This window comes from Streptomyces sp. NPDC000345, assembly GCF_042898825.1.
Classification (GTDB): Bacteria; Actinomycetota; Actinomycetes; order Streptomycetales; family Streptomycetaceae; genus Streptomyces.
Genome location: NZ_JBIAZE010000002.1, coordinates 416,295 through 531,637, shown reverse-complemented (window position 1 = coordinate 531,637; position 115,343 = coordinate 416,295). Strand labels below are relative to the sequence as shown.

Sequence of the window (115,343 nt, the reverse complement as noted above, 5' to 3'; positions counted from 1 at the left end):
TCTACCTCTCCGTGCCGCCGAAGTTCTTCCCGAAGGTCGTCGAGCAGCTGAAGAAGCACGGGCTGGCGAAGGCGCCCAAGGGTTCCTGGCGGCGGGCGGTCATCGAGAAGCCGTTCGGACACGACCTGGCGAGCGCGCAGGAGCTGAACGCGGTCGTGCACGACGTGTTCGAGCCGGACCAGGTCTTCCGCATCGACCACTACCTGGGCAAGGAGACCGTCCAGAACATCCTGGCGCTGCGGTTCGCCAACACGATGTTCGAGCCGATCTGGAACCGGTCCTTCGTGGACCATGTGCAGATCACCATGGCCGAGGACATCGGCATCGGCGGCCGGGCCGGCTACTACGACGGCATCGGCTCGGCCCGTGACGTCATCCAGAACCATCTGCTGCAGCTGATGGCGCTGACGGCCATGGAGGAGCCCGCCGCCTTCGACGCGGCGTCGCTGCTCACCGAGAAGCTCAAGGTGCTGAAGGCGGTGAAGCTGCCGGAGGACCTGGGCAGGCACACGGTGCGGGCGCAGTACGCGGGTGCCTGGCAGGGCGGTGCCAAGGTGCGCGGCTACCTGGAGGAGGACGGCATCGACCCGGCGTCCACCACGGACACGTTCGCCGCGGTGAAGCTGAACGTCGACAACCGGCGCTGGGCGGGCGTCCCCTTCTACCTGCGCACCGGCAAGCGGCTCGGCCGGCGGGTCACCGAGATCGCGGTGGTGTTCCAGCGGGCGCCCCACTCCCCCTTCGACTCCAGCGCCACCGAGGAGCTCGGGCAGAACGCGATCGTCATCCGCGTCCAGCCGGACGAGGGCATCACGGTCCGGTTCGGCTCGAAGGTGCCCGGCACCTCGATGGAGATCCGGGACGTCACGATGGACTTCGCCTACGGCGAGTCCTTCACCGAGTCCAGCCCCGAGGCGTACGAGCGTCTCATCCTGGACGTGCTGCTCGGCGACGCCAACCTTTTCCCGCGCCACCAGGAAGTGGAAGAGTCCTGGAAGATCCTCGACCCGATCGAGGGGTACTGGGCGACACACGGCAGGCCCGCGCAGTACCCCTCGGGCAGCTGGGGTCCGAAGGAAGCCGACGAGATGCTCGCACGAGACGGACGGAGCTGGCGCAGGCCATGAAGATCGACCTGACCGACACCACGGCAAGCAAGATCAACAAGGCGCTGGTGCAGGGTCGCCGCGCCATCGGCACACCCGCGGTGGGCATGGTCCTGACGATGGTCATCGTCACGGACGAGGAGAACGCCTACGACTCGATCAAGGCGGCCGAGGAGGCCTCGCACGAGCACCCCTCGCGCACCCTGGTCGTCATCAAGCGGCACGCCCGCACCCCCCGTGAGCGCACCCACTCGCGGCTGGACGCCGAGGTGCGCGTCGGCTCCGAGGCCGGCACCGGCGAGACGGTCATCCTGCGGACCTACGGCGAGGTGTCCGACCACGCCGACTCCGTCGTCCTGCCGCTGCTGCTGCCGGACGCGCCGGTCGTCGTGTGGTGGCCGGTGGACGCGCCGGAGAACCCGTCCAAGGACCCGCTGGGCGCGCTCGCGCAGCGCCGGATCACCGACCTCTACGCGGTGGAGAACCCGCTGCGGACGCTGGAGACCCGGGAGCGCTCCTACGCCCCCGGTGACACGGACCTGGCCTGGACCCGGCTGACACCGTGGCGTTCGATGCTGGCGGCGGCCCTGGACCAGGCCCGGGTGCCGATCGTGTCGGGGGCGGTGGAGGCCGAGGCCGACAACCCGGCCGCCGAGCTGCTGGCGCGCTGGCTGGAGGCGCGGCTGAACGTCCGTATCGACCGTGTGGTCACCGCGGGCCCGGTCGTCACGGCCGTGCGCCTGGGCACCGCGAGCGGTGAGATCGTCATCGACCGTCCTGAGGGGCCCCTCGCCACGCTCACCCTGCCGGACCAGCCCTCGCGCACCCTCGCGCTGAAGGTCCGCACCACCTCCGAACTCATCGCCGAGGAGCTCAGGCGCCTCGACGCGGACGAGATGTACGCCGTCGCCCTGCGGGGCGAGGCGACCAAGGAGACCCCTTCCCATGTCTGACGCACCTCGGCTCACCCGGCGGCCCGAGTGGACCGCGCTGGAGGACCACCGCGCCGGGTGGCACGCGCATCTGCGGGAGCTGTTCGCGGCGGACCCCGGGCGCGCGGAGCGGTACGTGGTGCGGGTCGGTGACCTGCGCGTCGACTACTCCAAGAACCTGGTCACCGACGAGACCCTGGCCCTGCTGACCGAACTGGCCACCGCTGCCGACGTGTTCGGGCTGCGGGACGCCATGTTCCGCGGCGAGAAGATCAACGTCACCGAGCGGCGCGCCGTCCTGCACACCGCGCTGCGCGCCCCGGCGGACGCGGTCGTCGAGGTCGACGGCGAGAACGTCGTGCCCGCCGTGCACGCCGTGCTCGCGCGGATGAGCGACTTCGCCGAGCGGGTCCGCTCCGGCGAGTGGACCGGGCACACCGGCAGGCGGATCAGGAACGTCGTCAACATCGGCATCGGCGGCTCCGACCTGGGCCCGGCGATGGCGTACGAGGCGCTGCGCGCGTACACGGACCGCTCGCTGACGTTCCGGTTCGTCTCCAACGTCGACGGCGCCGATCTCCACGAGGCGGTACGGGACCTGGACCCGGCGGAGACGCTGTTCGTCGTCGCCTCCAAGACCTTCACCACCATCGAGACGATCAGCAACGCCACCTCGGCCCGCTCCTGGCTCCTGGAGGGTCTGGGCGGCGAGGAGAAGGCGGTCGCGCGGCACTTCGTCGCCCTGTCCACGAACGCCGAGAAGGTGGCCGGCTTCGGCATCGACACGGCCAACATGTTCGAGTTCTGGGACTGGGTCGGCGGCCGCTACTCCTTCGACTCGGCGATCGGCCTCTCCCTGATGATCGCCGTCGGAGCGGACCGCTTCCGTGAGATGCTCGACGGCTTCCACCTCGTCGACGAGCACTTCCGCACCGCCCCCGCCGAGGCCAACGCCCCGCTGATCCTGGGCCTGCTGGGCATCTGGTACGGCAACTTCCTGGACGCCCAGTCGCACGCGGTCCTGCCGTACAGCCACTACCTGTCGAAGTTCACCGCCTACCTCCAGCAGCTCGACATGGAGTCCAACGGCAAGTCGGTGGACCGGGCGGGCCGGCCGGTGGAGTGGCAGACCGGTCCCGTGGTGTGGGGCACGCCCGGCACCAACGGCCAGCACGCGTACTACCAGTTGATCCACCAGGGCACGAAGCTGATCCCGGCCGACCTGATCGGCTTCGCCCGCCCCGTCGGCGAGCTGAGCGACCGGCTCAAGGCGCAGCACGACCTGTTGATGGCCAACCTGTTCGCGCAGGGTCAGGCGCTCGCTTTCGGGAAGACGGCCGACGAGGTGCGCGCGGAGGGTGTGCCCGAGGACCAGGTGGCGCACCGCACCTTCGAGGGCAACCACCCCACCACCACGATCCTGGCCCGCGAGCTGACCCCCTCGGTCCTCGGCCAGCTCATCGCGCTCTACGAGCACAAGGTGTTCGTGCAGGGCGCGGTCTGGGACATCGACTCCTTCGACCAGTGGGGCGTGGAGCTGGGCAAGGTCCTCGCCAAGCGCGTCGAACCCGCCCTGACCGGGACGTTCTCGTCGGCCGCCGCCGCGGCGGAGTCCGTCCCCGGTCTCGACCCCTCCACCACCGCCCTCGTGGCCGCCTACCGTGAACTCAGGAAGTAGTGAACTGACATGACAGCGATGCAGCTGGGCCTGATCGGTCTCGGCAAGATGGGCGGCAACATGCGCGAGCGCATCCGCCGCGCCGGCCACACCGTCATCGGCTACGACCGCAACCCCGACCTCTCCGACGTCGGGAACCTCACCGAACTCGTCGGGCAGCTCCAGGCGCCGCGCACGGTCTGGGTGATGGTCCCGGCCGGAGCCGCCACCCAGTCCGTCATCGACGAACTCGGCGATCTGCTGGAGGCCGGCGACACCGTCGTCGACGGCGGCAACTCCCGCTGGACGGACGACGAGAAGCACGCCGCCGAACTCGGCGCCAAGGGCATCGGCTTCGTCGACGCCGGTGTCTCCGGCGGCGTGTGGGGCCTGGAGAACGGCTACGCCCTGATGGTCGGCGGCGAGAAAAAGCACGTGGACCGCCTCCGGCCGGTCTTCGAGGCGCTCAAGCCGGAGGGTCCGTACGGCTATGTCCACGCGGGCAGGGTGGGTGCCGGGCACTTCTCGAAGATGGTCCACAACGGCATCGAGTACGCCATGATGCAGGCCTACGCCGAGGGCTGGGAGCTGCTGGAGAAGGTCGACTCCGTCACGGACGTGCGCGAGGTCTTCCGCTCCTGGCAGGAGGGCACGGTCATCCGGTCCTGGCTGCTCGACCTGGCCGTGAACGCCCTCGACGAGGACGAGCACCTCGACAAGCTGCGCGGCTGGGCGCAGGACTCGGGCGAGGGACGGTGGACGGTCGAGGCCGCCATCGACAACGCCGTACCGCTGCCCGCCATCACCGCCTCCCTCTTCGCGCGGTTCACGTCCCGTCAGGACGACTCGCCGCAGATGAAGATGATCGCGGCGCTGCGCAACCAGTTCGGCGGCCACGCCGTCGAGTCGGCGAAGTAGGCGGGCCGTGGGGGACGTTCTCCTGGTCCGGCACGGCGAGACCGAGTGGAGCAGGTCGGGGCAGCACACCAGCTTCACCGACCTGCCTCTCACCGGACCGGGTGAGACGCAGGCGAAGTCGCTCGCTCCCTTCTTCTCCGGCCGGCCCTTCTGCCTCGCCCTGACCAGCCCGCTGCGCCGCGCGGTGCGCACCGCCGAACTCGCCGGCATCAGAGGGGCCCTCGCCGAGTCCGACCTGCGCGAGTGGGACTACGGCGCGTACGAGGGCGTGACCACCGTCGCGATCCACCGCACCCGCCCCACCTGGGACCTGTGGACCGACGGCGTGCCGCCCGGCCCCGAGGGGCACCCCGGTGAGTCGCCCGAGGAGATCGGACTGCGCGCCGACCGGGTGCTGTCCCGGGTGGACGCGGCGCTCGCGAACCTGGGCGGGGACGCCGTCCTGGTCGCGCACGGCCACTTCCTGCGGGTCCTGGCGGCCCGCCGGCTCGGACTCCCGCCCGCGGAAGGCCGGTTGTTCCAACTGGCCACGGGAACCTACAGCCGGCTGTCCACGGAGCACGGGCGGCCCGTGATCGCGGAGTGGAACGTCAGGCCGTAGCCGGTTGACACCGCGCACCGGGCCCGCCAGAGTCGCGGCTGATGGAGATCGACGATCTGACACCGGCCGAACGGCGCCTCTGGCGGGCCTTCGCGACGGGGGCGGAGGTGGACTTCCGCGAGGACGGCGAACAGGCCGTGCGGGCCGTCGTGTTGCGGTCGCTGCTTCTCAACGGCCCCGAGGAGCCGGGGGAGATCGCGGCCCTGAAGGTCCGGGGCGCACGCATCACCGGGGTGCTGGACCTGCGGTACGCGACGGTGGACAGCGTCATCCACCTGACGCACTGCCGCTTCACGGACGCCCCCGACCTGGTCGGCGCCCATCTGCGCTATCTCAGCCTGCGTGACTCCGGCATGCCCGGTCTGTCCGTGACACGGGCCCGGATCGACGGCAGCCTGCGGCTGACGCGCTGCCGGTTCGGCGGGCCGGTTCGCCTGGACGGGGCGCAGATCAGCGGAGCCCTGTTCCTGGAGGGCGCGGAGATCGCCGGGCCGGCCGCCGCGCAGCCGGTGCTCCAGCTCAACCAGATCACCGTCGAGGACGACCTGTGCGCCCGTGGTCTGCGGGCCCAGGGGCTGATCCGGCTCGACGGGGCGACCGTGGCCGGCTCCCTCGACCTGGAGGACGCCGAGCTCGGCAACCCCGGCGCCCACGTCCTGGACGCCGAGGCCCTCGACGTCGGCGCCAACCTGCTCGCCCGCCGGCTGCGCGCGCAGGGGCGGATCGACCTGCGCGGCGCCCGCATACCGGGCCGGGTGGACCTGCTGGACGCCCGGCTGTCCAACCCGGGCGGGACCGCCCTGCGCGCGAGCAGCTGTGTGATCGGCGAGTTCTGGCTGCGCCGGGGCCCGCGGGTGGAGGGCATGCTCAATCTGCGGCGGGCCGAGATCAACCAGCTCGACGTCGAGCCGGAGATGCTGCCCGGCCAGGTGCGGCTGCTGGACCTCACCTACACCTTCCTCACCCCGCACGAGCCCGCCGGGCGCCGGCTGCCGATGCTGGAGCGGGACGGCGAGGGGTTCGACCCGCACGCGTACGAGCAGTTGACGGCCGCGTACCGGCGCATCGGCGACGACCAGGCCGCGCGGCTGGTCCAGCTCGCCAAGCAGCGCCGCCGCCGGTCCACGCTCCCCTGGTACGGGAAGGTGTGGGGGCATCTGCAGGACGCGGCCGTCGGCTACGGCTTCCGCCCGCTGCGGGCGGCCGTCTGGCTGCTGTCGCTGCTGGCCGTCGGCTCCCTCGTCTACGCCGGGCATCACCCGCCGGCGCTCAAGGCGGGCGAGGCGCCCCGCTTCAACCCGGTCTTCTACACCCTCGACCTGCTGCTGCCGGTGATCTCGTTCGGGCAGGAGGGCGCGTTCGCCCCGCGGGGCGGGTACCAGACGCTGTCGTACGTCCTCATCGTCACCGGCTGGATCCTGGCCACGACCGTGGTCGCGGGCGTGACCCGGACGGTCAGCCGGCAATGAGCCGGCTCACGGCGTGCTGGGCCGCGAGCCGCACCGGCGCGTTGGCGGCGCCGTAGCCCCGGTAGCCGCCGTCGCGCTGGACGAGTTCGAAGAAGACCCGGCCGACGGTCCGGGTGTAGACGTGCCGGAAGACGCCGTGCGCGTCGCGGTCGTAGAGGATGCCGAGGTCCCGGTAGGTCTCCAGCTCGCCGTCGGCGAACCGGAAGCGGGCCGCGAGGTCGTCGTAGTAGTTGGCGGGGATCGGCAGCAGCCGCCCGCCGGCCGCGGTGAAGCAGCGGGCGGCGGCGACCACGTCGTCGGTGGCGAGCGCGATGTGCCGGGCCTGGGCGGTGTCGTCGCCGGGGGCGGCGCCGACGGTGAGCGGGAAGCGGACCGCGCCGTCGGCGCCGGTGACGGCGCGGCTGCGCAGCAGCCCGTAGGGGTCGGCGACGTCGACGCTCTCCTGCGGGTCGAGGCCGAGGACGCCGCGGTGAAAGAGGACGGCCTCGTCGAAGCGGTGCCAGGGCTGGGTGAGCGCGACATGGTCGATGCGCAGGGTGTCCGTGGCGGCCGGGGCGTGCGGGACGTCCTCGAAGTCGGCGCGCCAGTCGGGCAGGCCGGGGCGGTTCGTCGCGCACAGGAAGAGTTCCGTGCCGTCGGGGGCGGCGACCGCGTCGAGGGGGGCGTCCCCGTCGGCGCGGCGGCGGGGCAGGACGGGGGCGAGCAGGGCCTCGGCGCGGCGGGCGGCGGCGGCCGGGTCCGGTGACTCCAGGCCGATCGCGGCGAGGGCGGTGCCGTCGGTGGGGGTCCCCCCGCGCGAGCGAGGCAGAGAGTGGGCGGCCGGTCCGGTGTTGACGAGGATCCGGGCCTCGCCCTGCTCCCACAGGTCGACGGGCTTGCCGCGGTGGCGCGCGGTGCGGGCGAAGCCGAGGGAGCCGAGCAGGGCGGAGACGGGTTCGGCGTCCGGGGTGACCAGCTCGGTGAAGGCGACTGCGGTGGGGGCGGCCGGGGCGGGCAGGGCCGTGATGCCGAGTTCCTCCTGCAGGAGGAGCAGGGAGCGGCGGGCGTCGACGGCGGTCGGGCCGGCCTCGGCCTGGCGGAAGACGTCGTTGAAGACCTCGAGCGAGAGCGGACCGTCGTAGCCGGTATGCAGTACACGGCGTACAAGATCCGTCACATCGAATCCGCCCTGTCCGGGGAAGCAGCGGTGGTGGCGGCTCCACTGCAGGACGTCCATGCCGAGCAGCGGGGCGTCGGCCAGCTGCAGGAAGAAGATCTTCTCGCCGGGGATGTCCGCGATGCCCTTGAGGTCCTGGGGCCCGGAGCTCCGGGAAAGGATGTGGAAACTGTCCAGGCAGGTGCCGAGCGCCGGGTGACCGGCGGCCTCGACGATGCGCCAGGCGTGGTCGTACGTGCTGACGTGCCGCCCCCAGGCGAGCGCCTCGTAGGCGACGCGCATGCCGAAGTCCTGGGCCAGGCCGGCCAGGCGGCCGAGCTGCTCGGCGGCGAGCGCGTCGTCGTCCTCGGCGAGCGGGGACACGCTGGAGCAGACCAGGACGGTGTCGGCGCCGAGCCGGCCCATCAGCTCGAACTTGCTGCGGGCGCGGCGCAGGTTGCGGGCGAACTCCTCCTCGGGCACGGCCTCGATGTCGCGCATCGGCTGGTAGAGGTCGACGGTGAGACCGAGGTCGGCGCAGCGCGCGCGGATCCCCTCGGGGGTGAGGGGGCACGCGAGCAGGTCGTTCTCGAAGATCTCGACGCCGTCGAATCCGGCGCGGGCCGCGGCCGTGAGCTTCTCGGTGAGGGATCCGCTCAGGGAGACGGTGGCGATGGACGTACGCACCTTGGCACCTCGTGGTTCTGGTCAGTTCGGGGCGGTGACGGCGCCGGCCAGCTCGGCGATGTCGGCGAGCATGCGGGTGCTGTCGGGTTCCCGGCCGGTGAACAGCCGGAACGCGTCCACCGCCTGGAAGACGGCCATGCCGCCGCCGTCGAGGGTGGCGCAGCCCAGGGCGCGGGCGGTGCGCAGCAGCTCGGTCTCCAGCGGGCGGTAGACGACCTCGGCCACCCACAGAGCGGGGCGCAGCAGCTCGGCCGGGAAGGGCAGGCCGGGGTGGGCGGCCATGCCGGTGGGGGTGGCGTGCACGACGCCGTCGGCGGCCGCGAGCAGCTCCGGCAGCCGGTCGGCGCCCGCGTGGTCGGCGCGGCCGTCGCCGAAGTGGTGGTTCAGGGAGCCGGCGAGGGCGGCCGCCCGCGCGGGCAGCGCGTCGACGACGGTGACCCGTCCGGCGCCGAGGGTGAGCGTGGCGTGGGCGACGGCCGCGCCCGCGCCGCCCGCGCCCAGCTGCACGACCCGCTCCAGCGGGACGTCCGGCAGACCGCGGGCGAAGGAGGCGGCGAAGCCGGTGACGTCCGTGTTGTGGCCGACGGCCCTGCCGCCCTCGAAGACGACGGTGTTGACCGCGCCGAGCGCCTCGGCCTGCGGGGAGAGCGCGTCGAGGTGCCCGATGACCAGCTGCTTGCACGGGTGGGTGATGTTCAGTCCGTCGAAGCCCAGGTCGCGGGCGGCCCGCACCAGGTCACCTACCGCCTCCGGGCCGACCCCCAGGACGTCGATGTCGAGGAGCCGGTACACGTAGCGCAGCCCCTGCCGGTCGGCCTCGCGCTCGTGCAGCGCGGGGCTGAGCGAGGGGCCGATGCCGGAACCGATCAGTCCGACGAGATACGAGTCCTTGGTCACGTCCTTGGTCACGGCGGACCTCCTGAGCGGCTGGCTAATGTACGAACTGGTGAGTTAGTCATAACACCAAGCCGGGTGCCGGGGGAAGCCCTCTCACCTCACGGCGCGGGATCGGCCTCCTAGAATCGCTGCACTGCACCCCGCCGCCCGAAGGAACCCGATGACCAGCGTCGACGAACCGGCACGACCCAACGGGCGCACGCGTGACGCCGCCCGGACCCAGGCCGAGATCCTCGACGTGGCGACCCAGGAGTTCGCCCGCGTCGGCTACGCCGGGGCCCGCGTCGACGACATCGCCGCCCGCACCAGCACCACCAAGCGGATGATCTACTACTACTTCGGCGGCAAGGAGCAGCTGTTCACGGCCGTCCTGGAGCGGGCGTACGGCGTGATCCGCGAGGCCGAGCAGCGGCTCGACGTCGAGCACCTGGACCCGGTGGCGGCGATCCGGCGTCTCGCCGAGCTGACCTTCGACCACCACGAGCAGCACCCGGACTTCATCCGCCTGGTGAGCATCGAGAACATCCACGAGGCCGAGCACATCGCCGCCTCCGAGAAGCTCGGCAAGATCGGCTCGCCCGCGCTCGACGTCATCCGCCGCATCCTCGCCGCCGGCCGGGAGTCCGGGCTGTTCACGGCGGAGGTGGACGCCGTCGACCTGCACGCGATGATCAGCTCGTTCTGCTTCTTCCGGGTGGCCAACCGGCACACCTTCGGCGCCCTGTTCGGCCGCGACCTGGTGGACCCGGCCCAGCGCGAGCACTACCGGACCATGCTCGGCGACATGGTGATCGCGTACCTGACGGCGGAGCGCGCGGCGGACTGACGGCCGGACCTGCGGACGGCGTACCGGGAGACGGCGGCCCGCCGGCGGCCGGGCCGCCGCCGGGCCGTGAGAGATCCTTCCGCGTGACCTATTGACAGCGGGGAAACATCAGCGCAACATCACTGGCCATCCGCTACTAACTACCCAGTGGGTTAATTAGCCGGGCGACGACGACGCCCCGGCCGCAGCCGCCCCGCACCCCAGGGATCCGGCCCTTCTCCCCTTGCCTCACTCCCCGTACGTTGGAGTTTCCCCGAAGGAGCACGCCGTGTCCGTCCCCGCCGCAGCACCCCCCGGCCAGCCGAAGAAAGCCGCCACGGCGGCGTGGATCGGCAGCGCCCTGGAGTACTACGACTTCTTCATCTACGGCAGCGCGGCCGCGCTGATCTTCCCGAAGGTCTTCTTCGACGCGTCGGACCCGGCCACGGCGACCCTGCTGTCGCTGGCCACCTTCGGTGTCGCCTACGCGGCCCGCCCGGTCGGCGCGCTCTTCCTCGGGCACTTCGGCGACCGCCTCGGCCGCAAGAAGATCATGGTCTTCACGCTGATCCTGATGGGCGTCTCGACGTTCCTCATCGGCTGTCTGCCCACCCGCGCCCAGGTCGGCACGCTCGCGCCGGTGCTGCTGGTCGCCTGCCGGGTCCTGCAGGGTGTCTCCGCGGCCGGCGAGCAGGCCAGCGCCAACTCGATGACGCTCGAACACGCGCCGCCCCACCGGCGCGGGTTCTTCACCAGTTTCACCCTGAGCGGCACCCAGGGCGGGCAGCTGCTGGCCACCCTGGTGTTCATCCCGATCGCGGCGCTGCCCGAGGACCAGCTGCTGTCGTGGGGCTGGCGGGTGCCGTTCTGGCTGTCCATCGCGGTCGCCGTCGTCGGCTACGTCATCCGGCGCAGGCTGGAGGAGACCCCGGCGTTCGCCGCGCAGCAGGCCACCGGTGAGGTCGTGAAGCTGCCGCTGGCGGTGCTGCTGCGGGAGCACTGGGCGGACGTGCTGCGGGTGATCGGGGGCGCGCTCGTCGCCTCGGTCAGCACCATCTTCACCGTGTGGGCACTGGCGTACGCGACCAGCGACTCGGTCGGCATGAGCCGCCCCTCCATGCTGTGGGTGGGCGCGCTGGCCAACCTGGTGGCGCTGGCGGCGATCCCGGCGTGGGCCACGCTCTCCGACCGCATCGGGCGCCGCCCCGTGTTCCTGATCGGCGCGGCCGGCAGCGCGGTGATGATGTTCCTGTACCTGTGGTCGATCTCCACGGGCTCCTACCCGCTGACCCTGGTCCTGGGCATCGTCACCTTCGGTGTGGTCTACAGCGCCGCGAACGGCGTGTGGCCCTCCTTCTACGGCGAGATGTTCTCCACCCGGGTGCGGCTGTCCGGCATGGCGATCGGCACCCAGATCGGCTTCGCCGTGGCCGGCTTCGCGGTCACCTTCGCGGCGGAGATCGCGGGTCCGAACGGCGACGACTGGTCCTCGGTGGCCCTGTTCACGGCGGCGCTGTGCGTCCCGCCGGTGATCGCTGCCCTGTCGGCCCGGGAGACCGTGCGGATCCCGACCGAGCGGCTGGGCGAGCGGGGCGCCCGCGAGGTCTCCCAGCCGGAGACGGTGACCGCCTGACCCCGTTCCCCCCTCGGAGGTCCCGAGCCCCCGGACGCCCGCACGGCACCGGGGGCTCGACTCGCGTCACGGGCCCGGCGGCCCGGTGCGGACGTCCGGGCCCGCGCGAGTCGGGTACACGCCGCGTCAGCCGCCGTAGGCGCCCTTCGGGATCCCGTACGCCCGTTCCACCCGCAGCCGCGCCACCAGGCGGCGGTCGCGGACCATGGCGGCGCGGTAGTCCTCCCAGTCGGGGTGCTCGCCCAGGACGTCGCGGTAGAGGCGGACGAGTTCCTCCACCGTCGCGTCGTAGGGGTCCCTGGCGACCGGGGTGAGGTCGGCGGTGGCCTCGACGACCGTGTAGGCACGGCGGTCCGGGGTCGTCACGTGGTAGGAGGCGCGGGGGTCGCGGCGCAGGTTGCGGGTCTTGGCGCGGTTGTCCGTGACGGAGATCCGGATGACGCCCTCCTCCGGGTCGTAGTGGTGGCTGACGTTGGACAGCTGGGGCCGGCCGTCGCGCTTGAGGGTGACCAGTACTCCACTGCGGCCTTCCGAGAGCAGTGCGAGCAGTGCGTTGCGCGTCGTGTCCTGAGTCATGTCCGGCACAACCGGCACACCACCGGAGCGCATTCCCAGCGAGGGTAGACACTGTCTACGCGGGCTGGTAGACAGTGTCTATGAGTGAATCCGACAAGCCGGACCCCGATCTGCGGACCCGTCTCGTCGACGTCGGCGTGGACCTGGTCTCCCTGGAGGGCGCGGGCGCGCTCACCCTGAGGGAGATCGCCCGCCGGGCCGGCGTCTCGCACGGCGCGCCCCGCCGCTACTTCCCCACCCACCTGGAGCTGCTGTCGGCCATCGCCCGCCGCGGCTTCGCCCAGCTGGGGGTACGGGTGACGACGACGCTCGCGGACGGCGACGCGCACCCGCGCGCCCAGCTGGCCGAACTGGGCCGCGTCTACGTGGAGTTCGCGCTGGACAACCCCGGCATGTACGAGCTGATGTTCCGTCACGACCTGCTGGAGAGCGGGCACCTGCGGCTGCGGGACACCAGCCTGCCCCTGTTCGGCGTCCTGGTGGACCTGGTCGGCCGGGTCCGGCCCGACGCCGACGCGCGTGCGGTGGCGGGGGCGCTGTGGGCGAACCTGCACGGCATCGCCCAGCTGTGGGGCTGGGGCAGCCTCCGACTCGCCACCGGAGCCGACGACTTCGTACCGCTGCTGCGGACGGCGCTCGACGCGCACCTCGGGACGGAGGGCGGCCGGTGAACCGTCCCCTGACGCTGGCCGCGAGTGTGGCGGGGGCCGTGGTCGTCGCCCTGGACGGCACCGTGCTCACCGTCGCCCAGCCCACCCTGCGCCGCGACCTGCACGCCTCCCTCGCCCAGGTGCAGTGGACGAGCACCGGCTATCTCGTCGCCGTGGCGGGTCTGCTGGTGTTCGCCGGGCGGCTCGGCGACCGCTACGGGCACCGGCGCACGTTCGCCGTCGGCATGCTCGGCTTCGGCGCCGCGTCGGCGGCCCTCGCGGGGGCGCCGGGTGTGGGCTGGGTGATCGGGCTGCGCGTGGTCCAGGGGGTCTTCGGGGCGCTGCTGCAGCCCGCCACCCTGGGAATGCTGCGGGCGTCCTTCCCGCCGGACCGGCTGCGCACGCCGATCGCCGTGCGGACCGCGGCCATCGGCGTGGCGGCCGCCGCCGGGCCGGTGGTGGGCGGCGCGCTCGCCACCGGGTTCGGCTGGCGGGCGGTGTTCCTGCTCAACGTCGTACCGGCCCTGCTGTTCGGCGTGCTCGCCCTGACCTCCCGGGAGGAGCAGCGGCCGCCCGCCGCCACCTCCCTCGACGCACCCGGCGCCCTGCTGCTCGCGGTGGCCCTGGCCTGCCTGGTGCACGCCCTCGTCACCCCCGCGGGCGCGACGTGGTCCGCGCCGGTGGCGCTCCTCGCGGGAGTCGCCTTCGTACGGCACGAGCGCCGCGTGCCGGCGCCCCTGCTGCCGCCGGACGTCATCGGCTCCCCCGCCGTCGGCGGCGCGCTCGCCCTGCTGGTCACCGCGTCGGCGGCGCTCAACGGCGCCCTGTTCGCCTGCGTCTACGTCCTGCAGGACGGCATGGGGCTCACCGCCCTGCACAGCGCGCTGCTGAGTCTGCCGCTGGCGGTGTTCCTGATCGCGGCGGCGCCCGTGGCGGCGGTCCTGTTGCGCCGGACGGGCGCCCGGGCGGCGGTCGCGGGGGCGACGGCCGTCCTCGGCGCCGGTCTCCTGGTCCTGGCCGCCGCCCCGGGCGAGGCCGCCTTCGCCGCCGGGTTCGCGCTGGTGGGCGCCGGGTTCGGCACCGTGATGGTTTCGGCGACCCATGTCGTCGTACGGCAGGCACCCGCCGAGGCCGCCGGGGTGGCGGGCGGGCTGCAGCAGACGGCGATGAACGTCGGACCCGTGCTGGGGGTGGCCGCGGCGGCCGTCCTGATGGACCTCGGCCCGGACCGGGCGCCGATGGCCGTGCTGGGCGTGGCGGCCCTCGCGGCGCTCCCGCTCTGCCGCGCGCTGCCGGGGCTCTCCGCCGCCCCCGCACCCGCCCCCGCACCTGCCCCCACCGGCTCCGCGGCTGGTCGAAGCGACACACCCCACACCGATCACGGCGTGGAAAGCGGTCCGTACGCCCGTTCCCTACGCGACCATGAGGACTGAGGTCGTACGGGAGGGGCAACCCGGACCGCACCTCGCACGAGCGCACCGGAGGAGAACGATGGCACTGCTGCGACAAGAGGTCGACCCGAGCGAGGTCGGGCTGGACGCGAAGGCGCTGGACCGCCTCGACCAGCATGTCGCCCACTACGTCGACGAGGGACGGCTGCCCGGCTTCCTCGTGGCCGTCTCCCGGGGCGGCCGGGTCGCGCATCTCACCACGCACGGCCACCGCGACATCGCCGCCGGGCTGCCCGTCGAGGCCGACACCCTGTACCGGATCTACTCGATGACCAAGCCGGTCACCTCCGTCGCCGCGCTGATACTGATGGAGGAGGGCCGGCTGCGGCTCGACGATCCGGTCGCCGACCACCTCCCGGCCTTCGCCAACCAGCGGGTGTACGCGGGCGGCTCCGGCGACGGGCTCACCACCCGCCCCGTGGAACAGCCGATGCTGGTGCGGCATCTGATGACCCACACGGCCGGGCTGACCTTCGCCTTCTACCACTGTCACCCGGTCGACGCCCTCTACCGCGAGGCCGGCCTGGAGTCGGCGGTGCTGCCCGGCTCCGACCTGGCCGGGACCGTCGAGGCCTACGCGCGGCTGCCGCTGCAGTTCGAGCCGGGCACCCAGTGGAACTACTCGGTGGCCACCAACGTCCTGGGACGGATCATCGAGGTCGTCTCCGGGCAGCCCCTCGACACGTTCCTCGCCGAGCGGATCTTCCGGCCGCTGGGCATGCCGGACGCGGGCTTCCAGGTCACCGAGGAGCAGGCCGGCCGGCTCGCCGAGCTGTACGGCGACACCGACGGCGGCGGCATCGAGCCGATCCCGGGGCTGCCGCTCTCCGGCCGCCCCCGCTTCCTGTCGGGAAGCGGCGGCATGGTGGCGACCGCGTACGACATCCACCGCTTCAGCGAACTGCTGCGCCGCCGCGGCGAACTCGACGGCGTCCGCCTGCTCGCCCCCGAGACGGTGGACCTGATGACCCGCAACCACCTCCCCGGCGGCGCCGACCTGCGGGCCTTCGGCAGCCGCCCGGCGCACGACGAACCCGGCAACGACGGCGTCGGCTTCGGCCTGGGCGTCTCCGTAGTCGTCGACCCGGACCGCACCCAGGCCCCGTCCGGCCTCGGCACCTACGGCTGGAGCGGTGTCGCCACCACCACCTTCTGGATCGACCCGAGCCGCGAGGTGAGCGTCCAGTTCCTGACCCAGGTGCGGCCGCGCAGGTCGCTGAAGCTGTACCCCGATCTCAAGCGGCTGGTGCACGAGGCGGTTACCGGCTGACCGTCAGCCGTCCGCGCCGCCCGTCCGGAAGGTGAACTCCATTCCCTCCCCCGCGAGTTCACCAAGCCACTGCTCGGACCGGGCCGCCGTCCGCGCCGCCCGGTGCAGGCCGGGCGGCAGGTCGCCGGCCAGGACATGACGGACGCCGAGCGCGAGGGTGCGGGACACGCACCGCGCCATCGCGCTCTCCCCCTCGTCGCCCACCAGGTCCAGCAGGCAGCTCCCCGACCAGGAGGGGCCGTCACCCGCACCGGCCGTCACGTCCAGGGACACCTCCAGCACCACCCGGTCACGGTCGGCGTCCGTCGTCGGGTAGGTGGCGGCCAGCTCCCGCGCCAGGGCGGCGATGCGCGCGTCGTCGCCCGCCCTCAGCTCGGCGAACACCGGCTCCCAGGCCCGCAGCCAGCCGTCCAGGCGCAGGGTGCCGCGCACGAAGGCGACCGGCTTCCAGGCCGGCGGCAGCCCGTACTGCTCGATGAAGGGAACGCTGTCGCGGTTGGGGTACACCTCGAAGGGCTCGCCGTCGACGACGTGCCGCCGGGCCGCCTCCCAGGGGCGGGCGACCACGGTCTCGGCACCGTCCTCGACGTAACGGGCAGGTGAGCGAAGGGCGTTGAGGACACCGAGGGGCGCCCAGCTGAAGCGGTAGCGGAAGTCGTCGGGAACGGCAGGGACGCCTCCGCAGTACGAGGTGAGGCGGTACGAGGCAGCCGTGTCGTCGCCGATCGCCTCCCGGGCGCGGGCGACCAGGCTCAGGGCGAAGAGATGGTCGATGCCCGGGTCGAGCCCGGCCTCGGTGAGGACGACGAGGCCGGCCTCCTCGGCCGCCGGCACCCGCTCCAGCACGGCGTCCGAGACATAGCTGGAGCAGGCGAAGTGGGCACGCCGGGCGACGCAGGCGGCGAGCAGCGGGGCGTGGTCGGGGGCGGGCAGCATCGACACCACCACGTCACCGGGCGCGAGTTCGGCCGTGAGCGCGTCGAGCGTGTACGCGCGGGGCGCGGCCCGTCCGGTCAGACCCAGCCGGTCGAGCGCCTTTGCCGCGCGCTCCTTCGTGCGGTGCCACAGACGGACGCCGTCGGCGCGCTCGCACAGGGCGGTCAGGCCACTGCCCGTGGACAGGCCCGCGCCGACCCAGTGGACGGTGCCGGTCGCGGGAACCAGGTCAGGCACGCCCCGGCCCTCCTTCCTCGAGGCCGAGTTCACGGCGGGCCCGGTCGAAGCGGTCCAGGCAGCGCGCCCACGCGCCGCCCCCGGGGAACTCCAGCAGCTGGGGCAGCAGCGCCGCCGAGAAGTCGGTGCTGGACTCGCGCGGCAGCAGCGACGGCAGGTTGTCGATGGCGATCAGATCCAGCGGGGGTTCCTTGCGCAGCCGGCGCACGGGGTCGGTCCACTCGGTCGTACGGTCGTAGACCGGCAGGACGTTGAGGGGGGAGCCGACGTCGCAGGTGACGTCGGAGAGGGTGCGCAGCCGGCGGGCCGGGTCGTCGAGGTCCTCCTCCCGGACGAACGGCGGCACCGGCGAGGTGGCCAGCACACAGTTGACCAGCACGTCGTGGCCGAGGAGGGCGCGGCGGTCCAGGTCCCGGGTCTCCGCGAGGTCCCAGCACGCCGGTCCGGCGCCGGCCGTGGCGAACGCGGCCCGGGCACCCCGGCCGCTGCGGCCCAGGGCGCCGACGACGAGGGCGGTGAACTCCTCGTCGCCCGGGGCGGGGCGCAGGGTCTCGTCCAGCTCGGCCCGGCCGGTGGGACGCAGCGGAGCGGTCAGCCGGCCCCGGTGCTGGAGCACCGCGAGGGCAGCGCCCAGGTAGCCCGCCCAGAAGCCGAACGCGGCCAGCCGGCGGCCCTGTTCGTCGACGAGGTACTCCAGGTCGAGGAGGGCCCCACCGCCGGCGGCGAACCGGCGCAGCAGGGCGGCCGCGCCGGGCTGCCGCTTGTAGGCGTGCCCGAAGAAGATGTGCCGGTGCGTCAACTCGGTGGGCTCGTCGGGGAGTTCCTTCAGACCGAGGACGACCGTCCCGGGCGGCGCCGACACCCAGGAGCCCGCGGGGGCGACGCGGGCGCCCGCCGCCTCGTACTCCTCGACGGGGAAGATCCGCTGCGGGGACTCCTCCACGGTCAGGTCCAGGCCGGCCTCGACGAGGCGGCGGGCGTCGTCGGGGACGACCGGGGTGCGCCGTTCGGTGGTGCGGACCTCGTGGCGCAGCCACAGGTGCGGTGCCGTCATACCGGTCATACGCAGTTGACCTCCGGACGCGGGGCGTCGGCCGCGAACCGGCCGGCGCTCAGGGGGGTGACGTCCACGAAGGGTACGCGGCCGAGGTAGAGGTCGCGGACGACCTCGCCGACGGCCGGGCCCTGCAGGAAGCCGTGCCCGGAGAAGCCGGTCGCATACAGAAAACGGGATACCGAATGCGCCTCGCCGATCAGCGCGTTGTGGTCCGGGGTGACCTCGTACAGGCCCGCCCAGCCGCCGGTGCGGCGCAGTTCGAGGATGTCGGGGGCACGGTGGTCGAGGGCGGCGGCGAGACGGGGGATCCAGCGGTCGTGGGTGTCGGTGGCGAAGCCGGGGCGCTCGTCGGGGTCGGACATGCCGACGAGCAGACCGGGGCCCTCGGCGTGGAAGTAGAGGGTGGTGCCGAAGTCGATGGTCATGGGGAGGTCCGGCGGAAGGTCCGTGACCGGTTCCGTGACCGCGATCTGCCGGCGCAGCGGCTGCACCGGCAGATCCACGCCCACCATCGCGCCGACCGCCCGCGACCAGGCGCCGGCCGCGCAGATCACGGTGTCGGTGGTGACCCGGCCGAGGGTGGTGGTGACGGCGGTGATGGTGTCGCCGCGGGTCTCGATGCCGGTCACCGCGGTGCGCCGCAGGATGCGGGCCCCGCGCTCGCGGGCGGCGGCCGCGTACCCGTGGACGACCGCCTCGGGGGTGCAGTGGCCGTCGTCGGGCGAGAACGCGGCCGCCCGCAGGCCGTCGGTGGTGATCAGCGGGGAGAGGCGGCGGGCCTCGGCCGGGTCGATCATCCGGCTGGGGACGCCGAGGGCGTTCTGCAGGGCGACGCCGGCCTCGAAGGAGGCGACCTCCTCGGGCGTCGCGAGCAGGAAGAGATAGCCGACCCGGCGCAGTCCGATGTCCTGCCCGAAGTCCTGCCCGAACCGCCCGAACGCCTCCAGACTGCGCGCCCCGAGCTGGATGTTCAGCTCGTCGGAGAACTGGGCGCGGACCCCTCCCGCGGCCTTCGAGGTCGATCCGGCCGCGAGTTCGTCCCGTTCGAGGAGCAGGACGTCCCTCACCCCGGCCGCGGCCAGATGGTAGGCGATGCTGGTCCCGATCACTCCGCCGCCGATGACGACGACCGAGGCATGCGTGTTCATGCGAGCGGCTCCTCCCGATGCGGCGGCCCCGGCCCGAGTACCGAGGCCGGGGCTGTCACATGCCGTGACCGTCCTGATCCCTGCCCGCCGGGGAGCCGTGCTCACCCTCGGCCGGGACGGCGGTCCGCGGCGCGCTCAGGACCAGTGCGCCACCGCGTCCAGGTGGGGCAGCCGGTGGTCCATGCGCTCCCGCTTGGTGCGCAGGTACGTGATGTTGTTCTCGCAGGGCTCGATCAGCAGCGGCACCTCCTCGGCGACCTGGATGCCGTTGTCGACCAGCGCCTCGCGCTTGCGCGGGTTGTTCGACATCAGGCGCACGGACCGCACGCCCAGGTCGCGCAGGATGTCGGCGGCCACCTTGTAGTCGCGGGCGTCCACCGGGAAGCCCAGCGCCACGTTCGCCTCGACGGTGTCCAGGCCCTCCGCCTGCAGCGCCATCGCGCGCAGCTTGCCGAGCAGACCGATACCGCGCCCCTCGTGTCCGCGCAGGTAGACGACGATCCCGCTGCCCGCGGCGACGACGGCGCGCAGCGCCGACTCCAGCTGGTCGCCGCACTCGCAGTGCTGGGAGCCGAACGCGTCGCCGGTCAGGCACTCCGAGTGCAGCCGGGTCAGCACGTCCTCGCTGCCGATCTCGCCGTACACCAGCGCGACTTGTTCGTCACCGCGGTCGTGGTCGAGGTAGCCGACCGCCTGGAATTTCCCGTACACGGTCGGCAGGGGGGCATTCACCACGCGTTCCACCCCGGTGCGCTGCGAGGTCTTCTTGCCGAGTACGCCAATTTTTTCTGTCATGATTCTGATTCCTAAGCGGAGACGAAAGGCCCTGTAAAGATGAGTGGTTCGGACATACGGACGGCGGCGACGGCGTACGGACTGGTTCCGGCGGACACCACCGAGGACGTCCGCGCCCGGGGGGCCGGCGCGGCGACACGGGTGGCGGTCCTGCCGGTCGGGAGCTTCGAACAGCACGGTCCGTACCTGCCGCTGGCCACCGACACGCTGGTCGCCTGTGCCATCGCCCGGGAGATCGCCGAGACGTACCCGGTGCACCTCCTTCCGCCGGTGACCATCGCCTGCTCGCACGAGCACGCGGCCTGGCCGGGGACCGTCAGCATCTCCTCCGTGACCCTTCACTCGGTGGTACGGGACATAGCGGCCTCGCTGCGCCGCTCGGGCGTCGAGGCCCTGGTGCTGGTCAACGGACACGGCGGGAACTACGTCCTGGGCAACGCGGTCCAGGAGTCCTCCGCCCGCGGTGAGCGGATGGCGCTCTTCCCGGCCCCGGAGGACTGGGAGGCGGCGCGGGAACGGTCCGGGGTGGAGACCTCACTCCTCACCGACATGCACGCCGGGGAAATCGAGACCTCGATCCTGCTGCACGCCCATCCCGAACTGGTCCGGCCCGGTTACGAGTCCGCCGATTTCGTCGCGGACGACCGTCGCCATCTGCTCACGCTGGGAATGTCCGCCTATACCGATTCGGGCGTCATCGGCCGTCCTTCCCTGGGGTCCGCGGAAAAGGGGAAGGAACTGCTGGCGAGCCTGGCGGATTCCTTCGGAGCGTATTTCGCATTGCTGACCTCGGCGGGCGCCGGGGCGCCCGCCCGGGGTGCCTCGACGCCCGCCCTGGGAACCGGGACGCCCGCGCTGGGAGCCGGGACGCCCTCGACCGGGGCAGAGGCGGCCGGCTCCGAGTAGTCGGCGCCGGATCCGGGGGCGGCCGCCTCGGCCGCCCCGCTCGCCGGGGTCGCGCCGGCCCGTACGGAGGCGTACCAGCGCACGACGAGGACGACCGCCCCGGGCAGCGCCGCCACGAAGCTCAGCACCCCGTACACCACCGCCACCGTCAGGCCGGTGCTCGCGCCGAGTCCGGCCGCGCCGAACGCCCAGGCGGTGACGCCCTCGCGGGGGCCCCAGCCGCCGACGTTGAGCGGCACGCCCATGGCGAGCAGGGCGAGCATCGCGATCGGCAGCAGGGTGAGCACGGAGGCGGTGGAGCCAGCGACCCGGGCGGACACGACGAACATCGCCACGTATCCGGCCAGCACGACCACCGACGACAGGGCGACGCCGGGCCCGTTGCTCCGCGACAGCAGCCCCTCGCGCGCCTCGGCCAGCGTCTTCCTCACCCGTCCGCCGGGACGCCGGGCGGAGGAGTTCATGCGCAGCGCGAGGACGACGGCGAGCGCGCCCGCCCCGGCCGGCAGGACCAGCGGGGCGAGGGCGCGCATCTCGTCCCTCACCGGGGACGGCAGCACCAGCAGGACCGTCACGCCCGCGCCGGCCAGCGCGAGCTGCCCCGCCGTGCGCTCCAGGACGACCGCCCGCACACCGCGCCCGACGTCACCGGCGCTCTGCCCGTGCCGCACGGCGCGGTGCACGTCGCCGAGGATCCCGCCGGGCAGGGCCGCGTTGAGGAACAGCGCCCGGTAATAGTCGGCGACGGCCGCGCCGAGCGGCAGCCGGATCCGCAGCCCGCGCGCCACCAGCGCCCAACGCCAGGCGCTGAACACGGTGGTGACCGCGCCGATCCCCACTCCGGTCAGCAGGGTCGGCGCGTCGATCCGCCGCAGCCCGTCGAGGAAGACGCCGGTGCCCATCCGCCACAGCAGCACCGCGAGGATGACGGTCCCGGCGACGGTCCCGAAGTGGGCGCGCAGGGCGCGGGAGGTGAGCAGCCGGCGCCGTGCGGGCGGTGTGCGGTGCGCCTCGGTGACGATGACGCCGATGCGGGCCCCGGACACGGCGGGCCCGGTGCGGGCCACCGACGGGGCGCGGGGCGGCCGCCGGACGGCCGGTGCGCCCGCCCCCCACACCACGGGCGCGGCCGGCTCGGCCCGTGCGCTCACCGTCTCGGCGCTCATCAGGCCCCGCCCGTCGGCCGGGCCAGCGCCAGCAGGTCGCTGTGGTGGACGGTGACCCGCAGCTCGCCCGCCTGGCAGGCGGCGAGGCGGGCGGCGAGGTAGGCCTCTGCCCGCTCGGCCAGTCCGGGGCGCTGCTCGACGGCCGCGCCGACCCAGCCGCGCAGCCACTGGGCGGTCAGCGCGGCGCTCTCGGGGCCGAGCCGCCAGGGGCTCGGGTGGACCTTGACGGTGGCGCCGTGGGCGGCGAACGCCTCGCACGCGACGGTCACCGCGTCGGGGCCGAGGAGGCCGCCGCGCCGCTGGTGGTCGTTGAACGCGGCGGCGATCTCCTCGTCCAGCGGGTCCGGGGTGCCGAAGTCGACTCGGCCGGCGACGGAGAGCGTCAGCAGCGCCGGGCAGCCCGCGCCCGCGCAGGCGGCGGCGAGCGTCTCGACCTCCTCGCGGGTGAGGACGTCGAGCAGCGCGGAGGCGGTGACCAGGGAGGCGCCGGCCAGGGCGTCCGGGGTGAGCCGGGCGACGTCGCCGCGCCGGGTCTCGACGGTGACCCGGCTGCCGTCGGCGGCCGCGCGCGGGGAGGCCACGGCGGCGAAGTGCAGCAGGTAGGGGTCGCGGTCGTGCAGGATCCAGTGCTGGCCGCCGTCCAGGCGGGGCGCGAGCCAGCGGCCCATCGAGCCGGTGCCGCAGCCGAGGTCGTGCACGGCCAGACCGCCGGGGCGGCCGGGCAGGTTGGCGAGCCGGATCCGCAGCGGGTCCAGCAGGTCCGCGGCCCGGGCGGCCGCGTCGGCGGGCTCCCGCAGCTGCAGCCACTCGGGCGCGTACCGGGGCTGCTCCTCGGGACCTGTGTCCCGCAGCCGTACGGTGGGCCGCTCGCCGGGCCGGGTGACGGGGCCGGCGCCCTCGATGACGGCGTCGCCACCGGCGCCGGAGGCATCCGCGATCACGGTCTCTGTCATGGGTTCGGCCTCCTTGGGGCCCGGCTGGGCCGGTATGCGGCCGATCTGGCGGGCCACGTCCGCCGGGGTCGCCGTCGTCTTCCTCATGCCGCCCTCCGGGGTTCGCTGGGAAGCCGGCCCAGGACGCCGGCCAGGCTCTGGGCGGTGGACGCCCAGCCGTTCAGGGCGGCCCGGCGGCTGCGCGCGGCGGCCTTCAGCCGGCGCCGCACGTCCGCCTCGCCGAACCAGCCGCGCAGTTCGGCGGCGAGGGCGGCCGGGTTCTCCGGCGGGACGAGGATGCCGGGCATCCCGCCGTCGGGGGCGCGGCCGACCGCCTCGGGCAGCCCGCCGACGTCCGTCGCCAGCACCGGGATGCCGCGGGCGAGGGCCTCGGTGACCGCCATGCCGTACGTCTCGGCGTAGGAGGTGAGGACCATCAGGTCGGCGGAGGCGTAGGCGGCGTCGAGCTCGGCGCCCGTCTTCGGGCCGGCGAGCTCCAGCCGGTCCTCGAGGCCGTACTCACGGATGAGACCGCGCAGATGGGCGACGTACTCCGGGTCCTGGCCCAGGCCGCCCACGCACACACAGCTCCACCGCAGGTCGGTCACCGCGGCCAGCGCCTCCACCAGCCGGTGCTGGCCCTTGCGCGGGGTCACGGCGGCCACGCACAGCAGCCGGGAGACCCCGTCGGTGCCGGAGGCGAGGGGCGCGATGTCGGCGCCGGGAGCGGCGCAGTGCACCTTCTCCGGGGCCAGGCCGTGGTGGGAGACGAGCCGGCGCACCGCCCAGTCGCTGGTGGCGATCACCGCGGGCACGGCCCGCAGCACGGCCCGCTCCCTGGTGTCGAGTTCGGCGGCCACCAGTGGCTCGAGCCCCGTCTCGTCGCCCAGCGGCAGGTGGACGAGGACCGCGAGCCGCAGCCGCTCCGCCTCCGGGACGACGACCTCCGGGACGCCGCAGGCGACCAGCCCGTCGAGCAGGACGACCGTGCCGTCCGGGAACTCGGCCAGGGTGCGCGCCAGTTCGGTGCGGGCCGCCGCCTCCGGGCGCGGCCAGGAGCCGTTCAGCAGGTGCTTGTGGACCTGCCAGCCGAAACCGGGCAGGTCCAGGCAGACCCGCCGGTCGTAGGCGTTGCCGCCGCTGGGGTTCGCCGGGTCGTCGACACCGCCCGGCATGACGAAGTGCACGGAGCGCAGGGACATGGGGATGATGTCGCCCATCTTGGGAACGGCCGTCTGTGCGGGCACGTAGGCGAGCGGGGCCTTCTCCAGGGTCACGTCGGTCACAGCGCACGCTCGTAACTCGCCCAGGCGATGTGCGACTCGTGCAGGGTGACGGAGAGCGAGGCGATACCCCGGGCGCCCTCGCCGAGCGCGCCCTTGTGGATCCGCTCGGCGAGCCGGTCCGCGACGACCTTGGCCAGGAACTCGGTGGAGGTGTTGACCCCGGCGAAATCGGGCTCGTTGTCCAGGTTGCGGTAGTTCAGCTCGCTGACCACCGCCCCGAGTTCCTGGGTGGCCAGTCCGATGTCGACGACGATGTTGTCGTCGTCCAGCTGGTCGCGGCGGAACGTGGCGTCCACCAGGAACGTCGCTCCGTGCAGGCGCTGCGCGGGTCCGAAGACCTCGCCGCGGAAGCTGTGGGCGATCATGATGTGATCGCGGACGGTGACACTGAACAACGGACGACCCTCCAGGTGCGGCGCGTCTGGTCCCCCGGCCGTTGACCGCCGGGGGATGCCGTGTAGTACGGCTCTTCCGTTCCCCTTGTTCAGCCGGATCTCACTCTTTTCTCAGGTCAGGCGCTCTTGCTGGTACCCGGCGCATACGTGACGCGGTGACAGAGCGCGGGGATCTCCCCCGACGCGAGCCTCGGCATCACCTCGGGCAGTTCCTCGAAGGCGCTTTCTCCGGTGACGAGCGCGTCGAGCGCCGGGTCCGCGAGCAGGTCGAGGGCGAGCGCCAGCCGGTCGGCGTAGTCGCGGTTCGGGCGGGCCGGGGAGACGGTGCCGACCTGGCTGCTGCGGATGACCAGGCGGCGGGAGTGGAACGCCTCGCCGAGCGGGAGGGACACCTGCCGGTCGCCGTACCAGCTCAGTTCGACGACGGTGCCCTCGGCGGTCAGCAGTTCCAGGGAGCGGGTGAGGCCCGCCTCGGTGGCGCTGGCGTGCACGACGAGGTCGCAGCCGCCGAGCGCGTCCTGCGGCAGGGCGAAGTCCACGCCGAGTGCCCCGGCGGTCTTCGCCCGCGCGGGATCGGCGTCCACCAACTGCACGCGCACGCCGGGGAAGCGGGCCAGCAGCGCGGCGACCGAGCAGCCGACCATGCCGCCGCCGACCACCGCGATCCGGTCGCCGATCAGCGGCTTCGCGTCCCACAGCGCGTTGACGGCGGTCTCCACGGTGCCGGCGAGCACGGCCCGTTCGGCGGGCACGGACTGAGGTACGACCGTCACCGCCGAGGCGGGCACGACGTACCGCGTCTGATGCGGATACAGGCAGAACACGGTTTGCCCGACGAGCTGCGCCGGCCCCTCCTCGACCAGCCCCACGTTGAGGTAGCCGTACTTCACGGGCGCCGGGAAGTCGCCTTCCTGGAAGGGCGCCCGCATGACGGCGTGCTGGCTCTCGGGCACCCCGCCGCGGAAGACGAGGGTCTCCGTGCCGCGGCTGACCCCGGAGTACAGCGAGCGGACGACGACCTCGCCCTCGGCCGGGTCCGGCAGGGCGACATCGCGTATCTCGCCCTGGCCCGGAGAGTTGAGCCAGAACGCGCGTCCGGTGCGGTTCATCGGCATCCTCCTGAACGATCTGGAACCGGTGCACGTACCGAGGTGTGCACAGGTCGCGCACAGTACGCGGCACTGATCATCTCTGTCACCTGGCCGGAGGAATGTGCGGTGGCCCTGAACAACACTTACGACGCAAGGCTGGTCCAGCAGGAGACCGCTGTGGGAGCGGGCGTTCAGATCCTGTTGCTGGCCCTGCTCGGCTCGGCGATCGGCATGGGGCCGGCGGGCTGGGTGACCGGTCTCGTCTTCGCCGTCGCCACCTGGGCGGTGCTCTCCCGGGCGCTGCACCGCTCCCGGCTGCGTTCCTTCGGTCCCGCCAACCGGGTGACCCTCGGCCGCGCGACGCTGGTCGGCGGCGTGACCGCCCTGGTCGCGGACTCCTTCGCGAGCACCCCGCCGGTGACCCTGCTGGTCGGGCTCACCGCGGTGGCCCTGATCCTCGACGGCGTCGACGGCAAGGTCGCCCGCCGCACCGGCACCTCGACGGCGCTGGGGGCGCGCTTCGACATGGAGGTCGACGCGTTCCTGATCCTCGTCCTCAGCGTGTACGTCTCGATGGCGCTGGGTCCGTGGGTGCTGCTGATCGGCGCCATGCGCTACGGCTTCGTCGCCGCCGCCCGCGTCGCCCCCTGGCTCAACGCACCGCTCCCGCCGAGCATGGCCCGCAAGACGGTCGCCGCGCTCCAGGGCGTCTGCCTGCTGGTCGCGGGCGCCGATCTGCTGCCCTACACGGCCAACTTCGGCATCATGCTGCTGGCCCTCGGCTCCCTGCTCTGGTCGTTCGGCCGGGACGTGCTGTGGCTGTGGCGCACCTCGCGCACGCGGTCGGGTCTCCCGGCGGAACAGCGGGTGCTGGAGCTCGCGTAACGCCCCGAGCCGGCTCCCTCCTTTCGGGAGTCCGCAGTCACCCACGGGAAAGGGCCCGCGCCGTCAAGGACGGTCCGGGCCCTTCCGTACGCCCCGGCCCACGGCATGCGCTGCCGCGTCCGCGATGACGGCGGGTCGTGCGGCGGGGTCGGTCGCGGCACTGCGGCGAGGTCGGCACCGGTCCCGCGGCGGGCTCGGCTGCACCGCTCCCGCGACCGTACCGACCGCGTTCCCGCGACCGTACCGACCGAGCTCCGGCGACCCCGTCCGGCGCAGGTTCTACGACGGTGTCGGCACCGGTGCCACGGCAGCGTCCGCCGCGCCGCTCCTACGACCCTGCCGACCACGATCCCGCGACCGTACCGACCGAGCTCCGGCGACCCCGTCCGGCGCAGCTTCCACGACGGTGTCGGCACCGGTGCCACGGCGGCGTCCGCCGCGCCGCTCCTACGACCCTGCCGGCCGGGTTCCCGCCGCCCTGCCGACCGCGTTGCCGCGGCGGGGCGGGTCGGCTGTCGCGAGGCCGGTGCTCGCGGGTCAGGCCTTGTGCGGGCGGCGGGGCAGCAGGGTGATCGCGGTGACCGGTACGGCGGCCAGCAGCAGCCAGGGCACGGCCGGGGGCAGACCGGAGTCGAGGAGGGTGCCCGTGGCCGCGCTGCCGAGCAGCACGATCAGCCCGGAGACCGAGGACAGCGCCCCGGTGTACAGGCCGAGCCGGCCGTCCTCGGCGAGGTCGGGCACCCAGGCGCGGGCGGCGGGCGCGACCAGCATCTGGCCGAGGGTGAGCAGGACGACGAACCCGGCGGCCGGCAGCAGCCCGGCCGTCCCGGTCCGCCCGGCGGGCAGGGCGGCGGCCACCACCGCGAACCCGCCGGCGATCAGCGCCAGCCCGGCCGCCGTCGCGCGGCGCGGGCCGAACCGCTCCCCCACCCCTCGGGTGACGGGCAGCTGCACGGTCACCACCAGCAGCGACGACAGCGCGAACAGCCAGGCCAGCGGGGCCTGCGAACCCGCCGCGCGCTCCACCTCGGCGGGCAGGGCGAGGTAGAGCTGGTTGTAGGCGAGGAGATGGGCGCCGTACACGCAGCACAGGGCGAGGAAGCGGCGGTTGCGCAGCAACGGCCCCGTCCCGCCCCGGATCCGGACGAGCCGGCGGCCGGGGATGTGCCGTGGCAGCAGCCACGCGTGGGCCGCGAGCACGAGGGCGAAGACCCCGGCCCCGGCCAGGCACACCGTGCGGAAGTCGACCGACAGCAGCAGCGCGCCCACCAGCGGTCCGACGAACGCCCCGGCCTGTCCGGCGACCGTGAACAGCGCCAGCACCCGGGTCCGCGAGCCGCCGCCCGCCTCCTCGTGCGCGACGGCCTGCCGGGCCACCTCCGACTCGACCGCCGGCGAGAAGAGCGCGGCCGCGAACCCGGTCAGCAGCACCGCGCCGGTCACCGCCCAGGCCTGCTCGGCGTACCCGAGCCAGCCGAACCCGGCGATCCTGAGCGCGCAGCCCGTGAGGACGACGGGCCGCACACCGTACCGGTCGGCCAGGGCCCCGCCGACCAGGAACAGCCCCTGCTGGCTGAAGGTCCGCAGCCCCAGCACGAACCCGACGAGCCATCCCGCCATGCCGACCGCACCGCCCAGATGCCCGGCGAGGAAGGGGAGCACCGCGAAGAAGGCGATGTTGAAGGCGAGTTGGGTGAGGACGAGCACTCGGAGGAGAGGAGAGATCCGGACCTCACCGGGTGAACTCCGCCGCAGGGAGAGGGCCGTCATCATGCGTCCGCCAACGCGGCCGCGCGGAGCGGTACTTGCCTCGCCGGGCGCCGCGTCCGTCGCAGTGCCCCGGTCGCCGTGACCGCGAGGGCGCCCAGCAGGGCGAGCACGGCGGCGGGGGCGAGGACGGCCCAGGGGGCGCGTTCGGCGTAGGGCTGGTTCTCGGCGAGCAGCAGGCCCCACTCGGGGGACGGCGGCTGGGCGCCGAGGCCGAGGAAGCCGAGCGAGGCGAGGGCGAGGGCGACTCCGGGCAGCCGCAGGAGGGCGTGCCGGGTGACGGCCGGCAGGACGGCCGGCAGGAGTTCGCTCCTCAGCAGGTACCAGCGGTCGGCCCCCAGGGCGCGGGTGGCGGCCAGATGCAGGGTGGCCCGCTCCTGCCGCAGCAGGGCGGAGGTGTGCGCGGCGAGCGGCGCCCAGGCCACGGCGGCCACCGCGAGTACCGGGGTCGTGCTCCCGCTGCCCCAGAGCGCGGTGACGAGAAGGGCGGCCAGGACGGGTGGTACGGCGTTGACGGTGTCGACGAGCGGCCCGGACAGCCGGGGCAGCAGGCCGAGCAGCGTCCCGGCGACCAGGGCGAGCGCGCTGATGGCGAGGGCGAGCAGGAGGGTGTCGAGGGCGCCGTGGGCGACGCGGGCGAGCATGTCCCGGCCCAGGGCGTCGGTGCCGAAGGGGTGGGCGGCGGAGGGGGGTCGGAGGCGGGTGGTGGTGTCGAGGGCCAGGGGGTCGCGGGGGAGGCCGAGGGCGACGACGGCGACCAGCGGAAAACTGTATGCGACAGCCAGGATCCTGTGGGCGGTCGACGGTACCCCGTGGACGGTGTGCGCGGGCCCGTGGAGTGTGTGCAGCGCGCTGTCGCGCAGCGCGGGACCGGTCAGCCGTCGGGCGGCGAGACGGGCCACGGCCGTGGTGACGGCGGCGAGAGCGACGAGTGCGAGCGTGCCGGCCTGGAGGACGGGGAGGTCCTGGGCGAGCGCGGCCCGCAGGGTGGTCCGGCCGAGACCCGGGATGTCGAAGATCTGCTCGACGGCGACCGCCCCGCCGGTGAGTCCCACGGCGAACAGCCCGAGATTGGGCAGCAGGGCGGGGACGCAGCGGCGCAGCGCCTGGCGGGCGATGCTCCGGCCGGGCAGTCCCCGCGCGGCGGCCGCCATCGCCCAGGGCTCGGCGAAGGCCGCGGGCAGCCGGTCGTCGAGGAGACGCCCGAGCACGGCGCCGGCGGGCAGGCCGAGGGCGAGCGCGGGCAGGACGGTCCACCGGGGCCCGTACCAGCCGAGGGCGGGCAGCCATCCCCACTGCACGCCGACGACGGTGGCGAGGACGGACGCGGTGAGGAACTCGGGCAGCGCGGCGAGCACGGCGGAGCCCGAGCCGCCCGGGGGCCGCCCGTCCAGGCGCCGGCGGGCGCCGAGGCACAGGGTGCGGGCGCACACCACGGCGGCCGTGCCGCCGGCGACGACGAGGGACACCGCCATGAGCAGCAGGGACACGCCCAGCGCCTGCGCGACGGCGGGCGCGACCTCGGCGCCGGAGATCCAGGACCGTCCGGCGTCCCCGTGCGGCAGCCCGCCGAGCCACCGCGCGAGGAGCCGCAACGGTCCGTCGTCGAGATGGAGTCGGTCGCGGATGCCGGCCAGGACCTCCGGGGAGGGTGCGCGGTCGGCGTTGCGGGCCTTGAGGACGGTGAGCGCCGGATCGGTGTGCGAGAGCCAGGGCAGCAGCCCGATCCCGCACACCAGCGCCGCGGCGAGTCCGGCACGCCACAGCAGCGTGCCCATCCTGCTTGCCATGCGGCTCAGCGCCGGGTGCCGGCACCGACGAGGGTGCGCTCGTACGGGTCGAGCAGCACCCCGCCGACGTCGGCGGCCACGCCGGTGACGACGCGCTGGTGGACCAGCGGGACGACGGCGTCGGTGCCGAGGACGACGGCCTCGGCGTTCAGGGCGGCTTCCTGGCGTTCGCCGGTCTCGGCGGTGCCCTGTGCCGCCGCGACGGCCCGGTCGACCGCATCGTCGCACAGCAGCGCCAGGTTGTAGCCGCCGTCGCAGGTGAAGTCGCCGGCGAGGAGGGAGACCGGGTCTCCGGTGTCGAGGAGGCTGTTGCGGGCGCCGACGAACGCGTCGAACTTCCCGGCCAGCGCGTCGCTCTCCAGCCGCGCGTACTCGCGCACCTCCAGCTTCACCGTGAATCCGGCCTTCTCCAGCTGCTGCTTCACCACCTGGGCGACTTCGGGGAGTTCGGGCCGGTTGTCGTAGGTGGCGAGGGTGAGCGAGGCGCCGTCGGGGTTCCCGGGCTCCGCGCGCCCGGCGGGCCGGGCCCGTTCGCCGTCGGCCCAGGTGACGGCGGGACCGTAGAGGCCTGCTCCGGCGTCGGCGTGTCCCTCGTACACGCCCTCGGCGAGCGCGGCGGTGTCGACGGCGGCGCGGGCGGCGGCGCGCAGGGCCGGGTCCGCGAAGACGTCCGACCGGGTGTTGAGGAACAGGCTGGTGGTGCGGGTGGTGGCGGTCTCGCGGCGGGTGTCCGCGTCGAGCGTGGCGGCCTGGGCGACGGGTATCGCCTCGGCGAGGTCGACCTGGCCGGTGCGCAGGGCGTTCGCGCGGGCGGTGCCGTCGGCGATGAAGCGGGCGTCGATACCCGAGGCGTGGGCGCGGCCGCCCCAGTAGTCGTCGAACCGGTCGAGGCCGGCGGCGGTGGTGCCGGTGACCTCGGTGAGCTCGAAGGGCCCGGTGGCGGTGCCGGCCGGGTCGACGGCGTCCTTCTCCTCGTAGGCGCTCGGGGCGAGGACGGCGAGGGAGGGGCCGGCCAGACGCAGGGGCAGGACGGCGTCGGGGTCGGTGGTGGTGATCCGTACGCCCGTGGTGCCCGCCGCCTTCGCCGTGAGGGTGACGCCGGAGAGCGCGGCGGGGACGGGCTCGGCCCGGGTGGCGCGGGTGAGGGCGTTGACCACGGCGGCCGGTGTGACGGCCGTGCCGTCCTGGAAGACGGCCTCGCGCAGGGTGAACAGCCAGGTCCGGTCGTCCTCGCGCCGCCAGGACGCGGCGAGCGCGGGCGTGGCGGCGCCGTTGGCGTCGAGGGCGGTCAGGCCCTCGGTGACGCCGAGGCGGCTGAGGATCGTGGCGTCGGCGCCGTACGGGGAGAGGTTCTCGGCGGGCGGGAAGGCGAGGGCGACGCGCAGCCGGGAACCGTCCTCGCCGCCGGCCGCCCCGCCGCCCGCGCCGGTGGAGGCGAAGCAGCCGGCGAGGAACGGGGTGAGCAGGAGCGCGGTGAGGCGACGCGGGCGGCGGGGAGGGCGCATGGGGAGTTCCGACCTAGGGGGTGAGAAAGGACAGGGCTGATGTGGTGAGGGCGGGCAGGGGGACCTCGAAGTGGACGATCCCCTGGCCGCCGCCGGGGTCCTCGCGCTCGTCGTGCACCACGTGGCCGAGCGACCGCCAGAAGCCCTCGGCCCCCTCCACGGCGGGGTCGGTGTGCAGGTAGACGGAGCGGTATCCGCCGTCCGCGGCCGCGAAGGCGAGGAGGCCGGCGACCAGGTGCCGGGCGAGCCCGCGCCGGCGGTGCCCGGGCCGCACGTACACCCGGCGCAGTTGCGCGGTCTCCCCGGACGGGAAGCGCTCGGCGACGTGCCTCGGGTTCGGCGGATGCGCGGGCCCGCGGCAGTCCAGCGCGGCGGTGGCGACGACCTCGCCGTCGACGCCGTCCAGCGCGACCAGCAGGGTGTGGCGGAACGGGGCGAGATAGGCGGCGGCCAGGTCGATGATGTCGCCGTGCCAGCGAGGCACGTACCCGGTGCCGAAGTCGCGGTAGACGGTGTCCAGCATGACGGCACGGGCGCCGTCGAGGTCGTCACGGCCTGCGAGCCTGATGCAGTAGTCATGCACCTGCACATCATATGCATTAAGGCCCCGCACATGATCACTTCACCCGCCCCCGCACCCATCCCCCACCTCCCGCCCTCGACTTGACAGAGATCATCACCGAGCCCTAAACCTAGCAACATGACATTCATTTTCAAAAATGAGGGCCGATAGGTGCGCATCGCGTTCGTCGGCAAGGGCGGCAGCGGCAAGACCACCCTGTCCGCACTGTTCTCCCGCGAGCTGGCACGGTCCGGCGCGCCGGTGCTGGCCGTCGACGGCGACATCAACCAGCACCTGGCCGAGGCGCTCGACCCCGAGGCCGGCGCGTTCACCGCGCCACCCCTGGCCGCCCGTCTGGGCGAGATCAAGGACCTCCTGCGCGGCGGCAATCCGCGGATCGCCTCCCGCGAGGCGATGATCAAGACCACTCCGCCGGGCCGTGGTTCACGGCTGCTGCGCCCGCTGGGCGACGACGAGCTGCACGCACGTCACGTCCAACGGGTGGGCGGAGTACCGCTGATGGTCACCGGCGAGTTCGACGAGAGCGACCTGGGGGTGGCCTGCTACCACTCCAAGCTGAGCGCCGTCGAGCTCTACCTCGGTCATCTCGTCGACGGCCCCGGCGAGTACGTCGTCGTCGACATGACCGCCGGCGCCGACGCCTTCGCCTCCGGACTGTTCACCCGCTTCGACATGACGTTCCTGGTGGCCGAACCCACCCGCAAGGGCGTCTCCGTCTACCGCCAGTACCGCGACCACGCCCGCGAGTTCGGCATCCCGCTCGCCGTGGTCGGCAACAAGGTGACCGGAGAGGACGATCTGCTCTTCCTCAAGGAGCAGGTGGGTGACGACCTCCTCACCCACCTGGTCCACTCCCCCCGGGTGCGCTCCGCCGAACGGGGCACCCCACAGGGTGAGTTGGAGGCTGCCAACCGCCACGCCCTCGCCGTCCTGCGCGAGACGGTCGACGCCCGCGTGCGGGACTGGCCGGCCCTCCACCGCCACGCCGTCGAGTTCCACGTGCGCAACGCCCGCGCCTGGGCGGACGCGGCGACGGGCCAGGACCTGGCGGCCCAGGTGGACCCGGACTTCGTCCCCGGCCCGGCGTCCCTGCCCTGACACCACCGCAACACCACCGCATCTCCCCCTCCCTTCCCTCTCCCCTCCCCTCCACAGAACAGGACACCCATGTCTCTCGACGTCTCCCCGAAGCTCCTCGCCGAGGCCGAAGCCGGTGACATCCGCGAGGCGGACTTCGTGGACACCGTCCGCACCTCCCTCCCGTACGCCTACGACCTGGTCGCGTCCCTCGCCGCCCGCCTCCACGCGGGCATCGGCGAGTTCGCCGACAACCAGACCCCTCCCCCGTCCGAGCAGGAACGCGGCCAGCTTCTGCGCGCCCTCGCCAGCGACGCGATCCGCGGCAGCCTGGAACGCCACTTCGGCGTGACCCTCGCCTTCCAGAACTGCCACCGGGTGGCCGCCTTCCGTCCGGGCGCGCGGGACGGCGCGACGCACGCCCGGTTCACGTCGACACGGGCACAGGTGCTGAACCAGTCGGCGGAACTGCGGGACTGCTGACGGGAACGTCACTGACCTTCCGTCTGCTCGGGCGCGGCGGCGTACGAGCAGACGGGTCAGGTCCTCACGCGGGGATCCGAGCTGTGCGGCACGGTGGACGGCCACGGGCAACTCATGAGCTGTCGGCCCGCCCGCATGCCTCCCTGCGCCGGGCCGAAAACCTGAGGTGTCCGTTCATGACGGGCCCGGCCGGCAGGGCGCGCTCCCGCGCCGACTCGGCACCAGCTTCCTTCAGCCGCGCAGCAGCGTCGCCGGTCCCACCTGAGCCAGCAGCGGGGGCTCCGTGTCCCCTTCGTAGGCGAAGTGGAGTTCGCGTCGGGCGCGGGTGGCGAGTACGTAGTAGGCCATGCGCAGCGCGGCGGAGGTCGGGTCGGCTGCGGCGTCGGTGTGCGCGTCGGGGACGACGACGGTGTCGAATCCGAGGCCCTTGGCGCTGGCCCGGTGGACGAGGACCAGCCCTGGACGGTCGAGATCCAGATTCCGGTAACGGCCCTTCGTCGCCTTGGACGTGTACATCTGTGGCTTGAGCCGGGGTGCTCGGTTCTGCAGGGTCCCGAGCAGGGAGAACTGGATGTGGCTGGAGTTGACGATCACTCCGATGGTCTGCCGCGGATGTTTCTCCGCCAGATGGATCAACAGGTCGGCGGTGCCCCGTGGCGGAAGACGATGGAGACGGGGCGGCGGGCCTTCCCGGTCCGGAAGTGAGGGCATTCCGGCTCCGGTGTGGAAGTGGGCGGCGAGAGACGCGATCTGGCGCGTGTTGCGGTGGTTGCCGTCGAGTTCGAGACGGGAGCACCGGCCGAGGCACCGAGCGATCTCCGCGAGCGTGGAGTTGGTGTCGGTCAGGCGCTGGCACTCGTCCGCGTACACAGTCGTACGTGCCCCGAGGAGCCGGCAGAGCCGGTAGAAGTCGGGAGGCAGGTCCTGGCCCTCGTCCACGACCAGGGTGAGACCGGGTACCGGGCCGGTCCCGGCGGCACGGTCGTAGCACGCGTCCCAGTCGTACGAGCCGTCGGCGGTGCTCGGAGCCTTCCCGTACCAGGCGGAGAGCCAGGAGTGTGCGGTCGTCACGCGGACCTTGGGATCTGCCGGCCCGAGCGCGTGAACCAGTGCGGCCAGTGACTGGCGCAAGAGGTTGGACCGGGTCAGCAGGGTCACCTCGGCGCCGGTGAGGGCGAGCATGACGGCGCGTTGGGCGGCCAGGAGACTCTTGCCGCTCCCCGGCGGGCCGCTCACCAGATGGTTGCCGTCGAACGGGAGGTCGACGAGGCAGGCCCGCTGCTCGGGGGAAAGGTCGAGGTAGGTGAGCGTCACGGCTGCTCCAGTGCGGTGGCTGCGGCGGCCCGAGCGGCCGCGACGATCGTCTCCAGGTAGCCGGGCACATGCTCGCCGCCCACGACCAGGGCGCGGTCCAGCAGGGTGTTGCCGGCCTCGCAGCTCGTTTCGGGGAGGAGCGCGCAGGCGTGGCAGGCGGCGCGGTTGAGGTTGCCGAAGCCCTGGCCGCTGTGTTCGGCGCACAGTGGGTCGGCCGAGCACCAGGCGGCCGCTTCCGTCATCCGGAGCAACGTCTCCGCCAGGCGAGGGGGTTCGCCCTGCCGGACGAGGCCGCCGAGGGTGCCCTCGGCGTCACCCGCGGCGGTGTAGACGAGGATGCCGTACTGGTCCTGCTCGGGGCGGGCGTAGATCCGCTCACGCAGGCTCGCCGTCGTGTATCCGGATTCGAAGGAGAGCTGGCGGATCAACAGGTGCGCCAGGGTGTGCAGGAGCACGAACCGAGGGGAGAGGTCGGGTCCGGTGAGGGTCTCCAGCCGGTCCTTCTGGAAGGACCGGTCGAGGTCCGCGCGGATGCCGGCCACGTGCCGCTGGACTCTCATGTCACTTTCCCAGGACGCGAGTTCTCCCCTGTCCAGGGTCAGGAAGATCCCTTCGCCGAAGACCTCGACAGCCGGCAGCCACCGCAGGCGCCGCGCCGTGTCCGCGGGCACGACCGTGGCGTCCGGGGAGACCCTGGTGAAGCCGGACAGGGCGCGCACCTCACGCAGTCGGTCGGCCAGGACGATCCGGCCGAAACAACGCCGCAGCCCCGTCCAGGGGTCCTCGGTCTCGCCCGCCAGGCCGAGGGTGGTCTCGCGCAGGGCGAAGTCGCGGGTCGCCGGCGGGGCCGGCGCCGTGAACGCGGCCCACTCCTCACGGCTCAGATCGGGCCGGGCCGCGGCGGTGGGTGCGTCGGAGGGATCCGGGGGAGACTGTCCCGTCTCCTCGGCGAGGAGAGCGTCGAGCAGGGCCTCGTCGGCACCGGTGTCCTCGAGGATCACCTCTCGGAACATGGCCGCGCGCGGTTTGCCGGCGTGCCGGCACAACTGCACCCACAGATCGTGGCCGCGTACGAGGTCGGCGAGCGCGTCGTCGTCATGGGGCCGTGCGTCCGTCTCGGGGATGTCGAGCGCGGAATGCACCACCGGGTAGTACAGGTTTCCGGCCGTGCGCTGGACCACCTGGACGGGAAGGACGCAGTCCGCGGACTCGCCCGTACGCTGCCAGGGGTTCCGTCCCGAGCAGCGCATCCCGTGCGTACCGAGGATGTCGAGCAGGCCGCGTGCGGCCCCGCAGCCCTTCGCCGCGCAGGCGACGGAGAGCGCCTCGAGTCCGGAGGCTCGTTCGGAGACGAGGAAGCGCAGCTTCTCGCGTTCGCCGCACTGCCGGCGTTCAGCGGCCTCGCGCCGCGAATGCGCCCAGAACCACCAGTCGATGTCGCTGAGATGTCCCGCCGCGCAGATCTGCACGAACCTCATGGGCGCGAGCGTGCGGCCGGGTGAGCAGGAGGGGCAGCGAGGGGGCTGCCCCGGCTTCTCGTCGGCGATGCGCCAGCGCTTCATGCGGCGACAGGCGCCGCAGAACAGCCAGGACGGGAAGCGGATGTAGGGCGCGCCGGGTGCGTCCGGCGCGTCGTAGCGGTCGTTGGCCGTGGCGGGGGCGGCGTAGAAGCCCGTCACGCCGAGACGGGAGGCGAGCCGTGACGACTCGACCTGTTGCCTGGCCCGGCTCGGCCAGTCGCCGATGCCGGTGGCGACGAACGATTCGCCCTGGATGTCGAAGACGGCTCCGACCCCGAACGGCACCACCGTCTGTGACTGGCGTACCCGCAGCTTGCGGCTCACAGGTCGGCTCCCTTCACCGAGACCTGGCATTCCCGGTCGACGTTGCGCATGGAGTTCGGGGTCTCCCAAAGGCCGTACTTCTGTTCGAAGCTCTTGATCAGGTTGGACTGTCCCTTGCCCTGGCTGCGGTAGTACAGCTCGCGGCCCTCCTTGCGTGCCTCGCGTGCGGCGTCCTCCCAGTCGGCGACGAGGCCGGCGAGTTCCTTGCGCACGGCGTCGCCGGCGGACGGCTCGCACATGTCGGCGCGTGCCGCCAGTTGCTCCGCCACCGCTTCCACTTCGGCGATGCGCTCGATCACCTGGCCCGCCTGGTTCTCGGCGGCGAGGCCCAGGCGATGCCGTACGAGGATGACCAGCGCGGCGTGCAGGGCGCGGCGTCGGGACGGCAGGGACCAGGGGGTGACGCTGGTCGGTTCGACATGCCGGTAGAGGGAGCGGTGGTAGACGTCGAAACTCTCGTAGTGCGACCGGTCCCGCGGGCGGGTGGCGTTGAAGAAGGTGACGACGAGACCGGGGACGGTGTGCCGGCCGACCCGGCTGGTGGCCTGGATGTACTCGGCGGTCGTCTTCGGCTGGCCCTGCATGAGCATCAGCGCCAGCCGCTTCACGTCGACACCGACGGACAGCATGTTGGTGCAGGGCAGGAAGGAGACGGACTCACGGTCGTCCCACCGCTTCTCGAGGCGGTCGAGGAGGACGGGCTGCTCGGCGCGCGGGAGATTGCTGGTCAGCTCCTGCACCTGGCGGTCCGCCAGTTCCCTCACGCCCGCGCCCGCGTCGAGTCCGGCCAACTGCGCCGGGATGTCGTCGGCCGCGGCAGTGACCGTGCGGCCGAGTTCGCGCAGGCTGTGGTGATAGGCGACCAGGGTCCAGTAGGCGTCCCGGTGTTCCTCGGGCAGTTCCCACGCTCCCTGCAGCATGGCGGCGGCGGTGGCCACGGCGGCGCGGCCCGCTGTGTGTCCCTGGGCCATGACGCCGAGGTAGCGGCGGCCGGGGCGGGATGTGTCGGGTTCGGCGAAGTAGGAGTGGCGGGCGTCGAGGCCGGCGGGCGGGAAGAGCTGGACCCCGCCGCCGTACAGGGCACGGATCTGCTCACCCGACCGGCGGATGGTCGCCGTGGAGGCCACGACCTTGGGTCCGACACCGTCGGGCGTGGTGCACAGGCCGAGGACGGCCGCCTCGTACAGGCCCACGGTGGTGCCCAGCGGGCCGGTGAGCAGGTGCAGTTCGTCCTGGATGACGAGCGAGGGCGGCCGGTTCGGGCTCCCCGCGCCGAACAGGCGCCCCGCGCGGGGTTCCCAGGCCAGCCGGGCGAACTTGTCCACGGTGCCGAGGACGAAGGTGGGCGGCCGGTCGTAGAGCTGCTCGTCCACGACGGCGACGGGCAGTTCCTCGTGGAAGACGCACTCCGCGCGCGGGCAGAAGAAGGCGAACGAGTCGGCGGCGGCCCTCACGCCGTAGTCGCCGATGTCCGGTGACTTGTGGGCCGGCAGGATCCTGGTGCCGCACCACGGACAACGGTCGAGGATGAAGACGTCCTCCGGCTTCGCGGCGGCCCGTACGTCGTCGAAGGCCGCCCGGGCCTTTTCGTAGGTGTTCGGCGTGGTCGTCTCGCCCACCCACAGACCGATGGAGAAGGGCTCCTGGCCGTACTGGTCGGGATCGTCGCGGCGCAGGGTCTCCAGGGCGCACACCGTGGTGGCGGCGCGCTGGAACTGCTGGGTCGTCAGCAGGCTGAGGGTGTACCGGCTGAGGACGGCCGTGCCGCCCCCGTCGGGTTCGCGTCTGCGCAGCACCATGGCGAAGGCGGCGAGCAGCAGGTAGGCCTCCGTCTTGCCGCCGCCCGTCGGGAACCAGATCAGGTCCGTGGTGGTGCGGTCGGCGTGCTGCGGGTCCACCATCCCGTCGAGGGCGAGCAGGAAGAACGCGAGCTGGAAGGGGCGCCAGGCGGCGGCCGGGTCCGGTTCGGGGTCCAGGGGCACCGCGGCGCTGCGGCACCGTCGGGTGCCCGCCAGGTCGGCGGCGGAGTGGCGCATCTGCAGCGCCATGGCGCGGTTGGCGGCACGGAAGGCATGGAGCAGTTCCGGACGCCGCGGGTCGCACAGCGTGCGCACGCCGGACTCGATACGGGTGACGGCGGCGCCGACGCGCTGGAGGATGCGGTCGGCGGCGTCACGTCCCCAGTCGGGGACCTCGGCGTTCAGTTGCCCCACATACCACGCGCGGTAGTCGGCGACGAAGTCCCCCAGTTCCTCGCGGAGCTGGTCGACGGAGATCCCGGGGTCGGCCAGATGCACCACGTCGAGGACCGGGGACCCGCTCAGGCCGGCGGCCCGCACGCCGCTCACCTCGGCCTCCGGCATGACGGCCGCGCGCAGGACCGTCACTTTCCGCGCTTCCGCGTCGTACTCCTCCGCCACCGCGCACCCGTGCCCCACGGCGTGGGTGCGCACGTGCTCGTACTGCAGCCGGAGTTCCTGTTCCTCCGGGTCGCGGCTGGCCAGTCGCACACTCGGGTACTGGCGGATCTCGCCGTCCACGGGACGGGCCTCCAGGCCCACCTGGAAGAGCATCCGGTCCCATTGGGCGGTCTTGCCGAGGGCCGGTTCATGGCGGGCGGAGTTGACCAGGGCGACGGTGACCAGCCTGCCCGTGCCGAAGGCGCGCCGCCGGACGCGGAGTTCGGCCCGCCCGTCGAGGACCGGCACGTGGTCGCGGTCCGGGCCGAGCACATGGGTTTCCGCGGGGATCGGGACGCGCTCCCAGTGGCGCCCGCGTTCGCCGGTGGCGGCGTGTGTCGTGTACCGCGCGCCGGTGCAGCCGACCTCCACGGTGTCGGCGTCGGTGTAGAAACTGAAGCCGAGCGACGAGGGCAGCCAGGAGTTGGACTCGGGAACGGGGTCGTCCGCGGGTGCGGTGTCCTCGGCCGCGCGTTCCGTGCCCGCCCCCTCGGGTTCCTCCGCGGCAAGGGACAACTGCTCCTGAAGAGCCGCTTCCTGGGGGTAGAGCGTGCCCATGAGGTACTGCCGGTCGGGCGGGGCGTCGAGCGTCTCGTGCTCTCCCGCGACGGGACCGACGAGCTGGCGGTGCAGGTAGGCGACGAGTTCCTGTCTGGGGTCCATGATCTTCCTCAAGAAGTGCGGAGCCGTGAGGGCGACGACGGCGGGCGGGTCAGGACCGGCGCCAGCGGTCCCGGAACGACGTGCGGTTGACGGCGGCCGCCCGCTCGGCTGCGAGTTGTTCCTGCAGTTCGCCGATGCGGGCCCAGGCATCGTGTTCGGCCTGGGCGATCCGCTGGGCGGCTCGCCGTTCGGCCGCCTCCACCTGTGCCGCCGTCTCCCGGCGGGCCGCGACGAGGGCGTCGTCTCGTCGGCTCAGTTCGGCCTCGGCCAGCCGCAGCCGCTCTTCGAGTGCCTCCGTACGTGCCTCGGCCTCCTCGCGGTACCGGCGCAACCGCCGGTCGCCCTCGTACGCCCGCTGTTCGGCGAGGGCCGCCCGCTGTTCGGCGAGGGCCGCCCGCTGCTCGGCCTGGCCGGCACGCAGACGGGCCACGGCCACCTGCTGATCATCGCGGGAGGCGCGCTGCGTGGCCGAGAGCTTCTCCTCCGCGGCACGTTCCGCCCGCTCGGTCGCGATGCGCTGTGCTTCACGGTGCTCCTCTCTGAGGCGCGCGATCCTCTCCTCGGTCTGCCCGCGCAGGTGCCGCTCCTGGCGGATCAGTGCTCTGTCCACGCGGTGCAGCAGCGTCTCCTCCAGCGCGTCCAGCTGCCGCTCGGTCTCCGCCTCGGCGGCGGCCACCCGGGTGTCGGCGGCCTGCCGTTCCTCGGTGAGGCGCCGTTGGTGCTCGTGCCGTGCGCGCGCCATCTGCGTCTCGTGCTCGCGGCGGACCTCGGCGAGGCGCCGGTCGGCTTCGGAGCGGAGCCGCGCGAGCTCCTCCTCGGCGGCCGCTCGCTGCCGTGCGAGCTCCTCCTCGGCAGCCGCTCGCTGCCGCGTGAGTTCCTCGCCCGCTTCCGGCTGGGTCTGCGCAGGTGTCCCCTCGTCGTCGGTGCTGAGTCCAGGTACTGGCGATGGTGGGCCGTCGGATTCCGGGGCCGTTTCCACGGCGTGATCGTCCGGGGGGTTCGCAGAGCTGCCGTCTGCACGCTCCCCGGTCCCGGTCGACTGCTCCGCGGCCTCCCTTCGACTCGGCGTCTCGGCGGCGAACTCCCGCAGTGCGTCGCGTAGGGCGAGGCGCGACTCGGTACGCACCAGGGGCCTCCTGGACAAGTACGCTCGCGGAGTCACGCCGACCAGTGCCTCGGCCGGCCGCTCGAAGAAGTCCTCCGGCCGGAGACCGGCCTCCTTCACGGTGTCGAAGACGCGCTGCAGCACTTCCAGAGCGGCGAGCACCTGCTGGTCCGGCGCCTTCCGCTCCCGTACCGCGCGGACCACCTCCATGGCGGCGGGCGAGCCGAGCATCGTCGTGAGCTGGGCGTGCCCCAGTGCCAGCAGCGCATACTCGGCGAGCCAGTCGATTCCGCCCGCGAACGTCGCCGATATCCGCAGCGCCTTGTCCCAGTCCGCCGTGTACTGCACGGATCGGAGCGCACCGGTCTCCACGGCTGAAGCCGGGTGCCGGGCGGCAACCACAGGGGGAGAGGGCTCGTCCGGACCCGTTGCGGCCCCCGGAACCTCCGGCTCCGTGGGAGCGTCGGGGGCCGTGAGAACCTCCGGCTCCGTGGGAGCGTCGGGGGCCGTGAGAGCCTCCGGCTCCGTGGGAGCGTCGGGGGCCGTGAGAGCCTCCGGCTCCGTGGGAGCGTCGGGCGCCTCCTCCGTCTGAGGTGTCCCGCTTTCCTCCGCCACCGCTGTCTCCTCGTCGGTCCGGGACGGCCTCTCCTGATCACGTGGGGGCACGGACGGGACCTCGGGCCGCGCCTCCGGCTCCCCGTCCGGTCGCGGTTCTCCGACAACGGCGGCTGCCGCATCCTTGGCCCGCGCACGACGCTGCGTTGACCGGCCCTGTTCCCCGTCCCCGTCGGCTTCCTGCCTGCCCCCGGCCGGGTACGCGCTGATGACCCCTGCCCTCCGCAGCCGCAGCCTGAACTCCGGGAGGGCCTTGCTCTCGATCTGGCGGATGCGCTCCCGGGTCACCCCGTACTCCCGCCCCAGCTCGTCGAGCGTCGAGGGTTCGTCGCCGTCGAGGCCGAGCCGGCGGACGAGGACACGGGCGCTGCGCTCGGAGAACGTGTCCACGACGGCCATCACGTCGGCCATCAGGAGCGTGTTCACCACGTCCTGCTCCACCGACGGCAGGGCTCTGTGCTCCCCCATGAGGTCCCCGAGGGTGGTTCCGTCGCCGATGACACGGTCGAGCGAGTCGGTGCGCCGGCTCAGTTTCCGGATCTCCTCCACCTTCCGCACGCTGATGTCGCAGTGAACCGCCACCTCGGCGGCCCGCGCGGTCCGCCCCTGCGCGGCCAGGGCGCGTTCGGCGGCGGCCACCTTGCGCATCTGCTCGTGCATGTGGACGGGGATCCTGATGAGGGCTCCTTCGTCCGCGATGGCCCGGGTGATGGACTGGCGCACCCACCAGGTCGCGTACGTCGAGAACTTGTTCCCCATGGTCGGGTCGAACTTGCGTGCGGCGCGCATCAGGCCCAGCACACCGTGCTGGAACAGGTCGTCGTACTCCAGTCCCTGGTCCAGAAAGCCTCGGACCAGGGCATGCACCAAGCGCTGGTTGTGCAGGACCAGGCAGTCCCGGGCCCGGATCCTGAGGTCACCGGGCGGCAGGGCCGTCAGCTCCGCCTCCTCCGGTTCCCGCGCGACGGAGTCGGCGCCTCCACGCACCAGGACGGCCAGGCCGACCTCCGCCTCAGCGCCGAGAATGCGGTTCTCCGGCCGCCTCTGAACCCGGTCCACGCGCAGAACACCCAGGGCGGCCTCCACGGCGTCGGGGTAACCACCGGCGTCCGGCGAAGGCTCCCCCTTCGCGTTCTCGGGCCCGCCGCCGGTCTCGCCCGCGGGCGAGGCCGACACAGCCGCGGCGGCGGGCTCGTCCTCCCGGCCGGTGGCGGCCTTCACCCTCGCACTCCCGCGCAGCTCGGCCGCCTCCTGGACGGTCAGCCCCGCCAGCCGGATCACGCCGTCCAGCGCGAGTGAGGTCACATATCCGTCGGTGTCCGTGTAGCGCGCCAGGAGCGCCAGGACCGACCTGCCGCGGGGCGACACACTTTCTTCACGTTTCCGTGCAACCTTTTCCACATCCGGAGAGTCCGCGTCTGTATGCACGCGGACGTCCCGGACCGGCAGGCCCAAGCGAGCCAGCTCGTCCCGCAGCCGGGCCGACTCGGTCTCACCGAGCCCCAGGATCGCGACCTGCTGCGCGAAGACCCGCTCGGGCACGACCCCGCCGACCGCGGCACGCCTCAGCGAAACCAGCAGATCCCCCAGAGCGGCTCTCATCCCGGGCGCACTTCCCGCACCGGCGACACGATCCCTCACACCATCCCCCCTTGCTTCACATCGAGATTAGAAGAAACGCGTTGACGATGTCAACGGATGGAATGTCTACTCATAACCCCTCACTTCGTGTACAGTGACGACTGCCTCACTGTCCGTTCTGACACGATGGGCGCTGCGGCAGCAGACCAGGGGGCGCGTTCCCGTTCGCCATCGCGAGAACGCAGGCAGAAGGCAGAGGAGCGGCAGTGGGCCACGAGCTCGTCGACGGCAGATTCCGCGTCGGACGTGTCATCGGCAGGGGCAACATGGGGGAGGTCCACCAGGCCGAGGACCTTCAGGCTCCCGAGGGGACGCCAGGGCGGACGGTCGCCGTCAAGATGATCCTGCGCCGCCGCACCGGCATCGCGATCGACTCCACCGGTGACAGCAAGGCCGTGGACCGCTTCCGGCGCGAAGTGGGCATCATGCGTCAGCTGGATCACCACCCCAACCTGACCAGGCTCGTCGCGGGCGGCATCGCCGCGGACAACGGCGGTCTGCCCTATCTGGCGATGGAGTACCTGGACGGCGAGTCGCTGCGCGACCTCATCGAGGAGGAGCCGCAGCTTCCGATCCCGTGGGCCGCCGCCATCGGTGCCCAGATCGCCGCCGGCCTCGCCGCCGCACACGCGCAGGGCGTGGTCCACCGTGACCTGAAGCCCGCGAACGTGATGCTCACGCGCGGTGGCGGCACGGTCAAGGTGCTCGACTTCGGCATGGGCAGCATCGTCGACGATCCGGACCAGACCCGTCTGACCAGCACCGGCGTCAGCGTGGGCACGGCCCGTTACATGGCGCCGGAGCAGTGCCAGGCCAAGCAGGTGACCCAGGCCGCCGATCTGTACGCGCTGGGCTGTGTGCTGTACGAGATGCTGGTCGGCGTCCCCCCGTTCACGAGTGAGTCCGCGTACGAGCTCGCCGAGCGTCATGTGCACCAGGAGCCCAGCCCCGTGCGCGCGATCCGCCCGGAGATCCCGACCGAGCTCGCCCGTCTCGTGGACCGGCTGCTGGCCAAGGATCCGGCGGCCCGCCCGGCCGACGCCGTGACGGTACGGGACGCGCTGCTCCCCCTCGCCGTACCGGCCGACGGACCGAGCCTCGTACCCGCCTGGCATGAGCTGGACCCCACGCTCCCGCTGCGCGCCGCCGCCCCGGCCCCGGTCTCCGCCGCCGAGCAGCCGGCTCCGGTGACCGCCTCCGGTACCGGCATGGACGTCTTCGGCGTCCACCAGACCCTGATCCGCGACTACCGCTCCTTCACGGAGGGCGGCACGGTCATCCGTGACGAGCGCATCAAGGCGTACGTGGCGAAGGACCTCGACGACAAGTCCCAGTGGCCGAACCCCTGGCTGTCGCTCAACCCGTTCTTCCAGGGCGGCGGCACGGTGGTCGAGCTCGCCCAGCAGAAGGTGCTGCACCCCGAGTGCGCCCGCATCTTCCAGGCGAAGAAGACCGAGGGGGGCACGGTCTGCGACGGCCGTCCTCTGACGCTGCACCAGCACCAGCGCGACGCCATCGACGCCGCCGCCTCCGGGGCGTCGTACGTCCTGACGACCGGCACCGGCTCCGGAAAGTCGCTCTCCTACATCGTCCCGATCGTCGACAAGGTGCTGCGCGAGCGCGACGAGGAGGGGCCGAGCGCCCCGAAGCGAGTGCGGGCGATCATCGTGTACCCGATGAACGCGCTCGCCAACAGCCAGCTGCGCGAGCTGGAGAAGTACCTGCGCGACGGCTACGGCGCGGGCCGGGAGCCGGTCACCTTCGCCCGCTACACGGGCCAGGAGGACGACGCGAAGCGCAAGGCGATCCGCGACAACCCACCGGACATCCTGCTCACGAACTACGTGATGCTGGAGCTGATGCTGACCCGCCCGGCGGACCGGGCGAGCCTCATCAGGATGGCGCGGGGCCTGGAGTTCCTCGTCTTCGACGAACTGCACACCTACCGCGGCCGCCAGGGCGCCGACGTCGCCCTGCTGGTCCGGCGTGTCCGCGAGGCATGCCAGGCGGAGAACCTCCAGTGCATCGGCACGTCGGCGACCATGTCGACGGAGGGCACGCTGGAGGACCAGCGCCAGGTGGTCGCCGACGTGGCGAGCACGCTCTTCGGGACGAGGGTCCGCCCCGAGCACGTCATCGGCGAGACCCTGGTCCGCGCGACCGGCGAGGCACCCGACACCGTGCCGGCCCGGCGTCTCGCCTCCCCCGCCCCGCGCGCCTACGACGACCTGGTGCGCGACCCGCTGGCCCGCTGGGTGGAGGACCGCTTCGGCCTCGTCGCGGACGACGCCACGGGCCGCCTCGTACGACGGCCGCCGACCCAGGTCGAGGTCGCCGCGAGGGAGCTGCACGAGCAGTCCGGCGTCGACGAGGCGACGTGCGCGAAGGCGATCCGCGCCACGCTGGAGGCCGGCTCCCAGGCCCTGAACCCGCGCACCGAGCGCCCCCTGTTCGCGTTCCGGCTGCACCAGTTCCTCTCCAAGGGCGACACCGTGTACGTCACCCTGGAGGACAAGGCCTCCCGCCACCTGACCCGCTCCTACCAGCTCGAACAGCCGGGCAGCGGCGGCAGGCTGCTGATGCCGCTGGCCTTCTGCCGCGAGTGCGGCCAGGAGTACCTGACGGTGTGGCGGACCGAGAAGGACGGCGAGATCCGCTACGAGGCCCGCCGCGACACGTCGGCGACGGGCGGCCGGCAGGGCGATGGCTATCTCTACGTCGACCACGAGCGCGAGTGGCCATCCAATGTGCAGTATGCAGTCGACGATCGACGGTTGCCGGAGTCCTGGCTCGAACTGGACGACAAGGGCCAGGAGGTCGTCAAGCGCGCCTACCGGGACCGGGTACCGAAGGCCGTCACCGTCGACACGTTCGGCCACGAGGGACGCGGCGAGCTGAAGGCCGCCTTCATCCCGTCGCCGTTCCTGTTCTGCCTGCACTGCGGTGTGGCGTACGAGCAGACGCGCGGCCGGGACTTCGCCAAGCTGGCCACGCTGGACCAGGAGGGCCGCTCCTCGGCGACCTCGCTGGTCTCGGCGTCGATCGTCCGCTCGCTGAAGTCGGTGCCGGAGGAGGCGCTCGACAAGGAGGCGCGCAAACTCCTCACGTTCGTCGACAACCGGCAGGACGCCTCTCTCCAAGCCGGCCACTTCAACGACTTCGTGCAGATCACCCAGTTGCGCGGGGCGCTGTACCGGGCCGCCCTGGACGCGGGCGAGGACGGGCTGCACCACGAGGAACTGGCCGCGTCCGTCACCAACACGCTCGCCATCTCCCCCGCCGACTACACGGGCGAGGCCGACCTGCCGCCGTCGCTGGCCCGCAACGCGGCCCGCACCCTGCGGGACGTGGTCGCCTTCCGCCTCTACCTCGACCTCGAGCGCGGCTGGCGCATCACCATGCCCAACCTGGAGCAGACGGGCCTGCTGGAGATCGACTACGAGGACCTGGACTGGGTCGCCGCCAAGCAGGACCGCTGGGAGGGCACCCACCAGGCACTGCGGGACGCCGATCCGGCGCTGCGGGCCGAGATCACCAAGGCGCTGCTGGACGAGATGCGCCGCTCGCTCGCCATCGACGTGTCGTACTTCCGTGACGACACCTTCGACTCCCTCCAGCGCGCGAGCGAGGAGCGGCTGGTCGACCCGTGGGTGCTGTCCTCGGCCGACAAGCCGCGCGTCGGCACGGCCTACCCGCACCCCTCCCGTCCCGGCATGGACCGTTCCAGCCTGTTCCTGTCGGCGCGCGGCAAGTTCGGCAAGTACCTGCGGCGCGCGGACCGCAGCTTCCGCGACCTTGAACAGGACGACCTGCAGCTGATCATCACGGAGCTGCTGAAGGTTCTGACCAAGGCCGGCCTGGTGAAGGAGGTGGAGGCCGCCCCGCAGCGGGCCGGCCGCTACCGCCGGACGTCGTCCGCCGCCGCGACCGGTTACAGGGTGGCCGCGCAGTCGCTGGTGTGGCGTGCCGGAAAGGGCGAGTCGGGCGCGCACGACCCGCTGACCCGCACCTACCAGAGCGGCGACGGCCCCCGCATCAACACGTTCTTCCTCAAGCTGTACCGGGAGACGGCCGACGCCCTGTCCGGCCTGTACGCCCGCGAACACACGGCGCAGGTGTCCCCGGAGGACCGGGAGGCCCGCGAAGAAGCCTTCCGCAAGGCCGAGCTGAAGCTGCTGTACTGCTCCCCCACCATGGAGCTGGGCGTCGACATCTCCTCGCTCAACGCGGTGATGATGCGCAACGTGCCGCCCACGCCCGCCAACTACGCCCAGCGCTCGGGCCGCGCGGGCCGCAGCGGCCAGCCCGCCCTGGTCACGACGTACTGCGCGACGGGCAACAGCCACGACCAGTACTACTTCCGCCGCTCCGAGCGCATGGTGGCGGGCGCGGTCGCCCCGCCCCGCCTGGACCTCGCCAACGAGGACCTGGTCCTCTCCCACCTCCAGGGCATCTGGATCGCCGAGGCCGGCCTGCGCCTCGGCCGCTCCATCCCCGACGTGCTCGACGTGTCCTACCCGGACGGCGGCGACCGTCCGGACCCGGCACTGGGGTTGCTGCCCGACATCCAGGCGGCGGCGCACGACGACGGCGCCCGGCGGCGCACCGTCGACGCGTCGCTCCGTGTCCTCGGCCCGCTGCTGCCGTCGTTCGTCGAGACCACCTGGTGGCACGACGACTGGATCCAGGACAAGGTCAGGACAGTGGCCGAGCGCTTCGACCGCGCCTTCGACCGCTGGCGCAGCCTGTTCCGTGCCGCGCTGGACGACCAGTACGTCCAGAACAAGCGCCGCCTCGACTACAGCCTCACCGAAGGCGACCGCAACCGGGCCAACGCCCGCCGCCGCGAGGCCGAGACTCAGCTGAACCTGCTGATGAACGAGAGCGTCGACAGCAAGTCGGTGCTCTCCGACTTCAACCCGTACCGCTACCTGGCCTCCGAGGGCTTCCTGCCCGGCTACAGCTTCCCGCGTCTGCCGCTCGCCGCGTACATCCCGACGATCGGCCGCCGCCGCGGCGACGGCGACTACCTCCAGCGTCCCCGCTTCCTCGCCATCCGCGAGTTCGGCCCCGGTTCGCTCATCTACCACGAGGGCGCCCGCTACCAGGTCACCCGCATCCAGCTGCCGCCGGACTCCTCCGGCGACCTGACCACGGGCGAGGCCCGCCGCTGTGCCCACTGCGGCTATCACCACGACCCCAAGGAGCGCGAGGACCGCTGCGGGTTCTGCGACGAGACGCTCGGCGCGGCGACGTACGGCCTGCTGCACCTGCACACCGTCTACACCACGCGCCGCGAACGGATCTCCTCGGACGAGGAGGAGCGGCGCCGCGCCGGCTTCAGGCTGGAGACGTCGTACCGCTTCCACGACCACGGCACCCGCAAGGGCCGCCTCAACGCGAAGATCGCCGACGCCTCCGGCGGGCAGCTCGCCGAGATCGCCTACGGCGACTCCGCGACCATCCGCATCACCAACACCGGCCGGGTGCGCGCCCGCACGGAGGAGCCGCCGGGCTACTGGCTGGACCTGGCCGACGGCCGCTGGATGAACGACAGGGACGCGTCCGAGGCGTCCGGCGACTCCAGCGAGCTGCCGGTGGTGGACGCCGACGGCAATGAGCGGCGCCGCAAGAAGCGGGTCATCCCCTACGTGGAGGACCGCCGCAACATCCTCGTCGTCACCCTGGACGAGGCACTCCCGCAGCCGATCGCGCTGACGCTGATGTACGCGCTGGAGCGGGGCATCGAGGCCGCGTTCGAGCTGGAGGACGCCGAGCTGTCCAGCGAACTGCTGCCGCCGGACGACGGCCCGAGGCGCCGCATCCTCTTCATGGAGGCCGCGGAAGGCGGCGCGGGCGTACTGCGCCGCCTCCAGGCGGAGGACGACGCCTTCGCCAGGGCGGCCCGCCGCGCCCTGGAGATCTGCCACTTCTCGGCCGACGGCAAGGACGAGGGCGGCGAGGAGCACCGCCCGGGGCGCGCCTGCGCGCTCGGCTGCTACGAGTGCCTGCTCACGTACGGCAACCAGCTCGACCACGCCCTGATCAACCGGCACACGGTGGCCGGCCTGTTGGTGCGGTTCGCGTCGGCGACGGCGCGGCGGGAGGAGCGGGGCGAGTCCCGTTCGGAGCAGTTCCGGCGGCTGCTCGACGACCCCGAGCCCACGCCGGTCGAGCAGTCCGCCGCCGAGCTGGCGGCGCAGTGCGACTTCCTGGGCTGGGTGAAGGCGCGGGGCCTGCGCCTCCCGGACGAGAAGGACGTCTTCCTGACGGAGGCGAACGCGGCACCGGACTTCGTCTACCGGCTGCCCGGCGCGAACGTCGCGGTCTTCGTCGACGGCCCCGGGACCGAGACGACCGCGCTGCGTGACGCCGACGCCGAGGAACGGCTGCTCGACGCCCGCTGGGACTTCGTCCGCTTCGCCCACGGCGCCGACTGGGACGCCATCGCCGACGCCAACAGCCGCTACTTCGGCTCCCCGGCCGCCAACTGATCCGCCACCAAGAGGATTTGACGATCGCTATGGCATTCACGTTCTCCGCCGGATCCCTGGTGAAGGCCCGTGGCCGCGAGTGGGTGGTGCTCCCCGAGAGCGAGCCCGACCTGCTCGTCCTGCGCCCGCTGGGCGGCTCGGACGACGACATCGCGGCGGTGTTCCCCTTCGAGCCCGTCGAAGAGGCCCGCTTCGCGCCGCCGGAACCGACCGACCTGGGCGACCAGCGGGCGGCCGGCCTGCTGCGCACGGCGCTGCGGGTGGGCTTCCGTTCGGGAGCGGGCCCGTTCCGCTCGCTGGCCGGCATCGCGGTGGAGCCGCGCGCCTACCAGCTCGTACCGCTGCTGATGGCCTTGCGTCAGAAGACCGTCCGGCTGCTGATCTCGGACGACGTCGGTATCGGCAAGACGGTCGAGGCGGGCCTGGTCGCGAGCGAGCTGCTGGCTCAGGGCGAGGCGAGCGGTCTGGCGGTGCTGTGCTCCCCGGCGCTGGCCGAGCAGTGGCAGCAGGAGCTGCGCGGCAAGTTCGGCATCGACGCGGAGCTGGTGCTGTCCTCGACGGTCTCGCGCCTGGAGCGCGGCCTGGACCTGGGCCAGTCCCTGTTCGACCGGTACCCGAACGTGATCGTCTCCACGGACTTCATCAAGTCCCCGCGCCACCGCGACGACTTCGTACGCCACTGCCCCGACCTGGTGATCGTCGACGAGGCGCACACGTGCGTGGCGGCGGACGACACGTCGGCGAGCGCGCAGAGCCAGCTGCGGTACGAGCTGCTGCGCCGCGTGGCGGCGGACGCCGAGCGGCACCTGCTCCTGGTGACGGCGACCCCGCACAGCGGCAAGGAGTCCGCGTTCCGGAACCTCCTGGGCCTGGTGAAGCCGGAGTTGGCGGACGTGAACCTGGAGTCGGAGACGGGCAGGAAGCAGCTCGCCCAGCACTTCGTGGCGCGCAAGCGGGCGGACGTACGCCAGTACCTCACGAAGGAGGACGGCCTGGCGGACGACTCCCTCGCCGAGCGCACGGCCTTCCCCTCGGACCGCTACTTCAAGGACGAGACGTACAAACTGTCCCCCGACTACCGGACCCTGCTGGACGACGCGATCGCGTACGCGAGTGAGCGCGTCGAGGAGGCGGGCGGCCAGGGCAAGCGGGAGGCCCGTATCGCCTGGTGGTCGGCGATCGCGCTGCTGCGCTCGCTGGTGTCGTCCCCGGCTGCCGCCGCGCAGACGCTGACGACCCGCTCGGCGGCGGCGATCGCCGCGAGCGCGGAGGAGGCCGACAAGCTGGGCGCCCCCCTCAACAGCGACGCCGCCGACAGCGACGCGATGGAGGGCATGGACGTGGCGCCGGGCGCGGAGACGGACGAGGGGGCGTCGTCCGTGAAGTCGCGCCTGGCCGAACTCGCCGAGCGGGCGACGCAGTTGGAGGGCCCGGAGAAGGACCTCAAGCTCAAGGCCCTCATCAAGCACCTCAAGGCGCTGCTCGCCGACGGCTACAACCCGATCGTCTTCTGCCGCTACATCCCCACGGCCAAGTACCTGGCCGAGCAGCTGGCGAACGACCCGGAGACCAAGAAGCGCGGTCCGCTGGGCGCGAAGACGGTCGTCAAGGCGGTCACCGGCGAGCTGTCGCCGCAGCAGCGCATCGAGCGGATCGAGGCGCTGGCGACGGAGGCCGGCGAGGACGCGGCGGCCCGCCGGGTCCTGATCGCGACGGACTGCCTGTCGGAGGGCGTGAACCTCCAGCACTACTTCGACGCGGTGGTCCACTACGACCTGGCCTGGAACCCGACCCGCCACGACCAGCGCGAGGGCCGCGTCGACCGCTACGGCCAGCGCCGCGACGAGGTCCGCGTCATCACCCTCTACGGCGACGACAACGGCATCGACGGCAAGGTCCTCGAAGTCCTCATCAAGAAGCACCGCCAGATCAAGAAGGACCTGGGCATCTCGGTCTCCATCCCCGACGAGCTGTCCACGGGCGTGACGGACGCGATCGTCGAGTGGCTGCTGATGCGCAACCGCGAGAACGAGGACGCGCTCTTCGGCGCGGACGCGTTCAAGGTGAGCAAGGCGAAGCTGGAGAACGACTGGAACTCGGCGGCGGAGCGCGAGCGGCAGTCCCGCTCCCGGTTCGCCCAGCGTTCCATCCACCCGGAGGAGGTGGCCCGGGAGGTCGCCTCGATCCGGGAGGCGCTGGGCGGCGCGGGCGAGATCCGGACGTTCGTACGAGAGTCCCTGGGCGCGCTCAACGCGGTGCTGCGCGACCAGGGCGGCTCCGGCTCCGGCTCCGGCTCCGGCTCCGGGGACTTCACCGCGCAGGTCGGCGGGACCCCGGCGGGCCTGCGGGACGCCCTCGCGCCGACCGTGGGCGCGGAGGTGATCGAGAAGGACCGCGAGATCCCGTTCCGGTCCGATCCGGCGGTGGCGCGAGGCGAGGCGGCACTGGTCCGTACGGACCCGGTGGTGGGCGCACTGGCGTCCCACGTCCTGAACGCCGCCCTCGACACCCAGGCGGAGGGCACCCGCCCGGCGCGCCGCTGCGGGGTGATCACGACGGACGCGGTGAGCACGCGGACGACGCTGCTGCTGGTCCGCTACCGCTTCCACTTGACGCTTCCGTCGCGGAGTGGTGAGCGGCAGCTGGTGGCCGAGGACGCACGGCTGCTGGCCTTCGAGGGCGCCCCGAGGAACGCGGTGTGGCTGACGCCGGAGCGGGCGGCCGGGCTGTTGGAAGCGACGGCGTCGGAGAACACCGACCCGCACTTCGGGGAACGGACGATGACCCGCATCCTCAGCCAACTGCCCGATGTGAACGGCCATGTGGAGACGTACGGCGACGACCTCGCCGCCGAGCTGGACGCGGCCCACCGCAGGGTGCGGGCCGCGTCCGGTGAGATCGTCCGAGGCCTGTCGGTCACCGCCCAGAAGCCGGCCGACATCCTCGGCGCCTACGTCTACCTGCCCGCCGCCGCCTCTGCTGCCGCCGCTTCCGCTGGAGTGTCCGCCTGATGTCCGCCACCACCCGCAACCAGGTGTTCACCGCCGTCCACACGGTCGGCGGGCTGCTGCCGGCCGACATGCTGCTCCGGATCTCGGCGGACGGGGACGTCCCCGCCACATCGTCGGCCGACTACGGTCTGCCCTCCTCGCGTTCGGTGCGCGACGAGGCGGAGCGCAGCTGGGAGTACCTCAAGCCGCTGTGGCGGGAACTACGCAAGCGGCTGCCGGAGAACCGTGACACGGGCGTGCCCGCCACCGACCCGACGGGCATCGCGGACACCGACTGGCTGGCCCCGCTCTGGCACGAACTCGGCTTCGGTCGGCTCACCCCCGTGGGCCCCGGAGGCATCGCCGCCGACTCCGACCCGGAGAAGAAGTTCCCGGTGTCCCACCGCTGGAACCATGCCCTGATCCACCAGACGGCGTGGAACGCCGAGCTGGACAAGCGGCCGGGCGGCGCGGGCACGGTCCCGCCGCAGTCGATGCTCCAGGAGTGCCTGAACCGCACCGAGGCCCATCTGTGGGGCCTGCTGACCAACGGCCGCCAGGTGCGCCTGCTGCGCGACTCCAGCGCGCTCGCCACCGCGTCGTACGTCGAGTTCGACCTTGAGGCCATCTTCGACGGCGAGCTGTTCAGCGAGTTCGTACTGCTGTACCGAGTGCTGCACGCGTCTCGGTTCGAGGTGGCGGAGGGCGCAGCCCCCTCTACATGCCCGCTGGAGGCGTGGCGTACGGCGGCGATCGAGTCGGGCACGCGGGCCCTGGAGCACTACCGCGACGGCGTTCAGCAGGCGCTGGCCGCTCTCGGCACGGGTTTCCTGCGCCACCCCGGCAACACGGAGCTGCGCGAGAACCTGGACCCGGCCGCGCTCCAGTCGGCGCTGCTGCGCCTGGTCTACCGCCTGATCTTCCTCTTCGTCGCGGAGGACCGCGAGGCCCTGCTGACGCCGGACGCGGACGAAAAGGCCCGTGCCCGCTTCACCCGCTACTTCTCGACGGCACGGCTGCGCGAGCGAGCCGTACGTCGCCAGGGCACGGCGCACAGCGACCAGTACGAGGCCCTCCAACTCGTCCTGAACGCACTGGGCGACGAACAGGGCCGCCCCGAACTGGGCCTGCCGGGCCTCGGCGGACTCTTCAACACCACCGAGGCGGACGCCCCGCTCCGTGGCGCCCGCCTGGCCAACCGCCACTTCCTGGAAGCGGTACGGCACCTCGCTCGCGTCCGCGACGCGAACTCAGCGCGCTGGCGGTCCGTCGACTACCGGCACATGGGCGCCGAAGAGCTGGGGTCGGTGTACGAGGCGCTGCTGGAGCTGGTGCCCAAGCAGAGCGCGTCGGAGCGCAAGTTCGAGCTGGTGGACCGTGCGGGCAACGACCGTAAGAAGACCGGGAGTTACTACACCCCCACCGCGCTGACCGAGGCCCTGCTCGACTCCACCCTCACGCCCGTGATCGACGAGGCGGTGCGGCGCGGCGAGCGGCGGGCCCAGGACGAGGGCCACTCCGACCCGGCGGACACGATCGTCGGGGAACTGCTCTCCCTCACGGTCTGCGACCCGGCCTGCGGCTCCGGCCACTTCCTGGTCGCGGCGGCCCGGCGCATCGCCAAGCGGGTCGCCTCGGTGAGAGAGCGCAACCCCGAGCCCACGGTCGAGGCGGTACGGCACGCCCTGCACGAGGTCGTCGCGCGCTGCGTGTACGGCGTCGACCTCAACCCCATGGCGGTGGAGCTGGCCAAGGTGTCCCTGTGGCTGGAGGCCATGGAACCGGGCCGCCCGCTCGGCTTCCTGGACGCGCACATCCGCCATGGCAACGGCCTCATCGGCGCCACACCGGCACTGATGCGGGACGGCATCCCGGACCGGGCGTTCAAGAAGACCGAGGGCGATGACGAGGGCTGGGCCAAGCAGCTCCTCTCACGCAACGAGCAGGAACGCGCCAACCAGGGCAGCCTGTTCGACCTGGAACCGGAGACCCGCGTCGCGAACACGTCCTTCGCGACAGGCCTTCGCCGCATCACGTCGGCACCGGCGCGGACGCTGGCGGACGTGCGGCGCAAGGAGTCGGCGTTCAAGGAGTGGTCGACATCCGCCGAGTATCTGCGGGCGCTGCACCTGGCCGACGCGTGGTGCGCGGCCTTCGTGTGGGTGAAGCGGGAGGACGCGCCGCCGGCCATCACACACCGGGTGTTCCGTGGCCTTGAGGACCCCGAGGGCGACGCGGCCCCGCAGTCCACGCACGACGAGATCGTCCGCCTCCGGGAGCAGTACGCGTTCTTCCACTGGCACCTGGAGTTCCCCGAGGTGTTCGGTGTGCCGGAGGACGGTTCGGGCGCGGGTGCGGGTGCGGGTGCGGAGAACGGTGAGGTCGATCCGGCCACGGGGTGGGCGGGCGGATTCTCGTGTGTGGTGGGGAACCCGCCGTGGGACAAGGTCGACTTCGAGGACAAGAAGTACTTCAGCGTGGTCGATCCGGAGATCGCGGCAATCTCGGGTACGGCTCGGCGGACGCGGATCGTGGAGTGGGAGGAGGAGCATCCGGCCGAGGGGACACGGTATCGGGAGGCACGGCGCACGGTGAAGGGGACGTTCCACTTCGCGGGGGACTCAGGGGTGTTCCCGTTGTGCGGCAAGGGGCTGACCGTCAAGGGCGTCAACTCCCTCCAGACGGACACCCTGTTCGCGGAGCGGATGTCGAACGTCGTTGCATCGGAAGGGCGGTTCGGCGTCATCCTCCCCACGGCGATCGCCACCGGCGCGGGCTCGCAGCATCTGTTCTCCGACTTCACCCGACGCGGGGTTCTGGTCTCGCTGTACGACTTCGAGAACAGGCGACCGAAGAATCCCGCGCTGCCGAAGGGCGGCAAGTGGTTCGAGAGCGTGCACTCCAGCTACAAATTCTGCCTTCTCTCCCTTACCGGTCGCGCTGCGCGAGTGCCTGCCGCGCGCTTCGGCTTCTTCCTCTCCGAGATCACCGACCTCGACAACCCTGAGCGTGGGTTCACCTTGAGCCCTGAGGATCTCGCCCTCATCAATCCCAACACGGGCACGCTCCCCGTTTTCCGGAAGCGCCGGGACGCCGACCTGACGGTGGGCGTCTATCAGCGGATTCCGGTGCTGTGGAACGAGGGGCGGCGGGACGGTAATCCGTGGGCGATCACTTTCAAGCGCCTATTCGATATGGCCGACGACTCCGACCTCTTCCGCACACGTGAGCAACTGACAGGTGCAGGATGGGAGTTGGAGGGCAACGTCTTCGTCCGGGACGGGGAGCGGATGCTGCCCTTGTACGAGGCCAAGATGGTCGACTTCTTCAACCATCGTGCCGCCGACGTGGTGAAGAGCCTGACCGCCGTGAACCGTCAGAACCAGCCGCGATATCTCTCCGTCGACCAACTTCAGGATCCGGACCGACCGGCCCTGCCGCTTGCCTGGATCCAGGAGAGCGGTGAGATCGCGACACGCCGCCGAGGCAAGGATCTCGACGTGCCGGGCGTCGACATGCGACTAGCAGAGGTGCGGTGGGAACACGACTGGCTGTGTGGCTGGTGCGATGTCACGGCATCCACCAACGAGCGCACTGCGATCCCCGCCTTCCTCCCCCGAGCGGCCGTAGGCCACACCTACCCCCTGATGCTCCCCCGCGTTGCCCCGCCCCTGGTCGCCGCCCTCATCGCTACCCAGTCCTCCCTGGTCTTCGACTTCGTCAGCCGTCAGAAGATCAGTGACGCCCACATGAAGCTGTTCGTCTGGAAGCAACTCCCCGTCCCCACCCCCACCACGCTCGAACCCCACCTCCCCTTCCTCCTCCCCCGCGTCCTGGAACTGGTCTACACGGCCTACGACATGACCCCCCTCGCCCGCGACCTGGGCGACGAGGGCGAGCCGTTCCGCTGGGACGAAACGCGACGTGCTCAACTGCGCGCAGAGTTGGACGCGTACTTCTTCCACCTGTACGGCATCTCCACCGAGGACACCGACTACATCCTGGAGACCTTCCAATCGGAGTCGGGCGGATTGAAGAACAACGAGATCGCCAAGTACGGCGAGTACCGCACCAAGCAGCTCGTACTCACGGAGTACAACCGCATGGCCGCCGCCGGCCTCACCCTGGAGAACCCGCTCGTGGACGGCGAGAACTACACCTCCACCCTCACCCCGCCCCCGGGCCACGGCCCCCGCCACCCCGCCTGACCGAGCCCCTCCCCCCCGGGTGCTGATGTCGCGTCCACAAAAACACTTGCGAGGTCCAGAAGGCGGTCACTGGCCGGCCTGGTGACCGCCGCGCGCATCCCGACTACTTCCCAACCGCGATAAACATTTCAGGAGCAGGCGTTGGACAACGAGATCCAGCTGATCAGTGACGGCGATGGACTGGCGGTCATCGGGAATGCGACGGACGTCGAACGCTTCCTCGCCTCGGAGGGACTGCCGTCGAAGGACCTCGGGGCGCAACGACTCAAGTCCGTCTTCGGTACCGGGGCCACAGTCGCGCAGGCGGGTTCGGACATTGCCGCCAACTCCGGTCGCTGGGTGAAGCTGACCAAGGAGTCTGCGGAGCGTGTCAAGAAGTTCGGGCTGATGGAAAGCAAGACCCCAGGAATCAGCCACGCGATGATAGGGAAACCCGGCTCGATCAAGAATTGGCTTCAGATCGAGAAGGGGGCCGGCTCGTTCCTGACCAACCCCGCACGTCTGGCTGGTGCCGCAGGGCTCATGGCACAGCTCTCGATGCAGCAGACCATGGATGAGATCACCGACTACCTCGCCACGATCGACGAGAAGGTCGACGACGTGCTCCGCGCCCAGAAGGATGCTGTGCTGTCCCGCATGATCGGAATGGACCTCGTGATCGAGGAGACCATGACCATCCGAGAGCAGGTGGGCCGAGTCTCCGAGGTCACGTGGTCCAAGGTGCAGGCCGCGCCGACGACGATCGCGGAGACCCAGGCGTACGCATTGCGTCAACTCGACGCTCTCGCGGAGAAGTTGGAAAACCAGCCCAAGATCGGCGATCTCGCCACGAAGGTCAGGGAAGTCGAGCCCAAGGTTCGGGAGTGGCTCGCTGTTCTGGCTCGCTGCTTCCAACTTCAGGACGCGATCGCCGTGCTCGAACTCGATCGGGTGCTGGACGCGCATCCGGATCAGCTGGACCAGCACCGCCTCGGCCTTCGGGCTGCCCGACAGAACCGGCTGGATCTCATCTCGCGGAGCACCGAGCGATTGGTCGCCCGAATGAAGGCGGCTGCCGCCGCAGCCAACTCGAAGGTGCTGCTGAACCCGACCAAATCTCCGGTTGTGGTCCAGTCGAGCAATCACGTGGTGACCCGTGTCCATGACTTCCACGAGCGGCTCGGGATCGAGTCCGGTCGCCAGCCGTCGGAGGCGAGACGATGGGGGGAAGCGGTAGCGGAGGTGAAGGACAAGGCGCTTGAGACCGGAGCGAAGGGCGTCGGTGCCGCCAGAAGCTTCGGCACCGTGAGCCTCGACCGGGCCGGTTCGGTCAAGAACAGGCTCTCCAGCGAGATCGCCGAGCGAGCCCACCGCCTGCGCAGGGACGAAAAAGAACGTGCCGAGGAAGGCTAAGTGAGCGTCGAGGACCCACACCGTGGGGCGAGACATCAACCGCTCGCCCCACGACCGGCCTGTGTCAGGCCCGCGCCGCCGCGAACCCCACGAACCGCGACCACTCCTCACGCCCGACAACGAAGTGAGGGCGCGTCACATCCTTGGAGTCCCGGACGCAGACGGCCTGTTCGGTGAGGGCGACCTCAACACAGTCGTCGCCCGAGCTACCGCTGTAGCTGGACTTGAACCAGGCGAGTTCCGTCATGCTCATAGCTCTCCTCGGAGTCTCTCCAACAGACCCCGCGAGTCCTTGGGGTTCAGGGCCTGCGAGCGCAGTGTGTCATAGCGCTGGTGAAGGAGGCTCACCTCTTTCGGGTCAGAGATCAGCCTGCCGTTCTCCTGCCCTTCGGAGTACGCCAGCCGTCGACCTTGTGGGGTCTCCAAGAGACGCACGGGGCCGTCCATGCAGGCATGAAACTCTGTGTCCACCGGTATGATTTGCAGCGTCACGTTGCGGGGCGCGGTCCACTCCAGTACGTGATCCAGCTGACCGCGAGACACCTCGGAGCCTCCCAGCCTTCGCCGGAAGACTGCCTCTTCCACGATGAAATGGAAGGGGACAGTGGGCCGCTCCCACAGCATCTTCTGACGCTTCAGCCTCGCGGCCACCTGAGCCTCCAACTGCTCGTCGGTCAAAAGAGGCAGGCGGTTCTCGAACAACGCCCGCGCATACGCCTCCGCCTGCAACAACCCCGGCACCAGCCTGCACTCATACGTGCACAGACTCACCGCCTCCCGCTCCAGCCGAGCCCACTGCCGGAACCAGGCCGCCAGCCCCACGTCACCGCGCCCCCGTGTCACGAACTTGGAGCCCTTCCGCAGCGCTCCCGTGTTGCCCAGCACCTCGTCCGCCCGCTCCACGAACGCCGCATCAGGCATCCGCCGCCCCAACTCCACCGACTCCACAGTGTGTTTGGAGAACCGGACCAGGTCAGCGAACTCGGCCCTGCTGTACCCCGCGTGTTCACGCAGCGCCTGCTGTACGGCGCCCCACGTCCGCAGGCTGTCCGAGGGGTCGGGCTCCCGGTCCGCCTCGCCGCCCGTCAGGTCGTCGTCGTTCCCCATGCCGCCGTCGGCCATCCGCGGCCACCTCCGTCTCGCGCACTCCTCGTGGCCCCCACGCCCCGACGGCACCCAGGGTGACGGACGAACCACCGTACTGTCCACGGAACGTGCCCGTACGCTGACGCAGCGTACGGGGTCTGCGGCTCTCGAACCCCCTCGAACACCCACCACGATGGCCTCATGAACGCCCCCGCGCCTCAGCGCCCCGCCACCGTACTCACGTTCGTCCAGCCGCTGTCCGCCACCCGGCGCGCGGCCCGGCTGGCCCGCCTCCTCGCCACCCGGCAGCTTGAGGTCTGGCGGATGTCACCCGGGGTGACCGAACGCGCCGAACAGATCGTGGCCGAACTCGCCTCCAACGCGGTCCTTCACGGTCGCGCCGCAGGTCGCGACTTCCGTCTCACCCTCACCCTCCACCCGGCGGCCGGCGTCCTCCGCGTCGCCGTCACCGACGCCCGCGCGGACCGGTTCCCCCTCATGCCGGGCGGCGTACCGCCCCTCCCCGACGCGGAGTCGGGCCGAGGGCTCCTCCTGGTCACCGCTCTCGCCGACCGCTGGGGAATGGACCTCTCCACCCCTCCCCTCAAGACGGTCTGGGCGGAACTCGATTGCCACCTTCCCCGCTCCCACGATCACCATTGACCGCGAAAAGCCCCCAGTTCACTGCCGCCCGGCACCCCCGAAGCGCTATCGTCACCACGCATGCACCGGAGAGCGAACGCGGATCCGGCGCACGAGTGACCGACGGGGGCAGCGGTGACCGACACGACGCCTGGCGCGGACGACGTCCGTGGCCTCTTCGACGACTTCGGGGCTTTCCGGACCCCGACCGCCGACGACTTCACGGACGTACTGACAGGCGGCCTCGTCGCCCCGGACGCCAATGTCCTGCTGAACCTCTACCGGTACACGGAACAGGCACGGACCGACCTCCTCCAGGCTCTCGGCTCGCTGGACGACCGGCTCTGGGTCCCTCACCAGGTACTCGTGGGGTTCTGGCGGAACCGGGAAGGCACCATCGGCGACGCGCGGTCGACCGGGACGAAGGCCGCGGAGGACATGGCCGGGCATGTGGCTCAGGCGGTGAAGACCCTGCGCACCTGGGCCAACCATGTCGCCCTGCCCGACGAGGAGTTCGACCGTCTCCGCACCCAGCTCTCCGAAGTGTTCGACGACGTCCAGGAGACGATCGTCAACGTCGGCGAGGGCGAGTGGCAGAACATCACGCCCGACACGAGCACCGACCCGGTGATCGCACGCCTGGAGCCCGCGCTGGCAGGCCGGGCCGGGGCCCCCTAGCGCGGAGGACCACGACAGGGCCGTGAAGGAAGGGATGCGCCGGGTCGAGAAGCGCGTTCCTCCGGGGTACATGGACCGGAGCAAGGACGGAGACGGGGCGTCCGGTGACTTTCTCGTCTGGGAGCAGATCCTCCGGGAGGCCGCCCGCCGCAAGTGCGACGTGCTGTTCGTGACCGCGGACGGCAAGGAGGACTGGTGGCGCAAGGAGCGGGGCTTCAGCCGCGGCCCCCGGCCGGAACTCACCGCGGAACTCAAGGCACGCGGCGGCGGCCGGCTCCTCATGCTCACTCCCAAACGCTTCCTGGAAGTCGCCGCACCGATCCTGAAGTTCCACCTCCGGGAAGGGTCGGTGGAGGACATCGAACGGGTCGAGCGGATCGGGACGGAGGACAAGCACGGCGGCTGGTCCGCCGCGGCGCTGCGCGAACTCTTCGACCGCCTGGGGTACGAGGGCTACCAGAACCGTGTCGACGTGATCAGGTACGCCGCCGAGATGAACGGCTTCGCAAGCGCTTCAAGTGTCTACGAGATCTGCGACTACGACGACGACCGCACCCTCAGGGGCTTCACCCGTCCGGTCAAACGCATCGTCGGCCAGCTCCGTCAGCTCGGGAAGATCCCCGAGTCGGCCGTCTCCGTCCTGGAAACCCAGTACGAGCCGGGCGAGATGAAGGCCTCCGGATTCTCCGTCGACCCCCTCCTCATATCCTTGGTCAACGAGCTCGTGGACGACTCCGAGGACTGACGCGAGGACGCACATGCCGTTCGAGGACGACGACACCCGCAAGGTCCGCACCGCCGTCATCGGCCGGGCCGAGTCCGACTGGCCCGACGGAGCAGGCCCGAGCGTTCGCGGCATACAGCGCTGCGGCCGACGGTCCGAAGGAACGAACATGAGACCGAAGGGCGGACGCGGCCACCAGGGGCTCCGGAGGTCCTCGTCAGGATCGGCGAGTCTCCGGAGCGGCATCGCCCTGATGACCAGGCGCCTGGCCCGGAAGGGGGCCAACCCCAGCTGGCCGAGGAAACCGGCGCCGGCCAACGGCCGAGCCCCTCCGCCCCTTGCGTCAGTAGTCGGTGAGATCCACGATGACATCGCAGTGTGGATCGTCGGAAGGCTGATGCAGATGCTCGTTCGCCAGGAACGCCGGGGAAACCAGAGAGCCGAGCAGGCCAGGGCCTGTATGGCTGATCAGCACGTCCACACCGTATGTGCGGTCCCGCTCAGGTGAACGGAAGTAGAGGCGCATGCGGTCGTCGCCCGTGATGACCGCGCCGATGAACAGCGGCTTCCACGACACGTGCGTGGTGACGAAGCATTGCACGAGACCGAGCAGACGACCTGCGGCCGCCTGCTCGGTGCCTGGTTCGGAAGAATTCACATCGTGGCCCATGCCGGACACTGGTTCCCCGATTGGTTGTGTCAGTACGCCGTGATGACGCCGATCTTCTGACCGCGACCGGCTTGCGGAAGTCCCGGCGCACCCCTGGACCTGGTCAGGAGACCCTCGACTTCCCGACCTGACACGCGCCCGACCTGAGGGCCTGACACCCATACCGTCCCGTGCAGGGCCTGGCAGGTGTCACCGCCCGTCACCGACCGCGTCGAGGAGACCGTCGCCGAACTCGCGGCGGACGCCGCCCTGCACGGTCGCGTCCAGGAGCGCGACTTCCGCTCGCCCTCACGGCCGTCACAGAGGGGGCTTGACCCCCGGTACCCACTCGAAGCCGAAGCCGTACGCCTGGTCGATGACCTCCTGGTTCGACGACCACGGCTGGGCGGTGAACCAGCGGACCTCGCGCCGCAGGTCAAGGGTGTCACGGCCCGGCGTCAGCAGGGCGATGGCGCATGAGGTGGCGCCGGCCGGGGAGTCGTCGAGGTGGATCCGCCAGGTGCCGCTCGGCGCGCTGATGGTGACGACGCCTCCGAGCGTACGGAAGTCGGCCGCACCCTCGTAGATGTACACGTAGACAAGGAGCTTGGTGAACTGGCTCCGGTGTTCCAGGCTGATCCGGAGCGTCTCCCCGTCGGAGGTCTCGCCGGTCCGGTCGTCCTGGTCGAGGCTGATGTAGGGCCAGGCGCCGAGATCGCCGAACGTCGCTCCGAGCGGCTGTACGGCGGCACCCGCGCCGTCGCGGGTGAGAACCATGCAGCCCAGATCGAGATCGGCCTCGGAGGCCACCGACCAGTTCAGGTTGACCTGGAGGACGCCCCGCCCCGTGATCTCGGCACTTGGTGCCCGCCGGGTGAGGTCCACGGTACGCGGCACCGGCTCCCGCGCCGCCCGCCTCCCGGACTCGACCGGCACCCCGCCTCCGGTCAGCCGGATGACACCCCGTCGCCTGCCGTCACCGCTCAAGAACGCCGCCTGGTTCAGCCCTTCGCATGACCGCTTCATGCCACGCCGTCCACCGATGAGATCGTCGTCTATTATGGCGCGACTGGTGAAGAAGATGTGAAAGTCTGCGCCAGCTAAGTTCTGCGCGGCAGGGGGCATGCGCCGCTGGTCACAGCCCTTCCGTCACTGCGCTTTGATCTGCAGGAACGTCCCGGCGTCACCGGGCAGGGGTGGGGAATGCTCACGGGGACACAACTCGACAAAGGGGTGACCGCACGTCATCTCGAGGACTTGGCGCAGGATCCTGCGCTCGCACCGCGCGCCGAGGAACTGCGCGCACTGGCCCAGGCGCTCGGCTCCACCGACACGGACGCCCTCGACGCATGGGCCGATCTCGATCTCATGGGGACCTTCGCCCGGCCCGAGAGTGTCGCCGAGCCGGTGGTCGACGGCCGTGGTACGCGATTCGACTCCGCGCTGGACTGGGTGCTGGGGGCCTTGGTCTTCCTGCCGCTGCTGTTCACCTGGTTCGGTCTGTGGCAGGCGTCGAGCGCGTACGGTGCGCTGACGGGCGACGACCCCAAAGCCGCGGGCCGGCCGTTCCTGCAACTCTGGCAGTCCGGGTTCGACGGACACCTGGGTGAGGTCTTCCGGTTCGGGCACGTCGCCGTGGGCGGGTGTCTGACCCTGGCGATGCTGTTCGTCCTCACGGCGGTGCACGGCTACCGGCGCACGGCGGCCGAACGCCGTGAGGAGCAGGCACGGGGGCGTACCCGTGCGGCCCTCGCCCGCCTGGTCCCGGTCCTCACCTCAGCGCAGCTCTCGCTCAACGCGCATCGATTCGCCTCTCCGCAGCGCTTCGCGGCAGAGCTCAACTCGGCGGCCGGACGGCTGCAGCGTATGCAGACCAAGGCCATCGCCACGCAGGAAGAGCTCACCCGGGCCGCCCGGTTGGTCGGTGAGGCCGCCGACAAGGCGGAGCAGCGTCTCGCCCAGGCGGAGGCGTATGTGCGGCCGATCGAGCAGGTGGTGCTGCGGATCGAGGAAACCGTGCGGGACAGCGGGGTGGCCATCCAGGCAGCGGTGCGGGGCTTGGACGACCCGGTGACGCAGGCCGGCCGGCGGCTGGCCGATGCGGTCGGCGACCAGACCGGCGTGCTCGACAAGGCGCTGGAAGAACTGCGGACGGCCGGCGAAGGGATGCGTGAGGTCCTCGCCCTTACCGCGGACCGGCTGGAGACCGCGGTCGGCGACAACAGCACCAGCGTCCACAAGGCACTGTCCGACGCGGCGCAGCAGGTCGAGGACTCCTTGACCGTACTGGCGGCCTCGCAGCGCGGGTTCACCACCGGCGTCGAAGTGGTCGCGGATGTCAACGGCCGGCTGCTCAACGACCTCGGCGCGGTGGCCGAGCGCACCGGTGAGGCCGCGAAGGCCTCTCGTGAAGCCCTGCTCGGCATCGAGGCCCGCAGCCTCGCGCTGCACCAGGCGGCCGATCGCTTCACCGGCGTCACCGACGCCCTGGCCCAGGTACTGCGTGAGACCGAAGCGGCGCGCGCCGAAACAGTGGCGGCTCGGGCTGAGGCAGAGGCGGCGCGGGCGGGAGCCGAGGCGGCCCAGCGGCGGGCGGAGGACGAGCTACGACAGGCGAAGGAGCTGCGGGCCGAGATCGGATCGGCGCGGTGAGCCCGCGAAGAAGGGGCTTCCGGTTCACACCGCTGCATCTGGCCGGGTGGCTCTTCGCCGACATGCTGCTCGTGCTCGCCCTCGTCTCCATGGGGGACCGGGGCGATCCGTTGGCCGCGCAGGCCGCCACCCGCCCCTCCCCGTCCGCCTCGTCCGCCTCGTCCGCCGACGCCGAGCCGTCGCCCGAACCGAGTCCGACACCCTCGGGGCCGCGGTCGGTGGAGCGTAAACCCGTGAAAGTCCATGTGACGGCGGCGGTCGGCGACACCGCACGGATGGTGAAGCAGCTCCGTGCCGCCACCGCCCGCTACGAGGGGCGCACCGCCGCCTTCGTCCTGACCTTCGGCCAGGCCGTCGAACCGAGTGACGGACAGGCGTACGCCCGCGACATCAACAGGTCCCTGCGGAAGGCGCGACCCGGCATGTTCGACGACGCGACGACACGGCCCTTCTGGAACGGCGGCACCTCCGGGGCGGCCGATCTGGAGATCTACTTCTACACCCGTTGACGGCTGCGCCGTCTCTCAACTCTCAGGAGAGCCCATGCAGATCCTGCCCTTCTACATGGTGTGCGACGAGTCCGGTTCCATGGCGGGAACTGGCGTGGACGCCATCAACTCGGCCCTGCCCGACCTGCACCATGAGATCAGCACCAATCCGAGTGTCGCCGACAAGACCCGCTTCGCTCTCATCGGATTCTCCACTCAGGCTTCCGTGCTCCAGCCGCTCGCCGACCTGAGCGAGCTGACCCAGCTGCCGTCCCTGTCCGCGGGCGGGGTGACCTCCTTCGGAGCCGCCTTCCACCTGCTGAAGGACACCATCGAGAAGGACGTCACGGCGCTGAAGGCGGACGGCCACGACGTGTACCGGCCCGTGGTGTTCTTCCTGTCCGACGGCATCCCCACGGACGACGGCTGGCGCACCGCGCTCAAGGAACTGAACGGTTTCCGCTACGCCCCGAAGATCATCGCGTTCGGGATCAGCGACGCCGACGCCGCGATCATCACGGAGGTGGCGAACTTCAAGGCGTTCCTCCAGCAGGATGCGTCCATCAGCCCGGCTGTCGCGCTCCGTGAGTTCGCCTCCAGTCTCACCCGGTCCATCGTCAATTCGGCGTCCAGCATGTCCGCCCAGGGCGGGGACGGCTTCCAGCTCCAGGTCGACGAGCAGGTACCCGGCTTCACCAGCGTCTCCCTGGACAAGCTGTGAGCGGCCCGATGAACCACGAAGAGACCCGCGGTGCGCACCACGATCCGGACGGCCTCGACGCGCACATCGCGGGCCTGCCGTACGGGGTGATGTCACACGACACGATCATCCGAGGTCCTGGAGCCGCCGCCCCGACGGCACAGCCGGATCCCTGGGCGCCCGAGGACGTCGTACCGTCCGCCGAACCCGAGGCCGAGCCCCTGCGGGGGGTACCGGCGCACGTCGGCAATCGCCCTCCCACTTACCCACCTCATCCCTTGGGACGGCCCTCCCTGCGGGACGCGGACGCGTTCGCCCCCTTCTCCCCCGTGGTCCTGTTGGACGGCGCCCAGATCGGTCGACTGACCGTGCGGGCCGCCTCCCTGCGCGGTGACTCCCACAACTGGGAGGGCAGCTGCCGCCAGGACGCCATGGCGGTGACGCGGATCGGTCCCCCTGAGGCGGAGATGCTTCTGCTGGCGGTCGCCGACGGCGTGGGGTCCGCGTTGTACTCGCACGTGGGCTCGTACCAGTTCTCTCGCCTGGCAGCCGTCTACCTGGACCGGGAGGCCGAGAGCATCCACGCGGCACTGTGCGCTCGGAACGAGAACGAGCTTCACGTTCTCGCCACCAAAGCGGTCGCCGGCGCAGCCGCCCAACTGCGCTCCGACTGGGCGCGTGCCTCACAACATCAGCCTCGTCCCTACGCCGACCAGGACTACGCCACCACTCTGCACGTCCTCCTGATCCCCACGGACCCGCGTATCCGCGACCGCGTTGTGTGCAGCGTGGGCGACGGCGGTCTGTTCGTCCTGCGTGAGGGCCACTGGGAACACGGGGATCCGGACGACGGCGGTGAACTGCTCGACACCCGCACCGAGGCGCTCCCGCACGCCTACCGCAGTGTCAAGGCCACCCTGCTGCGCACCGTGCCGGGCGAGGTCCTGCTCCTGGGCACCGACGGCATCACCAACCCCCTCACCCAGAAGGACCCGGAGTTCGGGCGGCGCCTCGCCGACGCCTGGGGCGGGCCCGAGGTCCCCTCCCTGTCCGACTTTCTGTGGCAGGCCCAGACTCGGGCCAAGACCTACGACGATGACCGGACGGTCATCTGTGTGTGGGAGGAGGGGGCATGAGCGCGGAGGACGGCGCCGACGTCGCCCGTTCCTCGCTCACACTGGGGGACCAGGTCGGCAGCGGCGGCCAGGGCAAGGTGCATGCCGTCGGCGACGGGTCGCTGCTCTACAAGGAGTACATGGACCCGTCCAAGGTCAATGGCAACGCGCTCGCGGACCTGGTCGCGTTCCGGCAGCGGCTCGGCCAGGCCGACCGGGTCCGCCTCGACGCCCTGGCCGCGTGGCCGGTGTGCCGTGTGGTCGAGGGCGGCCGGGCCCTCGGCTTCCTCATGAGGCGGGCCCCGTCCCCCATGACGTGGCGCACCACGACCGGGACGACGAAGCTGCTCGAACTGCAGTACCTGATCAGGCCGCCGAAAGCGGCCTGGCAGGACGTGTCGCAGCCGACTCCCGAGCAGCGCAGGGCCCTCGCGCTGGCGTGCGTCGAAGCCATCAGCTGGTTCCACGACGCCGGACTGGTGATCGGGGACATCTCGCAGGCGAACGTCCTGTGGTCGCTCACGCCCGAACCCGCCGTCCATTTCCTGGACTGTGACGGCTTCCGCCGCGTGGGGCGCGAGGCCGTCCAGGCCCAGGCCGCCACGCCTGACTGGAACGACCCGCTGGCGCCCTCCACGGAGGCGAGCGTGGACACGGACGCGTACAAGACAGCCCTCACCGCCGGACGCGTTCTCGCGCAGGACCCGTACGTCAGACCGGACCAGGAACTGCGGCCCGTGGCCGGTTGTCTCAACGAGCGTCAGGCAGCCGCAGCAGGGAAGCTCTTCGCGCAGGCCGCGGGCGCGCGCGGAACCCGGCCCCGTCCGAACGAGTGGCAGAGCGCGCTGAGCGACCGCGGCGTCATCACCCTCACCGCGGCGACGCCCCGGCCACGCCCATCCGTCGACCACACGGTCCTGGACGGGGTGCGCGACCGGAGACCGATCAACTTGCGCGCACCCGGGCGGTAGACAGGGATCCGGCGCTGACAGGCCCCGGATCCCCTCCGGTTCCCCACGCGCTGCCGCTTGCTCCGATGTTCTCGGCAGAGCTCGGCATCGACGACACCCGAAGTGAACGAGGTCAGGCCGCCGACGCCGGCTCCCAGCGATAGGCCTCGACAGCCTCCTCGTACGGCAGCAGCCAAGGCTTGAGCTCAGCCCGAACGATCTGCGCGTCCCCCGGCGGCAGCGTCAACGACGCCCGCCGCATCCGTACGCTCCACGTCGCCGGATCGGGGAACACGGCCAGCCGCGGCACCAGGTCGCGCAACACCAGCCCCTCCCGGAAACGGGCCAGAGCCGACACCTCCAGCCGGCACCCCTGCGTGAAGCTGCGCTCCCCGAAGACCACCGGCTCCTCCAGGACACGTACCGGGCTCGCCACCCGCGCCCGGCCGACCACGCGCCCCAGGTCACGGGTCGGGTTCCGGAAGCAGCCGCGCGTGGTGTAGACGAAGATCTCGTCGCCCTCCTCCAGTGCCTGGGCCGCCCGGGAGCGCCCGGCGGGGAACGCCATGCGCTGTTCGGTCACCACCCAGCTCAGCGCGGCACGGTCACCGATGATCAACAGGTGCGCGGAGGACATGCGGGGCACGCCAGCAGGGGACGGCCCCTCCCCCGTGCGCGCGGCAGGTCACAGGCTCCACGCCTCGGCGAGCAGGCCGACGAGATGCCGTTGCTGTGCCTCCAGCACCTCCGGAGTCCAGTCCTCGTGCCGGAGCACCTGGCTGGTCAGGGCGAAGGGAACCGAACCGCTGCGGCCGGTGAAGTACCTGGCCTTCTTCATGGCGAAGTCGTAGTTCTGGGCGGCGGAGTTCTTCACCCGGTTGAGCAGGACCAGATTGCCGAGCCGATGGGTCCAGTACGCGCGCTGGTCGTCGTCGAACAGGTCGGTCCAGCGCGACCCGGGATCCGGGTTCTGCGGAAGCACGTGCTCGACGGTGATGAGCGGCAGCTCGTACGTCACGCCGTGGGCTTCGGCAAGCAGTTCGTCGACACGGAGCAGCACGTACTTGCGGATCTTGGCGACGAGGTACAGCTCGCCCTCCAGCCGGGCCCGGGTGTCGGCCTTCTCCGCGTCCGTGAGGGCGAGCGCCGGCGAGTCCAGACCGAGGCCCTGGTCGAGCTGGCGGAGGAGTTCGGCGAAGCGGGTCACGCGCGGTGTGGTGTACACGCGCCGGATGAACATGCTGGCGGACAGGCGCTCCAGGGCGCAGAGGAAACGGTCGAGCCAGTCCGGGTCGTGTTCGTGGTTGCGCAGGGCCCACAGTGCGGCGGGCCGCCAGTCGTTGTGGTCGGTCTGCCGAAGGCGCTTGAACCAGGCGTTGACCTTCTCCGAACCGGACGACGACTCGTACCGTGCGTCGCGGATCTGCGCGTACGCCTCGGCGTAGGGGACGACGACGTCGTTGACGAAGGTCTCGGCCTTGTCGGGCAGGTAGTGGCTGAGCACCTGCACGGGGAACTCCTTGAGCAGTTCCCGTTCCGCTCGCTTCTTCTCGTAGATCATGCGCAGGTGGAGGAAGAGGTCGGCGAAGCCTTCCCGGCCCAGGGCCTCCTCGGCGTCCTCCCACTTGCGGGCGCAGTCCTCCGACTCCTGCGGGTCCTTGACCGCCCCGATGATCTGCGACTTGAAGATGTCGGTGGGTGACAGGTCCAGGCCGCGGGAGTTCATGACGCTGAAGATGCGGTGCGCGCTCTCCAGGTCGGGAGTGGCGACCACGACCAGGAAGGTCCGCTCGCCGAGCATCCGGACCAGGGGAAGCCGGCGTTCCTCGGGCCAGCTGAGGAGCTCGCGCCGCAGGGCTACGGCGTTGTCCAGCACGGCCTTCTGGGCGTCCGTCGGCAGAGTCGTCCGGTCCAGGGAGAGGAGCGTCTCTATGGCGCCGCTGGTCTGGATGTGCTTGTGGAAGAACCCGGCGTCCCGCTTGCGGGGCGTGAGTCTCGGCCGGGCCCTGAGTCCGAGGATGGGGTCGCCGGGTTGGTTGACCAGCTTGTGCAGGGCGTCCTGCAACGCGGGATCCGTCGACAGGTCGCGCAGCACCGAGAGCAGGATCGTCAGCGTGGTGAGACGCTGCTGCCCGTCGATCACGTCCGCCGTGGGCTCTCCGTTCTCCTTGACGAGGACCAGCGAGCCGAGGAAGTACGGCTCCTCGGTGCCGCGTTCCAGGGCCTCCGTGAGGTCCGTGAGCAGTTGGAGCGCCTGCTCCGGCTGCCAGGCGTACGGGCGCTGGTAGTCCGGGATCCGGAAGTCGTAGTCGCTGCTGAACACCTTGTGCAGGGGCATCTCGTGCGCCTCGAGCTTTTGCATGCGCCCCATGATGGCGCCCCCCACTGACGGTCCGTCACCCGATCACCCGACCTCTCCCGTGGGCCTGGATGTCGCTAGGCGGGCGTCAGCACACGCGTGGCACGGGCACGCAGAGATACGTACACAAATTCGAGGAGACTGAAAAACCAAAACTACGTTGACGACGCTAACAGGCACCCCTCATGCTCAAGATGCAAACGCTTCGCCTCATCCGTCGCGCCCGCATTCCCCGCCTCTCCCCGCACAAGGAGCTGAGCATGACCGACCAGCCTCCCGCTTCCCCCGCCCCGGCTTCCGACGCCACCGCCACCCTCCGTGAGCTGCTCCTCGCCCGCCTCGACAACTCCGGCCTCGCGCCGGAGCCGCGGGAGCTCCTGCGCGAGCTGCTGCCCGACGAGCAGGTCAGGAGCAGTGGAGGACGGGCGGGGCCGGTCGTCCGGCTGCGGTCCATCACCGCGGCCGGCTGGCGCGGCATCGGCCCCCGGACCACCCTCGAACTGCCGCCGGGCCCCGGCCTGGTCGTCGTCGCGGGTCCCAACGGGTCCGGCAAGTCGAGCTTCGCCGAGGCCGCGGAGACCGCGCTGACGGGGCGCAACTCCCGCTGGGAGGGAAAGCGGGCCACCGACTGGCAGAAGGGGTGGCGCAACCTGCACAGCGCCGACGTCACTCCCGAGGTCTCCGTCGAGCTGTCCGTCGGCGAGCACGGCGAGACGGTCACCGTGCGGCGGACCTGGTACGGGGCCAAGGTGGGCGAGGCCCGGACACGGGTGGAGGGCGCCGACGGCTCGGAGCGGAAGCTGGAGGAGGTCGTCGACGCCGAGGCGCTGGACCTGGCCCGGCCCTTCCTGCCGTACAGCGAACTCGGTTCGATGATCAACGGCACGCTGGGCGGACTGCACGACGCCTTCTTCAAGCTCCTCGGGCTGGAGCTGCTCGCCGAGTTCGACGCGCAGGTGAAGGACGTCGTGGGGGCCTGCGACCAGGCGGTCAAGGACGGGGACGCCCTCACCGCGAAGCTGCTCGACGAGCTGGCGGCGCTGGACGACCCCAGGGCCCGCGAGGCCGCACAGGCGCTGTCGGGGGCCAGGCCCGACCGCACTCGGGTGCGGGCACTGCTGGAGAGCCGTTCCCCGGCGGCCGAGGTCGAGCTGGCCCGGCTGCGGCAGTACGCGAGCCTCGCCGGCCCTGACCTGGAGGAGGTCGGCGGGGCCGTCGTCCGGCTGCGGGAGGCCGCCGCCGATGCCGAGGAAACGCGCTACGGCGACGCGGAGGACGCCCGCCGCCTGGCCGGGCTCCTGGACGCCGCTCTGGACCACCGGCGCCGCTCCCAGGGCACGGACTGCCCGGTCTGCGGCAGTGAGAACCGGCTCGACCAGACGTGGGCCGAGCGGGCACGGGCCGAGGTGGAGCGGCTCCGGACGGAGGCCGTCGGGGCCGAGGCCGCACGGAAGGCGGTGGCCACCGCGCTGCGTGCCGTCCATGACCTCGTGCAGCCGGTTCCGGTGTGGCTGCGGGGCGAGACGTCCCTCCTCGTCGCGGTCTGGCAGGAATGGGCGCAGTGCCGCGACGTCACCCACCCGCGGGAGCTCGCGGACCGTGCCGCACGCACCGCGGCCGTCCTGGACGACGCCTGCCGTCAGATCCGGGAGGAGTCCGCCCGGCGGCTCGCCGACCACGACGAGGCCTGGCAGCCGGCGGCCGTCCGGCTCGCCGAGTGGCTGGGTGTGGCGGAGGCGGCCGAGGCCGCACGCGAGCGGCGCCAGCACGCGCGCAAGGCCCGTGCCTGGCTGCGGCCGATCATCGACGAGCTGCGGGACGAGCGGCTGCGGCCGTTCGCCCGGCAGTCGCAGGACGTGTGGCGGAAGCTGTGCGAGCACAGCAGCGTCAACCTCGGGTCCGTCACCCTGGAGGGCACGCCGGGGCGCGGCCGCGTCAAGCTGGACGTGTCCGTGGACGACATGGACGCGCCCGCGTACAGCGTGATGAGCCAGGGCGAGCTGCACTCCCTCGCGCTGTCCCTGTTCCTGCCGCGCGCCACCCACGCGGCCAGCCCGTTCGGCTTCCTCGTCATCGACGACCCCGTGCAGTCCATGGACCCCGAGAAGGTGGAGGGGCTGGCCCGGGTCCTCGACGCCTTCGCGCGGGACCGGCAGGTCGTCGTCTTCACCCACGACACCCGCCTCGCCCAGGCCGTCGACCACCTCGGCATCGAGGCGACCGTCCTGCAGGTCACGCGTCGGGCCGACTCGGTGGTGGGCGTCGAGACCGTCAACGACGCGGTCGAGCAGGCACTCGCGGAGGCGCGGGCGGTGTCCCTGGACCCGGGACTGCCGCAGGACGTGGCCGATCACGTGCTGCCCGCCATGTGCCGCAGGGCCGTCGAGGCCGCCTGCCTCGAGACGGCGCGGCGCAGGCTGCGCGACGAGCACGGCCTCGGGTCGGCGGAGGTCGAGGAGCGGGTCGGGCGCCTGGACCGCACCAAGACGTATGTCGCCCTCGCCCTGCTCGGGGACGAGCGGCAGCATGCCCGTGATGCCGTCGAGGGGATCTGTACCGGCAGCTGGACGCTGATCACGGCGTTCAACTCCGGCGCGCACACGCCTCTGCCGAGCGTCGACGACCGCAAGGAACTCGTACGCCGGACCAAGACCCTCGTGAGGGCGATCCGCGGTACGCGCGCGCAGTCCGCCGGGGGCGCCCGATGAGCGTGTCCCCGGAGTCCCTCGTCTCCGCCGCCGGCCGTCTCCTGCGGCCGGCGGCGGGGGACGCGGCCACCCTGACACCCGGTCTGCGGGCCCGTGCGGCGGCGATCCTGCTCCGCATGGCACTCGACCGGGCTCTCGACGCCTACTGGTTGCGCGTCACTCCCTCGATGACCCGGGTGGCCAGGCACCGCATGCTGTGCCTGGAGTGGTACGCAGGCCGGGACACCGCCCGAAGGTGCCGTGCCACCTGGTCGGCGCTCAGTGCGGCCTGCCACCACCGCACCGGCGAACTGCCGCCGTCCCCCGCCGAGATCCACAGCCGCCTGCACGAGGTCACCGGTCTCCTGGAAGCACTGCGTGCCCGGCCGGGCACGGGACCGGTCACGTCCGCTTCGAAGGCCTGAGGACGCCGCGCCCACTCCCGCACCCACCCGCATTCATACGCCCGGACCAGTGAGGAAGGCCCTCTTGGACACCCGCCGCTACCGCATGGTCGTCACCAGCGGACTGGACTACGTCAGCACCGGCGCGCAGGTCGACGGCCGGCTGCGCCGGTGGCTCAAGGAGCCGCCGAAGAGCTACGACGTGGCCGCCTTCGCCGAGGGGCGCAACGAGATAGCCCGCGGCGTCACCCTCGACCACGACTCCGCGACCGGGACCTCGGGCGCGTACGGGCGGTGGCGCCTGCGGGAGGCCTTGCCGGGCGGGACCTGGCAGACCACTGTGCTGATCTGCCAGACGGGAGACGGGCCGACCAGGGTCCAGCTGGACGTCGAGCACCTTCCCGACGACCCCGAGGTCCTGCCCGTACCCGCCAAGACACCCCGGCTCGCGGGCAGTCTCCTGCACGTCCTCAACGCCCGCGACGGCCTCGCCGATGTCACGGCCCAGCCCCAGGTGGTCGAAGCGGAGGACGTCGACGCCGTCGTCGACGAGTTGTGCGACGAGACGCGGCGCCTGCCGGTCGTCGTGGCCAGCACTCCGTACGGAGTCGACTTCGACGACTGGCTGGAGGACACGGTGGACCCCCTGGTCCGCCCGCTCGCCGGACTCGCCATCCTCTACCTGCTCTCCCCGGAGGCGGAGACCCGTTTCAACCGGGCGCTGGAGTACCACCGGGTCTACGGCGGTGGCGTCCGCACCTTCCTGCCCGGGGTCGATCCCGCCTGGCCCGCGGACGGGCAACGGCACCGGGTGATGTCCCGCCGGATGATCACCGAGCAACCTTCCCGTGCCCGCCGGATACTCGCCCAGCTGCCTCAGCGGCTGGCAGCCCGTACTCCCCTGCCGGCCGAGCTCGACTCCGTCCCGGTCATGCGGACCCGCGCCCGCAACGACTCCGCGGCACCGGAGCTGGAACGGTTGCGCGTCGAGAACGAAGCACTGCTCGAGATTCTGGAGGAGGCCGGGCGCGAACAGCGGGTGCGGGCCGACGAGATCCGCGACCTCAAGTACGAACTGCGCAAGGCGGAGGACAACGAGACGCTGCTCATCGCCGAGTACGACGAGCAGTACCAGGAACTGCACACGACCCGTGCCCAGGTGCTGGCCCTCCAGAAACACCTCGTGTCCATCGGCGCCGGAGCCGCCGCGTACACCCCCGTCACGACGCCGGACGACGGCCCGGAGTCCTTCGAGGAGCTGCTCGGCCGCATCGCCGACCTGCCCCGTCTGCACTTCACCGGTTCCCGCAAGGTGACTCTCGAACTCGACGCGCAGGCCTACGGATCATCGTGGGTGCGGATGACCTGGGACGCGCTTCTGGCGCTGCGGGACTTCGCCGAGGCGGCGGCCGAGCGCCGGACCACCCGCGACTTCAAGCAGTGGTGTGCCGACGCCCCGGACGGTGTCTGCACCATCTCGCCGCGGAAGATCGTGCGGGACGAGTCCAGGTCGGTGAAGAGCAACTCCGCCTGGCGCCGGGAACGTACGTTCCCCGTACCCGAGTACGTGGATCCTGCACGGAAGGTCTTCATGGGTGCTCACGTACGCGTCGGCGGCGGCAACACGATCGCACCCCGGTTGCACTACCACGACGGCACCCGCGCGGACCACGGCATCTACGTCGGGTACATCGGTCCCCATCTGACCAATACGTTGACGTGACCGCGTCCAACGAGGCTGTCGGTGTCGGCCAGTACGCTGCCAGACAAGATCGAAGCACAGGAGTGTGAGGGGGTGTCATGGCCGACGGCGACTCGCAGTACCCGTTGTTCTGGCTGCGGCTGCCGAACGGAGACGGGATCGACCGGGCACGTGGGGTGCTGCTGAACGAGCGGGGGACGAACGGAAGCCGCAAGTTCCTCATACTGGCGGGATCCCCCGTACGTGATCACGTGATGCCGTCGCTCGCCGCTCATGCCAAGGGCCCGGTCAAGCGGCGCGAGGAACTCAAGGCCCAGGGTGTGCTGGTTCCCTCGTCCCTCTGGCCGGGGTGGCTGGAGCTGACCGAGGACGTGGTGTGCGGTTCCCCCTCCTCCGCCGCCATGTTGCTGGTCGGTGCCCCGCGCAACGGATGGGAGGAATGGCGCACCGGGCAGGGCGCGCCGCTGTCCGACTTCATGTCGGGCGTGTGGCCGGGTCCCAACCGCACATGGCTCATCCGCGGTTCGAACGTCACCGGCCTCGATGTCGTCCAACGCCTGTGGCTCCCGGAAGGCCGCGTCACCCTCGCCGCCTCGCGACTCAGGCAGGGCGTGAGACAGGGCACGAGCAAGGAGGACCTGCGCGCATACGTGCAAGAGGACTACGAGTCCACGGCCACGTACAACCAGAAACTGCAGCTGGTCGAGGAACTGCATGCCTTCCTTTCCCGCATGAAACCCGGCGATGTCGTATGCACCATCTCCGGTGGGCGCCTTCACGTCGGTGAGATCACCGGAGAGGCGGAGCAGATCGAGTCGGAGGACCGGCGTTCCAACCTCCGGCGGCCGGTGGAATGGCAACCCACCGGATTTCCGTACGACGATCTGCCCGAGGAACTCCAGCAGAAGCTCTCCATCCAGCACGATGTCGTCGACCTCACCTCCGTCCAGGCACACATCGAAGGGCTCGGCCTGACCAACCAGGAGCTCGTAGAGGAAGCCGAGGCCATAGAGCACGACCCGAGTGCGGAAACGCCGGCGCTCACCGCCCGGCGTGAGCTGGAGCTGCCCGAACCCACCCGGGAATTCGCCCGTGAGCTCCTCGCTCACGACATCGGATGGCTCCGGGAGATGCGGGACCTGCTCTGGGACGAGCGGCAGTTGGTGCTGTACGGACCGCCGGGAACCGGCAAGACGTACTTGGCACTGAAGCTTGCCGAGTTCCTTGGCAGTGGGCCCGAGCAGGTCAAGCTCGTGCAGTTCCATCCCTCGTACTCCTACGAGGACTTCTTCGAGGGCTTCCGGCCCCAGGAAGACCCTCAGACCAGAGAAGTCGCCTTCCGGCTCACCGCCGGGCCGCTGCGTGAACTCGCCGACCTGGCCTCCCGGGAGGGCAACCGGCACATCCCGCACTTCCTGATCATCGACGAGATCAACCGGGCCAACCTGGCGAAGGTCTTCGGCGAGTTGTACTTCCTGCTGGAGTACCGCAACAAGGCGGTCCGGCTCACGTACTCCGGCGACGACTTCGCGCTGCCACCCAACCTGTTCCTCATCGGCACGATGAACACTGCCGACCGCTCCATCGCCCTGGTGGACGCGGCGATGCGCCGCCGGTTCGCCTTCGTCGAGCTCTCACCGCGCACCGAACCCACGAGCGGACTGCTGCGCCGCTGGCTGGCTCGGGAGGGCAAGGACTCGGAGCCCGCCGATCTGCTGGACGAGCTCAACGCCCGGATCGACGACAGCGACTTCCGCATCGGCCCCTCCTACCTGATGAAGCCGGGCGTCTACCGCGACGGCGGCCTGGAGCGGACCTGGCGCACAAAGATCCTGCCCCTGTTGGAGGAGCACCACTACGGCGAAGGCGTCGATATCGAGAAGCGGTACGGGCTGACGGTCCTGAGGGAGTCACTGAGATGACGTCCGCAGTTGCCGTCCCCATCGAGCTGGTGGAGCACGCGCCGGCCGTCAGCCTTGCCCTGCCGCACTCTGTGGGCAGGGCACTCGCCGCCGCGAACATCGTGGACGCGGCACCGGATCCGTACGCCCCCGGCCGTTGGTCGCTTCGCGCAGGACACAAGGTCGGCGCGGTGGCGGTCGCCGTACCCGGCTGTGTCGATCCTGTCACCGTTCGGATCACTCCCAAAGTGCCCATCGCGCGCTTCTTCTTTCTGCTCGGCTACACCTTGAACCCCAGAGGCGGCTGGCAGGACGGTCAGGTCGAGGTGGCCGAGCACCGCCACCTGTTGCCCGCGCTCGCCCACGCCCTGGAGCGCCAGGTGGACCGGGCCCTGCGGCAGGGCTTGTTGCAGGGCTACCGGGAGACTGAGGAGACCGCCTTCGTCGTGCGCGGCCGGATCCGCGAGGCCGAGCAGATACGACGGCACTACGGCGCCGCGCTGCCCGTGGAGGTGGTGTACGACGAGTTCACCACCGACATCGCGGAGAACCGCATTCTGCGCACGGCCGTCGAGCGCCTCCTGCGCCTGCCCGGTGTCCCGCGCGACGTCCGCCACGGGCTCCTGCATCAGCGCGCGCGCCTCGCCGACGTCACCGCGATCGTGCCCGGACGGCGACTCCCCAGCTGGCAGCCGACGCGGCTCAACTCCCGCTACCATCAAGCCCTGCGTCTCGCCCGTGTGGTCCTGGACGGTTCGTCGGCCGAGCATTCACCGGGCGGACTGCGCATCGACGGGTTCCTGTTCGACATGAACAAGCTGTTCGAGGACTTCGTGACAGTAGCCCTGCGCGAGGCGTTTCGCGGCACCGGTCACACGGCCCGACTCCAGGACCCGCACCACCTCGACCAGGCCGCCGCGATCCGTATGAAGCCCGACTTCGTCCTCTATGGTGCGGACGGGACGCCATGTGCCGTGGTCGACGCCAAGTACAAGGCGGAGAGGCGGAGCGGCTTTCCGGACGCCGACCTGTACCAGATGCTCGCGTACTGCACCGCCCTCGGCCTGCCCGAAGGGCACCTGGTGTACGCGAAGGGCAACGCATCGCACGCGGCCCACACCGTCCGGCACACCGGCATCGTCATCCACCAGCACGCCCTCGACCTGGATCAGGAACCGGCTGGACTGCTCGCGGACATCGAGGAAGTCGCCCTGAGGCTGGTGAACACCCCGCGCGTATGATCGACTGCGGAGTGTCCGTCCAGGGGGGAGTACACCTCGTGCCACAGCTCGCGTTCGCCAACAGTTTCTGGGAGAGCTACGACGTCCTGGAGAAGCCCGTCAAGGCCGGCGTGCGCAAGGCGATGCAGAAGTTCCAGCAGCTCACCGTGTCCGAGCTGCACGCGGACAAGGGGCTGCACCTGGAATCCGTGGAGAACGCGCGCGATCCGCGGATGCGGACGATCCGCATCAACGACTTCTGGCGGGGCGTGGTCCTCGCCCCGGACGACGGCAGTGATGTGTTCCTGCTCGTCAACGTGGTCCGGCACGACGACGCCTACACCTGGGCGGCCAAGCGGCTGTACACGACGAACTCGGCGACCCGGGGGCTCGAGGTCCGCAACGTCGTCGCTATCGAGCAGCTGACCCCGGCGCTGGAGAAGGCCGCCGCGGCCGCCGAGACCCTGCTGTTCGCGAAGTACTCGGACACCGTGCTGCGCCACCTCGGCATCGACGACCAGGTCCTCAAAGCCGTACGGACCATCGTCGACAAGGCGCAGCTGCAGGCGTTCGAGACGCTGTTGCCGGAGGACCAGTGCGAGGTGCTGCAGTACCTCGCCGAGAACTTCAGCCCGGACGACGTGTACCGGGACGTGGTCGCGGTCCGCCGCCCCGTCGACGCGGGCCCCGATCCGGACGAGAGCCTGGCCGTCGTCATCGCCAACACCAAGAGCCGTATCACCCTGGTCACCGGGCCGGAGGAACTCGCCGACATCCTGGAGAAGCCGTTCGCGGCATGGCGGGTGTTCCTGCACCCCTCACAACGCCGGGTCGCCTACCGGGTGTCGTACGGTGGTCCCGTCCAGGTCACGGGCGGCCCGGGCACCGGCAAGACGGTCGCCGCACTGCATCGCGTGAAGCATCTCCTCAGCCGCTCGCCCAGCGCCCGCGTCCTGCTCACCACGTACACGAACGCTCTGGCCGCCTCGCTGCGGGAGAACCTCGCGTTCCTCCTGGACGACGACCCGGCCCTGCTCGACCGCGTCGACGTCACCACGGTCAACGCCTATGCTCACGGCGTCGTGAGCCGTCTCGACGGCAAGGTGCCCTCCCTCATCGGTGACCGTGACGAGCGTCTGCTGTGGCAGCGAGTGGTGAAGAAGCTCGGGCTGCCCTGGACCGAGCAGTTTTTGGCGCAGGAGTACCGGCATGTCGTCCTCGCCCAGGATCTTCGCAGCCTGGACGACTACCGCGGTGCCGCCCGGCGCGGTCGTGGCAGTGCCCTTTCGTCGGCGCGGCGCGAGCAGTTGTGGCCGGCGGTCGAACTGTTCGATTCGATGTTGCGCGACCAGAAGACCACCACGCACCTGAAGGTGTGCGCCCGTGCCGCGGAACTCCTGGCCGCCTCGGCGCCCACACACGACCACGTGGTGGTCGACGAGGCACAGGACCTGCACCCGGCCCAGTGGCGCGTCCTGCGCGGCGCGGTGGCCCCGGGCAGCGACGACCTGTTCATCACGGGCGACCCGCATCAGCGGATCTACGACGCGAAGGTCTCGCTCGGCTCCCTGGGCATCGCGGTGGTCGGACGCACCCATCGCCTGCGCATCAATTACCGCAGTACGGAGGAGATCCTCACCTGGTCCACGGGCATACTCGGCCCGGTTCCCGTCGACGACCTGGGAGGCGAGGGAAGCGACACCCTGGCCGGCTACCGCTCGCTGCTGCACGGCCGCCGGCCGCACACGGACGGCTACGGCACCGAGCAGGCCGAGGTCGCGGCACTCGTCGAGCGTGTCGAAGGCTGGATCGCCCAGGGCATCCGGCCGTCGGAGATCGGTGTGTGCGCCCGGTTCAACGTCATGCTGGACAAGGTGTACGACAAGCTCGGCGCGGCGCAGGTGCCGGTGGTCCGGGTCCGGGACCATCCCGGGCCGGACGTGGACGGGGTGCGGCTCGCCACCATGCACGCCATGAAGGGGCTGGAGTTCCGTTGCGTCGCCGTGCTGGGGGTGACGGCGGGCGCCGTGCCGTTCGCCCGGGAGGTGACGCCGTCGTCCGTGGACGCGCTGCAGCACGACTCGGACCTGCTGCGGGAGCGCTGTCTGCTGTTCGTGGCGTGCACGCGGGCGCGCGAGGCACTGGCAGTGTCGTGGAGCGGGGCGGTCAGCCCCTTCGTACCCGGGCCACGGTGACGGGCCGGCCGGGCGGCTCGGCGGCTGGTCACTTCTTCGGCGAGAGCGCTCCGTTGCCGAGGCCGTCCCTGGCCAGTGCGGTCGCCTGCCTGCTCAGTTCCGCCACCCGCCGGCTCAGTTCCTCGAACTCCTGCAGTGCGCGGAACGCGGCCCCGTAGCGGCGTTGGTCGGCGATGTCCATCTGCGGGACGCGTGCGCCCTTGCCGTCGAGGCGGAAAGTGCCGCTGGCGCTGGTGGAACGGCGGGTGTTCGCCGTGCTGCGCAAGAACCCCTGCAGGAAGTCGGTGTCGAGCTGATCGCTGACCGAGACGGGCTGCGGATCGCCGTACTCGACGAGCCCGGCGCGCGCGAGGTCGGCGACGCTGACGGAGGGCCCGTCGAGGGAGCCGGGTCCCTCGCCTGCGGTGAGCGCCGGCAGCAGCTCGGCCAGTGACCGCACCCGCTCTTCCAGCTCCCGCCGTAGCGCCTCGTACTCGGCGGCATAGTCCCGGTGGGAGTCCTCGATGTGGCGCCCGGGAGTGAGGTCCACGGTGTCGTCGAGGAGGTCGATCAGGGCCACGTCCGCAGTCTGGTCGGGCCTGGGGTCAAAAGAGCCGTCCGGTTCGTTCGCGGTCAGGTCGACCATGCGGACGCTGGTGGCGGCGTCACCGAGGGACCGCGGGCGACGCAACTGCCAGAGGTGGACGGGGAGCGCGTGCGAAGCCGCGGTGCCGGGCGGGAGGGCGATGATCTGCGTGAGGATGCCCCGCCGTACGAGCTCCGCTCGGATGCGGCGGCCCGCCTTGCGGTACGCCACGGACGCGTGCATGACCATGAGGACCCGGCCCCCGGGCGCGGTGTGCGCGTAGGCGTTCTGCAGCCAGGCGAGTTCACCTTCGGCACGTGAGGGCGTGCCGAGTTCCCAGCGGGAGTCGAGGAGCAGGTCCTCCCGTCCCCAGTCGGTGTCACCGACAGGAGGATCGCAGACGACCAGATCGGCCTTCAGGTCCGGGAACCGGTCGTCCCGAAGGGAGTCTCCGGTGACGATGTCGACGCCGCCGTACCCGGTCAGGTCTGCCCGCAGGCGCGCGAAGCGCGCGCTACGCGCGTCGATCTCCTGGCCGTACCGGCGTGGCCCTCGCTCGGGGCCGACGGTCAGAAGGAGCGTGCCGATACCGCAGGCGGGATCGAAGAGGGCCGCATCGGCGGCGACGTCGCCGGCGAAGTGCCGCACCGCACGGATGATGCGTGGCGAGGTGACATGGTCCGAACCTGCCCGGCGAACGGACTCGGTGAAGCGGTCGGCGAGGTCGCCGACGAGTTCGCCGGGGGACCGGCTCTCGACAAGACTCCGCACCAGCCGGCCGGCGTCCGCCGGAAGCCCCCCGGGCGTCTCCTGCCCCACGTCGGTGAGAAGCTGTGCGACATCTGCCAGGCCGGTGATCAGCTCGTCACCGTAGGCCCCCCGCAGCGCCTGCCACAGTTGGACCTCCTCCGACACGTCCTGGCCCTTGCGCTGCCTGTCCAGCCATGCCTGGACCTCGGCCAGGTCGAACTGGGGACTGTTCACACCCCCGCCGACGGGCGCGGGGAAGTCGTCGTACCGCCGCCTCCAGTTGGAGACCGCCGCACGGGTGACGCCTGCGAGCCGGGCGATGTCGGAGCCGGTGACGAGTGGGGCGACCGGGCCGGCGGGAGTGTCTGACACATCCGCCACCGTACACAGGATCGACGCCTTCTTCAATGAAATAGAGTTGTTGACGGCGTTAACAAAACACGCCCGCCCGGACCGATCGACGCATCTCGAAAGCTCTTCGACGAGCGACAGCAGCCCTTCGGTCTGGAGCCGGCGTCCCGGTTTCGGGACGCCGGCTCCAGACCGGGCGGAAGACACCGAGCCGGAAAGGGCTCGGCCGCCTCACCTCCGCCTCTGGCCGCCTGTACCGCTACGGCCCACGGAAGACGTCCGTCAGGCCGCCTTCGCCACCCCCTCCCGGTGCCTGCGGATGATGTCCGCGTAGTGGCGTCCGGAGCCCTTGATCGTGCGGGTCTGGGTGCGGTAGTCGACGTGGACCAGTCCGAACCGTTTGGCGTAGCCGTACGCCCACTCGAAGTTGTCCAGCAGCGACCAGGCGAAGTACCCGGCCAGCGGGGCCCCCCTGCGCGCGGCGGAGGCGCAGGCCGCGAGGTGTCCGGTCAGGTAGGCCTGCCGCTCGGGGTCGTCGACGGTGCCGTCGGGGCGGACCACGTCCGGGTAGGCGGAACCGTTTTCCGTGACGTACAGGCGGCGGGCGCCGTACTCGTCGGTCAGGCGCAGCAGCAGCGCCTCGATGCCGCTCGGGTCGACCTCCCAGTCCATGCCGGTGCGCGGGACCCCGTCGCGGCGCACGGAACGGGCGTACGGGGCGGGCCCCTCCGGGTCGTCGGCGACGGTCGCCGGGAAGTAGTAGTTCAGGCCCAGCCAGTCGAGGGGCGCGGCGATCGTCTCCAGGTCGCCCTGGCGCTCGGGGAGTTCGACGCCGTAGACCTCCCGCATGTCGGCCGGGAAACCACGGCCGTGCACCGGGTCGAGCCACCAGCGGTTGGTGTGGCCGTCCATGCGGCGGGCGGCGGCGAGGTCCTCGGGGCGGCCGGAGGCGGGGTGGACGGTGGAGAGGTTGTTGACGATGCCGACCTCGGCGCCGGGGGCCGCCGCGCGGATCGCCCGTGCGGCCAGACCGTGGCCGAGGAGCAGGTGGTACGAGGCGCGGACGGCGGCCGTCAGGTCGGTCAGGCCGGGGGCCATGGTGCCCTCGAGGTGCCCGATCCACGCCGAGCACAGGGGCTCGTTGAGGGTGGTCCAGTGGGTGACCCGGTCGCCGAGCCGTCCGGCGACGGCCGAGGCGTACGCGGCGAAGTGCTCGGCCGTGTCCCGCTCGGGCCAGCCGCCCCGGTCCTGGAGCACCTGCGGCAGGTCCCAGTGGTAGAGGGTGACGGACGGGGTGATGCCGGCCGCCAGCAGGGCGTCCACCAACTCGTCGTAGAAGGCGAGGCCCTTGGGGTTCACCGGCCCGTCGCCGCCCGGCATCACCCGCGGCCAGGCGATCGACATGCGGTAGGCGTTGGTGCCCAGCCGGCGCATCAGGCCGATGTCCTCGCGCCAGCGGTGGTAGTGGTCGCAGGCAACGTCGCCGTGGTCGTCGCCGGCGGTCTTTCCTGGGGTGTGCGAGAAGGTGTCCCAGATCGACGGGGAACGTCCGTCCTCCGCCACGGCCCCCTCGATCTGGTAGGCCGAGGTGGCCGTGCCCCACAGGAAGTCGTCCGGCAGTGCGGCGAGGTCGATGGTCACGGAAGTCCCTTCACGGTCACGGAGGTCGGTCACTTCACCGCTCCCGCCGTCAGCCCGGCGACGAGGTAGCGCTGCAGGAGGAGGAACCCGGCCACCACGGGCACGCTGACGACCAGCGAGGCGGCCATGATCTGGTTCCAGTACACGTCGTTCAGGGTGGAGTAGCCCTGGAGCCCGACGGCGAGCGTGCGGGTGGTGTCGTTGGTCATGACGGAGGCGAACAGCACCTCTCCCCAGGCCGTCATGAAGGCGTACACGGCGACCGCGACGATGCCGGGGATCGCGGCCGGCACGACGATCCGCAGCAGCGCCCCGAGCGGACCGCAGCCGTCCACCAGTGCCGCCTCGTCCAGGTCGCGCGGCACCGAGTCGAAGTAGCCGATCAGCATCCAGATGGAGAAGGGCAGGGAGAAGGTGAGATACGTCAGGATCAGCCCGCCGCGCGAGCCGAACAGGGCGATGCCGGTGGCGTTGCCGATGTTGACGTAGAGGAGGAACAGCGGGAGCAGGAAGAGGATGCCGGGGAACATCTGCGTGGACAGCACGGTGACCGTGAAGACGCGCTTGCCGCGGAAGTCGTAGCGGCTCACCGCGTACGCGCTGAACACCGCGATCACCACCGAGCAGACCGTCGCCGCGCCCGCCACGATCAGCGAGTTCACGAAGTAGCGCGCGAGCGGGACGGTCGACCAGATGTCGACGTACGGCCGGATCGTCAGGCCGCTCGGCAGCCAGCGGAACGCGCCCGAGACGTCCGCGAGCGGCTTCAGGGAACTCGACACCATCACGTACACCGGCACCAGGACGAAGCCGGTGAGCAGCGTGAGGAAGATCCGCCGGGACCACAGGAACGAACGCGGCGGCGCCATGGGCGAGTCGCGCACGGCCCGGTGGAGCTCAGGCATCGGCGGGCCTCCGTCCGCGCGAGGTGACGGCCAGGTACACGCCGGTCACGACCAGCAGGAAGAGCAGCAGCAGGACCGACATGGCGGACCCGGCGCCGAAGTTCCAGGTGACGAAGGAGGCCTGGTAGATGTGGACCGAGACGAGGTCCGCGGCCTCCGGCGCGGCCCTGCCGAACAGGACGTAGGGCGTGTTGAAGTCGTTGAACGTCCACAGGAACAGCACCAGGACCAGGACCTGGTTGACCGGGCGCAGCGACGGCAGGGTGATACGGCGGATCTGCTGCCACACGCCGGCGCCGTCCAGCGCGGCCGCCTCGTACAGCTCGCGCGGGATGTTCTGCAGGCCGGCCATCACGATCAGGAAGGCGAACGGCCAGCCCTTCCACACCGACACGGTGAGCAGGGCGTAGAAGGCGTTGTCGCCGATCAGCCAGAAGGACGGCTCGTCGGTGAGACGCAGCTGGTCGTGCAGGACGTGGTTCACCAGGCCGTTGTCGTGCTGGAACATGAACACCCAGGTGATGACCGCCGCGTAGACGGGCAGCGCGTACGGCACCAGGAACAGGGCGCGCAGCAGGCCGCGGCCGCGGAAGGCGTCCTGCATGCAGATCGCCGCCGCCGTGCCGATCAGCCAGCACAGTGCCACCGAGAGCAGGGTGAAGGCGACGGTGACGAGGAAGGAGTGCACCAGGGCTTCGCCGACGGGGGCGTTGAAGTCGACGGACATCGAGTAGTTGTCGAGTCCGGCCCAGGGGGCCGTGCCCCAGTCGCGGATGTATGTCTGGGTGAGTTCCTTGAAGCTCATCACGATGCCGGCGACCATCGGCACCAGGTGGACGAGGAGTTCGAGCAGCAGGGCGGGCAGGAGGAGCAGGTAGGGCAGTCCGACGCGGCGGATCCGCCCGGGGCGGCGGGGGCCGTCCGCCGCGCCGGAGGCGTCTTTGCGCACCGTGGCCCGCTCGGTGGCCGTGGTCGTCATCACGCTCACTTCGCCGGCATCTGCTGCTGGGCCTTCTCCAGGCGGGCCCTGACCGACTCGGTGGTCACCGCGCGTCCGGCGGCCGCCTCGGCGAACAGCTCCTTGACGGCCGTACCGACGGCCGTCTCGAACTGCGACTCGTCGGCGACCTGCGGCAGCGCCGCGGCGCTCCGGGCGAGGGTGTCCTTCAGGACCGCGTTCGCGGGGGTGTTGAAGGCGGGGTCGGCCTGCGCCGCTGCGACCGGCGGGATCGAGCTGTAGGCCTTGTTGAGGATCTTCTGCTCCTCGTCGCCGGTCATGAACTTCACGAACTCCGTGGCACCGTCGAGGTTGTCGGTGTTCTTGAAGACGGCCAGGTTGATGCCGGCGACCATGGAGTTGACCTGCGTGCCCGTGCCGGGCGTACCCGACCGGACCGGGACGGGCGCGATGCCGTAGGCGTCCTCGCTCATGCCCTGGGACGCGAGGTTGGCGGACGCGGACTGCCAGAGGAGCATCGCCGTACGGCCCTTGGCGAAGTCGCTGACAGACTGGTTCTGCGCGTACTCGGCGTTGCCCTGCGGGACGACCTCGTCCTCGGCCATCAGGTCGACGTACTGCTTGACCGCGGCGACCACGCCGTCCGAGGTGAAGTCGGGCCTGCCGTCTGCGGTGAAGAAGTCCGCTCCGTGCTGCTGGGCGAAGACGAAGACGTGGTGGACGTTCTCGGAGACGTTGGCGCCCTCGGCGCCCAGGACCTGCTTGCCCTTCGCCCGGATCTTCTTGCCGTCGGCCACCAGCTCGTCCCAGGTGGCGGGCGGCCGGGTGATGCCGGCGTCGGCGAGTATCCGCTTGTTGTAGTAGAGCGCGTACGCCATCGAGTACAGCGGGACGGCGGCCGGGTCCTTGCCCTCGGCGCCGGTCGAGCCGAGCGCCGAGTCGACGAAACGGTCCCTGCCGCCGATCTTGGCGAGGTTCGCGTCGTCCCACGGCAGCAGCGCGCCGGTGGCCTGCAGCGAGGCCGACCAGGTGTTGCCGATGTTCAGCACGTCGGGGCCCTGGCCCGACGTGGTCGCGGTGAGGATCCGGTTGAGCAGGTCCGACCAGGGGACGACCTCCAGCTTCACCTCGATCCCGGTCCGCTTCTCGAACTTGTCGAGTTCGGGCTGGAGCACCTTCTTGTCGACTTCGATGCTCGCGCCCTGGTTGGACGCCCAGTACGTCAGCGTCCCGGGCGAGTCGTCCGACCCGCCGCCGTCCGTCGACGTGCCGCCCCCGCAGGCCGTCGCGGTGAGGGCGAGGGACAGCACGACGGCGGTTGCGGCTGCGGCTCTGATGGTGCGCATGGGTCGACCCCCAGTGGTGGCTCATGGCTTAATTTAGGACGTGAGTTAAACCCCGGAAGAGAAAGGCGTCAAGGGGTGCGGCAGCGATCGGGGAAGTCGTGTTCCACCACTTGACGTACGCGTTCGGGTAGTTGAAGCATTCAGCGACGAGAGAGCGCTCTCAACACCACGGCCGTTCACTTCCTGAATCAGCCGTTCACTTCGACCCGGCCTGCGGGCCGGTCGAGCCGTTCCATCGGATCCACGAGCCGTTCCGTCCGATCCACGAGCCGTTCCGTCGGACGCACGAACCGTCCGATCCGCGTCCGAGCCGCGTCCGAGCCGCGTCCGAGCCACCCCACCGAGGAGAGCCGCCCATGCCCCACACCTCCGCGCAGCCCCCCGCCCCGCGCCGCAGAGCCGTCCTGGCGGCCGCGGCGGCCGCCGCACCCGCCCTCGCCGGCATGTCCGCCGCGCCGGCCTCCGCCACTCCGCGCGCGGCGCGCCCCCGCCTCCTGCCGGGCGGTGGCGATCTCGGGCCGAACGTCCTCGTCTTCGACCCGTCCACGCCGGACATCCAGGCCCGCCTCGACGAGGTGTTCCGGCAGCAGGAGTCGGCCCAGTTCGGCACCGGGCGCTACGCGTTGCTGTTCAAGCCCGGCACCTATCACGGCCTCAACGCCCAACTGGGCTTCTACACCTCGATCGCGGGACTCGGGCTCTCCCCCGACGACACGACCATCAACGGGGACGTGACGGTCGACGCGGGCTGGTTCGGCGGCAACGCCACGCAGAACTTCTGGCGTTCGGCGGAGAACCTCGCGCTCGTCCCGGCGAACGGCACCAACCGCTGGGCGGTCGCCCAGGCGGCGCCCTTCCGCCGTATGCACGTCCACGGCGGCCTCAACCTGGCGCCCACCGGGTACGGCTGGGCCAGCGGCGGCTACATCGCCGACAGCCGCGTCGAGGGCCAGATCGGACCGTACTCGCAGCAGCAGTGGTACACCCGGGACAGCGCGATCGGCAGCTGGCTCAACGGCGTCTGGAACATGGTCTTCTCGGGCGTCGAGGGCGCCCCCGCCCAGAGCTTCCCCAGCCCGCCCTACACCACGCTCGACACGACCCCGGTCTCCCGGGAGAAGCCCTTCCTGTACGTCGACGGCGGCGGCGCCTTCCGGGTCTTCCTGCCCGCCAAGCGGACGAACGCGCGCGGCGTCAGCTGGGGCAGCGGCACACCGCGAGGCACCTCCCTGCCCCTGTCCCGCTTCTACGTCGCCAAGCCCGGCGTTCCGGCGGCGACGCTCAACCGGGCCCTCGCGCAGGGCCTGAACCTGCTGCTGACCCCGGGCATCTACCACCTCGACCAGCCGGTCCGGGTCAACCGCCCCGACACCGTCGTCCTCGGCCTGGGATACGCCACGCTGATCCCGGACAACGGCGTCACCGCGCTGAAGGTCGCCGACGTCGACGGGGTCCGGCTCGCCGGCTTCCTCGTGGACGCCGGACCGGTCAACTCCCGCACCCTGCTGGAGATCGGCCCGCCCGGGGCGTGGCGCGACCACTGCGCCAACCCCACCACGGTCCAGGACGTGTTCGTCCGGATCGGCGGGGCCGGCGCCGGCAAGGCCACCACCAGCATGGTCGTCAACAACCGGCACACGATCGTCGACCACACCTGGGTCTGGCGCGCCGACCACGGCGACGGCGTCGGCTGGGAGACCAACCGGGCCGACTACGGCGTCGTCGTCAACGGCCACGACGTGCTGGCCACCGGCCTGTTCGTGGAGCACTTCAACAAGTACGACGTGCAGTGGTTCGGCCAGCGCGGCCGCACGATCTTCTTCCAGAACGAGAAGGCGTACGACGCCCCGAACCAGGCCGCCGTCCAGAACGGCGCGCTCAAGGGCTACGCCGCCTACAAGGTCGGCGACAGCGTCACCACGCACGAGGCCTGGGGCCTGGGCAGCTACTGCTACTACAACGTCGACCCCACGATCGTGCAGCACCACGGCTTCGCCGCGCCGAACACGCCGGGCGTGAAGTTCCACGACCTGATGGTGATCTCCCTCGGCGGCAACGGCCAGTACGAGGCCGTCATCAACGACACCGGGGCGCCCACGTCCGGAACGTCCACGGTGCCGTCGGTGGTGGTCTCCTACCCCTGACGCCGGCCCGTCGGACGACCGGGGGACGCCTCCGGTGCCGGTTCGCACCGCGGACCTGGTGTGTCCGCGGTGCGAACCGGCTGCCGGTCCGTGCGCACCGGCCGCCGGTCACCGCTGCCTACGGCGTCGCCGCCACGGCCGGCGCCGGTGCGGGGGCGTACCCCGTGGGACGGGCCGTGAAGGTGCCGCGGCCCTGGGTGCGGCTGCGCAGCCGGGTCGCGTAGCCGAACAGCTCCGCCAGCGGCACGGTGGCGGTGACCACCGCCGAACCGCCGCGCACCACCGAGCCGGTGACCCGGCCACGCCGGGCCGCCAGGTCACCGAGGACCCCGCCGACGGCGTCCTCGGGCACGGTGACCGTGACCTCGGCGACCGGCTCCAGCAGCACCATCGCGCAGGCGCGCAGAGCCTCCCGGAGCGCGAACCGGCCCGCCGTGCGGAAGGCCGTCTCGGAGGAGTCCTTCACATGGGTCGCCCCGTCGGTCAGGGTGACCCGCAGGCCCGTCACCGGATGCCCGCCGAGGGGACCCTCGGCGAGGGCGTCCCGGCAGCCCGCCTCGACGGCGCGGACGAACTCCTGCGGCACCCGACCGCCGACCACGGCGGACCGGAAGCCGAACCCCTCCTGAAGCGGCTGCACCTCGATCACCACGTGCGCGAACTGCCCGGCGCCGCCGTCCTGTTTGACGTGCCGGTACACCACACCGGACACACCCCGGGCCACCGTCTCGCGGTAGGTCACCCTGGGGCGGCCGACGTTGACGTCCAGCCCGACGGCGCGGCGGATCCTCTCCACCGCGACCTCCAGGTGCAGTTCGCCCATGCCCGACAGCACCGTCTGACCGGTCTCGGGATCGGTCCGCACGACCAGCGAGGGATCCTCCTCCACCAGCCGGGCGAGCGCCGAGGCCAGCCGGTCGGTGTCGGTGCTCCGGCACGCCTCCACCGCCACCGACACCACGGGATCGGGGACCCCGGGCGGTTCCAGGACCAACGGGGCGCCGGGCGCGCACAGGGTCGAACCCGCGCGGGCCGACTTCAGCCCGATCACGGCCACGATGTCCCCCGCGACCGCCCGGTCGAGCTGGGCGTGCCGGTCGGCCTGGACCCGCAGGATGCGTCCGATCCGCTCGACGCGGCGGGTGCCGGACTCCCACACGGGGTCCCCCTTCTCGATCGTTCCCGAGTACACCCGCAGATAGGTGAGCCGTCCCGTGGGCGTGGCACTGACCTTGAACGCGAGCGCGGCGAACGGGGCGTCGGGGTCTGCGGGGCGTCGCTCATCGGCGGGATCGCGGATACCGTCGGCAGCGTGCTGCATACCGTCGACGGTGCTCTGCACACCGTCGGCAGCGCTCTGCGTGCCGTTGGCCGGCTTCACACCATCGACGGCATGCCGCATACCGTCGACCGCACCCCGCATACCGTCGACCGCACCCCGTGTACCGTCGCCGCCGTCCCGGACACCGCGTACGGCAGGTACGTCCAGCGGCGACGGCAGATAGTCGACCACGGCGTCGAGCAGCGGTTCGACTCCCCGGTTGCGGTACGCCGAGCCGCACAGCACGACCACGCCCTCACCGCTGCGGGTGAGGTCCCGCAGGGCGGCGGTGAGGGTCGCGGCGGACAGCGTCTCCCGGTCGCAGAACTCCTCCAGCGCGGCGGGGTGCCGTTCGGCCACGGCTTCCTCCAGGAGGCCGCGCCGGCGCAGCGCCTCCTCCCGCAGGGCCTCCGGCACCTCCCCCTCGACGGCCGTGCCGCCGCCGTCGCCCCAGGTCAGTGACCGCATGCGGAGCAGGTCCACGACGCCGGTGAAGCCGTCCTCGGCTCCGATGGGCAGCTGGACGACGAGGGGGACGGGATGCAGGCGGTCGCGGATGGACGCCACCGCGGTGTCGAGGTCGGCGCCCGCCCGGTCCAGCTTGTTGACGAACGCGATCCTCGGCACGCCGTGCCGGTCGGCCTGGCGCCACACCGATTCGCTCTGCGGCTCCACGCCGGCGACGGCGTCGAACACCGCCACCGCCCCGTCGAGCACCCGCAGGGACCGCTCCACCTCGTCGGCGAAGTCGACGTGCCCGGGCGTGTCGATCAGGTTGATGCGGTGACCGTTCCAGTCGCAGCTGACGGCCGCCGCGAAGATGGTGATGCCACGGTCGCGCTCCTGGGGGTCGAAGTCGGTGACGGTCGTGCCGTCGTGCACCTCGCCGCGCTTGTGCGTGGTGCCGGTGGCGTACAGGATCCGCTCGGTGACGGTGGTCTTTCCGGCGTCGACATGGGCGAGGATGCCCAGGTTGCGCACGGCGGCGAGGTGACGGTCGAGGTTGTTGCGCACGGCCCTTGGCCTTTCGGGTGTTCTCGGAGAACGGGCGGCGCGATTGACCGACGCACACATGCGTGACGAGCCGTCAGCCCGGTTCGGGCGACGGCGCGTTGAAGGACTCGGTGGGCGTCAGCTCATCCGGTGCCGGCCGCGCAGCGGACACCGGACGGCCGAAGACACGAGGATCACCTCGTAGCGCGCGCGGGGAGCGAGGACGGCGGTGTGGTCACGCACGGCCGGGCTCCCTTCGTTCGTCACGGCACGGCTGCCCAGGTGGTGGGCGGCGCTCGATCTCCGGCGAGTGTAGGGCGGACGGGCGGCCGCCGCACGCGATTTGTCGTCGCGCCGCGGCCCCGGCCCCGCGCCTTCACCGTCGCACGGTCACGCCGGTGCTCCCTGCGCCGCGTAGAAGTGCCGTCGCACCCGGCGCAGCCACGCCTCGGCGGCCGTCTCGTCGGGCTGTTCCGGCAGGACGCTGCGGGTCTCGGTGAACTTCTCCTCGAAGTCGCGCAGCAGCGGCAGGGCGGCCTCGGGGTCGGCGGCGACCTGCTCGCCGAACCGGTGGTAGCTCTCCGGGTCGTCCACGCGGATCGTCAACTGCCCCGTGGCGTACAGCTCGTAGCCCTGGGTGCACAGCCGTTTGAGGTGCCGGGCGTGCTTGGCGATCCGCTTGCCCGTCTGGGCCTCGGGTGTGTGCTCGCCGCGGTTCTGCAGCTTGCGGAACTGCTGGGTGGCGTAGCCGAGGTAGGCGTCGCGGACCCGGCGGGCGCTCGGCAGTGTCGTACGGATGCCGATGAGGTCATCGCCCAGCGGGGTGCGGACCTCGTACAACTCGTCCGGAAGCCAGACGAGTTCCATGACGGTGGGGTTGCCGCCAAGGGCGAGCCGGCACCATTTGGCCGCCTCGTGCAGGGTGCGGTCGGGTGCCGTGCTGACGTGGGACTCCTTCGGCGTGTGCAGGCCGTGCAGTTCCTCGGTGGGGGCCGCGAACAGGCCGAGGCGGTCCACGTCGGAGCCTTCGCGGGCGAGCCCGTAGGCGGTCGAGCCGACGATGCCGGACAGGAGGATGTTGGTGACGGTCACTGGTGCCCCCGTTGGTGTGCGCCCGGCGGTGTGCCGGGGGGTGGTCCGCCCGTCGCCCCGGTGCGTCGCCGGCCTTGGTGCGCTGCCGACTCGGTGCGTTGCCGGCCTCGGTGGACGGATCACCGCTGCCGGGCGACGGGACCGCCATGATGCCTCGGCATCCTCCCCGCCCACCTCACCTTTTCCGCGGCCCGTCCCCTTACCCGCTCCCTCGGGCCTACTTCCTCGGCTCGGGACCATGTGACATATTACTGCCGTGACCAAGCGACCGAGCGGTGACGTGGTGGTCGTCGGCGCCGGCATGGTGGGCGCCGCCTGTGCGCTGTACGCGGCCCGCGCGGGGCTCGACGTCGTCCTGGTGGACCGCGGCCCGGTGGGGGGCGGCACGACCGGCGCGGGCGAGGGCAACCTCCTCGTCTCCGACAAGGAGCCGGGTCCCGAACTCCGACTCGCCCTGCTGTCGGGGCGGTTGTGGGCGGACCTGGCCGAAGAGCTGGGCGCGGCCGTGGAGTACGAGCCGAAGGGCGGGCTCGTCGTGGCGTCCACGCCCGAGGCGCTCAGCGCCCTGACGGACCTGGCCGCGGGCCAGCGCGCGGCCGGGGTGGAGACGGTCGCCGTGGAGCCCGGTCGACTCCACGACCACGAACCGTACCTGGCACCCGGACTCGCGGGAGGCGTCCTGTACCCGCAGGACGCCCAGGTGATGCCCACCCTGGCCGCCGCCCATCTCGTACGAGCCTCCGGTGCGCGTCTGGAGACGGGCCGGACGGTGACGGGCGTGCTGCGCGGCGCCGGCGGCGCGGTCCGCGGTGTGCGCACCGATCAGGGCGACGTCCTCGCGCCGGCCGTGGTGAACGCGGCCGGCACCTGGGGCGGCGAGGTGGCCGCGCTGGCGGGGGCGCCCCTGCCGGTACTGCCCCGCCGGGGTTTCGTCCTGGTCACCGAACCCCTGCCGCGCCGGGTGCGGCACAAGGTGTACGCCGCCGACTACGTGGCCGACGTGGCCAGTGACTCCGCCGCCCTGCAGACCTCTCCGGTCGTCGAGGGCACCGCCGCCGGACCCGTCCTGATCGGCGCGAGCCGTGAACGGGTCGGATTCGACCGGTCGTTCTCCCTGCCGGTGGTCCGGGCGCTGGCCGCCGGGGCGACCCGGCTGTTCCCGTTCCTGGAGCAGGTCCGGGTGATGCGCACCTACCTCGGGTTCCGCCCGTACCTGCCCGACCACCTGCCCGCGGTCGGAGCCGACCCGCGGGTACCGGGCCTGTTCCACGCCTGCGGGCACGAGGGCGCGGGCATCGGGCTCGCGACCGGCACCGGCCACCTGATCGCGCAGGCACTGACCGGCGCGGCCCCGGAGCTGGACCTGGCGCCCTTCCGTCCCGACCGCTTCGCCGAGGAGGCCGTCCGTTGAACACCTCGCGCGTTTCCCGAGCACACCGCCTGTCCCAGGTGCCGTCCCCGTCCCGAGGAGCCCGCTCGTGAACCCGTTGCGCCTGGTGCGGGCCCGGCCCGGTGCCCCGTTCACCATCGCCTTCGACGGCCGGGAGATCGAGGCGCTGCCCGGTCAGACGATCGCCGCCGCGCTGTGGTCGGCCGGCGTCACCGCCTGGCGCACCACGCGCGGCGGGGGCCGGCCGCGCGGGGTGTTCTGCGGGATCGGCGTGTGCTTCGACTGTCTGGTCACCGTCGACGGCCGCCCCAACCAGCGGGCCTGCCTGGTGCCCGCCGCGCCGGGCGCGGACGTCCGTGCCCAGGAAGGGACGGGCCACCATGACTGAGCGCCGCCCGGTTCTCGCGGTGATCGGGGCCGGCCCGGCCGGTCTGGCCGCCGCCCTGGCGGCGGCCGCGCGGGGTGTCCACGTGACGCTGATCGACTCCGCGGCGGAGCCCGGCGGCCAGTTCTACCGGCAGCCCGCACGCGGACTCGGCGCCCGGCGTCCCCGGGCGCTCCACCACCAGTGGCGCACCTGGGAGCGGCTGCGCGCCGGACTCGACGCGCGGCTCGCCGCCGGAGACGTCACGTGCCTGAGTGACCGTCATGTCTGGTGCGTGGAGCGAGAGTCGACGGGCTTCACCGTTCACGCGCTCCTCGGTCCGGAGCAGCGGGAGTCCGCGGCGTTGCGTGCCGACGGGGTACTGCTCGCGACCGGCGGATACGAGAAGGTCCTGCCGTTCCCCGGCTGGACGCTGCCCGGTGTGGTCACCGCCGGCGGCGCCCAGGCCCTGCTGAAGGGCGGGCTCGTGCTCCCCGGTCGCACGGCGGTCGTGGCCGGCACCGGTCCCCTGCTCCTGCCGGTCGCGACCGGTCTCGCGGCGGCGGGCGCCAAGGTGGTCGCCCTGGTCGAGTCGGCCGGCCCGAGGGAGGTCGTACGCCGGGCCCGTCCCCTCGCCCAGGTACCGGCGAAGCTCGTCGAAGGCGCCGGCCATCTGTCCCGACTCCTTTTCCGCGGCGTACCCCTGAGGGTCCGTCACACGGTGCTGGAGGCGCACGGCGACGAGCGGCTGGCGGCCGTGACCGTCGCCGCGCTCGGCCCCGCGGGCCGCCCGGTGCCCGGCAGCGAGCGCCTCCTCCCCTGCGACACCCTGGCGGTGAGCCACGGGCTGCTTCCCCACACCGATCTCGCGGACGGGCTCGGCTGCGGCCTCGACGGACCGGCCGTGCGCGTGGACGACGAACAGCGCACCGACGTCCCCGGCGTCTGGGCCGCCGGGGAGACCACGGGGATCGGCGGCGCGGCGCTGTCCCTGGCGGAGGGACACATCGCGGGACGGTCGGCGGCGGCCCGCCTGCGCGGCGATGTCCCCGACCGCGGCGGGTGGGCGCGGGCCGCCGAGTCCCGTACCCGGCTGCGCGCCTTCTTCGCGGAACTCGACGGCGCCTGTGCGCCCGCGGCCCACTGGCCGGAGCAGGTCACCGACGCGACGGTGGTGTGCCGGTGCGAGGAGGTCACGGCGGGGGCGGTCCGCGAGGCCGTCGGGTCGCTGGGCGCCGGGGACCTGCGCACCGTGAAGCTGCTGACCCGGGCCGGGATGGGCTGGTGCCAGGGCCGGATGTGCGAACCGGGGGTGGCGGGCGTGGCGGGCTGTGATGCGGCCCCCGCACGACGGCTGCCGGCCCGCCCGGTCCCCCTCGGCGTCCTGGCCGCGCCCACCCAGCCGCCACCCGCGCAGTGATATGTCACACCGCACCGGCCCGCCTCGACGCGTCGGACGTACGAGCAAGCCCACCCCACAAGAGAGGCCCGCTCCCATGACCGCTCCCCGGCACCGCCCCTGGCGAGGCGTCCTCGTCGCCACCGCGCTCCCCCTCCGCGAGGACCTCTCCGTGGACTACGACCGGTACGCGGAACACTGCGCCTGGCTGGTGGCGAACGGCTGCGACGGCGTCGTACCGAACGGCTCGCTCGGCGAGTACCAGGTCCTCACGCCCGAGGAACGCGCCCGGGTGGTGACGACCGCGGTGGCCGCGGTCGGCGGGCAGCGGGTGATGCCGGGGGTCGCGGCGTACGGTTCGGCCGAGTCGCGGCGCTGGGCGGAGCAGGCGCGCGAGGCGGGCTGCGGGGCGGTGATGCTGCTGCCGCCCAACGCCTACCGGGCCGACGAGCGGGCGGTGGTTGCCCACTACGCGCAGGTCGCAAAGGCGGGCCTGCCGGTGGTGGCCTACAACAACCCGATCGACACCAAGGTCGACCTCGTGCCCGAACTGCTGGCACGGCTGCACGGCGAGGGACTCGTCGAAGGCGTGAAGGAGTTCTCCGGTGATGTCCGGCGTGCCTACCGGATCGCCGAACTCGCCCCGGACCTGGACCTGTTGATCGGGGCCGACGACGTGCTGCTGGAGCTGGCGGTGGCCGGCGCCAAGGGCTGGGTGGCCGGCTACCCCAACGCGCTGCCGCGCGCCTCGGTGGAGCTGTACCGGTCCGCCGTCGCCGGGGACCTCACCACCGCGCTGCCCCTGTACCGGCAATTGCATCCGCTGCTGCGCTGGGACTCGCGCGTCGAGTTCGTACAGGCGATCAAGCTGTCGATGGACGTGGTGGGCCGGCACGGCGGCCCGTGCCGGCCGCCCCGCGTCCCGCTGCTCCCCGAGCAGGCGGCGGCGGTGCGCGCGGTCACCGAGAAGGCCGTCGCCGCCGGTCTCGCATGACCCACGGCGCCTCAACTCCTCGGATCAGAAAGGGGTTTTCATGCGCAGCAGACTCGTCCTGCACGCCGTCGACTCGCACACCGAGGGCATGCCCACCCGGGTGATCACCGGCGGTATCGGCGCCGTCCCGGGCGCGACGATGAACGAGCGACGGCTGTACTTCCGTGAACACCGCGACGACATCAAGCAGTTGCTGATGAACGAGCCGCGCGGGCACTCCGCGATGAGCGGCGCGATCCTCCAGCCGCCCACCCGCCAGGACTGCGACTGGGGCGTCCTCTACATCGAGGTCTCCGGCTATCTGCCGATGTGCGGGCACGGCACGATCGGTGTGGCGACGGTGCTCGTCGAGACCGGCATGGTCGAGGTCGTCGAACCGGTCACCACCATCCGTCTGGACACCCCGGCCGGGCTCGTCGTCGCCGAGGTGGCGGTGGAGGACGGTGCCGCGAGGGCCGTCACCCTGCGCAACGTGCCGTCCTTCTCGGTCGCCCTGGACCGCGAGGCCACCCTGGCCGACGGCCGTACGGTGACGTACGACCTGGCGTACGGCGGCAACTTCTACGCGATCCTGCCGCTGGAGCGGTTCGGGCTGCCCTTCGACCGCGCCCGCAAGGACGACATCCTGCGGGCGGGGCTGTCGCTGATGGAGGCGATCAACTCCGAGGAGGAGCCGGTCCATCCGCAGGACCCGTCCATCCGCGGCTGCCACCACGTCCACCTGTACGCGCCCGGCGCCACCGCCCGCCACTCCCGGCACGCCATGGCCATCCATCCGGGCTGGTTCGACCGCTCCCCCTGCGGTACGGGGACCAGCGCGCGCATGGCGCAACTGCACGCCCGGGGTGAACTCCCCCTGCACACCGAGTTCGTGAACGAGTCGTTCATCGGCACCCGCTTCACGGGCCGGCTGCTCGGGACGACGGAGGTCGCCGGCCGTCCGGCGGTACTGCCCAGTTTCACCGGCCGCGCCTGGATCACCGGGACGGCGCAGTATCTGCTCGACCCGACGGATCCGTTCCCGGCGGGGTTCGTGCTCTGACCGCCGGGACCGCGCCGCCGTAGATACTGGTGGTACGTGACATGGCACAGCCCGCCCCGAGGAGACCCACCATGGCCGCCCCGTCCCCGAACAGCAGTCCGCAGCCCGCGGCTCCGTCGCTTCCCGTGCTCGGCGGCCGCCGCAGCAGCTACCGGGAGCGGGTCGCGGACGCCCTGCGGGCCGCGCTGATCGCGGGCGAGCTGCGGCCCGGCGAGGTGTACAGCGCCCCGGTCCTGGCGTCCCGGTTCGGCGTGTCGGCGACGCCGGTGCGCGAGGCGATGCTGGACCTGGCCAAGGAGGGCCTGGTGGACCCGGTTCCCAACAAGGGGTTCCGGGTCACCGAGGTCTCCGACCGGCAGCTCGACGAGTACACGCACATCCGGGCGCTCATCGAGGTCCCCACGGTCGTGGCGCTGGCGACGACCGCCGACCCGGTGTCGCTGGAGGCGCTGCGGCCGGCCGCCCGCGAGATCGTCACCGCCGCGGTCGCCGGCGACCTGATCGCCTACGTCGAGGCCGACACCCGCTTCCACCTGGGCCTGCTCGCCCTGGCAGGCAACGCGCACCTCGTCGAGGTGGTCCGCGGTCTGCGCGGCCGGGCCCGCCTCTACGGCCTGACCGCCCTCGCCGCGTCGGGCCGGCTGCTGGCCTCCGCCGAGGAGCACCTGGAACTCCTGGACGCCCTGCTGGCACGCGACGAGCGGACCGTGCGCGAGGTGATGACGCGCCACCTCGGGCATGTACGGGGGCTGTGGGCGTCCGCCCGGGACTAGGTCCGGTCCGGCGGACTGCACCGGAGACGCGGCTCGCCTCCCCGTCGCCCCCTTTCCTTCGCGCCGACTCGTCTCTCTCTGCCCCCCGCTTCACGCGCCCGCGTCCTGTGATCCATGTCGCTGGTGTGGGAGGAGTGGGGCGGGTGTGCGATGGGCAGTCAATTGCCCGGGCGCGAAAGGATGGTGTCTTTCCCGTGGGGGATCCCGTGCGTGTGTGTGTCATCGGTGCAGGTCTGTCGGGGCTGGCGACGGCCCGGGCGCTGAAGTCCGAGGGGATCGAATTCGTCTGCCTGGACCGGGCACGGGACGTCGGCGGGCTCTGGCGGCAGCCCCAGGCCGGTGAGCGCGGCCCCGGCTACCTCTCGCTGCACCTCAACACCAACAAACGGCTCACCGGTTACGCCGACTACCCCATGCCGGCCTCGTACCCCGTCTATCCCCGGCACAGCGACTTCGCCGCCTATCTGCGTTCCTTCGCCGAGTGGGCCGGTGTCCTGGACCGCGTCGAGCTGGAGACGACCGTCGAGTCCGTGCGGCAGGACGCCGACGGCGCGTGGACGGTCGTCAGCCAGGACGCCTGCGGCGCTCGCCGCGAACGCGGTTTCACCCATGTCATCGTGGCCTCGGGGCACAACACCGAGCCGCTCCTGCCCGAGCCGCCGCCAGGTGCCGAGACGTTCGAGGGAAGGATTCTGCACGCCGTCGACTACCGCGACGGCAGCGACTACGCCGGGCAGCGCGTCGTCGTCGTGGGGCTGGGCGCCTCGGCGGTGGACATCGCCGCGGACCTCTCCCGGTACGCCGCGCGGACGCTTCTCTCCGTACGCCGGGGGCTGCACATCCTGCCCAAGCAGCTCTTCGGCATGCCCCTGGACGACGTCGCCGAGGCCGCGTGGTGGACCAGCATGTCCCTGGAGGAGCAGCGCCGGTTCATCGAGCAGGCCCTGCTCGTGGCCCGGGGCAAGCTCTCGGACTACGGTCTGCCCGAGCCGGACCACCGGATCTTCGCCTCCGCCGTGACGATCTCCGACGAGATCCTCACCCGTATACGCCACGGCGGGGTCACGCCCCGGCCCGCGATCGACTTCGTGGAGGGCGGCCGGGTGGTGTTCACCGACGGCACGTCCGCGGAGGCCGACGCCATCGTCTACTGCACGGGGTACCGGATGGCGTTTCCGTTCCTGCCCGCCGGCTGCCCGATCGGTGCGCAGGGCTCGGTCGAGCTGTACAAGCGGGTTGTCGCGCCCGGCCACCCCGGGCTGTACTTCATCGGCCTGGTCCGTCCGCACGGCTCGATCACACGGCTGGTGGAGGCGCAGACGCGCTGGGTGGCACGGCTCGTCGCGGGCCGGGCGATCCTGCCGGAGCCCGAGGTCATGCGCAAGGAGATCAACACGTATCTGGGCGGCATCGCCGGACAGTACGGTCAGGCGCAGGGCGCGTCGATCCAGGTCAACGTGGCCCCGTATCTGGAGGAGTTGCGCGCGGAGTGACGGCGGCGGGGTGGCCGGCGGTCACCGGGGTCCGGTGCGCGGAGTCCGCCTTCGCGAGGCCGGACCCTTCGTCGTGCCGCCGCCCGGGCGGTCGGGGCGGCTCGCACGTCCTGGTCGGCGTGGAGAGAGGGGAGCGGTTCGACGACGTCGGCGTACGGCTCCCCTCGGAGTCTTTCGTGCCGCGGTGCCGCGGTGTGCCGGTACCGCGGTGGGTGCGGTTCCGGCGGCTACCGCCCGACCGTGGCTTCGGCGGGTGCGGTGACGGCGGGCGGGCGGACCTCGTACGCCTCCGAGGAGAGGTACGTCATGATCCGGGGCGGCCTGCCGTGCTGGTGCGCGAGCCCCAGGTAGGCGACGAGTCCGACGCCGTCCTCGGGCTGGCGGGACGTGACCGCGGCCACGGCCGGCAGCAGCGGTGCGGGGTCCATGCCGTAGCGCCGCAGCAGTTCCGTGGCGCGGGCCAGGGCCTCGCCGTCGTGCGGGGCGTGGTCGCGTACCGGGACGTAGAGCGTGAAGCCGCTGGGCAGGCCGGCGGCCGTGTCGGTGAAGGCGTGGCAGGTCTGGAGGGGCCGGCGGACGAGGCGTGGCCGGGGCCCGTCGTCCCCTCGTAAACCGTCGGCGCCGGTCTCGGGGCCGGTGGCGGCGCGGAGGAACTCCTCGATCTCCGCGGGGTCGGGGCCGCCCTCCATCCGGGACAGGCCGCCCACCTGCGCAGCCGGTACGTCATGGTGCGCGAGGTAGACCTTCACCCGCGGTTCGTCCCAGTCGCCGAGGTCCAGGGCGAAGAACAGATGGCGGTCCCCGTCGGGCAGCGCGGTGAACGCCTTGCGGTGGCCGAGGCGTTTCAGCGCCTTGCGCACCGTTTTCGCGGCGTGTTCCGGGCCGTTCGCCGCGGGGTTCAGGTAGGCCTTCACCCGCGGGACCCCGCCGGGGCGCAGTTCCAGCGCGCACCACAGCGCCAGCGGGCCCTCGGGCGACGGCGGGAAGAACAGGTCCTCCAGCTCGTCGAGCCGGTCGGTCGTGACGCCCCAGCGTCCCGCCAGTTCACGCAGAACCCGCAGTCCGGTGGCGCCGTTGCGCGCCGGCCCCGCGGCACCGGCGCCCGGCTCCAGCAGGACCCGCAGGGTGGGCGCCCTGCCGGGTTCGAAGGAGAGCGAGAACTCCACCGGCGTGTGGTCGTCGGAGAGGAAGCTGTCGTCGGGCGGCGGCAGGTCGAGCGGCCGGTGGGCGACGGGGCCCAGCGCCTCCACGAGTGTGCGCGCGTAGATCTGGGAGTCGGCCTCGGAAAGCCCCGCGACCCGGCTCAGCCTCAGCAGCTGACCCGCGGTGTGTCCGCCGAGGGTTGCCGCGGCGGCCGTGCGCGCGGTGTCCGGTCTGGGCGCGGTCACCGGCCCTCCCCCGGGAGGAGGGGACGGACAAGAAGATACCCGCCTGGTGGGGCGGGTATCAGGGGGTGCACGACGACGGTGGGTCGTATGAAAACGGCGTCGGTGGATATGTGGTCCACGACACCTCCTCTGTCTCGTGAGCAACACGGAATGCCGCGTTCCTCACTACCCGTGAGGTTGAATCGTCATGCAGTGGTGGAGAGTTGGGAGGTGTTGTGTGAATCACCCCTTCGCCCGGTTGTGCATCACCTCGTCAGCCAGTTGAGGAACTGGCTCCACACACCTCCGCGTTCGGCCCGGCCACCCTTGTGGGCGCCCCGCTCGGGACCCGTCTGCGTCTCGGCGGTGGGGTGGGGGGCGGCCCTGCGGACCGGCTGGACCGGGGTGAACTTGGCGGGCAGCGCGGCGAGTCCGCGGTTGAAGGGGCCGGGCCGCCAGGTCAGGCTCTCGACCGGCACGGCGAGTTCGACGTCCGGGAGCTTGTTGAGCAGATTCTCGATGGCCGTCACGGTGATCTGCCGGCCGGGCTCCTTGGACGGGCAGGCGTGCGGGCCCGCGCTCCACGACAGATGGGCACGGTTGCTGCCCGCCTGACGTGCCGCCGTCAGGGTCGGGCCGGTGTTGGCGGCGGCGAAGCTGACCAGGATCAGATCGCCGGCCTGCAGCTTCTGCCCGGCGAACTCCATGTCGGAGGCGGGGTAGTGGGCGCCCAGGTTCTGCATGGGCGGGTTCTCCCACAGCGTGTCGTCGATCGCCTCGTCGAGCAGACCGCCCTGGTTGGCGTACGCGTCGTGGGTCAGCAGCCGGTGCAGGGTGTTGCCGATCAGGTTCCGCAGCGGCTCGTTGCCCGCCACCATCAGCAGGGCGAGCTGGTGGACCATCTCCTCGTCCGTCAGCTTGGACTGGTGCTGCATCAGCCAGGAGGTGACGTCGTCGCCGGGCCTGGACCGCTTCAGCGCCACCAGTTCGCCGACCGCGCCGAACAGCACCCCCATCGCCTGCTCGGCGTTCACGCCGTCGAACATGCCGGTGATGCCGAACACGATGCGGTCGCCGATGTCCGCGGGCACTCCGAAGAGTTCGTTGAACACGAACAGCGGCAGCTGCTTGGCGTAGTCGCCGAGCAGATCGGCGGATCCCCGCGCGCCGAACTGCGAGATGAGGAAGTTGGAGACCTGTTCGGTGCTCTGGCTCACCTTGCGCGAGTCGATGCGGGCCATGCTGTCCGTGATGGCCTGACGCAGCCTCAGGTGCTCGGCGCCGTCACTGAACATGGCGTTGGGCCGGTACGCCAGCACGGGCGCGACGGGGCTGTCGTGCGGGATCTTGCCCTCGTTGAGGTCCCGCCAGCGGCGCGCGTCCTTGCGGAAGGAGCCGGAGTCCTGGAGGAGTTGGAGGGCGGTCGCGTAGTCGGTGACGAGGGTGGCCTCGACTCCGGGGGAGAGCTCGACGGGTGCGGTCGGCCCGTAGTGGCGGAGATAGGAGTAGTAGGCCTGCGGGTCGGCCGCGAACTCCGGCCCGTACAGCGGCACTCTGCCGCCGGAGTTGTGTGCCGGGCACCCGGGCGGGGGCACGGGGGCGGTGGGTTGGGCGTCCATTTCTGCTCCTAGTGGGCACGGTCCTGCAGATGGCGGACGAGGGTGATCAGCGCTTCGGCCGAGGACTTCTCGTCCCGTGCGTCGCAGGTGACGACGGGGGTGTCGTCGAGCAGGTCCAGTGCTTCGCGCAGGGCCACCTCGTCGCGCAGCGGCGAGCCGTCGAAGTGGTTGACGGCGATGGCGTAGTCGAGTCCGTACTGCTCGATCAGATCGATCACGCCGAAGGAGTCGGCGAGTCGCTCGGGGTCGACCAGCACCAGCGCGCCGAGCGCGCCGCGCGCCATGTCCTCCCACATCTGCACGAAACGCTGCTGGCCCGGCGTTCCGAACAGGTACAGCACGACCCGGTCGCTGATGGTCAGACGGCCGAAGTCCATGGCGACCGTGGTGGTGGTCTTGCCCTGGACCCCCTTGAGGTCGTCGACCGACTCGGCGGCCCGCGTCATCGTCTCCTCGGTGGACAGCGGCTCGATCTCGGAGATCGCCCCGATGAACGTGGTCTTGCCCACCGCGAAGTGACCCACGACGAGGATCTTGACCGCTGTCTGGGTCGCGCCCTCACGGACGTACGCCTTCTCATCCAAACTTGGCCCTGAGACCATTCAGCACCTCCTCCAGGATCTCCCGGTCGGCGAGCGGGGCCCGCTGCACGGGCGGGCGGGTGACGAGGTAGCCGCCCTCGGTGAGGGCGGCGAGGAGGATCTTGACGACGCCCAGGGGCAGTTGGGTGTGCCCCGCGATCTCGGCGACCGAGAGGTAGCCCGCCGAACACAGTTCGAGCAGGCTCTGCTCCTCCGGGGACAGCCGGGTGGGCCGCTGCTGCTGATCGGCGGCGGCCGTGACCAGGGTGATGAGGGAGAGCTGGTCCTCGTCGGGCAGTCCGCGTCCCTTGGTGATGACGTACGGACGCACTAACTCCGGCGCCTGGGGCTCCAGTTCGTCGAAGCCGGTCATGACCGTACGCCGAGGTTCTCGCGCGGCGGGGTCGTCAGGGCCTTGCCGAGCTGGCTGACGAGCTGCTGCATCCGGAAGGTGATGTCCTGCATGTCGACGTCGGGCGAGGCGGAGACGCCGAGGTAGGCGCCCTCGCCGGCCGAGATCAGGAAGACCCAGCCGCCGTCGAACTCGACCAGGGTCTGCCGCCACCGCTGCTGGGCGTCCTCGCAGAAGAAGGCGAGGGAGCGGCTGAGCGACTGCACACCGCTCATCGCGGCGGCCACCCGGTCCGCGTCGTCCTTGTCGAAGTCCTGCGTCCGCGCCATCAACAGGCCGTCGGCGGAGATGAGGACGGCGTGCAGGGCGCCGGGAATCTCCAGGGCGCTGTCAAGCATCCATGACAGATCGTCGTTCACGAGAACTCATGCCCTTCGCTGCTTGCACCACGGGTGCTGCTCGACTGTTCCGCGGGGTCCGTCTGCGTGGCCCGGCCCGACCGAGTGCCTCGCTGGAAGGCGCCCATGATCGCCGCCGTCTCCGCTCCGGAGCGGGCGGGGCCGGAGGCGTTCGACGCGCTGCCGGGCACGATGGCCATCGGCCGCTTGCGGCGCCGCTTCGGCAGACCGTCGACGGTGGTGCCCATGGCCAGCGGGGCCTCGGGGCCCCCGGGGGCCGTGGCGGCCGCCACGGGGGGCGCGACCGGCGCCGGCTCCTTCTGCTCGGGCGCGCTGGTGAGCAGGTCGTGCGGAAGGAGAAGGACCGCGCGGACGCCTCCGTAGGGGGAGGTGGAGTCCACGGACACTTCGAAGCCGAAGCGTTCGCTGAGCACGCCGATCACGGCGAAGCCGAACTGCGGCGGGTTGCCGAGGGCGGAGACGCCGGAGACGCGCTCACTGGTCAGGAGTTTCTCGGCGCGGGCCCGTTCCTCGTCGTTCATACCGACACCGGCGTCGTCCACGACGATGCAAATGCCCTTGGGCACGGTGCGGATGTTGATTTCCACGACGGTGTCCGGGCTGGAATAGCTGGTGGCGTTGTCGAGGAGTTCGGCGAGGGCCAGTGCCACCGGTTCGACGGCGCGGCTGGTGATGCCGAAGTCGACCTGCGAGAGAATTTCCACCCGCCGGTAGTGGCGGACCCTGCCCTGGGCGCTGCGGACCACGTCGTAGACCGACGCGACATCGCGCTGACGTCCCAGCCAGCCGTCGCAGAGCACGGCGATGGACTGGGCGCGGCGGCCGAACTGTGAGTTCGTGTGGTCGATCTCCAGCAGGTCCTGGAGGATGACCGACTCGCCATATTTGTTCTGCAGCCGGGAGACAATCAACTGCTGTTCCGCGGCGAGGCCCTGGAGCGTCCGCATAGCGGACTTCAGGACCGTTTTCGTAGCCTCTTCGGCTCTTTCCTGAGCTGCCTCGACGGATTTCGCGTACCCGTTCTCGAGCTCGGCGTGACGAGCCCGGAGATCTGCGAACTCCTGCCTTAACGTACGCGCCGCCCTGCGCTGGCGAACAATGAGGGCGACTGCGACGAGTACGGCGACGAGGAGAGCCCAGAGTACCGGGTTCTGTATGTAATCAGTCATAAGACTCTCTTCAGGCGACTGACGGCCAGTTGCTGAATTCCCGTCAATGCGGGTGGACCGGCGGACCGCCCGCACCGGGGTTGCCGCCCGGACTGTCCCCGTAGTCGGAGATGTCGTCTTGCACCCATCCGCCCGCTCTACAAGCGAGCGTGATCGTATCACCACAAGAAGGCGCGACAGACCGTCAATATGCGGACTCTGATGAACATTGACGGACCGTCAGCCGTACTGGAGAGGGCCTCCGCAACGCCCCGCCCGAGAGGCCCGACAACACAACTGATAAACGGGCTTCCGCGACATTCGGGCGACATGCAAACAATTGCTGCCCCGAGAACGAGAAAACCCGCACCCGGCGGAACGCCGGATGCGGGCATCGCATACTCACCGAGCGGAGCGTGCTCGGCACGGAGAGTGATAGTGTCCGAGGGGGGACTTGAACCCCCACGCCCGATAAAGGGCACTAGCACCTCAAGCTAGCGCGTCTGCCATTCCGCCACCCGGACAAGGTGTCTGCCGACCGGCGGGGGTGTTCCCCGCGGCGACACGGACAACAATACCAAGGTTTCGGAGTGCGTTTCACCTGCATATCCGCCCCACGGGAGGGCTGCGGGAGGGCGGGCCGGGGGTGTCACACCGGGTGACGGGACCGTCACCTCATCGAGGGCGGGGGCGTCAGGGCATCAGCTGGTACTGCGGGAAGTTCCCCGGCGGCCTCTCCCCCGCCGGCCCCCGCGTCACCGCACGCACCAGCAGTTCCCCGCCGACGAACGCGCCCCGCCAGGACGCGCCGAGACCCCCGAACCACTCCTCGCGGTCGCCGCGCGAACGGGGCCGGCCGTGGCCGACCTTGAAGGCACGGATCTGCGGGGCCAGCCGGTCGTAGGTGGCGCGGTCGTCGGTGGACAGGGTGGCGACGAGCGCGCCGTTGGACGCGTTCATCGCGGCCAGCAGCTCCGCCTCGGTGTCGACCAGGACGATCGTGTCGACCGGGCCGAACGGCTCCGTGTGGTGCAGCGGCGAGGACGGCGGCGGATCGAGGAGCGTGACGGGCTGGACGTACGCCGAGGTGTCCTGGCCGGGCAGGAAACGGGCGTCGGCCGGGCTGCCCCGGTACAGCGGGACGGCACCGCGGTCGACGGCCTCGGCGACCCGGTCGTGCAGTTCCCTGGCCTTGGCCGCGTTGATCACCGGGCCGAAGTCCAGCCGGGGAAGGGGATCCTCGCGGCGCTCCACGGCGAGCGGGTGCCCGACCGTCAGCGTGCGCACCGCGGGGAGGTACGCGGCGAGGAACGAGTCGAACAGGTCCCGCTGGACGACGAACCGCGGATACGCCGTGCAACGCTGCTTGCCGTAGTCGAAGAGCCGGGGAATCGCCGCGGCGAGGGTGTCCCAGTCCGAGTAGTTCCAGATGCCCCAGGTGTTGAGTCCCTCCTGTTCGAGGATGTGCCGCTTGCCGAGGTCGGCGACGGCCGTGGCCACCGCGGCGCCGGTGTCGCGGCCGCCGACGAAGGAGACGCAGCCGATCTCCGGCGCCCGCACCAGCGCCTCGGACAGCTCGCCCCCGCCGCCGCTCACCAGGGTGACGGGAATCCCCTCCCGGGCGGCGAGCGCACAGGCCAGGGTCAGACAGGCGACACCGCCGTCGGTGGGGGTCTTCGCGATGACCGCGTTGCCCGCCAGTGCCTGCACCAGCACCGCGTGGACGAGCACGCTCATGGGGTAGTTCCAGCTGGCGATGTTGGAGACCGGACCGTCCAGCGGGGCCCGGCCGGCCGTCATCTCCTCGATCCCGTCGACGTACCAGCGCACGCCGTCGACGGCCCGGTCCACGTCGGCCTGCGCGAGCCGCCACGGCTTGCCGATCTCCCAGACCAGCAGCAGGGCGAGGAGTTCACGGTGCTCGGCGAGGGCGTCGAGGGCGGCGGCGATCCGGGCCCGGCGTTCGCCGAGCGGCACGTGCCGCCAGGCGCGGTGCTGGTCGAGGGAGGCGCGGACCGCCCGGTGCGCGGTCACGCCGTCCAGACGGGGCGGTCCGGCGACGGGGCCGCCGTCGACGGGGCTGGTGGCGGGCAGCGCTCGGCCGTCGGCCCGCCAGCTCGCGTTCCAGAGGTTGAGGACACGGTCCTCACGGAAGGCCTCCGGGGCGACGGCGAGGCAGCGCCGCCAGGCGTCGGCCCAGGAGGTGCCCGGCTTGAGGGTGAGGGTGGTGGTCATGGGCTGCGGTCACGCTCCTTCGTCCAGTACGGCGAGGGCGAGCCGCGCGGTCTCGGTCGGTGTACCGCCCACCCGTACCCCGGCCGCCTCCAGCGCCTCCTTCTTCGCCTGCGCGGTGCCCGACGAACCGGACACGATCGCGCCGGCGTGGCCCATGGTCTTCCCCTCGGGCGCGGTGAAGCCGGCGATGTAGCCGACGACGGGCTTGGTGACGTGGTCGCGGATGTAGGCCGCGGCCCGCTCCTCCGCGTCGCCGCCGATCTCCCCGATGAGGACGACGAGTTCGGTGTCGGGGTCGTCCTGGAAGGCGGCCAGGCAGTCGATGTGGCTGGTGCCGACGACGGGGTCGCCGCCGATGCCGACACAGGTCGAGAACCCGATGTCGCGCAGCTCGTACATGAGTTGGTAGGTGAGCGTGCCGGACTTGGAGACCAGTCCGATACGGCCCGGCTTGGTGATGTCGGCCGGGATGATGCCCGCGTTGGACTGGCCGGGGGTGATCAGACCGGGGCAGTTGGGTCCGACGACCCGGGTCCCGCGTGCCTTCGCGTACGCCGTGAGGGAGACGGAGTCGTGGACCGGGACGCCCTCGGTGATGACGACGGCGAGGCCGATCCCCGCGTCGGCGGCCTCGGTCACGGCCGCCTTCACGAACGCCGGCGGTACGAAGACGACACTGACATCGGCGCCGGTCGACCGTATACCGTCGGCGACCGACCCGAAGACGGGTACGGCACGGTCGTCGAAGTCGACGGTACGGCCCGCCTTGCGCGGGTTGACGCCGCCGACCACGTCCGTGCCGGCCGCCAGCATCCGCCGGGTGTGCTTCATTCCCTCGCCGCCGGTCATGCCCTGGACGAGGACCTTGCTCTCCCTGGTGAGGTAGATCGCCATGGGTCCGGTCTCCTCAGGCTGTGGTGGCGAGGTGGGCGGCACGGCGGGCGGCGCCGTCCATGGTGGTGGCCTGCTGGACCAGGGGATGGCGGTGCTCGTCGAGGAGGGCGCGCCCCCGGGCCGCGTTGTTGCCGTCGAGCCGGACGACGAGCGGCCTGGTCGGCCGTACGGTGTCCAGGGCCCGCACGATGCCCTCGGCGACCGCGTCGCAGGCGGTGATGCCCCCGAACACGTTGACGAGGACCGACTTCACGGCGGGGTCGGACAGGACGACCGCCAGACCGTCGGCCATCACCCGGGCGGACGCCCCGCCGCCGATGTCGAGGAAGTTGGCGGGTCGGGCACCGCAGCCGGCGACCACGTCGAGGGTGGACATGACGAGCCCGGCGCCGTTGCCGATGACGCCGACCTCGCCGTCGAGCTTGACGTAGTGGAGGCCCCTGGCCGCGGCCGCCGCCTCCAGCGGGTCGGCGTGCCCGGCCGCGGCCGTTCCCCGACGGGCCTGCCGGAAGGAGGCGTTGTCGTCGAGGGTGACCTTGCCGTCGAGGGCGAGGATCCGCCCCTGCCGGGTGCGCACCAGCGGGTTGACCTCGACGAGCAGGGCGTCCTCGCGGACCAGGACCTGCCACAGCCGCACGAGGACGTCGACGGTCTGCGGCGGGAGCCCGGCCGCGGCGGCGATCTCGGCGGCCTTGGCCGAGGTGACGCCCCGCGCCGGGTCGACGAGGATCCGGGCGACCGCGTCGGGCCGGGTGGCGGCGACCTCCTCTATGTCCATGCCGCCCTCGGCGGAGGCGATGGCGAGGAACCGGCCGGCCGCGCGGTCCAGCACGTAGGAGACGTAGAACTCGGTCTCGATGTCCGCGGGCTGGGCCAGCATGACCGTGCCGACCGTGTGCCCCTTGATGTCCATGCCCAGGATCTGACGGGCCGTGATCTCGGCGGCGGCCGGGTCGGCGGCGAGCCCGATCCCTCCCGCCTTGCCTCGTCCGCCCGTCTTGACCTGGGCTTTCACCACGACCCTCCCGCCGAGCCGGCGGGCGATCCCGCGTGCCTCCTTGGGCGAGTCGGTCACCTCGGCCCTCGGTACCGGGATGCCGTGTTCCTCGAAGAGTTCCCTTGCCTGGTGTTCGTACAGGTCCATTCCGGCTCCTGTCTGAAAGTGCCGCACGCCCCCTGGACACCACCCACCGGATGCGGGATAACAAGCTTCATACAGTATTCGTCGACTGTATGCAATGTACTGCAGACGGCATCCCACCCCCTACGAAGGGACAGGACTTCGCCATGCCCGACGACACGCAGGACGTGATCTCCGGCGGCCATCTCGTTGCCAAGGCCTTGAAGGCGGAGGGGGTCGACCGCATCTACACCCTGTGCGGCGGCCACATCATCGACATCTACGACGGCTGTGTCGACGAGGGCATAGAAGTCGTCGACGTACGCCACGAACAGGTCGCCGCGCACGCCGCCGACGGCTATGCCCGTATCACCGGCAGGCCGGGCTGCGCGGTGGTGACGGCCGGCCCCGGCACCACCGACGCGGTCACCGGTGTCGCCAACGCCTTCCGCGCGGAGTCCCCGATGCTGCTGATCGGCGGCCAGGGGGCGCTCGCCCAGCACAAGATGGGGTCCCTGCAGGACCTGCCGCACGTCGACATGATGACGCCGATCACCAAGTTCGCGGCGGCCGTGCCGGACACGGCGCGGGCGGCCGACATGGTGTCGATGGCGTTCCGCGAGTGCTACCACGGCGCTCCCGGCCCCTCCTTCCTGGAGATCCCACGCGACGTCCTGGACGCCAAGGTGCCCGTGGCGAAGGCACGGGTGCCCAAGCCCGGTGCCTACCGCGCCTCGACCCGCTCGGCCGGCGACCCCGAGGCGGTCGAGAAGCTCGCCGACCTGCTCGTGCACGCCGAGAAGCCCGCGATCCTGCTGGGCAGCCAGGTGTGGACGACCCGCGGCACGGAGGCCGCCGTCGAACTGGTGCGCACCCTGAACATCCCCGCGTACATGAACGGCGCCGGCCGCGGCACCCTCCCGCCCGGCGACCCGCACCACTTCCAGCTCTCGCGCCGCTACGCCTTCTCCCACGCCGACGTCATCGTGATCGTCGGCACGCCCTTCGACTTCCGGATGGGCTATGGAAAGCGCTTGTCCGCCGACGCGACCGTCGTCCAGATCGACCTCGACTACCGGACCGTCGGCAAGAACCGGGACATCGACCTCGGCATCGTCGGCGACGCGGGGCTGGTGCTGAAGTCGGTGACCGAGGCCTCCTCCGGGCGTCTCGACGGGGGTGCGTCCAAGCGCAAGGAGTGGCTCGACGAACTGCGCGCGGCCGAACAGAGCGCCGTCGAGAAGCGGTTGCCGCAGCTGCGCTCGGACGCCACGCCGATCCACCCGTACCGCCTGGTCAGCGAGATCAACGACTTCCTCACCGAGGACTCGGTCTACATCGGCGACGGCGGTGACATCGTCACCTTCTCCGGGCAGGTCGTCCAGCCCAAGTCCCCCGGCCACTGGATGGACCCGGGCCCGCTCGGCACGCTCGGCGTCGGCGTCCCCTTCGTGCTCGCGGCCAAGCAGGCACGGCCCGACAAGGAGGTCGTCGCCCTCTTCGGCGACGGCGCGTTCTCCCTCACCGGCTGGGACTTCGAGACCCTCGTCCGCTACGACCTGCCCTTCGTCGGCATCGTCGGCAACAACTCCTCCATGAACCAGATCCGTTACGGCCAGGCCGCCAAGTACGGCGTGGAGCGCGAACGGGTCGGCAACACCCTCGGCGACGTCCCCTACGACAAGTTCGCCCAGATGCTGGGCGGTCACGGCGAGGAGGTGCGCGACCCCGCCGACATCGGCCCCGCGCTGCGCCGCGCCCGCGAATCGGGGAAGCCCTCGCTGATCAACGTCTGGGTGGACCCGGACGCGTACGCCCCCGGAACCATGAACCAGACCATGTACAAGTGAGGTGAACGCCCATGACCGCCAGGGCACTCGAGGGCATTCGCGTCCTCGACATGACCCACGTCCAGTCCGGGCCCTCCGCGACCCAGCTGCTCGCCTGGCTCGGCGCGGACGTCGTCAAGCTGGAGGCACCCTCCGGTGACATCACGCGAGGGCAGCTGCGCGACCTCCCGGACGTCGACTCCCTCTACTTCACGATGCTCAACTGCAACAAGCGGAGCATCACCCTCAACACCAAGACCGAGCGAGGCAAGGAGATCCTCACCGAGCTGATCCGGCGCTCGGACGTGATGGTGGAGAACTTCGGGCCGGGCGCGGTCGACCGTATGGGGTTCACCTGGGATCGCATACAGGAGATCAACCCACGCGTCGTGTATGCCTCCATCAAGGGGTTCGGCGACGGCCCCTACACCGACTTCAAGGCGTACGAGGTCGTCGCGCAGGCCATGGGCGGGTCGATGTCGACCACGGGTTTCGAGGACGGGCCGCCGCTGGCGACGGGCGCTCAGATCGGCGACTCGGGCACGGGAGTGCATACAGTGGCCGGGATACTGGCGGCACTCTTCCAGCGGGAGCGCACCGGACGCGGACAGCGCGTGAACGTGGCCATGCAGCACGCCGTGCTCAACCTGTGCCGGGTCAAGCTGCGCGACCAGCAGCGCCTGGCCCACGGGCCGCTCGCCGAGTACCCCAACGAGGACTTCGGCGACGAGGTGCCCCGCTCCGGCAACGCCTCCGGCGGCGGGCAGCCCGGCTGGGCGGTCAAGTGCGCGCCGGGCGGCCCCAACGACTACGTGTACGTGATCGTGCAGCCCGTCGGCTGGCGGCCGGTCAGCGAGCTCATCGGCCGGCCCGAGCTGGCCGACGACCCCGAGTGGGCGACACCGCAGGCCCGGCTGCCCAAGCTGGGCAAGATGTTCCAGCTGATCGAGGAGTGGTCCTCGACGCTGCCCAAGTGGGAGGTGCTGGAACGGCTCAACGCCCACAACATCCCCTGCGGGCCGATCCTGTCCACCAAGGAGATCATCGAGGACGAGTCGCTGGCCGCCAACGGGATGGTGGTCCGCGTCCCGCATCCGCAGCGCGGCGAGTTCGTCACCGTCGGCAGCCCGCTGAAGCTCTCCGACTCCCCCGTCGAGGTGACCGCCTCCCCGCTGCTCGGTGAGCACAACGAGGAGATCTACGTCGGCGAACTGGGCCTCGGCGACCAGGAGTTGCGCCTGCTCAAGTCGAACGGGGTGATCTGACGTGATGGCCGAGGACCGGATCCTGCGGGTGCGCACGCTGCTCGACGCGGTGCGCGCCGTGGGACGCACCGCGCTCACCGCGCCGGAGGGCAAGGTGATCGCCGACGCGTACGGGATCGCCGTACCGGGCGAGGAGCTGGCCACGGACGTCGAGGAGGCCGTGGCGTACGCGGCCCGCTTCGGCGGACCCGTGGTGATGAAGATCGTCTCGCCGGACATCCTGCACAAGACCGACGCCGGCGGTGTCGTCGTGGGCGTGGAGGGGGCGGCGGACGTACGGGCCGCGTTCCACCGGATCGTCGAGAACGCGCGCGCGTACGACGCGGGAGCGCGGATCGAGGGCGTGCAGGTCCAGGAGTTGCTGCCGAAGGGCCAGGAGGTCATCGTCGGGGCCGTCACCGATCCGACCTTCGGGAAGGTCGTGGCGTTCGGGCTCGGCGGGGTGCTCGTCGAGGTGCTCAAGGACGTCACCTTCCGGCTGGCGCCGGTGGACGCCGACGAGGCGATGTCGATGCTCGACTCGATCCGCTCGGCGGAGATCCTGCGCGGGGTCCGCGGGCAGGCCGGGGTGGACCGGTGGGCGGTCGCCGAGCAGATCCGGCGGGTGTCCCACCTGGTGTCGGACTTCCCGGAGATCGCCGAGGTGGACCTCAATCCGGTGATCGCGACGCCGGAGGGAGCGGTGGCCGCCGACATCCGGGTGATCCTCGCCGAGTCGCAGCCTGCACCCCGTCGACGGTATGCACGCGACGAGATCCTGTCGACGATGCGCCGTCTGATGCAGCCCCGGTCCGTCGCCGTCATCGGCGCCTCCAACGAGCAGGGAAAGATCGGCAACTCGGTGATGCGCAACCTCGTCGACGGCGGATTCGCCGGGGACATCCATCCGGTGAACCCCCGGGCCGATGACATCCTCGGCCGGAAGGCGTACAAGAGTGTCACGGACGTTCCCGGTGAGGTGGATGTGGCGGTCTTCGCGATCCCCGCCCGGTTCGTGGCCCCGGCCCTGGAGGAGGTGGGACGCAAGAACATCCCGAACGCCGTCCTGATCCCCTCCGGCTTCGCGGAGACCGGCGAGCACGCACTCCAGGCGGAGCTCGTGGCGATCGCCGAGCGGTACGGGGTACGCCTGCTCGGGCCGAACATCTACGGCTACTACTCCACGTGGCAGGACCTGTGTGCCACGTTCTGCACGCCGTACGACGTCAAGGGCGGGGTGGCGCTGACCTCGCAGTCGGGCGGCATAGGGATGGCGATCCTGGGCTTCGCCCGCACCACGAGGACGGGCGTGTCGGCGATCGTCGGCCTCGGCAACAAGTCGGACCTGGACGAGGACGACCTGCTGACCTGGTTCGGCGAGGACCCGCACACCCAGTGCATCGCGATGCACCTGGAGGACCTCAAGGACGGGCGCGCCTTCGTCGAGGCCGCGCGGGCGACCGTGCCGAAGAAGCCGGTCGTCGTCCTCAAGGCGGGGCGTACCGCGGCGGGCGCGCGGGCCGCCGGTTCGCACACGGGGGCGCTCGCCGGCGACGACGCGGTGTACGACGACATCCTGCGGCAGGCGGGCGTGATCAGGGCGCCGGGGCTGAACGACATGCTGGAGTACGCGCGCGCGTTGCCGGTGCTCCCCGCGCCGCGGGGCGACAACGTGGTGATCATCACCGGGGCCGGCGGCAGCGGCGTCCTGCTGTCGGACGCGGTGACCGACAACGGGCTGTCCCTGATGGAGATTCCGCCGGACCTGGACGAGGCCTTCCGGAGGTTCATCCCGCCGTTCGGGGCCGCGGGCAACCCGGTCGACATCACCGGGGGCGAGCCGCCGTCGACGTACGAGGCGACGATCCGGCTGGGCCTGGAGGATCCGCGCGTCCACGCTCTCGTCCTCGGCTACTGGCACACCATCGTCACGCCGCCGATGGTGTTCGCGGAGCTCACCGCGCGCGTGGTCGCCGAGTTCCGGGAGCGCGGTGTGCACAAGCCCGTCGTCGCGTCGCTCGCCGGCGACGTCGAGGTCGAGGAGGCCTGCCAGTACCTGTTCGAGCGGGGGGTCGTGGCGTACCCCTACACGACCGAGAAACCGGTTTCCGTGCTCGGCGCGAAGTACCGCTGGGCGCGGGCGGCGGGCCTGCTGGGGGGCGGTTCATGAGGTGACACGGAGGGGCCGGCCGGCGGGGGGGGGCCCGCCCCCCCCCCGGCCCCCGCGCCCCCCAAAACCCATTGGCACGGGGGGCGGGCCAGAACATTAGACCCAAAGGGTGGTGAGGTGCAATAAGACCACCCACAAAAC

83 protein-coding genes, 1 tRNA gene and 3 pseudogenes (1 of these 87 only partly in view) are annotated in these 115,343 nt (G+C 71.6%); 44 read left to right on the top strand and 43 right to left on the bottom strand.

From position 1 onward, the window contains the following. The 6 genes in view from zwf to ACFY30_RS06760 are tightly spaced (at most 41 nt apart) and all read left to right on the top strand, a layout consistent with a single transcriptional unit that may run on beyond the window. On the top strand, positions 1 to 1,127 hold the 3' portion of the coding sequence (gene zwf, locus ACFY30_RS06785; protein ID WP_390844076.1) for a glucose-6-phosphate dehydrogenase. 409 nt of this gene lie to the left of the window's left edge; the window shows 1,127 of its 1,536 coding nt (coding positions 410-1,536); its start codon lies off the left edge, out of view; its stop codon occupies positions 1,125 to 1,127. Continuing rightward, positions 1,124 to 2,059: a glucose-6-phosphate dehydrogenase assembly protein OpcA gene (gene opcA, locus ACFY30_RS06780; protein ID WP_390844075.1), complete on the top strand. Its 936-nt coding sequence runs from the start codon at positions 1,124 to 1,126 to the stop codon at positions 2,057 to 2,059. The genes zwf and opcA overlap by 4 nt, the downstream gene beginning before the upstream one ends. Continuing rightward, the gene (pgi, locus tag ACFY30_RS06775; protein WP_390844074.1) at positions 2,052 to 3,716 is read left to right on the top strand and encodes a glucose-6-phosphate isomerase; all 1,665 of its coding nucleotides are present in this window, start codon (positions 2,052 to 2,054) and stop codon (positions 3,714 to 3,716) included. Before opcA ends, pgi begins: the two co-directional genes overlap by 8 nt. An 18-nt stretch (positions 3,717 to 3,734) precedes the next feature. Continuing rightward, entirely contained in the window at positions 3,735 to 4,613 is an 879-nt protein-coding gene (gene gnd / locus ACFY30_RS06770; protein WP_390844201.1) for a phosphogluconate dehydrogenase (NAD(+)-dependent, decarboxylating), read from the top strand. Between the two features lie 7 nt (positions 4,614 to 4,620). Next, on the top strand, positions 4,621 to 5,214 hold the full coding sequence (locus ACFY30_RS06765) for a histidine phosphatase family protein (protein ID WP_390844073.1): 594 nt from the start codon (positions 4,621 to 4,623) through the stop codon (positions 5,212 to 5,214). 41 nt (positions 5,215 to 5,255) lie between these two features. After that, entirely contained in the window at positions 5,256 to 6,683 is a 1,428-nt protein-coding gene (locus ACFY30_RS06760) for a membrane-associated oxidoreductase (protein WP_390844072.1), read from the top strand. Here the strand turns inward: ACFY30_RS06760 and ACFY30_RS06755 are convergent. Together ACFY30_RS06755 and ACFY30_RS06750 are read right to left on the bottom strand one after the other, a co-directional pair. Then, complete coding sequence (locus ACFY30_RS06755; protein ID WP_390844071.1) at positions 6,670 to 8,505, bottom strand: bifunctional sugar phosphate isomerase/epimerase/4-hydroxyphenylpyruvate dioxygenase family protein; 1,836 nt, start codon at positions 8,503 to 8,505, stop codon at positions 6,670 to 6,672. The two genes, ACFY30_RS06760 and ACFY30_RS06755, sit on opposite strands and share 14 nt — an antisense overlap. A gap of 21 nt (positions 8,506 to 8,526) precedes the next feature. Next, complete coding sequence (locus ACFY30_RS06750) at positions 8,527 to 9,402, bottom strand: shikimate dehydrogenase (protein WP_390844200.1); 876 nt, start codon at positions 9,400 to 9,402, stop codon at positions 8,527 to 8,529. Positions 9,403 to 9,562: 160 nt separating this feature from the next. Between ACFY30_RS06750 and ACFY30_RS06745 the strand changes: the two genes are divergently transcribed. Both ACFY30_RS06745 and ACFY30_RS06740 read left to right on the top strand, forming a co-directional pair. After that, positions 9,563 to 10,228, top strand: coding sequence for a TetR family transcriptional regulator (locus ACFY30_RS06745; protein ID WP_390844070.1), 666 nt, complete (start codon positions 9,563 to 9,565; stop codon positions 10,226 to 10,228). Between the two features lie 268 nt (positions 10,229 to 10,496). After that, a complete protein-coding gene (locus ACFY30_RS06740; protein ID WP_390844068.1) occupies positions 10,497 to 11,840 on the top strand; it encodes an MFS transporter in 1,344 nt (447 codons plus the stop codon). Between the two features lie 126 nt (positions 11,841 to 11,966). Here the strand turns inward: ACFY30_RS06740 and ACFY30_RS06735 are convergent, their stop codons facing one another. Further along, positions 11,967 to 12,416 (bottom strand): PPOX class F420-dependent oxidoreductase, encoded by a 450-nt coding sequence (locus ACFY30_RS06735; protein ID WP_390844067.1) that lies wholly within the window; start codon positions 12,414 to 12,416, stop codon positions 11,967 to 11,969. 80 nt (positions 12,417 to 12,496) lie between these two features. Here ACFY30_RS06735 and ACFY30_RS06730 point away from each other — a divergent pair, with 80 nt between their 5' ends. From ACFY30_RS06730 to ACFY30_RS06720, 3 genes are read left to right on the top strand one after another with little or no spacing between them, the layout of a single operon-like run. After that, positions 12,497 to 13,087 carry a TetR/AcrR family transcriptional regulator gene (locus ACFY30_RS06730; RefSeq protein ID WP_390844065.1) on the top strand — a complete coding sequence of 197 codons (591 nt, stop codon included), beginning with the start codon at positions 12,497 to 12,499 and terminating at the stop codon, positions 13,085 to 13,087. Next, positions 13,084 to 14,499, top strand: coding sequence for an MFS transporter (locus ACFY30_RS06725; RefSeq protein WP_390844064.1), 1,416 nt, complete (start codon positions 13,084 to 13,086; stop codon positions 14,497 to 14,499). The genes ACFY30_RS06730 and ACFY30_RS06725 overlap by 4 nt, the downstream gene beginning before the upstream one ends. A gap of 58 nt (positions 14,500 to 14,557) precedes the next feature. Then, positions 14,558 to 15,787 (top strand): serine hydrolase domain-containing protein, encoded by a 1,230-nt coding sequence (locus ACFY30_RS06720; protein WP_390844063.1) that lies wholly within the window; start codon positions 14,558 to 14,560, stop codon positions 15,785 to 15,787. A gap of 3 nt (positions 15,788 to 15,790) precedes the next feature. Here the strand turns inward: ACFY30_RS06720 and ACFY30_RS06715 are convergent, their stop codons facing one another. The 4 genes from ACFY30_RS06715 to ribA form a co-directional block, all read right to left on the bottom strand. Beyond that, positions 15,791 to 16,960, bottom strand: coding sequence for a saccharopine dehydrogenase family protein (locus ACFY30_RS06715; protein WP_390844062.1), 1,170 nt, complete (start codon positions 16,958 to 16,960; stop codon positions 15,791 to 15,793). Further along, positions 16,953 to 18,014: a saccharopine dehydrogenase gene (locus ACFY30_RS06710; protein WP_390844199.1), complete on the bottom strand. Its 1,062-nt coding sequence runs from the start codon at positions 18,012 to 18,014 to the stop codon at positions 16,953 to 16,955. The genes ACFY30_RS06715 and ACFY30_RS06710 overlap by 8 nt, the downstream gene beginning before the upstream one ends. A 5-nt stretch (positions 18,015 to 18,019) precedes the next feature. Next, positions 18,020 to 19,165, bottom strand: coding sequence for an NAD(P)/FAD-dependent oxidoreductase (locus ACFY30_RS06705; protein ID WP_390844061.1), 1,146 nt, complete (start codon positions 19,163 to 19,165; stop codon positions 18,020 to 18,022). A 135-nt stretch (positions 19,166 to 19,300) separates the two neighbouring features. Continuing rightward, the gene (ribA, locus tag ACFY30_RS06700) at positions 19,301 to 19,960 is read right to left on the bottom strand and encodes a GTP cyclohydrolase II (protein WP_390658656.1); all 660 of its coding nucleotides are present in this window, start codon (positions 19,958 to 19,960) and stop codon (positions 19,301 to 19,303) included. A gap of 39 nt (positions 19,961 to 19,999) precedes the next feature. Between ribA and ACFY30_RS06695 the strand changes: the two genes are divergently transcribed. Then, positions 20,000 to 20,866: a creatininase family protein gene (locus ACFY30_RS06695; protein WP_390844060.1), complete on the top strand. Its 867-nt coding sequence runs from the start codon at positions 20,000 to 20,002 to the stop codon at positions 20,864 to 20,866. A gap of 110 nt (positions 20,867 to 20,976) precedes the next feature. On the opposite strand, the pseudogene ACFY30_RS06690 reads toward ACFY30_RS06695, so the two are convergent. The 5 genes and pseudogenes from ACFY30_RS06690 to ACFY30_RS06670 all read right to left on the bottom strand — a co-directional run. After that, a pseudogene (locus tag ACFY30_RS06690) lies at positions 20,977 to 22,032 on the bottom strand (YbhN family protein); the annotation flags it as partial. Next, a complete protein-coding gene (locus tag ACFY30_RS06685; RefSeq protein WP_390844059.1) occupies positions 22,032 to 23,072 on the bottom strand; it encodes a class I SAM-dependent methyltransferase in 1,041 nt (346 codons plus the stop codon). The gene ACFY30_RS06685 and the pseudogene ACFY30_RS06690, both read right to left, overlap by 1 nt. Beyond that, positions 23,069 to 24,250, bottom strand: a complete 1,182-nt coding sequence (locus ACFY30_RS06680; protein ID WP_390844058.1) for a glycosyltransferase family 4 protein — start codon at positions 24,248 to 24,250, stop codon at positions 23,069 to 23,071. Before ACFY30_RS06680 ends, ACFY30_RS06685 begins: the two co-directional genes overlap by 4 nt. After that, positions 24,247 to 24,645 (bottom strand): 6-pyruvoyl tetrahydropterin synthase family protein, encoded by a 399-nt coding sequence (locus ACFY30_RS06675; RefSeq protein WP_390844057.1) that lies wholly within the window; start codon positions 24,643 to 24,645, stop codon positions 24,247 to 24,249. Before ACFY30_RS06675 ends, ACFY30_RS06680 begins: the two co-directional genes overlap by 4 nt. Positions 24,646 to 24,761: 116 nt before the next feature. Further along, positions 24,762 to 25,754 carry a zinc-binding alcohol dehydrogenase gene (locus ACFY30_RS06670; RefSeq protein ID WP_390844056.1) on the bottom strand — a complete coding sequence of 331 codons (993 nt, stop codon included), beginning with the start codon at positions 25,752 to 25,754 and terminating at the stop codon, positions 24,762 to 24,764. Between the two features lie 108 nt (positions 25,755 to 25,862). On the opposite strand from ACFY30_RS06670, the gene ACFY30_RS06665 reads away from it, so the two are divergent. Continuing rightward, positions 25,863 to 26,621 (top strand): CDP-alcohol phosphatidyltransferase family protein, encoded by a 759-nt coding sequence (locus tag ACFY30_RS06665; RefSeq protein WP_390844055.1) that lies wholly within the window; start codon positions 25,863 to 25,865, stop codon positions 26,619 to 26,621. A 537-nt stretch (positions 26,622 to 27,158) separates the two neighbouring features. On the opposite strand, the gene ACFY30_RS06660 is transcribed toward ACFY30_RS06665, so the two are convergent. The 4 genes from ACFY30_RS06660 to ACFY30_RS06645 are packed head-to-tail and all read right to left on the bottom strand — an operon-like array spanning position 27,159 to position 32,266. After that, complete coding sequence (locus ACFY30_RS06660; protein ID WP_390844054.1) at positions 27,159 to 28,394, bottom strand: MDR family MFS transporter; 1,236 nt, start codon at positions 28,392 to 28,394, stop codon at positions 27,159 to 27,161. Further along, positions 28,391 to 30,178 (bottom strand): ABC transporter permease subunit, encoded by a 1,788-nt coding sequence (locus tag ACFY30_RS06655; protein ID WP_390844053.1) that lies wholly within the window; start codon positions 30,176 to 30,178, stop codon positions 28,391 to 28,393. Before ACFY30_RS06655 ends, ACFY30_RS06660 begins: the two co-directional genes overlap by 4 nt. Before the next feature lie 5 nt (positions 30,179 to 30,183). Beyond that, the gene (locus tag ACFY30_RS06650; protein ID WP_390844052.1) at positions 30,184 to 31,683 is read right to left on the bottom strand and encodes an ABC transporter substrate-binding protein; all 1,500 of its coding nucleotides are present in this window, start codon (positions 31,681 to 31,683) and stop codon (positions 30,184 to 30,186) included. A gap of 13 nt (positions 31,684 to 31,696) precedes the next feature. Then, positions 31,697 to 32,266: a GNAT family N-acetyltransferase gene (locus tag ACFY30_RS06645; RefSeq protein WP_390844051.1), complete on the bottom strand. Its 570-nt coding sequence runs from the start codon at positions 32,264 to 32,266 to the stop codon at positions 31,697 to 31,699. 150 nt (positions 32,267 to 32,416) lie between these two features. Here ACFY30_RS06645 and ACFY30_RS06640 point away from each other — a divergent pair, with 150 nt between their 5' ends. After that, positions 32,417 to 33,364 carry an ATP-binding protein gene (locus ACFY30_RS06640; protein ID WP_390844050.1) on the top strand — a complete coding sequence of 316 codons (948 nt, stop codon included), beginning with the start codon at positions 32,417 to 32,419 and terminating at the stop codon, positions 33,362 to 33,364. 69 nt (positions 33,365 to 33,433) lie between these two features. Beyond that, positions 33,434 to 33,826 carry an SCO5389 family protein gene (locus ACFY30_RS06635; protein ID WP_390844049.1) on the top strand — a complete coding sequence of 131 codons (393 nt, stop codon included), beginning with the start codon at positions 33,434 to 33,436 and terminating at the stop codon, positions 33,824 to 33,826. Between the two features lie 231 nt (positions 33,827 to 34,057). On the opposite strand, the gene ACFY30_RS06630 is transcribed toward ACFY30_RS06635, so the two are convergent. From ACFY30_RS06630 to ACFY30_RS06615, 4 genes are read right to left on the bottom strand one after another with little or no spacing between them, the layout of a single operon-like run. Then, on the bottom strand, positions 34,058 to 35,140 hold the full coding sequence (locus tag ACFY30_RS06630; protein WP_390844048.1) for a DNA helicase: 1,083 nt from the start codon (positions 35,138 to 35,140) through the stop codon (positions 34,058 to 34,060). Further along, complete coding sequence (gene drmB, locus ACFY30_RS06625) at positions 35,137 to 36,984, bottom strand: DrmB family protein (protein WP_390844047.1); 1,848 nt, start codon at positions 36,982 to 36,984, stop codon at positions 35,137 to 35,139. The genes ACFY30_RS06630 and drmB overlap by 4 nt, the downstream gene beginning before the upstream one ends. Further along, a complete protein-coding gene (locus tag ACFY30_RS06620) occupies positions 36,981 to 40,106 on the bottom strand; it encodes a helicase-related protein (protein WP_390844046.1) in 3,126 nt (1,041 codons plus the stop codon). The genes drmB and ACFY30_RS06620 overlap by 4 nt, the downstream gene beginning before the upstream one ends. A gap of 49 nt (positions 40,107 to 40,155) precedes the next feature. Continuing rightward, positions 40,156 to 43,428: a sigma-70 family RNA polymerase sigma factor gene (locus ACFY30_RS06615; RefSeq protein ID WP_390844045.1), complete on the bottom strand. Its 3,273-nt coding sequence runs from the start codon at positions 43,426 to 43,428 to the stop codon at positions 40,156 to 40,158. 245 nt (positions 43,429 to 43,673) lie between these two features. On the opposite strand from ACFY30_RS06615, the gene ACFY30_RS06610 reads away from it, so the two are divergent. The 4 genes from ACFY30_RS06610 (at position 43,674) to ACFY30_RS06595 (ending at position 58,551) form a co-directional block, all read left to right on the top strand. Continuing rightward, on the top strand, positions 43,674 to 49,961 hold the full coding sequence (locus ACFY30_RS06610) for a protein kinase (RefSeq protein ID WP_390844044.1): 6,288 nt from the start codon (positions 43,674 to 43,676) through the stop codon (positions 49,959 to 49,961). Positions 49,962 to 49,990: 29 nt separating this feature from the next. Further along, positions 49,991 to 52,972, top strand: coding sequence for a DEAD/DEAH box helicase (locus tag ACFY30_RS06605; protein WP_390844043.1), 2,982 nt, complete (start codon positions 49,991 to 49,993; stop codon positions 52,970 to 52,972). Beyond that, positions 52,972 to 57,159 (top strand): Eco57I restriction-modification methylase domain-containing protein, encoded by a 4,188-nt coding sequence (locus ACFY30_RS06600; protein ID WP_390844042.1) that lies wholly within the window; start codon positions 52,972 to 52,974, stop codon positions 57,157 to 57,159. Before ACFY30_RS06605 ends, ACFY30_RS06600 begins: the two co-directional genes overlap by 1 nt. Positions 57,160 to 57,300: 141 nt before the next feature. Continuing rightward, a complete protein-coding gene (locus ACFY30_RS06595) occupies positions 57,301 to 58,551 on the top strand; it encodes a hypothetical protein (protein WP_390844041.1) in 1,251 nt (416 codons plus the stop codon). Between the two features lie 64 nt (positions 58,552 to 58,615). Here the strand turns inward: ACFY30_RS06595 and ACFY30_RS06590 are convergent, their stop codons facing one another. Then, the gene (locus ACFY30_RS06590; RefSeq protein ID WP_390844039.1) at positions 58,616 to 58,804 is read right to left on the bottom strand and encodes a DUF397 domain-containing protein; all 189 of its coding nucleotides are present in this window, start codon (positions 58,802 to 58,804) and stop codon (positions 58,616 to 58,618) included. Further along, complete coding sequence (locus ACFY30_RS06585; protein ID WP_390844038.1) at positions 58,801 to 59,673, bottom strand: helix-turn-helix domain-containing protein; 873 nt, start codon at positions 59,671 to 59,673, stop codon at positions 58,801 to 58,803. The genes ACFY30_RS06590 and ACFY30_RS06585 overlap by 4 nt, the downstream gene beginning before the upstream one ends. A 165-nt stretch (positions 59,674 to 59,838) precedes the next feature. Here ACFY30_RS06585 and ACFY30_RS06580 point away from each other — a divergent pair, with 165 nt between their 5' ends. Both ACFY30_RS06580 and ACFY30_RS06575 read left to right on the top strand, forming a co-directional pair. After that, complete coding sequence (locus ACFY30_RS06580; RefSeq protein ID WP_390844037.1) at positions 59,839 to 60,300, top strand: ATP-binding protein; 462 nt, start codon at positions 59,839 to 59,841, stop codon at positions 60,298 to 60,300. A gap of 114 nt (positions 60,301 to 60,414) precedes the next feature. Then, positions 60,415 to 61,702: pseudogene (locus tag ACFY30_RS06575) on the top strand (PIN-like domain-containing protein). Positions 61,703 to 62,024: 322 nt separating this feature from the next. On the opposite strand, the gene ACFY30_RS06570 reads toward ACFY30_RS06575, so the two are convergent. Then, positions 62,025 to 62,351, bottom strand: coding sequence for a hypothetical protein (locus ACFY30_RS06570; protein ID WP_390844036.1), 327 nt, complete (start codon positions 62,349 to 62,351; stop codon positions 62,025 to 62,027). Positions 62,352 to 62,537: 186 nt separating this feature from the next. On the opposite strand from ACFY30_RS06570, the pseudogene ACFY30_RS06565 reads away from it, so the two are divergent. Then, positions 62,538 to 62,633 (top strand): annotated as a pseudogene (locus ACFY30_RS06565) (ATP-binding protein); the annotation flags it as partial. Between the two features lie 15 nt (positions 62,634 to 62,648). Here ACFY30_RS06565 and ACFY30_RS06560 read toward each other — a convergent pair. After that, positions 62,649 to 63,227, bottom strand: coding sequence for a tellurium resistance protein (locus ACFY30_RS06560; RefSeq protein ID WP_390844035.1), 579 nt, complete (start codon positions 63,225 to 63,227; stop codon positions 62,649 to 62,651). A 360-nt stretch (positions 63,228 to 63,587) separates the two neighbouring features. Here ACFY30_RS06560 and ACFY30_RS06555 point away from each other — a divergent pair, with 360 nt between their 5' ends. Genes ACFY30_RS06555 through ACFY30_RS06535 form a run of 5 tightly spaced genes read left to right on the top strand, consistent with a single transcriptional unit; the run spans position 63,588 to position 68,256 of the window. Next, the gene (locus ACFY30_RS06555) at positions 63,588 to 64,982 is read left to right on the top strand and encodes a hypothetical protein (protein ID WP_390844034.1); all 1,395 of its coding nucleotides are present in this window, start codon (positions 63,588 to 63,590) and stop codon (positions 64,980 to 64,982) included. Next, complete coding sequence (locus ACFY30_RS06550; protein WP_390844033.1) at positions 64,979 to 65,491, top strand: hypothetical protein; 513 nt, start codon at positions 64,979 to 64,981, stop codon at positions 65,489 to 65,491. The genes ACFY30_RS06555 and ACFY30_RS06550 overlap by 4 nt, the downstream gene beginning before the upstream one ends. 34 nt (positions 65,492 to 65,525) lie before the next feature. Beyond that, entirely contained in the window at positions 65,526 to 66,191 is a 666-nt protein-coding gene (locus ACFY30_RS06545) for a VWA domain-containing protein (protein WP_390658686.1), read from the top strand. 8 nt (positions 66,192 to 66,199) lie between these two features. Continuing rightward, positions 66,200 to 67,306: a protein phosphatase 2C domain-containing protein gene (locus ACFY30_RS06540; RefSeq protein ID WP_390844032.1), complete on the top strand. Its 1,107-nt coding sequence runs from the start codon at positions 66,200 to 66,202 to the stop codon at positions 67,304 to 67,306. Next, a complete protein-coding gene (locus tag ACFY30_RS06535; RefSeq protein ID WP_390844031.1) occupies positions 67,303 to 68,256 on the top strand; it encodes a hypothetical protein in 954 nt (317 codons plus the stop codon). The genes ACFY30_RS06540 and ACFY30_RS06535 overlap by 4 nt, the downstream gene beginning before the upstream one ends. A 112-nt stretch (positions 68,257 to 68,368) precedes the next feature. Here ACFY30_RS06535 and ACFY30_RS06530 read toward each other — a convergent pair whose 3' ends face one another. Both ACFY30_RS06530 and ACFY30_RS06525 read right to left on the bottom strand, forming a co-directional pair. Continuing rightward, the gene (locus ACFY30_RS06530) at positions 68,369 to 68,872 is read right to left on the bottom strand and encodes a hypothetical protein (RefSeq protein WP_390844029.1); all 504 of its coding nucleotides are present in this window, start codon (positions 68,870 to 68,872) and stop codon (positions 68,369 to 68,371) included. Between the two features lie 48 nt (positions 68,873 to 68,920). Continuing rightward, positions 68,921 to 70,597: a DUF262 domain-containing protein gene (locus ACFY30_RS06525; RefSeq protein ID WP_390844028.1), complete on the bottom strand. Its 1,677-nt coding sequence runs from the start codon at positions 70,595 to 70,597 to the stop codon at positions 68,921 to 68,923. A gap of 257 nt (positions 70,598 to 70,854) precedes the next feature. On the opposite strand from ACFY30_RS06525, the gene ACFY30_RS06520 reads away from it, so the two are divergent. The 6 genes from ACFY30_RS06520 (at position 70,855) to ACFY30_RS06495 (ending at position 80,703) form a co-directional block, all read left to right on the top strand. Beyond that, positions 70,855 to 73,302 carry an AAA family ATPase gene (locus tag ACFY30_RS06520; RefSeq protein WP_390844026.1) on the top strand — a complete coding sequence of 816 codons (2,448 nt, stop codon included), beginning with the start codon at positions 70,855 to 70,857 and terminating at the stop codon, positions 73,300 to 73,302. Continuing rightward, entirely contained in the window at positions 73,299 to 73,706 is a 408-nt protein-coding gene (locus ACFY30_RS06515; RefSeq protein WP_390844025.1) for a hypothetical protein, read from the top strand. The genes ACFY30_RS06520 and ACFY30_RS06515 overlap by 4 nt, the downstream gene beginning before the upstream one ends. 64 nt (positions 73,707 to 73,770) lie before the next feature. Further along, positions 73,771 to 75,408, top strand: coding sequence for a hypothetical protein (locus tag ACFY30_RS06510; RefSeq protein ID WP_390844024.1), 1,638 nt, complete (start codon positions 73,771 to 73,773; stop codon positions 75,406 to 75,408). A gap of 77 nt (positions 75,409 to 75,485) precedes the next feature. After that, complete coding sequence (locus tag ACFY30_RS06505) at positions 75,486 to 77,309, top strand: DUF4357 domain-containing protein (protein ID WP_390844023.1); 1,824 nt, start codon at positions 75,486 to 75,488, stop codon at positions 77,307 to 77,309. Then, positions 77,306 to 78,529, top strand: a complete 1,224-nt coding sequence (locus tag ACFY30_RS06500; RefSeq protein WP_390844022.1) for an McrC family protein — start codon at positions 77,306 to 77,308, stop codon at positions 78,527 to 78,529. The genes ACFY30_RS06505 and ACFY30_RS06500 overlap by 4 nt, the downstream gene beginning before the upstream one ends. A 38-nt stretch (positions 78,530 to 78,567) precedes the next feature. Next, a complete protein-coding gene (locus ACFY30_RS06495) occupies positions 78,568 to 80,703 on the top strand; it encodes a UvrD-helicase domain-containing protein (RefSeq protein ID WP_390844021.1) in 2,136 nt (711 codons plus the stop codon). 28 nt (positions 80,704 to 80,731) lie between these two features. Here ACFY30_RS06495 and ACFY30_RS06490 read toward each other — a convergent pair whose 3' ends face one another. The 5 genes from ACFY30_RS06490 to ACFY30_RS06470 form a co-directional block, all read right to left on the bottom strand. Next, the gene (locus ACFY30_RS06490; protein WP_390844020.1) at positions 80,732 to 82,390 is read right to left on the bottom strand and encodes an N-6 DNA methylase; all 1,659 of its coding nucleotides are present in this window, start codon (positions 82,388 to 82,390) and stop codon (positions 80,732 to 80,734) included. A gap of 261 nt (positions 82,391 to 82,651) precedes the next feature. Continuing rightward, positions 82,652 to 84,010, bottom strand: coding sequence for a GH1 family beta-glucosidase (locus tag ACFY30_RS06485; RefSeq protein ID WP_390844019.1), 1,359 nt, complete (start codon positions 84,008 to 84,010; stop codon positions 82,652 to 82,654). Positions 84,011 to 84,039: 29 nt separating this feature from the next. Continuing rightward, positions 84,040 to 84,879 carry a carbohydrate ABC transporter permease gene (locus ACFY30_RS06480; RefSeq protein WP_390844198.1) on the bottom strand — a complete coding sequence of 280 codons (840 nt, stop codon included), beginning with the start codon at positions 84,877 to 84,879 and terminating at the stop codon, positions 84,040 to 84,042. A 28-nt stretch (positions 84,880 to 84,907) separates the two neighbouring features. Beyond that, positions 84,908 to 85,894 (bottom strand): carbohydrate ABC transporter permease, encoded by a 987-nt coding sequence (locus tag ACFY30_RS06475; protein WP_390844018.1) that lies wholly within the window; start codon positions 85,892 to 85,894, stop codon positions 84,908 to 84,910. 5 nt (positions 85,895 to 85,899) lie between these two features. Then, positions 85,900 to 87,219, bottom strand: coding sequence for an ABC transporter substrate-binding protein (locus ACFY30_RS06470; protein ID WP_390844017.1), 1,320 nt, complete (start codon positions 87,217 to 87,219; stop codon positions 85,900 to 85,902). Between the two features lie 356 nt (positions 87,220 to 87,575). Between ACFY30_RS06470 and ACFY30_RS06465 the strand changes: the two genes are divergently transcribed. Beyond that, complete coding sequence (locus tag ACFY30_RS06465; protein ID WP_390844016.1) at positions 87,576 to 89,363, top strand: coagulation factor 5/8 type domain-containing protein; 1,788 nt, start codon at positions 87,576 to 87,578, stop codon at positions 89,361 to 89,363. 118 nt (positions 89,364 to 89,481) lie between these two features. On the opposite strand, the gene ACFY30_RS06460 is transcribed toward ACFY30_RS06465, so the two are convergent. Both ACFY30_RS06460 and ACFY30_RS06455 read right to left on the bottom strand, forming a co-directional pair. Continuing rightward, positions 89,482 to 91,698, bottom strand: a complete 2,217-nt coding sequence (locus tag ACFY30_RS06460) for an elongation factor G (protein ID WP_390844015.1) — start codon at positions 91,696 to 91,698, stop codon at positions 89,482 to 89,484. Between the two features lie 369 nt (positions 91,699 to 92,067). After that, positions 92,068 to 92,769, bottom strand: a complete 702-nt coding sequence (locus ACFY30_RS06455) for a DNA polymerase beta superfamily protein (RefSeq protein ID WP_390844014.1) — start codon at positions 92,767 to 92,769, stop codon at positions 92,068 to 92,070. Positions 92,770 to 93,025: 256 nt separating this feature from the next. Between ACFY30_RS06455 and ACFY30_RS06450 the strand changes: the two genes are divergently transcribed. The 7 genes from ACFY30_RS06450 to ACFY30_RS06420 all read left to right on the top strand — a co-directional run bounded on the left by ACFY30_RS06450 (position 93,026) and on the right by ACFY30_RS06420 (position 100,224). Continuing rightward, positions 93,026 to 94,180: an NAD(P)/FAD-dependent oxidoreductase gene (locus ACFY30_RS06450; RefSeq protein ID WP_390844013.1), complete on the top strand. Its 1,155-nt coding sequence runs from the start codon at positions 93,026 to 93,028 to the stop codon at positions 94,178 to 94,180. A 67-nt stretch (positions 94,181 to 94,247) separates the two neighbouring features. Next, positions 94,248 to 94,547, top strand: coding sequence for a (2Fe-2S)-binding protein (locus ACFY30_RS06445; protein ID WP_390844012.1), 300 nt, complete (start codon positions 94,248 to 94,250; stop codon positions 94,545 to 94,547). Continuing rightward, positions 94,540 to 95,943 (top strand): FAD-dependent oxidoreductase, encoded by a 1,404-nt coding sequence (locus ACFY30_RS06440; RefSeq protein WP_390844011.1) that lies wholly within the window; start codon positions 94,540 to 94,542, stop codon positions 95,941 to 95,943. The genes ACFY30_RS06445 and ACFY30_RS06440 overlap by 8 nt, the downstream gene beginning before the upstream one ends. A 76-nt stretch (positions 95,944 to 96,019) precedes the next feature. Continuing rightward, entirely contained in the window at positions 96,020 to 96,916 is an 897-nt protein-coding gene (locus ACFY30_RS06435) for a dihydrodipicolinate synthase family protein (RefSeq protein ID WP_390844009.1), read from the top strand. 40 nt (positions 96,917 to 96,956) lie between these two features. Then, positions 96,957 to 97,958, top strand: coding sequence for a proline racemase family protein (locus ACFY30_RS06430; protein ID WP_390844008.1), 1,002 nt, complete (start codon positions 96,957 to 96,959; stop codon positions 97,956 to 97,958). A gap of 71 nt (positions 97,959 to 98,029) precedes the next feature. Beyond that, the gene (locus ACFY30_RS06425; RefSeq protein ID WP_390844007.1) at positions 98,030 to 98,731 is read left to right on the top strand and encodes a GntR family transcriptional regulator; all 702 of its coding nucleotides are present in this window, start codon (positions 98,030 to 98,032) and stop codon (positions 98,729 to 98,731) included. A 206-nt stretch (positions 98,732 to 98,937) separates the two neighbouring features. Then, positions 98,938 to 100,224: a flavin-containing monooxygenase gene (locus tag ACFY30_RS06420; RefSeq protein ID WP_390844197.1), complete on the top strand. Its 1,287-nt coding sequence runs from the start codon at positions 98,938 to 98,940 to the stop codon at positions 100,222 to 100,224. 227 nt (positions 100,225 to 100,451) lie between these two features. On the opposite strand, the gene ACFY30_RS06415 is transcribed toward ACFY30_RS06420, so the two are convergent. The 10 genes from ACFY30_RS06415 to sucC form a co-directional block, all read right to left on the bottom strand. Next, on the bottom strand, positions 100,452 to 101,612 hold the full coding sequence (locus tag ACFY30_RS06415; RefSeq protein WP_390844006.1) for a tryptophan dimethylallyltransferase family protein: 1,161 nt from the start codon (positions 101,610 to 101,612) through the stop codon (positions 100,452 to 100,454). A 245-nt stretch (positions 101,613 to 101,857) separates the two neighbouring features. Then, a complete protein-coding gene (locus tag ACFY30_RS06410; RefSeq protein WP_390844005.1) occupies positions 101,858 to 103,210 on the bottom strand; it encodes a cytochrome P450 in 1,353 nt (450 codons plus the stop codon). Positions 103,211 to 103,218: 8 nt separating this feature from the next. Next, positions 103,219 to 103,812 carry an ATP/GTP-binding protein gene (locus ACFY30_RS06405; RefSeq protein ID WP_390844004.1) on the bottom strand — a complete coding sequence of 198 codons (594 nt, stop codon included), beginning with the start codon at positions 103,810 to 103,812 and terminating at the stop codon, positions 103,219 to 103,221. Then, on the bottom strand, positions 103,787 to 104,164 hold the full coding sequence (locus ACFY30_RS06400) for a DUF742 domain-containing protein (protein ID WP_390658713.1): 378 nt from the start codon (positions 104,162 to 104,164) through the stop codon (positions 103,787 to 103,789). Before ACFY30_RS06400 ends, ACFY30_RS06405 begins: the two co-directional genes overlap by 26 nt. Beyond that, a complete protein-coding gene (locus tag ACFY30_RS06395) occupies positions 104,161 to 104,562 on the bottom strand; it encodes a roadblock/LC7 domain-containing protein (RefSeq protein ID WP_390658714.1) in 402 nt (133 codons plus the stop codon). The genes ACFY30_RS06400 and ACFY30_RS06395 overlap by 4 nt, the downstream gene beginning before the upstream one ends. Next, entirely contained in the window at positions 104,559 to 105,731 is a 1,173-nt protein-coding gene (locus tag ACFY30_RS06390; protein ID WP_390821772.1) for an ATP-binding protein, read from the bottom strand. Before ACFY30_RS06390 ends, ACFY30_RS06395 begins: the two co-directional genes overlap by 4 nt. Before the next feature lie 418 nt (positions 105,732 to 106,149). Beyond that, positions 106,150 to 106,234 (bottom strand) — tRNA-Leu (locus tag ACFY30_RS06385). A gap of 169 nt (positions 106,235 to 106,403) precedes the next feature. Continuing rightward, the gene (locus ACFY30_RS06380) at positions 106,404 to 107,945 is read right to left on the bottom strand and encodes an aldehyde dehydrogenase family protein (RefSeq protein WP_390844003.1); all 1,542 of its coding nucleotides are present in this window, start codon (positions 107,943 to 107,945) and stop codon (positions 106,404 to 106,406) included. Between the two features lie 9 nt (positions 107,946 to 107,954). Further along, on the bottom strand, positions 107,955 to 108,839 hold the full coding sequence (gene sucD / locus ACFY30_RS06375; protein WP_390844002.1) for a succinate--CoA ligase subunit alpha: 885 nt from the start codon (positions 108,837 to 108,839) through the stop codon (positions 107,955 to 107,957). A gap of 13 nt (positions 108,840 to 108,852) precedes the next feature. Continuing rightward, positions 108,853 to 109,983, bottom strand: coding sequence for an ADP-forming succinate--CoA ligase subunit beta (sucC, locus tag ACFY30_RS06370; protein ID WP_390844001.1), 1,131 nt, complete (start codon positions 109,981 to 109,983; stop codon positions 108,853 to 108,855). A gap of 143 nt (positions 109,984 to 110,126) precedes the next feature. On the opposite strand from sucC, the gene ACFY30_RS06365 reads away from it, so the two are divergent. The 3 genes from ACFY30_RS06365 to ACFY30_RS06355 are packed head-to-tail and all read left to right on the top strand — an operon-like array spanning position 110,127 to position 115,202. After that, complete coding sequence (locus ACFY30_RS06365; RefSeq protein WP_390844000.1) at positions 110,127 to 111,809, top strand: thiamine pyrophosphate-binding protein; 1,683 nt, start codon at positions 110,127 to 110,129, stop codon at positions 111,807 to 111,809. An 11-nt stretch (positions 111,810 to 111,820) separates the two neighbouring features. Then, on the top strand, positions 111,821 to 113,053 hold the full coding sequence (frc, locus tag ACFY30_RS06360; protein ID WP_390843999.1) for a formyl-CoA transferase: 1,233 nt from the start codon (positions 111,821 to 111,823) through the stop codon (positions 113,051 to 113,053). A gap of 4 nt (positions 113,054 to 113,057) precedes the next feature. After that, the gene (locus tag ACFY30_RS06355; protein ID WP_390843998.1) at positions 113,058 to 115,202 is read left to right on the top strand and encodes an acetate--CoA ligase family protein; all 2,145 of its coding nucleotides are present in this window, start codon (positions 113,058 to 113,060) and stop codon (positions 115,200 to 115,202) included. Positions 115,203 to 115,343 lie beyond the last annotated feature (141 nt).

Excerpts from the sequence above, each read along its gene's own strand:
- ACFY30_RS06470 (WP_390844017.1), bottom strand. The coding sequence starts at position 87,219 with ATGCGCACCATCAGAGCCGCAGCCGCAACCGCCGTCGTGCTGTCCCTC.
- gnd (WP_390844201.1), top strand. The coding sequence starts at position 3,735 with ATGCAGCTGGGCCTGATCGGTCTCGGCAAGATGGGCGGCAACATGCGC.
- ACFY30_RS06605 (WP_390844043.1), top strand. The coding sequence starts at position 49,991 with ATGGCATTCACGTTCTCCGCCGGATCCCTGGTGAAGGCCCGTGGCCGC.
- ACFY30_RS06735 (WP_390844067.1), bottom strand. The coding sequence starts at position 12,416 with ATGACTCAGGACACGACGCGCAACGCACTGCTCGCACTGCTCTCGGAA.
- ribA (WP_390658656.1), bottom strand. The coding sequence starts at position 19,960 with ATGACAGAAAAAATTGGCGTACTCGGCAAGAAGACCTCGCAGCGCACC.
- ACFY30_RS06390 (WP_390821772.1), bottom strand. The coding sequence starts at position 105,731 with ATGACTGATTACATACAGAACCCGGTACTCTGGGCTCTCCTCGTCGCC.
- ACFY30_RS06670 (WP_390844056.1), bottom strand. The coding sequence starts at position 25,754 with ATGAACCGCACCGGACGCGCGTTCTGGCTCAACTCTCCGGGCCAGGGC.
- ACFY30_RS06685 (WP_390844059.1), bottom strand. The coding sequence starts at position 23,072 with ATGAGGAAGACGACGGCGACCCCGGCGGACGTGGCCCGCCAGATCGGC.
- sucD (WP_390844002.1), bottom strand. The coding sequence starts at position 108,839 with ATGGCGATCTACCTCACCAGGGAGAGCAAGGTCCTCGTCCAGGGCATG.
- ACFY30_RS06660 (WP_390844054.1), bottom strand. The coding sequence starts at position 28,394 with ATGATGACGGCCCTCTCCCTGCGGCGGAGTTCACCCGGTGAGGTCCGG.
- ACFY30_RS06400 (WP_390658713.1), bottom strand. The coding sequence starts at position 104,164 with ATGACCGGCTTCGACGAACTGGAGCCCCAGGCGCCGGAGTTAGTGCGT.
- ACFY30_RS06530 (WP_390844029.1), bottom strand. The coding sequence starts at position 68,872 with ATGTCCTCCGCGCACCTGTTGATCATCGGTGACCGTGCCGCGCTGAGC.
- ACFY30_RS06710 (WP_390844199.1), bottom strand. The coding sequence starts at position 18,014 with ATGACGGCACCGCACCTGTGGCTGCGCCACGAGGTCCGCACCACCGAA.
- ACFY30_RS06590 (WP_390844039.1), bottom strand. The coding sequence starts at position 58,804 with ATGAGCATGACGGAACTCGCCTGGTTCAAGTCCAGCTACAGCGGTAGC.
- ACFY30_RS06505 (WP_390844023.1), top strand. The coding sequence starts at position 75,486 with ATGGCCGACGGCGACTCGCAGTACCCGTTGTTCTGGCTGCGGCTGCCG.
- ACFY30_RS06425 (WP_390844007.1), top strand. The coding sequence starts at position 98,030 with ATGGCCGCCCCGTCCCCGAACAGCAGTCCGCAGCCCGCGGCTCCGTCG.
- ACFY30_RS06730 (WP_390844065.1), top strand. The coding sequence starts at position 12,497 with ATGAGTGAATCCGACAAGCCGGACCCCGATCTGCGGACCCGTCTCGTC.
- ACFY30_RS06410 (WP_390844005.1), bottom strand. The coding sequence starts at position 103,210 with ATGGACGCCCAACCCACCGCCCCCGTGCCCCCGCCCGGGTGCCCGGCA.
- sucC (WP_390844001.1), bottom strand. The coding sequence starts at position 109,983 with ATGGACCTGTACGAACACCAGGCAAGGGAACTCTTCGAGGAACACGGC.
- ACFY30_RS06760 (WP_390844072.1), top strand. The coding sequence starts at position 5,256 with ATGGAGATCGACGATCTGACACCGGCCGAACGGCGCCTCTGGCGGGCC.
- ACFY30_RS06515 (WP_390844025.1), top strand. The coding sequence starts at position 73,299 with ATGAGCGTGTCCCCGGAGTCCCTCGTCTCCGCCGCCGGCCGTCTCCTG.
- ACFY30_RS06620 (WP_390844046.1), bottom strand. The coding sequence starts at position 40,106 with ATGGACCCCAGACAGGAACTCGTCGCCTACCTGCACCGCCAGCTCGTC.
- pgi (WP_390844074.1), top strand. The coding sequence starts at position 2,052 with ATGTCTGACGCACCTCGGCTCACCCGGCGGCCCGAGTGGACCGCGCTG.
- ACFY30_RS06650 (WP_390844052.1), bottom strand. The coding sequence starts at position 31,683 with ATGCGCCCTCCCCGCCGCCCGCGTCGCCTCACCGCGCTCCTGCTCACC.
- ACFY30_RS06355 (WP_390843998.1), top strand. The coding sequence starts at position 113,058 with ATGGCCGAGGACCGGATCCTGCGGGTGCGCACGCTGCTCGACGCGGTG.
- ACFY30_RS06635 (WP_390844049.1), top strand. The coding sequence starts at position 33,434 with ATGTCTCTCGACGTCTCCCCGAAGCTCCTCGCCGAGGCCGAAGCCGGT.
- ACFY30_RS06570 (WP_390844036.1), bottom strand. The coding sequence starts at position 62,351 with ATGGGCCACGATGTGAATTCTTCCGAACCAGGCACCGAGCAGGCGGCC.
- opcA (WP_390844075.1), top strand. The coding sequence starts at position 1,124 with ATGAAGATCGACCTGACCGACACCACGGCAAGCAAGATCAACAAGGCG.
- ACFY30_RS06720 (WP_390844063.1), top strand. The coding sequence starts at position 14,558 with ATGGCACTGCTGCGACAAGAGGTCGACCCGAGCGAGGTCGGGCTGGAC.
- ACFY30_RS06535 (WP_390844031.1), top strand. The coding sequence starts at position 67,303 with ATGAGCGCGGAGGACGGCGCCGACGTCGCCCGTTCCTCGCTCACACTG.
- ACFY30_RS06580 (WP_390844037.1), top strand. The coding sequence starts at position 59,839 with ATGAACGCCCCCGCGCCTCAGCGCCCCGCCACCGTACTCACGTTCGTC.
- ACFY30_RS06405 (WP_390844004.1), bottom strand. The coding sequence starts at position 103,812 with ATGGTCTCAGGGCCAAGTTTGGATGAGAAGGCGTACGTCCGTGAGGGC.
- ACFY30_RS06520 (WP_390844026.1), top strand. The coding sequence starts at position 70,855 with ATGACCGACCAGCCTCCCGCTTCCCCCGCCCCGGCTTCCGACGCCACC.
- ACFY30_RS06540 (WP_390844032.1), top strand. The coding sequence starts at position 66,200 with ATGAACCACGAAGAGACCCGCGGTGCGCACCACGATCCGGACGGCCTC.
- ACFY30_RS06545 (WP_390658686.1), top strand. The coding sequence starts at position 65,526 with ATGCAGATCCTGCCCTTCTACATGGTGTGCGACGAGTCCGGTTCCATG.
- ACFY30_RS06745 (WP_390844070.1), top strand. The coding sequence starts at position 9,563 with ATGACCAGCGTCGACGAACCGGCACGACCCAACGGGCGCACGCGTGAC.
- ACFY30_RS06615 (WP_390844045.1), bottom strand. The coding sequence starts at position 43,428 with ATGAGAGCCGCTCTGGGGGATCTGCTGGTTTCGCTGAGGCGTGCCGCG.
- frc (WP_390843999.1), top strand. The coding sequence starts at position 111,821 with ATGACCGCCAGGGCACTCGAGGGCATTCGCGTCCTCGACATGACCCAC.
- ACFY30_RS06475 (WP_390844018.1), bottom strand. The coding sequence starts at position 85,894 with ATGACGACCACGGCCACCGAGCGGGCCACGGTGCGCAAAGACGCCTCC.
- ACFY30_RS06525 (WP_390844028.1), bottom strand. The coding sequence starts at position 70,597 with ATGCAAAAGCTCGAGGCGCACGAGATGCCCCTGCACAAGGTGTTCAGC.
- ACFY30_RS06585 (WP_390844038.1), bottom strand. The coding sequence starts at position 59,673 with ATGGCCGACGGCGGCATGGGGAACGACGACGACCTGACGGGCGGCGAG.
- ACFY30_RS06705 (WP_390844061.1), bottom strand. The coding sequence starts at position 19,165 with ATGAACACGCATGCCTCGGTCGTCGTCATCGGCGGCGGAGTGATCGGG.
- ACFY30_RS06600 (WP_390844042.1), top strand. The coding sequence starts at position 52,972 with ATGTCCGCCACCACCCGCAACCAGGTGTTCACCGCCGTCCACACGGTC.
- ACFY30_RS06695 (WP_390844060.1), top strand. The coding sequence starts at position 20,000 with ATGAGTGGTTCGGACATACGGACGGCGGCGACGGCGTACGGACTGGTT.
- ACFY30_RS06365 (WP_390844000.1), top strand. The coding sequence starts at position 110,127 with ATGCCCGACGACACGCAGGACGTGATCTCCGGCGGCCATCTCGTTGCC.
- ACFY30_RS06500 (WP_390844022.1), top strand. The coding sequence starts at position 77,306 with ATGACGTCCGCAGTTGCCGTCCCCATCGAGCTGGTGGAGCACGCGCCG.
- ACFY30_RS06430 (WP_390844008.1), top strand. The coding sequence starts at position 96,957 with ATGCGCAGCAGACTCGTCCTGCACGCCGTCGACTCGCACACCGAGGGC.
- ACFY30_RS06465 (WP_390844016.1), top strand. The coding sequence starts at position 87,576 with ATGCCCCACACCTCCGCGCAGCCCCCCGCCCCGCGCCGCAGAGCCGTC.
- ACFY30_RS06655 (WP_390844053.1), bottom strand. The coding sequence starts at position 30,178 with ATGGCAAGCAGGATGGGCACGCTGCTGTGGCGTGCCGGACTCGCCGCG.
- ACFY30_RS06440 (WP_390844011.1), top strand. The coding sequence starts at position 94,540 with ATGACTGAGCGCCGCCCGGTTCTCGCGGTGATCGGGGCCGGCCCGGCC.
- ACFY30_RS06435 (WP_390844009.1), top strand. The coding sequence starts at position 96,020 with ATGACCGCTCCCCGGCACCGCCCCTGGCGAGGCGTCCTCGTCGCCACC.
- ACFY30_RS06380 (WP_390844003.1), bottom strand. The coding sequence starts at position 107,945 with ATGACCACCACCCTCACCCTCAAGCCGGGCACCTCCTGGGCCGACGCC.
- ACFY30_RS06480 (WP_390844198.1), bottom strand. The coding sequence starts at position 84,879 with ATGGCGCCGCCGCGTTCGTTCCTGTGGTCCCGGCGGATCTTCCTCACG.